Source organism: Rhizobacter sp. P2_G4 (assembly GCF_056403575.1).
Window position 1 is genome coordinate 54,604 of record NZ_JBFUFG010000010.1, and the last position, 113,587, is coordinate 168,190.

At 66.1% G+C, this 113,587-nt stretch carries 100 protein-coding genes and 2 riboswitches (2 of these 102 running past the window's edge); of the genes, 42 read left to right on the forward strand and 58 right to left on the reverse strand.

The window, feature by feature from the left end; all coding sequences use genetic code 11:
* Positions 1 to 2,049 carry the 3' portion of a metallophosphoesterase gene (locus AC1DYS_RS26045; protein WP_477904466.1) on the forward strand. It extends 93 nt beyond the left edge of the window, so the window shows 2,049 of its 2,142 coding nt (coding positions 94-2,142); its start codon lies off the left edge, out of view; it ends in the stop codon at positions 2,047 to 2,049.
* 26 nt (positions 2,050 to 2,075) lie between these two features.
* Here AC1DYS_RS26045 and AC1DYS_RS26050 read toward each other — a convergent pair whose 3' ends face one another.
* Positions 2,076 to 2,981: a LysR family transcriptional regulator gene (locus AC1DYS_RS26050; RefSeq protein ID WP_477904467.1), complete on the reverse strand. Its 906-nt coding sequence runs from the start codon at positions 2,979 to 2,981 to the stop codon at positions 2,076 to 2,078.
* 134 nt (positions 2,982 to 3,115) lie between these two features.
* On the opposite strand from AC1DYS_RS26050, the gene AC1DYS_RS26055 reads away from it, so the two are divergent.
* The 5 genes from AC1DYS_RS26055 (at position 3,116) to AC1DYS_RS26075 (ending at position 6,400) form a co-directional block, all read left to right on the forward strand.
* On the forward strand, positions 3,116 to 3,307 hold the full coding sequence (locus AC1DYS_RS26055; RefSeq protein ID WP_477904468.1) for a hypothetical protein: 192 nt from the start codon (positions 3,116 to 3,118) through the stop codon (positions 3,305 to 3,307).
* A 31-nt stretch (positions 3,308 to 3,338) separates the two neighbouring features.
* Positions 3,339 to 3,494, forward strand: a complete 156-nt coding sequence (locus tag AC1DYS_RS26060) for a hypothetical protein (RefSeq protein ID WP_477904469.1) — start codon at positions 3,339 to 3,341, stop codon at positions 3,492 to 3,494.
* A gap of 13 nt (positions 3,495 to 3,507) precedes the next feature.
* Positions 3,508 to 3,828 carry a hypothetical protein gene (locus tag AC1DYS_RS26065; RefSeq protein ID WP_477904470.1) on the forward strand — a complete coding sequence of 107 codons (321 nt, stop codon included), beginning with the start codon at positions 3,508 to 3,510 and terminating at the stop codon, positions 3,826 to 3,828.
* A gap of 92 nt (positions 3,829 to 3,920) precedes the next feature.
* Positions 3,921 to 5,603: a flavin monoamine oxidase family protein gene (locus AC1DYS_RS26070; protein ID WP_477904471.1), complete on the forward strand. Its 1,683-nt coding sequence runs from the start codon at positions 3,921 to 3,923 to the stop codon at positions 5,601 to 5,603.
* A 5-nt stretch (positions 5,604 to 5,608) separates the two neighbouring features.
* On the forward strand, positions 5,609 to 6,400 hold the full coding sequence (locus AC1DYS_RS26075) for a carbon-nitrogen hydrolase family protein (RefSeq protein WP_477904472.1): 792 nt from the start codon (positions 5,609 to 5,611) through the stop codon (positions 6,398 to 6,400).
* 1 nt (position 6,401) lies between these two features.
* On the opposite strand, the gene AC1DYS_RS26080 is transcribed toward AC1DYS_RS26075, so the two are convergent.
* Positions 6,402 to 7,106: a penicillin-insensitive murein endopeptidase gene (locus AC1DYS_RS26080; protein ID WP_477904473.1), complete on the reverse strand. Its 705-nt coding sequence runs from the start codon at positions 7,104 to 7,106 to the stop codon at positions 6,402 to 6,404.
* A 133-nt stretch (positions 7,107 to 7,239) separates the two neighbouring features.
* Positions 7,240 to 7,345: riboswitch (TPP riboswitch) on the forward strand.
* Between the two features lie 76 nt (positions 7,346 to 7,421).
* Here AC1DYS_RS26080 and thiC point away from each other — a divergent pair.
* The 6 genes from thiC to AC1DYS_RS26110 are packed head-to-tail and all read left to right on the forward strand — an operon-like array spanning position 7,422 to position 13,867.
* Complete coding sequence (thiC, locus tag AC1DYS_RS26085; protein WP_477904474.1) at positions 7,422 to 9,305, forward strand: phosphomethylpyrimidine synthase ThiC; 1,884 nt, start codon at positions 7,422 to 7,424, stop codon at positions 9,303 to 9,305.
* Between the two features lie 4 nt (positions 9,306 to 9,309).
* The gene (locus tag AC1DYS_RS26090; protein WP_477904475.1) at positions 9,310 to 10,380 is read left to right on the forward strand and encodes an FAD-dependent oxidoreductase; all 1,071 of its coding nucleotides are present in this window, start codon (positions 9,310 to 9,312) and stop codon (positions 10,378 to 10,380) included.
* A complete protein-coding gene (gene thiS, locus AC1DYS_RS26095) occupies positions 10,377 to 10,595 on the forward strand; it encodes a sulfur carrier protein ThiS (protein WP_477904476.1) in 219 nt (72 codons plus the stop codon). The genes AC1DYS_RS26090 and thiS overlap by 4 nt, the downstream gene beginning before the upstream one ends.
* 2 nt (positions 10,596 to 10,597) lie before the next feature.
* Positions 10,598 to 11,416, forward strand: coding sequence for a thiazole synthase (locus AC1DYS_RS26100; RefSeq protein WP_477904477.1), 819 nt, complete (start codon positions 10,598 to 10,600; stop codon positions 11,414 to 11,416).
* Positions 11,413 to 12,987, forward strand: a complete 1,575-nt coding sequence (gene thiD / locus AC1DYS_RS26105; protein WP_477904478.1) for a bifunctional hydroxymethylpyrimidine kinase/phosphomethylpyrimidine kinase — start codon at positions 11,413 to 11,415, stop codon at positions 12,985 to 12,987. Before AC1DYS_RS26100 ends, thiD begins: the two co-directional genes overlap by 4 nt.
* Positions 12,988 to 13,045: 58 nt before the next feature.
* Positions 13,046 to 13,867, forward strand: coding sequence for an N-acyl homoserine lactonase family protein (locus AC1DYS_RS26110; RefSeq protein ID WP_477904479.1), 822 nt, complete (start codon positions 13,046 to 13,048; stop codon positions 13,865 to 13,867).
* A gap of 180 nt (positions 13,868 to 14,047) precedes the next feature.
* Here the strand turns inward: AC1DYS_RS26110 and AC1DYS_RS26115 are convergent, their stop codons facing one another.
* Both AC1DYS_RS26115 and AC1DYS_RS26120 read right to left on the reverse strand, forming a co-directional pair.
* Positions 14,048 to 14,560: a DUF4410 domain-containing protein gene (locus AC1DYS_RS26115; RefSeq protein WP_477904480.1), complete on the reverse strand. Its 513-nt coding sequence runs from the start codon at positions 14,558 to 14,560 to the stop codon at positions 14,048 to 14,050.
* A 275-nt stretch (positions 14,561 to 14,835) separates the two neighbouring features.
* The gene (locus AC1DYS_RS26120; RefSeq protein ID WP_477904481.1) at positions 14,836 to 16,401 is read right to left on the reverse strand and encodes a tannase/feruloyl esterase family alpha/beta hydrolase; all 1,566 of its coding nucleotides are present in this window, start codon (positions 16,399 to 16,401) and stop codon (positions 14,836 to 14,838) included.
* 283 nt (positions 16,402 to 16,684) lie between these two features.
* Between AC1DYS_RS26120 and AC1DYS_RS26125 the strand changes: the two genes are divergently transcribed.
* Positions 16,685 to 17,410, forward strand: a complete 726-nt coding sequence (locus tag AC1DYS_RS26125; RefSeq protein ID WP_477904482.1) for a Crp/Fnr family transcriptional regulator — start codon at positions 16,685 to 16,687, stop codon at positions 17,408 to 17,410.
* On the opposite strand, the gene AC1DYS_RS26130 is transcribed toward AC1DYS_RS26125, so the two are convergent.
* Positions 17,407 to 18,849 carry an MFS transporter gene (locus AC1DYS_RS26130; RefSeq protein ID WP_477904483.1) on the reverse strand — a complete coding sequence of 481 codons (1,443 nt, stop codon included), beginning with the start codon at positions 18,847 to 18,849 and terminating at the stop codon, positions 17,407 to 17,409. The genes AC1DYS_RS26125 and AC1DYS_RS26130 overlap by 4 nt on opposite strands.
* Before the next feature lie 138 nt (positions 18,850 to 18,987).
* On the opposite strand from AC1DYS_RS26130, the gene AC1DYS_RS26135 reads away from it, so the two are divergent.
* Entirely contained in the window at positions 18,988 to 19,926 is a 939-nt protein-coding gene (locus AC1DYS_RS26135; protein WP_477904484.1) for a LysR family transcriptional regulator, read from the forward strand.
* Positions 19,927 to 19,965: 39 nt separating this feature from the next.
* Positions 19,966 to 20,964, forward strand: coding sequence for a Gfo/Idh/MocA family protein (locus AC1DYS_RS26140; protein WP_477904485.1), 999 nt, complete (start codon positions 19,966 to 19,968; stop codon positions 20,962 to 20,964).
* Between the two features lie 57 nt (positions 20,965 to 21,021).
* On the opposite strand, the gene AC1DYS_RS26145 is transcribed toward AC1DYS_RS26140, so the two are convergent.
* From AC1DYS_RS26145 to AC1DYS_RS26170, 6 genes are all read right to left on the reverse strand, one after another.
* On the reverse strand, positions 21,022 to 21,285 hold the full coding sequence (locus AC1DYS_RS26145) for a hypothetical protein (RefSeq protein ID WP_477904486.1): 264 nt from the start codon (positions 21,283 to 21,285) through the stop codon (positions 21,022 to 21,024).
* Positions 21,286 to 21,499: 214 nt separating this feature from the next.
* Positions 21,500 to 22,588, reverse strand: a complete 1,089-nt coding sequence (locus AC1DYS_RS26150; RefSeq protein WP_477904487.1) for an ABC transporter ATP-binding protein — start codon at positions 22,586 to 22,588, stop codon at positions 21,500 to 21,502.
* A 12-nt stretch (positions 22,589 to 22,600) separates the two neighbouring features.
* Complete coding sequence (locus tag AC1DYS_RS26155) at positions 22,601 to 24,505, reverse strand: glycoside hydrolase family 127 protein (protein WP_477904488.1); 1,905 nt, start codon at positions 24,503 to 24,505, stop codon at positions 22,601 to 22,603.
* Between the two features lie 18 nt (positions 24,506 to 24,523).
* Positions 24,524 to 25,426 (reverse strand): carbohydrate ABC transporter permease, encoded by a 903-nt coding sequence (locus AC1DYS_RS26160; protein WP_477904489.1) that lies wholly within the window; start codon positions 25,424 to 25,426, stop codon positions 24,524 to 24,526.
* On the reverse strand, positions 25,423 to 26,307 hold the full coding sequence (locus AC1DYS_RS26165; protein WP_477904490.1) for a carbohydrate ABC transporter permease: 885 nt from the start codon (positions 26,305 to 26,307) through the stop codon (positions 25,423 to 25,425). Before AC1DYS_RS26165 ends, AC1DYS_RS26160 begins: the two co-directional genes overlap by 4 nt.
* Before the next feature lie 90 nt (positions 26,308 to 26,397).
* Positions 26,398 to 27,651, reverse strand: coding sequence for an ABC transporter substrate-binding protein (locus AC1DYS_RS26170; RefSeq protein WP_477904491.1), 1,254 nt, complete (start codon positions 27,649 to 27,651; stop codon positions 26,398 to 26,400).
* A gap of 167 nt (positions 27,652 to 27,818) precedes the next feature.
* Here AC1DYS_RS26170 and AC1DYS_RS26175 point away from each other — a divergent pair, with 167 nt between their 5' ends.
* The gene (locus AC1DYS_RS26175; protein WP_477904492.1) at positions 27,819 to 28,658 is read left to right on the forward strand and encodes a helix-turn-helix transcriptional regulator; all 840 of its coding nucleotides are present in this window, start codon (positions 27,819 to 27,821) and stop codon (positions 28,656 to 28,658) included.
* 19 nt (positions 28,659 to 28,677) lie between these two features.
* Here the strand turns inward: AC1DYS_RS26175 and AC1DYS_RS26180 are convergent, their stop codons facing one another.
* The 15 genes from AC1DYS_RS26180 to AC1DYS_RS26250 all read right to left on the reverse strand — a co-directional run bounded on the left by AC1DYS_RS26180 (position 28,678) and on the right by AC1DYS_RS26250 (position 44,194).
* Positions 28,678 to 29,934, reverse strand: coding sequence for a serine hydrolase domain-containing protein (locus AC1DYS_RS26180; RefSeq protein WP_477904493.1), 1,257 nt, complete (start codon positions 29,932 to 29,934; stop codon positions 28,678 to 28,680).
* Between the two features lie 97 nt (positions 29,935 to 30,031).
* Positions 30,032 to 31,090, reverse strand: coding sequence for an ABC transporter ATP-binding protein (locus AC1DYS_RS26185; RefSeq protein ID WP_477904494.1), 1,059 nt, complete (start codon positions 31,088 to 31,090; stop codon positions 30,032 to 30,034).
* Positions 31,091 to 31,093: 3 nt separating this feature from the next.
* Positions 31,094 to 31,912 carry a carbohydrate ABC transporter permease gene (locus AC1DYS_RS26190; protein WP_477904495.1) on the reverse strand — a complete coding sequence of 273 codons (819 nt, stop codon included), beginning with the start codon at positions 31,910 to 31,912 and terminating at the stop codon, positions 31,094 to 31,096.
* The gene (locus tag AC1DYS_RS26195) at positions 31,912 to 32,781 is read right to left on the reverse strand and encodes a carbohydrate ABC transporter permease (protein ID WP_477904496.1); all 870 of its coding nucleotides are present in this window, start codon (positions 32,779 to 32,781) and stop codon (positions 31,912 to 31,914) included. Before AC1DYS_RS26195 ends, AC1DYS_RS26190 begins: the two co-directional genes overlap by 1 nt.
* A 28-nt stretch (positions 32,782 to 32,809) precedes the next feature.
* A complete protein-coding gene (locus AC1DYS_RS26200) occupies positions 32,810 to 34,138 on the reverse strand; it encodes an ABC transporter substrate-binding protein (RefSeq protein ID WP_477904497.1) in 1,329 nt (442 codons plus the stop codon).
* A gap of 49 nt (positions 34,139 to 34,187) precedes the next feature.
* The gene (locus AC1DYS_RS26205; RefSeq protein WP_477904498.1) at positions 34,188 to 35,114 is read right to left on the reverse strand and encodes a dihydrodipicolinate synthase family protein; all 927 of its coding nucleotides are present in this window, start codon (positions 35,112 to 35,114) and stop codon (positions 34,188 to 34,190) included.
* Entirely contained in the window at positions 35,114 to 35,818 is a 705-nt protein-coding gene (locus tag AC1DYS_RS26210) for a GntR family transcriptional regulator (protein WP_477904499.1), read from the reverse strand. The genes AC1DYS_RS26205 and AC1DYS_RS26210 overlap by 1 nt, the downstream gene beginning before the upstream one ends.
* 163 nt (positions 35,819 to 35,981) lie before the next feature.
* The gene (locus AC1DYS_RS26215) at positions 35,982 to 36,446 is read right to left on the reverse strand and encodes a GNAT family N-acetyltransferase (protein WP_477904500.1); all 465 of its coding nucleotides are present in this window, start codon (positions 36,444 to 36,446) and stop codon (positions 35,982 to 35,984) included.
* 40 nt (positions 36,447 to 36,486) lie between these two features.
* A complete protein-coding gene (locus AC1DYS_RS26220; RefSeq protein ID WP_477904501.1) occupies positions 36,487 to 37,692 on the reverse strand; it encodes a M20 aminoacylase family protein in 1,206 nt (401 codons plus the stop codon).
* Positions 37,689 to 38,582 carry an N-formylglutamate amidohydrolase gene (locus AC1DYS_RS26225; RefSeq protein WP_477904502.1) on the reverse strand — a complete coding sequence of 298 codons (894 nt, stop codon included), beginning with the start codon at positions 38,580 to 38,582 and terminating at the stop codon, positions 37,689 to 37,691. Before AC1DYS_RS26225 ends, AC1DYS_RS26220 begins: the two co-directional genes overlap by 4 nt.
* Positions 38,579 to 39,616, reverse strand: a complete 1,038-nt coding sequence (locus AC1DYS_RS26230) for an ABC transporter ATP-binding protein (RefSeq protein WP_477904503.1) — start codon at positions 39,614 to 39,616, stop codon at positions 38,579 to 38,581. The genes AC1DYS_RS26225 and AC1DYS_RS26230 overlap by 4 nt, the downstream gene beginning before the upstream one ends.
* Before the next feature lie 6 nt (positions 39,617 to 39,622).
* A complete protein-coding gene (locus AC1DYS_RS26235) occupies positions 39,623 to 40,639 on the reverse strand; it encodes an ABC transporter ATP-binding protein (protein WP_477904504.1) in 1,017 nt (338 codons plus the stop codon).
* Between the two features lie 2 nt (positions 40,640 to 40,641).
* The gene (locus AC1DYS_RS26240) at positions 40,642 to 41,562 is read right to left on the reverse strand and encodes an ABC transporter permease (RefSeq protein WP_477904576.1); all 921 of its coding nucleotides are present in this window, start codon (positions 41,560 to 41,562) and stop codon (positions 40,642 to 40,644) included.
* 29 nt (positions 41,563 to 41,591) lie between these two features.
* Positions 41,592 to 42,569, reverse strand: a complete 978-nt coding sequence (locus tag AC1DYS_RS26245; protein ID WP_477904505.1) for an ABC transporter permease — start codon at positions 42,567 to 42,569, stop codon at positions 41,592 to 41,594.
* A 23-nt stretch (positions 42,570 to 42,592) separates the two neighbouring features.
* Positions 42,593 to 44,194, reverse strand: coding sequence for an ABC transporter substrate-binding protein (locus AC1DYS_RS26250; protein WP_477904506.1), 1,602 nt, complete (start codon positions 44,192 to 44,194; stop codon positions 42,593 to 42,595).
* Positions 44,195 to 44,372: 178 nt separating this feature from the next.
* Here AC1DYS_RS26250 and AC1DYS_RS26255 point away from each other — a divergent pair, with 178 nt between their 5' ends.
* Positions 44,373 to 45,290: a M14 family metallopeptidase gene (locus AC1DYS_RS26255; protein ID WP_477904507.1), complete on the forward strand. Its 918-nt coding sequence runs from the start codon at positions 44,373 to 44,375 to the stop codon at positions 45,288 to 45,290.
* A gap of 49 nt (positions 45,291 to 45,339) precedes the next feature.
* On the opposite strand, the gene AC1DYS_RS26260 is transcribed toward AC1DYS_RS26255, so the two are convergent.
* From AC1DYS_RS26260 to AC1DYS_RS26270, 3 genes are read right to left on the reverse strand one after another with little or no spacing between them, the layout of a single operon-like run.
* Positions 45,340 to 46,713, reverse strand: a complete 1,374-nt coding sequence (locus tag AC1DYS_RS26260) for a DUF6445 family protein (protein WP_477904508.1) — start codon at positions 46,711 to 46,713, stop codon at positions 45,340 to 45,342.
* Between the two features lie 60 nt (positions 46,714 to 46,773).
* On the reverse strand, positions 46,774 to 47,190 hold the full coding sequence (locus tag AC1DYS_RS26265) for a signal peptide prediction (protein WP_477904509.1): 417 nt from the start codon (positions 47,188 to 47,190) through the stop codon (positions 46,774 to 46,776).
* 57 nt (positions 47,191 to 47,247) lie between these two features.
* Positions 47,248 to 48,699, reverse strand: coding sequence for an aminotransferase-like domain-containing protein (locus AC1DYS_RS26270; RefSeq protein ID WP_477904510.1), 1,452 nt, complete (start codon positions 48,697 to 48,699; stop codon positions 47,248 to 47,250).
* Positions 48,700 to 48,887: 188 nt separating this feature from the next.
* Between AC1DYS_RS26270 and AC1DYS_RS26275 the strand changes: the two genes are divergently transcribed.
* Both AC1DYS_RS26275 and AC1DYS_RS26280 read left to right on the forward strand, forming a co-directional pair.
* Complete coding sequence (locus AC1DYS_RS26275) at positions 48,888 to 50,171, forward strand: MFS transporter (RefSeq protein ID WP_477904511.1); 1,284 nt, start codon at positions 48,888 to 48,890, stop codon at positions 50,169 to 50,171.
* On the forward strand, positions 50,131 to 51,240 hold the full coding sequence (locus tag AC1DYS_RS26280) for a hypothetical protein (RefSeq protein ID WP_477904512.1): 1,110 nt from the start codon (positions 50,131 to 50,133) through the stop codon (positions 51,238 to 51,240). Before AC1DYS_RS26275 ends, AC1DYS_RS26280 begins: the two co-directional genes overlap by 41 nt.
* A 68-nt stretch (positions 51,241 to 51,308) precedes the next feature.
* On the opposite strand, the gene AC1DYS_RS26285 is transcribed toward AC1DYS_RS26280, so the two are convergent.
* On the reverse strand, positions 51,309 to 51,710 hold the full coding sequence (locus AC1DYS_RS26285; protein WP_477904513.1) for a RidA family protein: 402 nt from the start codon (positions 51,708 to 51,710) through the stop codon (positions 51,309 to 51,311).
* Between the two features lie 122 nt (positions 51,711 to 51,832).
* On the opposite strand from AC1DYS_RS26285, the gene AC1DYS_RS26290 reads away from it, so the two are divergent.
* The gene (locus AC1DYS_RS26290) at positions 51,833 to 52,759 is read left to right on the forward strand and encodes a LysR family transcriptional regulator (RefSeq protein ID WP_477904514.1); all 927 of its coding nucleotides are present in this window, start codon (positions 51,833 to 51,835) and stop codon (positions 52,757 to 52,759) included.
* A gap of 34 nt (positions 52,760 to 52,793) precedes the next feature.
* Here AC1DYS_RS26290 and AC1DYS_RS26295 read toward each other — a convergent pair whose 3' ends face one another.
* Entirely contained in the window at positions 52,794 to 53,183 is a 390-nt protein-coding gene (locus tag AC1DYS_RS26295) for a hypothetical protein (RefSeq protein ID WP_477904515.1), read from the reverse strand.
* 94 nt (positions 53,184 to 53,277) lie between these two features.
* Positions 53,278 to 53,712 (reverse strand): DUF1810 domain-containing protein, encoded by a 435-nt coding sequence (locus tag AC1DYS_RS26300; protein ID WP_477904516.1) that lies wholly within the window; start codon positions 53,710 to 53,712, stop codon positions 53,278 to 53,280.
* 256 nt (positions 53,713 to 53,968) lie between these two features.
* Between AC1DYS_RS26300 and AC1DYS_RS26305 the strand changes: the two genes are divergently transcribed.
* The 7 genes from AC1DYS_RS26305 (at position 53,969) to AC1DYS_RS26335 (ending at position 59,576) form a co-directional block, all read left to right on the forward strand.
* Positions 53,969 to 54,361 (forward strand): SirB2 family protein, encoded by a 393-nt coding sequence (locus tag AC1DYS_RS26305; protein ID WP_477904517.1) that lies wholly within the window; start codon positions 53,969 to 53,971, stop codon positions 54,359 to 54,361.
* 167 nt (positions 54,362 to 54,528) lie between these two features.
* Complete coding sequence (napE, locus tag AC1DYS_RS26310; RefSeq protein WP_477904518.1) at positions 54,529 to 54,687, forward strand: periplasmic nitrate reductase, NapE protein; 159 nt, start codon at positions 54,529 to 54,531, stop codon at positions 54,685 to 54,687.
* Positions 54,688 to 54,704: 17 nt separating this feature from the next.
* Entirely contained in the window at positions 54,705 to 54,989 is a 285-nt protein-coding gene (locus AC1DYS_RS26315) for a chaperone NapD (RefSeq protein ID WP_477904577.1), read from the forward strand.
* Positions 54,976 to 57,483 (forward strand): periplasmic nitrate reductase subunit alpha, encoded by a 2,508-nt coding sequence (gene napA / locus AC1DYS_RS26320; RefSeq protein WP_477904519.1) that lies wholly within the window; start codon positions 54,976 to 54,978, stop codon positions 57,481 to 57,483. The genes AC1DYS_RS26315 and napA overlap by 14 nt, the downstream gene beginning before the upstream one ends.
* On the forward strand, positions 57,480 to 57,959 hold the full coding sequence (locus AC1DYS_RS26325) for a nitrate reductase cytochrome c-type subunit (RefSeq protein ID WP_477904520.1): 480 nt from the start codon (positions 57,480 to 57,482) through the stop codon (positions 57,957 to 57,959). The genes napA and AC1DYS_RS26325 overlap by 4 nt, the downstream gene beginning before the upstream one ends.
* Positions 57,960 to 57,973: 14 nt before the next feature.
* On the forward strand, positions 57,974 to 58,648 hold the full coding sequence (locus AC1DYS_RS26330) for a cytochrome c3 family protein (RefSeq protein WP_477904521.1): 675 nt from the start codon (positions 57,974 to 57,976) through the stop codon (positions 58,646 to 58,648).
* Positions 58,649 to 58,664: 16 nt separating this feature from the next.
* Positions 58,665 to 59,576, forward strand: a complete 912-nt coding sequence (locus tag AC1DYS_RS26335; protein ID WP_477904522.1) for a restriction endonuclease — start codon at positions 58,665 to 58,667, stop codon at positions 59,574 to 59,576.
* 257 nt (positions 59,577 to 59,833) lie between these two features.
* Here AC1DYS_RS26335 and minE read toward each other — a convergent pair whose 3' ends face one another.
* From minE to glmS, 6 genes are all read right to left on the reverse strand, one after another.
* On the reverse strand, positions 59,834 to 60,100 hold the full coding sequence (gene minE / locus AC1DYS_RS26340; protein WP_047490024.1) for a cell division topological specificity factor MinE: 267 nt from the start codon (positions 60,098 to 60,100) through the stop codon (positions 59,834 to 59,836).
* Between the two features lie 4 nt (positions 60,101 to 60,104).
* Positions 60,105 to 60,920 carry a septum site-determining protein MinD gene (minD, locus tag AC1DYS_RS26345; protein ID WP_477904523.1) on the reverse strand — a complete coding sequence of 272 codons (816 nt, stop codon included), beginning with the start codon at positions 60,918 to 60,920 and terminating at the stop codon, positions 60,105 to 60,107.
* Between the two features lie 15 nt (positions 60,921 to 60,935).
* Positions 60,936 to 61,700: a septum site-determining protein MinC gene (gene minC, locus AC1DYS_RS26350; protein ID WP_477904524.1), complete on the reverse strand. Its 765-nt coding sequence runs from the start codon at positions 61,698 to 61,700 to the stop codon at positions 60,936 to 60,938.
* A 187-nt stretch (positions 61,701 to 61,887) separates the two neighbouring features.
* Positions 61,888 to 62,331, reverse strand: coding sequence for a response regulator (locus AC1DYS_RS26355; RefSeq protein WP_477904525.1), 444 nt, complete (start codon positions 62,329 to 62,331; stop codon positions 61,888 to 61,890).
* A 13-nt stretch (positions 62,332 to 62,344) separates the two neighbouring features.
* The gene (locus AC1DYS_RS26360; RefSeq protein ID WP_477904526.1) at positions 62,345 to 63,751 is read right to left on the reverse strand and encodes an RAD55 family ATPase; all 1,407 of its coding nucleotides are present in this window, start codon (positions 63,749 to 63,751) and stop codon (positions 62,345 to 62,347) included.
* Between the two features lie 695 nt (positions 63,752 to 64,446).
* Complete coding sequence (gene glmS / locus AC1DYS_RS26365; RefSeq protein ID WP_477904527.1) at positions 64,447 to 66,330, reverse strand: glutamine--fructose-6-phosphate transaminase (isomerizing); 1,884 nt, start codon at positions 66,328 to 66,330, stop codon at positions 64,447 to 64,449.
* 135 nt (positions 66,331 to 66,465) lie between these two features.
* On the opposite strand from glmS, the gene AC1DYS_RS26370 reads away from it, so the two are divergent.
* Entirely contained in the window at positions 66,466 to 66,978 is a 513-nt protein-coding gene (locus AC1DYS_RS26370; protein WP_477904528.1) for an Lrp/AsnC family transcriptional regulator, read from the forward strand.
* Here AC1DYS_RS26370 and AC1DYS_RS26375 read toward each other — a convergent pair.
* The 7 genes from AC1DYS_RS26375 to AC1DYS_RS26405 form a co-directional block, all read right to left on the reverse strand.
* Positions 66,968 to 68,149 carry a class I SAM-dependent rRNA methyltransferase gene (locus tag AC1DYS_RS26375; protein ID WP_477904529.1) on the reverse strand — a complete coding sequence of 394 codons (1,182 nt, stop codon included), beginning with the start codon at positions 68,147 to 68,149 and terminating at the stop codon, positions 66,968 to 66,970. The two genes, AC1DYS_RS26370 and AC1DYS_RS26375, sit on opposite strands and share 11 nt — an antisense overlap.
* A gap of 60 nt (positions 68,150 to 68,209) precedes the next feature.
* Positions 68,210 to 69,226 (reverse strand): tyrosine recombinase XerC, encoded by a 1,017-nt coding sequence (locus AC1DYS_RS26380; RefSeq protein WP_477904530.1) that lies wholly within the window; start codon positions 69,224 to 69,226, stop codon positions 68,210 to 68,212.
* Position 69,227: 1 nt separating this feature from the next.
* Entirely contained in the window at positions 69,228 to 69,914 is a 687-nt protein-coding gene (locus AC1DYS_RS26385) for a DUF484 family protein (RefSeq protein ID WP_477904531.1), read from the reverse strand.
* Positions 69,915 to 69,933: 19 nt separating this feature from the next.
* Complete coding sequence (gene dapF, locus AC1DYS_RS26390) at positions 69,934 to 70,779, reverse strand: diaminopimelate epimerase (RefSeq protein ID WP_477904532.1); 846 nt, start codon at positions 70,777 to 70,779, stop codon at positions 69,934 to 69,936.
* A gap of 74 nt (positions 70,780 to 70,853) precedes the next feature.
* Positions 70,854 to 71,351 (reverse strand): PACE efflux transporter, encoded by a 498-nt coding sequence (locus tag AC1DYS_RS26395; RefSeq protein WP_477904533.1) that lies wholly within the window; start codon positions 71,349 to 71,351, stop codon positions 70,854 to 70,856.
* Between the two features lie 148 nt (positions 71,352 to 71,499).
* Positions 71,500 to 72,384 carry a lysophospholipid acyltransferase family protein gene (locus AC1DYS_RS26400; protein ID WP_477904534.1) on the reverse strand — a complete coding sequence of 295 codons (885 nt, stop codon included), beginning with the start codon at positions 72,382 to 72,384 and terminating at the stop codon, positions 71,500 to 71,502.
* A gap of 3 nt (positions 72,385 to 72,387) precedes the next feature.
* Positions 72,388 to 73,260, reverse strand: a complete 873-nt coding sequence (locus AC1DYS_RS26405; RefSeq protein WP_477904535.1) for a lysophospholipid acyltransferase family protein — start codon at positions 73,258 to 73,260, stop codon at positions 72,388 to 72,390.
* Between the two features lie 180 nt (positions 73,261 to 73,440).
* Between AC1DYS_RS26405 and metK the strand changes: the two genes are divergently transcribed.
* On the forward strand, positions 73,441 to 74,622 hold the full coding sequence (gene metK / locus AC1DYS_RS26410; protein ID WP_047490049.1) for a methionine adenosyltransferase: 1,182 nt from the start codon (positions 73,441 to 73,443) through the stop codon (positions 74,620 to 74,622).
* A gap of 229 nt (positions 74,623 to 74,851) precedes the next feature.
* Here metK and AC1DYS_RS26415 read toward each other — a convergent pair whose 3' ends face one another.
* From AC1DYS_RS26415 to AC1DYS_RS26445, 7 genes are all read right to left on the reverse strand, one after another.
* Complete coding sequence (locus AC1DYS_RS26415) at positions 74,852 to 76,594, reverse strand: TolB family protein (protein WP_477904536.1); 1,743 nt, start codon at positions 76,592 to 76,594, stop codon at positions 74,852 to 74,854.
* Between the two features lie 79 nt (positions 76,595 to 76,673).
* Complete coding sequence (locus AC1DYS_RS26420) at positions 76,674 to 78,518, reverse strand: sensor histidine kinase (RefSeq protein WP_477904537.1); 1,845 nt, start codon at positions 78,516 to 78,518, stop codon at positions 76,674 to 76,676.
* Positions 78,518 to 79,198: a response regulator gene (locus AC1DYS_RS26425; RefSeq protein ID WP_477904538.1), complete on the reverse strand. Its 681-nt coding sequence runs from the start codon at positions 79,196 to 79,198 to the stop codon at positions 78,518 to 78,520. The genes AC1DYS_RS26420 and AC1DYS_RS26425 overlap by 1 nt, the downstream gene beginning before the upstream one ends.
* Before the next feature lie 96 nt (positions 79,199 to 79,294).
* Positions 79,295 to 82,621: an ATP-binding protein gene (locus tag AC1DYS_RS26430; RefSeq protein ID WP_477904539.1), complete on the reverse strand. Its 3,327-nt coding sequence runs from the start codon at positions 82,619 to 82,621 to the stop codon at positions 79,295 to 79,297.
* A gap of 23 nt (positions 82,622 to 82,644) precedes the next feature.
* Positions 82,645 to 85,992 (reverse strand): ATP-binding protein, encoded by a 3,348-nt coding sequence (locus AC1DYS_RS26435; protein ID WP_477904540.1) that lies wholly within the window; start codon positions 85,990 to 85,992, stop codon positions 82,645 to 82,647.
* A gap of 87 nt (positions 85,993 to 86,079) precedes the next feature.
* Positions 86,080 to 90,321: an immunoglobulin domain-containing protein gene (locus AC1DYS_RS26440; RefSeq protein WP_477904541.1), complete on the reverse strand. Its 4,242-nt coding sequence runs from the start codon at positions 90,319 to 90,321 to the stop codon at positions 86,080 to 86,082.
* A gap of 129 nt (positions 90,322 to 90,450) precedes the next feature.
* Positions 90,451 to 91,215: an SDR family oxidoreductase gene (locus AC1DYS_RS26445; RefSeq protein ID WP_477904542.1), complete on the reverse strand. Its 765-nt coding sequence runs from the start codon at positions 91,213 to 91,215 to the stop codon at positions 90,451 to 90,453.
* 117 nt (positions 91,216 to 91,332) lie between these two features.
* Between AC1DYS_RS26445 and AC1DYS_RS26450 the strand changes: the two genes are divergently transcribed.
* A complete protein-coding gene (locus AC1DYS_RS26450; protein ID WP_477904543.1) occupies positions 91,333 to 92,427 on the forward strand; it encodes a DNA glycosylase AlkZ-like family protein in 1,095 nt (364 codons plus the stop codon).
* Positions 92,428 to 92,496: 69 nt separating this feature from the next.
* Here the strand turns inward: AC1DYS_RS26450 and AC1DYS_RS26455 are convergent, their stop codons facing one another.
* Entirely contained in the window at positions 92,497 to 93,606 is a 1,110-nt protein-coding gene (locus AC1DYS_RS26455; protein ID WP_477904544.1) for a beta/gamma crystallin-related protein, read from the reverse strand.
* A 201-nt stretch (positions 93,607 to 93,807) separates the two neighbouring features.
* Here AC1DYS_RS26455 and mprF point away from each other — a divergent pair, with 201 nt between their 5' ends.
* The 4 genes from mprF to AC1DYS_RS26475 all read left to right on the forward strand — a co-directional run bounded on the left by mprF (position 93,808) and on the right by AC1DYS_RS26475 (position 99,364).
* Positions 93,808 to 96,405, forward strand: a complete 2,598-nt coding sequence (mprF, locus tag AC1DYS_RS26460; RefSeq protein ID WP_477904545.1) for a bifunctional lysylphosphatidylglycerol flippase/synthetase MprF — start codon at positions 93,808 to 93,810, stop codon at positions 96,403 to 96,405.
* Positions 96,402 to 97,802 carry a virulence factor family protein gene (locus AC1DYS_RS26465; protein WP_477904546.1) on the forward strand — a complete coding sequence of 467 codons (1,401 nt, stop codon included), beginning with the start codon at positions 96,402 to 96,404 and terminating at the stop codon, positions 97,800 to 97,802. Before mprF ends, AC1DYS_RS26465 begins: the two co-directional genes overlap by 4 nt.
* A gap of 58 nt (positions 97,803 to 97,860) precedes the next feature.
* A complete protein-coding gene (locus tag AC1DYS_RS26470; RefSeq protein ID WP_477904547.1) occupies positions 97,861 to 98,457 on the forward strand; it encodes a thymidine kinase in 597 nt (198 codons plus the stop codon).
* A gap of 148 nt (positions 98,458 to 98,605) precedes the next feature.
* The gene (locus AC1DYS_RS26475) at positions 98,606 to 99,364 is read left to right on the forward strand and encodes a hypothetical protein (RefSeq protein ID WP_477904548.1); all 759 of its coding nucleotides are present in this window, start codon (positions 98,606 to 98,608) and stop codon (positions 99,362 to 99,364) included.
* Between the two features lie 23 nt (positions 99,365 to 99,387).
* On the opposite strand, the gene AC1DYS_RS26480 is transcribed toward AC1DYS_RS26475, so the two are convergent.
* Positions 99,388 to 100,326 (reverse strand): MBL fold metallo-hydrolase, encoded by a 939-nt coding sequence (locus AC1DYS_RS26480; RefSeq protein WP_477904549.1) that lies wholly within the window; start codon positions 100,324 to 100,326, stop codon positions 99,388 to 99,390.
* Positions 100,327 to 100,485: 159 nt separating this feature from the next.
* Here AC1DYS_RS26480 and AC1DYS_RS26485 point away from each other — a divergent pair, with 159 nt between their 5' ends.
* Positions 100,486 to 101,346, forward strand: coding sequence for a transglutaminase-like domain-containing protein (locus AC1DYS_RS26485; protein ID WP_477904550.1), 861 nt, complete (start codon positions 100,486 to 100,488; stop codon positions 101,344 to 101,346).
* Between the two features lie 272 nt (positions 101,347 to 101,618).
* Here AC1DYS_RS26485 and AC1DYS_RS26490 read toward each other — a convergent pair whose 3' ends face one another.
* Positions 101,619 to 101,894, reverse strand: a complete 276-nt coding sequence (locus tag AC1DYS_RS26490; RefSeq protein WP_477904551.1) for a hypothetical protein — start codon at positions 101,892 to 101,894, stop codon at positions 101,619 to 101,621.
* Between the two features lie 95 nt (positions 101,895 to 101,989).
* Here AC1DYS_RS26490 and AC1DYS_RS26495 point away from each other — a divergent pair, with 95 nt between their 5' ends.
* Positions 101,990 to 103,477, forward strand: a complete 1,488-nt coding sequence (locus AC1DYS_RS26495) for a M66 family metalloprotease (protein WP_477904552.1) — start codon at positions 101,990 to 101,992, stop codon at positions 103,475 to 103,477.
* 5 nt (positions 103,478 to 103,482) lie between these two features.
* On the opposite strand, the gene AC1DYS_RS26500 is transcribed toward AC1DYS_RS26495, so the two are convergent.
* Complete coding sequence (locus tag AC1DYS_RS26500; RefSeq protein WP_477904553.1) at positions 103,483 to 104,292, reverse strand: HAD family hydrolase; 810 nt, start codon at positions 104,290 to 104,292, stop codon at positions 103,483 to 103,485.
* A 126-nt stretch (positions 104,293 to 104,418) separates the two neighbouring features.
* A riboswitch (S-adenosyl-L-homocysteine riboswitch) is annotated at positions 104,419 to 104,518 on the forward strand.
* 80 nt (positions 104,519 to 104,598) lie between these two features.
* Here AC1DYS_RS26500 and ahcY point away from each other — a divergent pair.
* The 6 genes from ahcY to AC1DYS_RS26530 all read left to right on the forward strand — a co-directional run bounded on the left by ahcY (position 104,599) and on the right by AC1DYS_RS26530 (position 112,214).
* On the forward strand, positions 104,599 to 106,020 hold the full coding sequence (ahcY, locus tag AC1DYS_RS26505; protein ID WP_477904554.1) for an adenosylhomocysteinase: 1,422 nt from the start codon (positions 104,599 to 104,601) through the stop codon (positions 106,018 to 106,020).
* A 131-nt stretch (positions 106,021 to 106,151) separates the two neighbouring features.
* The gene (locus tag AC1DYS_RS26510; protein WP_477904555.1) at positions 106,152 to 106,910 is read left to right on the forward strand and encodes a TlyA family RNA methyltransferase; all 759 of its coding nucleotides are present in this window, start codon (positions 106,152 to 106,154) and stop codon (positions 106,908 to 106,910) included.
* Between the two features lie 114 nt (positions 106,911 to 107,024).
* The gene (gene metF / locus AC1DYS_RS26515) at positions 107,025 to 107,870 is read left to right on the forward strand and encodes a methylenetetrahydrofolate reductase [NAD(P)H] (protein WP_477904556.1); all 846 of its coding nucleotides are present in this window, start codon (positions 107,025 to 107,027) and stop codon (positions 107,868 to 107,870) included.
* Between the two features lie 125 nt (positions 107,871 to 107,995).
* Positions 107,996 to 109,816 (forward strand): hypothetical protein, encoded by a 1,821-nt coding sequence (locus AC1DYS_RS26520; RefSeq protein WP_477904557.1) that lies wholly within the window; start codon positions 107,996 to 107,998, stop codon positions 109,814 to 109,816.
* Between the two features lie 424 nt (positions 109,817 to 110,240).
* Positions 110,241 to 110,810, forward strand: coding sequence for a hypothetical protein (locus AC1DYS_RS26525; RefSeq protein WP_477904558.1), 570 nt, complete (start codon positions 110,241 to 110,243; stop codon positions 110,808 to 110,810).
* A gap of 123 nt (positions 110,811 to 110,933) precedes the next feature.
* Positions 110,934 to 112,214, forward strand: a complete 1,281-nt coding sequence (locus tag AC1DYS_RS26530) for a M16 family metallopeptidase (protein WP_477904559.1) — start codon at positions 110,934 to 110,936, stop codon at positions 112,212 to 112,214.
* Between the two features lie 504 nt (positions 112,215 to 112,718).
* Here the strand turns inward: AC1DYS_RS26530 and AC1DYS_RS26535 are convergent.
* On the reverse strand, positions 112,719 to 113,528 hold the full coding sequence (locus tag AC1DYS_RS26535; RefSeq protein ID WP_477904560.1) for a MipA/OmpV family protein: 810 nt from the start codon (positions 113,526 to 113,528) through the stop codon (positions 112,719 to 112,721).
* A gap of 31 nt (positions 113,529 to 113,559) precedes the next feature.
* A protein-coding gene (locus AC1DYS_RS26540) for a porin family protein (RefSeq protein ID WP_477904561.1) crosses the window boundary here: on the reverse strand, positions 113,560 to 113,587 show its 3' end. Its footprint extends 560 nt past the window's final position; only the last 28 of its 588 coding nucleotides appear in the window; its start codon lies beyond the right edge, outside the window; its stop codon occupies positions 113,560 to 113,562.

The window sequence follows — 113,587 nt, forward strand, 5'->3', positions numbered from 1 at the left end:
CAACCGGCTTTCTCGCCTTCGGTCGCCTTCATGACCGATGTGCACTTCGAGAATGTCTACGGCGACTTCAAGACCACGGCCTTCACCGGCATCCCGACCGCTGACGGCAAGAACGCGACCATCCGCACGATGTACGCACAGCTCACGTCAACGCGGCTGTTCAACGAGAACTACTTCGCCTTCCGCTCTGCGCTGGACGACGCCCATGCCAAGGGCATCAAGTTCGTGGCGCTCCCCGGCGACTACTCCGATGACGCACAGCCGATCAACATCGACGGCATTGCCGCCATCCTCAAGGAGTACCAGGCCAAGGGCATGCGCTTCTTCATCGCGCCGGGCAACCACGACCCCAACGAACCCTATGACGACGATGAAGCCGGCAAGAACGACTTCCTGACGAAAGACGGCAAGGAGCAGAAGGTCTACGCCACCGGCAACGCCGCGTGCAAGACGGCCGACCCGGCCGTTGCCTGCACCGACCAGCTGAAGGAACTGGGCTACGAAAGCATCCTCGCGCGGTTGGGCGAATTCGGCTTCATGCCGAACAAGGACGACCTGCGCTGGGAAACGCCGTTCAGCCAGTACACCGGCGGCACCTACACGTTCACCGAAGCGCATGTGCAGTCCGACCTCGCCAAGCGCCAGTTCGAGATCTGCCTCGAAGGCGAAGGCGGTGCCTACAAGGCTGCCGGGGAAGCGGCACTGGGCAAGGCCTACACGCGCTGCACATCGCTGCCCGATGCGAGCTATCTGGTGGAGCCTTCGCCGGGCCTGTGGCTGCTCTCGATCGACGCCAACGTCTATGTGCCCAACGCCAATTTCGACCCGGCCAATCCCAAGGTGTTCAAGGGCTATGACGGTGCAGGCAATGCCGGCTGGAACAAGGTGATCACCCACAAGAAGCACCTGCTCGAGTGGATCAAGTCGGTGAACGAGCGCGCTAAGGCTCAGGGCAAGCAGCTCATCGCCTTCTCGCACTACCCGACGATGGACTTCTACGCCAACCAGACAACGGCGATGAAGGCTGTCTTCAAGTCTGGCGCATTCCAGACCGCGCGCGTGCCCGAAGCCGCGACCACCGCGGCGGTGGTTGCCACGGGCCTGCAGCTGCACATCGGCGGGCACATGCATTTCAACGGCAGCAACGACTACACCGATGCGAACGGCAACTACCTCGCCAACCTGCAGTCGCCATCGCTCGCCGTCTACGGCGCGGCCTACAAGATCGTCACCTTCAAGGACAAGGACACGGCCGACATCCTGACCGTCGGCTTGAACGAGGTGCCGCGCTTCAAGGAGCTGTTCCCGTTCTACGAGACCGAATATGCGTGGCTGCAATCCAGCAGCGCACCGGCCGACGTGGCGAAGCGCTGGAACCGTGCGGTGCTCGACACCACGAGCTACGGCAAGTTCACGCACTACTACTTTGGTGAACTCTCCCGCCTGCGATTCATGGACGAGTACTGGCCCTGCGAGATGAAGGAAGCCGCCACCAGCCTCAACCTCGCGCAGATGCTGACGATGACGCAGTTGCAGACGGCCGTCACGTTCTCGCAGCTGAAAGACGTGCCGGGCGTGGTGCCACTCACTGCCGCCTGCACCGCTGTCGGCACGGCCACAGGCACGGCGGTGGCAGCCGACACGCTGGCGGCCGACTGGGCACAGGCCAGCTCGAAAGCCCGCAAACTCGCAACGGACGCCGGCCTCGATTTCGACGCGATGGCCACCGTCACGGCCTACGACTTCTACGGCGACTTCCATCGCACCGTTTACGCTGGCGAACTCTCGCTGCGCGACATGGGCGAGACGCGTGTGAAGCAGTACAAGTTGCTGATGTCGGCTTTCCCGGCGGCGCCGGCTGCCATCGTGAAAGTGGGCGACAAGCCATCGGACCAGAACGCCGTGGAGGTGCTGTTCCAGAACCAGTTCAAGCAGGTCTTCTCGATCTTCAAGGGCCTCGGTTCCGGCAAGCCCAGTGATCACTTCGTCGTCGACTTCAAGAACAAGAAGCTGACGAGCGCCAATGCGGGGAGCCTGAGCTTCAACTGAACCACCGGCGGCGCCGACGCCCGCGGCTAGCGGATGGCGCGGGCTTTCGTCGACCGGCGGGGCGCCGGTGCGGCAGCGGGCTCCGCTGTGGCGGAGCCCGCCGCGTGCCGCAGACCGTCGAGCGCAGGGTTCACCACGTTGGCGTCCGCGCCCTCGGCGAACACCGCATAGGCCGGGTACAGGAACTCCGGTGCACCGCGCACGCGGCGCAGCTTGCCGCTCTCGATGTGGCGGCGAACCACGGCAAGCCGAAAGTAGCCTGAGCCGCCAGCCGCTAGCACGTATTCACGGCCGAGCGGCCCGAGTCCGGCCATCACGCCGGTGTTGCCGAGGTGAGGGAACGCAAGGCTGTGCTGCGCGGCGAACTCGGGGCCCCAGTCGACGTAGACGTAGTGCTCCGGGTCGAGTTCATGGCCCTTCTTCAGCGTGGTGACCAGCACGAGCTTCTCTTCGATCAGCAGCTCGATGCGCAGGCCCGGCCGCTGTTGCGGCGCATAGACGACCGCGATGTCGAGCATGCCGGAGGCGACGCGGTCGATCAGGTCCGATGGGAAGCCGACTTCGGTGCGCAGGGCGAGGTGAGGCGCCGCCGTGCGCATCCATAGCAGCCAGTCGAGCAACAGCGGGTCCCACAGGCTGATCTCGCAGCCGATCGTCAACACCGACTGCCGCCCCGGCGGCACCGCCACCTGGTGGCGTGCGCGCTCCCACACCTGCACCAGCATCGAGGCGTAGCGCGTGAACTGCTCGCCCGCGGGCGTGAGCGTGGCCCCCGCCTTGTTGCGGACGAAGAGCTTGGCACCCACCTGCTCTTCGAGCGTGCGCACGCGGGCGCTCACGGCCGTCTGCGTGACGTGCAGCCGCTCGGCGGCGTTCACGAAGCTGCCAGCCGCCACGATGTCGAGAAAGGTTCTTGCGAGCGTGATGTCCATGCCGTGCTGCCCTGTGAGTGCCGTTCACCACAAAATTATTGCATTCAAGTGGCAATAAAACTCGCTTTACTTGTTGAGTGGTGGCACCCAATATTCCTTCATCGACAAGGCATCACCGAACCAGGAGTGGGCAGATGGAAACGCACCGTCAACAGATCGCTTCGAGCCAGACGTCGGCATCCACCCGGAAGCCGTCGTTCCTGATCGATGTTGCTGAGCGCGTTGCGCTTGCTGTCGAGTGGTTGCGCAATCCGGTGGTGCTCCGTGCAGAACGGCACCGCGTGCGCACCGTCGCGGACACCTTGGTGGGCGTGAGTGGCGCCTGACTCGATTCACTCAAATAACTGAAGGAAAAACATGAAGACCTCCTCGAACCAGTCGCCCCTCGCGAACGAACTGCGCGCCCTCATCGCTGCCACGCCGCTGGCGGTATTCCTGCGCGCAGTGCGTGGCGACATCTCAACCCGCGCTGCTCGCGCCACCCGCACCACCGGGATGCGGGCTTCGGCCTGACGGGAGCATGGCGATGGCCTCGATCACCGGCCGCACCGCCTCCGTGAACCGCACGCCTGCCGTGGGTGAGGCCACGCTGCAGGCCTACCGGATCACGTCGCCTCGCCCGGACTCGCGCAGCGCCTTCGCGCGCTACAAAGGGCGAGAGGTCGATGTGAACGTGGTGCAAGACGTCGTGCGCGAAGGCAGCTACATCGCCGTGCTGATCCACGGCACGCCGCATGGCGAGCCCAGCCGGACGATCGAGTACATCACCGACTACGCGACCTTCGACGAAGCGCTGAGCGCGGGCTTCGACATCGCACGCGCCGCGATCGACAGGCGGCAAAACTAGAACGGCGCATTTCGGCGCCAAGTGCGTCGGGCTCGTACCATTGAAGGCAAGCTGGGCAACCAGCGCCGATTGCCTTCAAGGCCGAGCCCCGCATGACATTGATCCCTTCATCCGCCGACGCAACGCCCCGCCCCGTCACCGGCTTCAGCCCCGACTTCCCGTTCGCGTTCGACGACTGGATCAAGCACCCGGCCGGGCTGGGTTCCATCCCCACAGCGCACCACGGTGCCGAGGTCGCGATCATCGGTGCGGGCATGGCGGGCCTGGTGGCCGCCTACGAGCTGATGAAGCTGGGCTTGAAGCCCGTCGTCTACGAAGCCTCGAAGATGGGTGGGCGCCTGCGCTCGCAGCGCTTCGAGGGGCCGGCGGGCGTGATCGCCGAACTCGGCGGCATGCGCTTCCCGATCTCTTCGACGGCCTTCTATCACTACGTCGACCAGCTCGGACTGAAGTCCGAGCCCTTCCCCAACCCGCTGACCGACGCATCGGGCAGCACGGTGATCGATCTGGAAGGCGAAACCCACTACGCGCGCCACCTCGACGACCTGCCGCCGCTCTTTCGTGAAGTGGCGCAGGCCTGGGCCGAGGCGCTGGAAGACGGCGCCAACTTCAACGCCGTGCAAGACGCCATTCGCCACCGCGACGTGAAGGCGCTCAAGGCCCTGTGGAACCGGCTCGTGCCGCTGTGGGATGACCGCACGTTCTACGACTTCGTGGCCACGTCGAAGGCCTTCTCGAAACTGTCGTTCCACCACCGCGAAGTGTTCGGCCAGGTGGGCTTCGGCACCGGCGGCTGGGACTCCGATTTCCCCAACTCGATGCTTGAGATATTGCGTGTCGTGGTGAACGCCTTCGACGAGAACCAGCGGCTCATCGTCGGCGGCGTCGACCAAGTGCCAATCGGCCTATGGCAGCACGCGCCCGAGCAGATGGCGCACTGGCCGCAGGGCACGACGCTCGCCTCGCTGCACGCAGGCGCTACGCGCGCCGGTGTCGCGCGCATCCGCCGCGAGGCCGACGGGCGTCTGGCCCTCACCGACTGCTGGGGCGACACTCGCCGCTACGCCGCGGTGCTCGCCACCTGCCAGAGCTGGCTGCTGACGACGCAGATCGACTGTGAAGAGACGCTCTTCTCGCACAAGATGTGGATGGCGCTCGACCGCACGCGCTACATGCAGTCGTCCAAGACCTTCGTGATGGTCGACCGGCCGTTCTGGAAAGACAAGGACCCGGTGACCGGCCGCGACGTGATGAGCATGACGCTGACCGACCGGCTCACCCGCGGCACCTACCTCTTCGACCACGGACCCGGCAAGCCCGGCGTCATCTGCCTCACGTATTCGTGGATGGGCGATGCACTGAAGATGCTGCCGCACTCGGTTGAAAAGCGCGTGCGCCTGGCGCTCGATTCGCTGAAGAAGATCTACCCCAACGTCGACATCGCGAGCCACATCATCGGTGACCCGATCACCGTCTCGTGGGAGGCCGACCCGCACTTCCTGGGCGCGTTCAAGGGCGCGCTGCCCGGCCACTACCGCTACAACCAGCGCATGTACGCGCACTTCATGCAAGACGCGATGCCGGCTGCGCAGCGTGGCATCTTCATCGCCGGCGACGACGTGTCGTTCACGCCCGCGTGGGTCGAAGGCGCGGTGCAGACCTCGCTGAATGCGGTGTGGGGCATCGTCCGCCATTTCGGCGGGGCCACGCATGCCGACAACCCGGGCCCCGGCGATGTGTTCCGAGAGATCGGCCCGATCGCCCTGCCGGAGTAAGCGCCGTGTCACCCACGCTTCGCGTCGCGCTCTGGCAATGCAACCCGCTGCCGCTGGACGTGGCGGGCAATCTGCAGCGGCTTGACAGGCAGGCCGCCATCGCGCGCGCGCAAGGCGCCGAGCTGCTGGTCTGCCCGGAGATGTTCCTGAGCGGCTACGACATCGGGGTCGACGCCGTGCAACGGCTCGCCGAAGCGGCGGACGGCCCGAGCGCACAAGCCGCAGCCGAGATCGCGCGCTGCCACGGCATCGCTCTCGCCTACGGCTACCCGGAACGCGGCCAGAACGGCAGCGTCTACAACGCCGCGCAGTTGCTCGGCGCCGATGGCAGCACGCTCGGCCGCTGCCGCAAGACCTGTCTCTACGGCGACCTCGACCGCTCGATGTTCATGCCCGGAGACGCCAGCGAAGCGCTGGGCTCGCTGAACGGCTGGCGCATCGGCCTGTGCATCTGCTACGACATCGAGTTCCCCGAAACCGCACGCCGCCTCGCCATCGCGGGTGCCGATGCCATCATCGTGCCAACCGCCAACATGGAAGCCTTCGACGTCGTCACCCGTGTGCTTGTGCCGGCGCGCGCCGTCGAGAACCAGGTGTTCGTGGCCTATGCCAACTACTGCGGCAGCGAGGGCAGCCTGCGTTACGGTGGGTTGAGCTGCGTGGTGGCACCCGATGGTGAAGCGCCCATGGTGGCTGAACGCGACGAGGCGCTCGTGTTCGCCGAGTTGAGCAGCGAGCGCCTGAGCGCTTCACGCAGCAAGTACACCTACCTGGCGGACCGCGTACAAGGAATCTGATTCACGCAGGAGCCGGCTTGCATGGCATGCTGAAGTCAACGTGGTAGTGCTCGTCATGGCGCACCCACGGCTTGCCCTTCATGAACGTCAGGTTCTGCCGCAGATAGGGGCCGCGGGGCGTAGAGAAGAGCTTCGGGAAGAACGCGTTGTCGAGGATGACGAGCGCAATGCCCACACGCCTGGCCTTGGCAGCGACATGCAGCTGGTAAAGGTGCTCTGACAACGCCACGAAATCGATCTGGTAGTCCTCGTACTTCGCATTCGCATCGAACTCGATATCGTAGCCCAATCGATTGGTCGGGCCCGTGGGCAGCGGTACCGACTTGCCCGCCTTGTTTCGCACCGGCACGAAGAAGTCGATGGACAAGCCATTCTGGTGAGTACGGTGAGGCCGGATGCGGCCGCCGGACGGCCAACCCGTTTCCCCATAGACGTAGGTGACGGACGGGTCCGCAACCGCCAGCGCCGCGTAGGCCGAGACGATCACATCCGAGACCTTCGAATGGACATGCGTGCGGCCGGCCGTGGCGCCCAGCGTGCTGTATGCGGTGAAGTTGGGTCCGCTGACAGGGAGCTTCACGCTGCCTTCGATCCGACCCTTGCTCACCGTGCCGAAGCACTGGCTCTCAATGGCCTGAGCTGCTCCGACTGGTGCACACATCATGGCAACCCAGAGCAAGGCGAGATGTGTCGTCGGTCGGAACATGCAGGCTGAGAGCTCGAGAAACGCGAACCGTACCAGACGCCGCGTCTCATCGAAGCTCTCAAACTCGAACAGATCGCGTCAAAGGACCGAGAACAACCGAGCGTTGACCGGCTCAAAAAATGGGCACACAATCGCCCTCGCTCCGGGGTGCACGTGGACAGCGTGCTGAGATGGTCACCAACCAAACCCGCGAACTTGATCCGGCTAGTACCGGCGAAAGAAGAGCTGTCACCCTTGACCCCAAGGCCCATCGTGGCCGGGGCTGCCGGGGTCACCTTCGGAGCATGCGTAGCCACTGCTCACGAAGGAACCTCGATGAACGCACCCGACAAGCTCGAAGCCCTGCTCACCCTCACGCGTGAGCCGTTCCCAGCCTCGCAGAAGACCTACCTGACCGGTAGCCGCGACAACGTGCGCGTGCCCTTGCGCGAGGTGAGCCTGACGAACGGCGAGACCGTCGCGCTGTACGACACCTCGGGCCCGTACAGCGACCCGACGGCAAGCATCGACGTGACGCGCGGCCTGCCCGGCGTGCGCGATGCATGGATCGCCGAGCGTGCCGACACGGAGAGCTACACCGGCCGCATCCGCCATGCGCTGGACGACGGCATCAAGCACGAGGCCTACGAGGCCGACCGCATCGAGGCACTGCGCCGCGCCGCCGCCGCGCTGCAACGCACACCGCGGCGCGCCAAGGCCGGTGCCAACGTGACGCAGATGCACTACGCACGCCGCGGCATCGTCACGCCCGAGATGGAGTACGTGGCGCTGCGCGAGAACGGCAAGCGCGAATGGATGGCCGAGTACCTGGCCGACGAAGCACGCGAGCAGCGCCTGCGCGGCAACCCGATGGGCGCCAGCATCCCAAAGATCATCACGCCGGAGTTCGTGCGCGAAGAAGTGGCACGCGGCCGCGCCATCATCCCGGCCAACATCAACCACCCCGAGGTGGAGCCGATGGCGATCGGCCGCAACTTCAAGGTGAAGATCAACGCCAACATCGGCAACTCGGCGGTCACCTCCAGCATCGAAGAAGAGGTCGAGAAACTGGTGTGGGCCACGCGCTGGGGTGCCGACAACGTGATGGACCTGAGCACCGGCCGCAACATCCACACCACGCGTGACTGGATCGTGCGCAACAGCCCGGTGCCCATCGGCACGGTGCCGATCTACCAGGCGCTGGAGAAGGTGGGCGGCGTGGCTGAAGACCTCACCTGGGAGATCTTCCGCGACACGCTGATCGAGCAGGCCGAGCAAGGGGTCGACTACTTCACCATCCACGCCGGCTTGCGGTTGCCCTTCATTCACCTGACGGCGAACCGGCGCACCGGCATCGTCTCGCGCGGCGGCTCGATCATGGCCAAGTGGTGCATCACCCACCACAAGGAAAGCTTTCTCTACACGCACTTCGAAGACATCTGCGACATCATGAAGGCCTACGACGTGAGCTTCTCGCTCGGCGACGGCCTGCGCCCCGGCTCGGGTGCCGATGCCAACGACGAAGCGCAGTTCGCCGAGCTGCGCACGCTGGGCGAGTTGACGCAGATCGCCTGGAAGCACGATGTGCAGACCATGATCGAAGGCCCGGGCCACGTGCCGATGCACCTGATCCAGGCCAACATGGACGAGCAGCTGAAGCACTGCGCCGAAGCGCCGTTCTACACACTCGGCCCGCTCACGATCGACATCGCGCCCGGCTACGACCACATTGCCAGCGCCATCGGTGCCGCCATGATCGGCTGGATGGGCACCGCGATGCTCTGCTACGTGACGCCCAAGGAGCACCTCGGCCTGCCCGACCGCAATGACGTGAAGCAGGGAATCATCGCGTACAAGATCGCGGCTCACGCGGCCGACATCGCCAAGGGCCACCCCGGCGCACGGGCACGCGACGAGGCGCTGTCGAAGGCACGCTTCGAGTTCCGCTGGACCGACCAGTTCAACCTCGGCCTGGACCCGGACACCGCACGCGACTTCCACGACGAGACCTTGCCGAAAGACAGCAGCAAGGTCGCGCACTTCTGCAGCATGTGCGGGCCGAAGTTCTGCTCGATGAAGATCACGCAGGACGTGCGCGACTACGCGGCCGCGAAAGGCGTGGCCGACGCGGCAGCGCTGGAAAGCGGCATGGCCGAGAAGTCGGCGCAGTTCAAGGCGGGCGGCGGCGAGATTTACATCCCGATCCACGCAAAAACCTGAAGCCATGTCGTCGACCATCGGCATCGCCGGTGCGGGCCTGCTCGGCCGGCTGCTGGCGTGGAAGCTGGCGAGAGCCGGCCATCGCGTCAGCGTATTCGACCCGGCACAAGCGCCACAGCCGAGCTTCGATGGACGGCAGGCGGCTGGCTACACGGCGGCCGGCATGCTGAGCCCGCTGGCTGAGCTCGACAACAGCTCGGCGCATGTGGCCGCGCTGGGCTGGCGCTCGATCGCGTTGTGGCGCGAGATCGTGTCGGCCTTGCGAGCCAGGCCGCACTTCTCGGAGCGCGGAAGCTTGCTGCTGGCGCATCGCAGCGACAGCGGCGCAGCGCAGCGCGTGCTGGCGCGCCTGTCGACCGCAGCACCCGGCACACCGCAAGCACAGGCGCTGTCATCGAACGCCATGCAATCGCTGGAGCCCGCGTTGCAAGGCGCCGCGCACGCCTGGCTGCTGCCGCAGGAAGGGCAGATCGACACGGTGGCCACGATGCTGGCCTTACAGGCCGAAGCGCCCGACGTCGACTGGCATTGGGGCGTGTCGGTCGACACCTTGCGCCCCGGCGAGTTGAGCCTGAGTGACGGCTCATGGCACCACTTCGACTGCGTCTTCGATGTGCGAGGAATCGGCGCACGGCCCGCGCTGCCAGTGCGCGGTGTACGTGGAGAAATCATCTGGCTGCACGCGCCCCGCCACGGCCTCGCCCGCCCCGTGCGACTGCTGCATCCGCGCCACCGCGTGTACCTGGTGCCGCGCTCCAGTGACGTGGTGCTGGTCGGTGCCAGCGAGATCGAGAGCGAGGACCGCTCGGCCATGTCGCTGCGCAGCGCGGTCGAGCTGATGGCGGCAGCGCACAGCGTGATGCCCGCGCTGGCCGAAGCCCGCATTCAGCGGCTGGACGTCAACCTGCGGCCCGCCCTGCCCGACAACGAACCACGCGCCGACATCGAGCCCGGGCTGGTTCGCATCAACGGCCTGTTTCGCCATGGCTGGCTGCTCGCCCCCGCGCTGGTGGAAGACGCGTTGCAGCGCTGCGGCCTCGGCGCCACGTCCACCACACCGGAGATGGCGACATGATGTCGACCGACACGATCGCCGTGCAGCTCGACGGCCGGCCCGTGCCGCTCGCCGCCGGCACCACGCTGGCCGAGCTGGTGGAGCAACTGGGTCACGCGCCGCAAGGCGTCAGCACCGCCGTCAACGGCCTGTTCGTCGCGCGCGGCCAGCGCGCCGGCTGTCTGCTGCAAGCCGACGACGCGGTGCTCCTCTTTCAACCCATCGTGGGCGGATGACCATGAACAACCCCTTGAACGACGACTCCTGGCACGTCGGCGACGTCACGCTGCACAGCCGCTTCCTGCTCGGCACGGCCGGCTACCCATCGCCACAGATCCTGCACGACGCGATCGTCGCCGCGCGCACGCAGGTCGTCACCGTCGGCCTCAAGCGCACGCTCGCGGCAGCTGGTGACAACGGCTTCATCGCGCTGATCCGCCAGGCCCTGCGCGAGAAGGGTGCTCGCCTGCTGCCCAACACCGCCGGCTGCCGCAGCGCGCGCGAGGCAGTGCAGCTGGCACATATGGCGCGCGAGCTCTACGACACCCCGTGGATCAAGCTCGAAGTGGTGGGCGACGAGCACACGCTGCAGCCCGACCCGTTCGAGCTGCTCGCTGCGGCCACGCAGCTTGCGCGCGAAGGCTTCACCGTCTTCCCGTATTGCACCGACGACCTCGTGCTGTGCCGCCGCCTGCTGGATGCCGGCTGCCCGGTGCTGATGCCCTGGGGCGCGCCCATCGGCTCGGGCCAGGGCCTGCTGAACCCCTTCGCGCTGCGCACGCTGCGCGAGCGTTTGCCCGATGCGACCTTGATCATCGACGCCGGCATCGGCGCACCCTCGCACGCCGCGCAAGCGATGGAGATGGGCTTCGACGCCGTGCTGCTGAACTCAGCGGTGGCACAGGCGCGTGAGCCGGTGTCGATGGCACGCGCCTTCGGCCTGGCCATCGAAGCAGGCCGCACGGCATGGCGCGCGGGTGTGATGGCACCGCAAGACTTTGCCGTGGCGAGCACGCCGGTCGGTGGCGAACCCGTCTTGCTCGGCGGGGCGGCATGAACACGCCCCCAATCATCTGGAGCATTGCAGGCACCGACAGCGGCGGCGGTGCCGGCCTGAGCGCCGATCAACGTGCGGCCGGTGCCTTCGGCGTTCACCTGTGCCCCGTTGTGTCCACCGTGACCGCGCAGAACTCGCGCGCCGTCACGCACATCGAGCCGATGCCCGCCACGCTGATCGACAAGCAGCTGCATGCGTTGGCCGACGACATGCCGCCGCGCGCGATCAAGACCGGCCTGCTCGGCAGTGCTGAACAAGTGCGACTGGTGGCGCAGTGGGTCGACCGGCTGCGGCAAGCCGGCCCGGTGGACCTGGTGATCGACACGGTGCTTGCATCGACGACAGGCACGCGCTTCGCCGACCCGTCCACCCTGGCCGCATACCGAGATGAGCTGCTGCCACGCGCGACCGTCATCACGCCCAACCGGCGCGAGGCGCTGCAACTGCTGGGCGAGCCCGTGGACTCGACGGTCCTTGCTGCAGGTGACTTGCCCGCCCTCGCGCGGAGGCTGCGTGCTGCCGGTGCGCAAGCCGTCTGCATCACCGGCGGCGACGGCACCGACGTCGACGGGCAAACCATCGACTGGCTGAGCAGCGACCACGCCGAAGGCTGGCTGGCGCTGCCGCGCGTGCCCACGGCCCATCACCACGGCACCGGCTGCACCTTCGCGAGCAGCGTGGCCGCGGCACTGTCGCTCGGCTTCGTGCCGGCGGATGCGGCGGTGCTCGCCAAGATGGCCACCACGCACGCGCTGCGGCATGCCTACGCGGCCGGCCAGGGTGCCGGCCCGGTACATGCGCGCACGGGCTTTGGCGATGACGCAACGCTGCTGCCGTGGATGTCGTGGGGCGAAGCGACCCGCTTCGCAACGCCGCCCGCTGCCACACAGCAACGGCCGCTCGATCTTTACGCCATCGTCGACAGCGCCGAACGCGTGCACCAGGTGCTGGCCGCCGGCGTGCTGACCGTGCAGCTGCGCATCAAGGCGCCGGCCGAGCCGAACGCCGCCTGGCAACTGCGGCTCAGTGGCGAGATCGGCCGCAGCATTGCCGCGTGCCGGGCAGCGGGTGCTGAGCTCTTCATCAACGACCACTGGCAGCTGGCGCAGGCGCTGGGCGCCAGCGGCGTGCACCTGGGCCAGGAGGACCTGCTGGCCCTCGGCGAAACCGGTCGGGCGGCGCTGCAGGCGAGCGGCCTGGCCATCGGCATCAGCTCCCACAGCCTGTGGGAACTGTGCCGTGCCCGCAACCTGCCGCCACGCTACATCGCCTGCGGCCCGGTGTGGCCCACGCTGACCAAGGCCATGCCGTGGCGCGCACAGGGGCTGGACAACCTGGCGTGGTGGCGGCACATGGCGCCGGCGCCGGTGGTGGCGATCGGCGGCATCCTGAGTGCGAACGAGGTGCGACAGGCTGCAGGCTGCGGCGTCGACGGCGTGTGCGTGGTGAGGGGCCTGGGGGCCGACCCATCGCACACGGTGCGCGAGCTGTGGCAGGCGTTGCGAGCGGGCCGCGCCGGTGCAGAGTCATCCAGACCACCCACCCTGCCACACGCATCATTGGCCCGGTGACGCTATCCTGCGAGCCGTTGCACGCAGTGTTCAGGCACGGCTCTTCTTGGAGGAAGCGATGAAGAAAACTCTGATCTCGTTGGCGATCGGCCCGTGCGCCAGCGCCTTCATCCATTTGTCGGCCATGGCACAAACGCCGCCCGAAGTGACGCTCACGCGCTTCGACTGCGGCACCAGTGCGCCGCCCAGCGACGTCGGCCGCTTTTCCGACACCTTCTCCTACAACGGCCTGATGCTGCAGCTGGTGTTCAGCTGCTACCTCATCAAGCACGGCGACGATTACATGGTGTGGGACACCGGCCATTCGATGAGCGCCGGTGCCGTGGCCCCGAAGGTGAGCCTGGTCGAACAGCTGGCGCAGTTGCAGCTGAAGCCGGAGCAGATCAAGTTCGTCGGCATCAGCCACTATCACCCGGACCACACCGGCCAGGCGGGCTCGTTTCCGCAGTCCACGCTGTTGATCGGCAAGGGCGACTGGGACGTGCTCACGAGCGCCAAGCCGCCGAGCAATGCGCCCACCACGCCGTTCGCAAACTGGATCAGCGGCGGCGGCAAGGTCGAACCCGTGCCGCTCGACAAGGACGTGTTCGGCGACGGCAGCGTGGTGATGCTGTCCACCCCCGGGCACACGCCAGGCCACCACAGCGTGCTCGTGAAGCTGCCGAAGATGGGCAACGTTTTGATCACCGGCGACCTCGCGCACTTCCACGAGAACTACGACAGCGGCGGCGTGCCGCCTTTCAACACTGGCCGCGCCGAAACGCAGGCGTCGCTCGATCGCGTAAAGAAGATCGTTGCGAATCTGAAGGCCACAGTGATCATCCAGCACGACGCGCGTGACGTGGGTAAGCTGCCGGCGTTTCCCGCCTCAGCGAAATAGCGGCGGCTCGGTAGGTTTCAACAGCGCTTCAGGGCGCGCTGTTGCAGCTCAAAACAATCGTGGTCGCAGCGGATCACCCATTACCGGCCAGCGTGCCGCTAACCTGCTTGATGACACGGAACCAGAGGCGTGCCCCGGTTTGCCGAGGCGCGCACTCTTATTGAAAAGGCGAGCAGCTTGCTAGCGCTTTGCACTCTTCAATGTTTCGACGATCTTGTCGGCATGCTCTTCGATCAAGCCCTTCGATGAGCCCCATGCAGACGGATTCTTTGATTCGACCTTGAACTCGGACAGCACCTTGCCTGTCGCCGGCTCCTTGATCTTCACCGTGCTCTGGATGTTGTCTGATCCGGCCATGATTCCGGCCATCGCTCGTGCCGCCCCGTGCCGCATGTAGTAGTTGGTGACCGTGACTTCAACCACCCTGCTTGATGCATCTGTGCTCGCTGCCAAGAGTGCGCTGCTCGAGAGTTGTGTTGTCAGCCGCTCGCGAAGAATCGTCATGCCTTCTTCACTTGCAGTTGGAGGGGTGCTGAGTTGAAGCTTCAGCTTCTCGCCTTGGGCAAGGCGGTATTCGGATTGAACGATTGCCGATGTGCCAGCGCAACCTGCCAGCAAGGCGCCGGAAGCTACCAGGATGGCTGCAATGAGTGTTCGCATTCTTTCTCTCTTTGTTGATGGGAAAAGGGACATGTCAGTCTTCGAGACTGCCGGCGTGCGCCGACGCGCGATCCTATTTCAGTTTGATGAAAGGCTCACCCGTGCCTGTGGCAGCAGGCTGCCTGGCACAAGCGGTGGCTGGGTTTCGCGTGAGCGCTGCGGCACCCGCTGAGCGCGGGCGACAGGAGCCAGCGCTTTGACGGCATCGCCTCACGGCGAGGCCGTTTTGCTGTCAGGGCGCCACGGCCTCGCGTGTGTTTGAAGTCACGATTCGACGAGCGGCTGCGAACCGCCGACGACGACTGCCGTCAAGGCACCGAGCAGGCGTAGTTGGTGACCAGTGCCGCCGCGGCAGCGTCGTTGGCCGGCCCGGTGTAGCGCGGGTACTGCGGATACGGGCACAGAGGCCGGCTGAACTGAGTGGCTCCGTTCGACACCTTGGCAGCGGTGAGCGTGCCGGGCGCGGCACCCTGGGTCACCCAGGCATCGAGGGCGGTCAGCAGGTCGGTGGTGTCGGCGCCTGGGCCGCCTGCACAGTGGTCGACTCCTGGCGCGATGTAGTAGCGAACGAACGCGTCTGCATTGGCCTGGCCGCCAACGGCGGTCGTGACGCCCTGGTAGAAGGCCGTGGTCGCCTGGTAGCTGAGCGCGGAATCATTGCCGCCATGCCACAGGATGAGCTTGGCGTTGCTGTTCTTGAAGGGGCGCAGGTCGGTGTTGGTCGCGTCGTTCAGCGCGGCCATGCCGTACAGGGCGTTCAGGTCGGCGTCCCAGGTGTAGGTGAGCGAGTCCTGGGCCGGATTGCGGGCGAGGTAGTTCTTGACGGTCGTGTCCTGGAACAGGTACTGAAGCGCGCCTTGCACGTTGCCTCCGCCGGTGACCCACGCCGGCCACGCGCCGAGGTCGTCCTCGTTGCCGCTCAAGGCCCAACCCGGGTTGGTGTATGCGCCGCCGGCCCAGGAGGCTGGCGACGTCCACGAGCTCACGACCGCCAGTTGCACATCTGACAGGCAGGTGTCCCCCGTGTCCACGCCGGCTGCGCAACGAAGCACCGCAGGGTCGAAGCTGCAGGCCTGCGGATTGGAGACGACGCCATCGGCGATGCCGTCGTTCGCATCACAGGCATCGCGTACCGACTTGGCCAACAAAGCCAGCTTGGCGGCGTTGAACTGGCCTCCCGGAGCGGCGAGCGCCTTGGCCGTGCGGTTGAACTGGCCCATGAACCCAACCCAGTTGTACGCAGGTGCCCGCGAGATGATCCCGTCGAACAGATTCGGGTTGCGCTCGGCCGCCATCAATGCTTCGCGTCCACCGTTCGAGCAGCCCTCGAAGTACGACCGATCGGGAGCCCTGCCGTAGGCCGCCTGCAGCATCTCTTTGGCAGAAGACGTCACTGTCGGTATCGACAGCGAGCCGAAAAGGTTCGCAGCATAGGTGTCGTTCAGCGCAAAGGCCGCCGACAGCACATTCCCCGAGTGCCCGGAGTCGCTGTTGACCGTGGCGTAGCCCTGTTGGAGCGCCGTCAGGTTGTTGCCCGACAGATCCGGAATGGCCCCGTTGTAGCCACCGCCACCGCCGTAGTACAGCTTGCCGTTCCATTGCTGCGGCAAGCGCAGTTCGAGGTTCAGTTGCGGAGCAATGGTGGCCGCGACTCTGCAGTAGACGGGCGCAGGGCCGCTGGCCGCGACCGTGGCTGCAGCGGTCACTGTGGCCGCCGCAAGCGTCTTCCCCGACAAGGCCGAGCAGGCTTGCTCCGCCGTTGCCACACTGGGGGTTGCGGGGTCGTCATCGTCACCACCGCAACCGGCCAGGGCCAGTGCTGACAACATGGGAAGGGTGACCCGATACAGCAGCGAATGCGATGGGCTCGGCATGTTGTCTCCTTGGTGGTCACGGACTCACAGACTCACACAAGAAGTTTGTCACCCGGGCCGCTTTGACAATGTCCGTCGCTAGACATTCCGGCCGATGAATGATGAGGACTTTCCCTGGCTCACAGCGGCACGCGCCGTGCCCCTTCAGTGCATCCCCATCATTGCCGGCGCACCACCGATGGAGAGTGGGTTTCTCCGGTTTGCGACGTCCTCAAATCAGCATAGCGTCCGTCCGTTCAGTCGAATTCTCACGAGGTGCTTTTTGAACGAGTCTCCCCCGGCCATGCGCGATCGCCTTCTCAAGGCTTCATGGGCACAACACCTCACCGCGCAGCAGTTGGAGCGCGTCGAGCAGGAAACGCTGGTAGCCAAGTACGCGGCTGGGTCCACCATCTGCCAGGAAGGCGTGCCCGCGCAACATTGGGTCGGCGTGCTGGACGGCATGGTGAAGGTCGACACCGTGTCAGCCGATGGACGCGGCACCACCTTCATCGGCGTGTCATCCGGCGGTTGGCTGGGAGAGGGCTCGCTGCTCAAACACGAACTTCGGCCTTACGAGGTGGTGGCGCTGCGCGACAGCTGGATCGCCCTGATGCCCGTGAAGACCTTCGACTGGCTGTTTGAAACCAGCCTGGCCTTCAATCACTTTCTCGTGCATCAGTTGAACGCGCGGCTCGGCCAGTTCGTCGCCGTTGTCGAGAGCTATCGCATCCAGACCACCACTGCCCAGGTGGCGGTCTGCATCGCCGACCTCTTCAACCCGGCGCTCTGCTCGGCCACCTCGGATGTATTGCGCCTGTCTCAGCAGGAGATCGCGCGCCTGAGCGGCCTGTCTCGGCAAGTGGCAAACCGGGCCTTGCACGAACTGGAGCAAGCCGGCCTGGTGCGAATGCAGTACGGCACCATCCATGTGTTGGATGTCGATGGTTTGCATGCTGTCGGTCGGGGCGCCGAGCCCTTGCCAAGCAGCAGCGCACGGCCAGGGTTGCGGGTCAGCCAAGCACACTAGCGAGCTCCATCGCGTGATGTGCGGCGGGATGCCCCCACCGCGATCGCGAGCCCGACAACGAGCAGGATCGCAGCGACTGCAAACGTGACGCGCATGCCCATCGCAATGGCCTCGGGCGACGCGGTGTTGATGTCGGCCGCCGCCGATGCGAACGCAAACACCGCGCCCATCGCCGACGCGCCGGTGACGAGCCCAAGGTTGCGCGACAGGTTGAGCATGCCGGAGACGACACCTCGTTGGTCCGGCCCGACATCGGCCATGACGACGGCGTTGTTGGCCGTCTGGAACAGCGCATAGCCGACAGTGACGACGACGATGGGCACGACGTAGCCGGCAATGCCGAGATTCACTGGGAGCAAGGACAGCGCAAGTGCACCGGCCGCCATTCCGACGAAGCCGACGATCGCCATGCGCTGTGCGCCAAAGCGGTCTGCGATGCGCCCGGCCGGTACGCCAGCGAGCGCGGCGGCAAGCGGACCCACCGACAAGACGAGCCCGACCAGCGTTGCGTTGAGGCCGAGCGCACGAGCGAGATAGAACGGCCCGACCACCAGCGTCGCCATCATCACCGTCGAGACGAGCGCGCTCATCGCGAGGCTTGCGCTCAGCACGGGGTCGCGGAACATCGCCAATCGGATCAAGGGAGAGGCGGCTCTCGCTTCGACGAACAGGAAGAGGCTGACGCCGAAGACCGCAGCCGCAAGCAGAGTCAAGTTGAGCGCACCGAAGCTGCCGCGCCCCACCGTCACGGCGAGTGCATATGCAGCGAGTGCCAGCGCGAGCAACAGCGTGCCCACGTGATCGAAGCCACCCTTCTTCGGCGCCGGACGATCGGCGGGCAGATGGCGGCGCGCGAGAAGCCAGGTCAAGACGCCCAGCGGCACATTGACGAAAAAGATGGCCCGCCAGCCGAGCCCGGCGATCAACACACCGCCAAGCGACGGGCCAAGCGCCGTACCGATCGCGGACATGGTTCCGAGCAGCCCCATCGCGCTGGCGGTCCTGGCCTTCGGAACCGTTTCGGCGACAAAGGCCATGGTGAGCGCCATCATCACGGCCGCTCCGACGCCCTGCGCGGCGCGGGCGGCGATCAGCGACCCGAGCGTAGGGGCGAGGCCACACAGCACCGAGGCCACCGTGAACACAGCAATGCCGATCAGCAGCAAGCGTCGGCGGCCGATGAGGTCCCCCAGCCGCCCGGCGCTGACAACCAGGGTGGTGATGGCAAGCAGGTACGCGAGCACGACCCACTGCACTTGCTGGAAGGAGGCGCCGAACGCCTGCGCCAAGGTCGGCAAGCCCACGTTGGCGATGCTGGTGCCGAGCGACGACAGCAGCATCGACAACGACAGGCTGGCAAGCGCCCACCGGACCGCAGGCACCTGTGCCGCGTCGGCAGACCCTGTCTCGCCTTGCCCCGCAATGATTGGCTTCATCATGAACTCCGTCTGCTGCAACGCCCGATACCGGACTGAGCAAGACTAGCCATGAGCTCGCCTTGGCGGAAGGCGCGCCGTTTGCACTGTGTCCCTGCGTCTGACGCCACATCGCCATCAACGCTTTGTTATGGTCGATGCATGTCGACTCCCGATCTCAACCTGCTGGTCACGCTGGACGTGCTGCTCGCGGAACTCAGCGTCGCACGTGCGGCCCGGCGGTTGCGGCTGAGCCCCTCGGCGATGAGCCGCGCGCTGGCGCGACTGCGCGAGACGACGGGCGATCCGCTGCTGGTGCGGGCCGGGCGCGGCCTCGTCCCCACCCCACGCGCGCTCGAGTTGCGCGAGCGGGTGCGGCAGCTGGTGCAGGACGGAGAAGCCGTTCTGCGCCCCGCCGAGAAACTCGACCTTGCGCGGCTGGTGCGAACCTTCACGCTGCGGACCAGCGAAGGCTTCGTGGAGAACTTCGGGCCGGAACTCATTGCCCGCGTCGCCGACGAAGCGCCAGGCGTTCGCCTGCGCTTCATGCAGAAGCCCGACAAGGACAGCGCGCCACTGCGCGACGGAACCGTCGACCTGGAAACGGGTGTGGTGGAGGCAACAACGAGCCCGGAGCTGCGGACGCAGGCCTTGTTCCGCGATCGCTTCATCGGCGTCGTGCGCATGGGGCACGCGCTGAGCGAGGGCGAGATCACGGCTGCGCGTTATGCGGCCGGCCGGCACGTCAGCGTCTCGCGGCGCGGCCACGACAAGGGGCTGATCGACGAAGCGCTCAACCCACTCGGGCTGGTGCGAGAGGTCGTCACCATCGTCGGTGGCTTCTCGACCGCACTGGCCCTGGCCCGGGCCTCCGACCTGATCGCCAGTGTTCCGGAGCGACACACCGAAACGCTGCGCGCCGGCATGCACAGCTTTCCGCTTCCGTTTGCCACGCCCGAGATCACGGTGTCGATGCTCTGGCACCCGCGGCTCGATGCCGATCTGGCTCACCGCTGGCTACGCGGTCACGTGCGGGCTGTGGCAGCGCGATCTGCCGCGCCAGTTGATCACCTCGCCACCGAACCCGAGCTCGGGTCGTAAAGTCGCACAACAACACCTCCCACACTCCAAGGAGATCGCATGGAACCCGTACGCTGGGGCGTCTTGTCGACTGCCCGCATTGCCACCAAGAAGGTCATCCCCGGCATGCTCAAGAGCTCGATGCTCGTCGTGTCGGGCCTGGCATCGCGCGACCGGAAGAAGGCTGACGCGGCAGTGGCCGAACTGGGCATCGCACGCGCCTACGGCTCGTACGAAGAGATGCTCGCCGACCCCGCGATCGAGGCCGTCTACAACCCGCTGCCCAACCACCTGCACGTGCCGCTGACCCTCGCGGCAGCGCAGGCCGGCAAGCACGTGCTGTGCGAGAAGCCGATGGCGATGACAGCCGCCGAACTGGAGGCGCTTCGCCCCTACGCGTCGAAGGTGCACATCCGCGAGGCCTTCATGGTGCGGGAGCACCCGCAATGGATCACTGCGCGCGACCGGGTGCGGCAAGGTGCCATCGGCGAGCTGCGGTTCATGCAAGTCGGGTTCAGTTACTTCAACGACGATCCGTCGAACATCCGCAACCAGGCCGACATCGGTGGCGGTGCGCTCTACGACATCGGCTGCTACGCGATCGCAGCGGGCCGCTGGTTCTTCGAAGGCGAGGCCCAGGGTGCCATCGCGTCGATGGACGTCGACCCGGCCTTCGGCACGGACCGCAGCACCAGCGGCCTGCTCGATTTCGGCGGCGGGCGCCAGCTCAGCTTCGCGGTCTCTACTCAAGCGTCACCGTACCAGCGCGTGGTGCTCGTCGGCACACGTGGCCGGCTGGAGATCGAGATTCCGTTCAATGCGCCGCCGGACGAGGCCTGCCGGTACTGGATCGACGACGGCAGCTCGTTGAATGGCGCCAGCCGGGTCGAGACCGTGATGCCTGTGGCCGATCAGTACCAGCTGCAGGCCGAAGCGTTTTCACGTGCCGTGCGCAACGACCGGCCCGACGCGAGCGCGCTGGACGATGCCGTGTGGGGCATGCGCACGATCGACGCGTTGTTTGCCTCAGTGAAGTCCGGACGCATCGAGCGCCCCTGACTGGGAGCCGCAGCTCGGGCTCAGCCCGTCAAGAGACAGGCTCTTGACGCTTCATTACTAGGCTTGCAGCAGGCGGCCCATCAGCACCAACGCGCCGCCGCCCAGACTCAAGGTCACCAGGCAGACGGTGGCCAGCTTGACGAAGCCCGCACGTTGCTGGCGACGCCTGCGAACGGAGCTGGGCGCTGGCTGCAGCGCGGCGTAGCCGGACAGGGCCGAGAAGCCCGAGGAATGGCCGAAGTCAGTGGGCCGCTCATCGGCCGGCTCGCTGGCCCAGTCGAATACTTGCGTGCTCTTGAAGGGTGGCTGGTGACGGCTCATGCGGCATTCTGCGAGCGAGGCGGTGTGAGGCTCAACCCTTGAGCGAGGGGATGAAACCCACTCGATCAGGGGACGGGCCTCAGGTGCTCACCCCATGCGCAGCCACCGCGTCGAGTCGCGCGACACCCGGGTTATCACCATGCGTGGCATGCGCTGTTGAGCGCTGACGGCTCTTCGCTTCGGCGAGGCACTCAAATGGCGAAGTTGATGGTGCTCACTGCATCGCCTGCCCATTCGCATTGAACAAGTGGCAGCCTCCGGCATCCAGTTGCAAGCCGACGATGCCTGCTCCGCCTTCCGCCACCCGGGTGGCCACGGGCACCTTGGCGCAGACTCTTTGCTGGTTGTGCAGCAGCGTGGTGTGCACGACCTGGTGATCGCCCAAATGCTCCACGAACTCCACGCGCGCTGCAAGGCCGTGGCCCTTCGGTGCGATCGAGATGTGCTCCGGGCGCACGCCCAGCGTCATGGCTCCGGCGTCGCGCTGCGGCACGCCGCGCGGCACATGAATCTGGTGGCCGCCGCCCAGGTCTACCTGCGCACCGGACTGCGGCGCGTGGTCTGCCCTGCAGGGCAGGAAGTTCATCGCGGGCGAGCCCAGGAAGGCGGCGACGAACCGGTTGCCGGGCCGCTCGTAGAGGTCCAGCGGCCGGCCCATCTGCTCGATGACGCCGGTGTTGAAGACGGCGATGCGGTTACCGAGCGTCATGGCCTCCACCTGATCGTGGGTCACGTAGATCATCGTGGTGCCGAGCTCCTGGTGAAGCTTCGCGAGCTCGATGCGCATCTGCACCCGCAGGGAAGCATCCAGGTTCGACAGCGGCTCGTCGAACAGGAAGACCTTGGGCTTGCGCACGATGGAGCGGCCGATCGCCACGCGCTGCCGCTGCCCGCCCGACAGGGCCTTGGGCTTGCGGTCGAGCAGGTGCGAGAGCTGCAAGATCTCAGCCGCGCGGCCCACCGCGGCCGCCACCTCGCTGGCCGGGGTGCCGGCCATCTTCAGCGCGAAGCCCATGTTCTCGCTCACCGTCATGTGCGGGTACAGGGCGTAGCTCTGGAACACCATGGCCACACCGCGCTGGGCGGGCGCCACGTCGTTGGTGCGTTGGCCATCGATCAGCAGATCACCCGAGCTGATGTCTTCCAGCCCGGCCAACATGCGCAGCAAGGTCGACTTGCCGCATCCCGAAGGCCCGACGAAGACGACGAACTCACCGTCGGCGATGGTCATGCTGACGTCGCGCAGCACGCTCACTTTCGAGTCGTACTGTTTGCAGACATTGCGGAGTTGCAGCGTTGCCATGGATGAATGCCTTCAGGCGCGCGGGGCACGAGGCAGCCACACCGCCATCGGCGAGGCACCACGGTTCTGCCATGCGAAGTACGGGATGGCGGTGAGGCTGACGGCCCTGGCCGCAGGCGGCGGTGCGGGCGGGGCGGGCTCCAGGCGTCGGTACAGGGCGCTTTCCCACTGCGCATCGCGGGGTTCGCAGCGCGCCGTGCCGCGCAAGGTCATCACGCCGCCCAGTTTGTCCGCCTCGAATTCGCTGTCGAACGGCGCCTGCAGGTCAACGCTCAAGGTGTCGATGCCCGTGCCGGGATGGTCAAGCGCTTCCACGCAATAGAGCACCGGGCCACGTGTCAAGGCAACGCGCCCGGCGTTCTCATGCACCAGCGGGTGGCTTTGCCAGGGCTGCACGGGCATGGGGAGCGTCAGCTGCACGACGTCGCCAGCCCGCCAGTCGTGCGTGATCGGCACATAGGATCCCGCTGCGATGGACAGCTGCACCGCTTCTCCGTTGACAGCGATGCCGGCTCCCGTTTCGCACCAGCCGGGCACGCGCACCTGCAGCGTGAATTGCCCATCGGTGCCGACCTCGATGGCGACCTCCCCATCCCACGGGTACTGCGTGCGCTGCGCGATCTGTACGGTGCGGCCGCCCAACGGAATGCGCGCCGTGCCTTCGATGAAGAGGTTGACCCAGATCGCATCGGCGCTGGTGCTGTACGCATAACCCGGCAGCTCGGCGAGGGTGCGGGCCACGTTGGGCGGGCAACAGGCCACGTCGTACCAGGGTTGCCGGTGGTGGGTGCCATCGTCTTCCAGCGGGTTGACGTAGAAGTAGTGCAACCCGTCCAACCCCCAGCCGGGCAGCATGCCGTTGTAGAGCGTCCATTCCAGCAGGTCGGCATAGCGCGCATTGCCGGTCGCGGCCAGCATGCGGTGGCTCCACATCATGGAACCGATGGCCGCGCAGGTCTCGGTGTAGGCGCGCGCATTGGGCAGTTCGAAGTCCTTGCCCAGCGCCTCACCTTCGTAGCGCGAGCCCATGCCGCCGGAGATGTACATGCGCCGGCGCGTGAGCTGGGTCCAGAGAGATTCGAGCTTCTCGAGCAAGGCCGGGTCATCGTGTTCGAGCACCAGGTCGGTGACGCCGCAGGCCATGTAGAGCGCACGCACCGCGTGGCCGCAGAGGCAGGTCATCGCGCGGATCGGCTGGTCGTCCTGAAAGTAGTCCAGGCCCATGCGACCGCCGTGCAGCAGACCGTGACCACGCGCGTTGATGAAGAACTCGGCCTGCTTCAGGTAGCGCGGCTCGCCGGTCTCGCGGGCCAGCTCGATCAGCGCCATCTCGATCTCTTCGTGGCCGTCGACCATCACGCGCTTGCCCTGCTCCGCCGAGCCGAAGACCTCGCACAGCAGATCGGCAAAACGCCGCGCCACGGTCAACAGCCGCGTGTTGCCAGTGACGCGGTGGTGCGCAACGCCGGCCTGGATCAGGTGGCCGCCGCAATACATCTCGTGCAGGTCGCGCAGGTTGCTCCAGCGCTCGTGCTTGCGCTCCAGGCTGAAGTAGGTGTTGATGTAGCCGTCTTCGCCTTGCGCGGCCTCGATGAGCGTGATGGCGGCGTCGATATTCTTCTGCAGCGCCGCGATCGGCCCGGCGGCTTGCGCCCACGACGCCGCCTCGATCCACTTGTAGACGTCGGAGTCGTTGAAGAAGATGCCAGCGTAGGGCCCGTCGAAATGGCCCGTCACGCGCCGGAAGTTGTTCAGCCGGCCCGTGCTCTCCAGCAAGGCGTATTGGGACGGCAGCGTGACGTCCACGTTGCGCTGCAGGCGCGGCCCCCAGAAACTGCCCGCCAGGGTGACGGCGGCCACCGGCACCGGGCGCAGCACCGCGCTCGGGCTGCGGCTGAAATCGACGACAGATGTCATGAAGCGTCCTTGGTTGTTTCAGGCCTTGACCGCACCGGCGACCAGGCCCTGGATGTAGTAGCGCTGCAGCAGCAGGAAGAGCGCGGCGCAAGGCAAGATGGACAGGACGATGCCCGCTTGCATCAAGCCCCAGTTGACGGAGCCGAGTTGGCCGCTCTGCGCATTGATCAGCATCACCGGCAAGGTGAATGCACGTGAGTCGGAGATCAGGATCAACGCGGCCAGCAGCTCGTTCCATGAGCCGAAGAAAGCGAACAGGGCCACCGTGGCCAGGCCCGGCCCCACCAGCGGCAGCATCACGTGCATCAGCAGGCTCAGCGGCGAACAGCCGTCGAGCACCGCGGCCTCTTCGATCTCCTTGGGCACGGCGTCGAACGCATTGCGCATCATGAAGACGGCGAACGGCAACTGGAAGGTGGTGTAGACCAGCGCCAGGCCGAGTTGCGTGTCTTGCAGGTGCAGCAGGCGCAGCAGCACGAACAGCGGGTTGAGGATGGACTGGAACGGGATCATCAAGGTCGCCAGGATCAGCATGAACAAGGCATTGCGCGCCGGGAACCTGAAGCGCGAAAAGCCGTAGCCGCCGAGCGTGGCAAGGACCAGCGTGAAGAGCACCGTCATCACGGCCACGCCGGCGCTGTTGCCGAGGTAGCGGCCGATACCCTGCCCGTAGTTCGCGAGGTTGCGGTAGTTCTCCAGCGAGAAGCGGCTGGGCCAGTACGCGGGCGGCGAAGCAGAGGCCTCGGCCGCCGTCTCGAACGAAGTCATCAACGACCACAGGATCGGGAACAGGAACATCAGCAGCAGCACGCTGCACAGGCCGTAGTACGCGGCCTGAACACCGAGCTTGCGCCAGCGGCGCCTGCTGGGTGTGTCGTCCGTCGTGTGCGGGTGCACCGAGAGCGAAGCCAGCTCGATCACGGCTCGTCCCTCAGCAAGTACAGCTGCACGGCAGAGAGCACCAGCAGCATCAGCAGCAGCACGACCGACATCGCCGCGCCATAACCCAGCTTGAAGTAGGTGAAGGAGGCCCGGTAGATCCAGTGCACGACGGTGATCGTGCTGTTGAACGGCCCGCCGCGCGTCATCACGAAGAACTGCTCGAAGGCCAGGAACGAACCGATGAAGGACATGGTCAGCGCGAGCGCAAAGGTGCGGCGCATCAGCGGGATGGTCACGTGCCGGACTTGTGCCCACCAGCCGGCCCCATCCAGACGGGCGGCCTCGTACAGATCGGCTGGAATGGCCTGCATGCCCACCAGCAAGATCACCATCGTGAAGCCAGTGGCCTTCCACAGCACCATTACCACGATGGAGGCCAGTGCGCTGTTGGTTTCGCCAAGCCACTGCACGGGTTCGTCCACCCAGCCGAGGTCCATCAGCACCGTGCTGAAGATGCCGACCTGGTCATTGAACAGCCAGGTCCAGAGCAGGCTCGCAGTGGTCATACCGATCACGACGGGCAGGAAGTACGCGGTACGGAAGATCCCGACGAAACGCACACCGCGGTGAACCAGCAGCGCCAGCGCGAAAGCAAACAGGAAGATGGCTGGCGTGACGACCAGCGTGTACTTCGCGGTGAAGAGCACGCTGCCCCAGAAGGACGCGTCCTGGAACAGGTCCACGTAGTTCTTCAGGCCCGAAAAACTCGGGTGGCCGAGCAAGGGCCAGTTGTTGAGCGACATCCACACCGTCATCAGCAGTGGCACGATGAAGAACACCGTGGTCACCCCGAGGCACGGCAGGATGAAGAAGAACCCGGCCCAGCGGCGGGGCATCTTGAAGCCAATGAGTGTGAGCATGTGGCAGAGGCAAAGGTGCGGCCAGCGAGGCTGACGCCGCTCAGGCAGCGTCAGCGCCTGAGGCCAGGCCGCAGAAGACCAAAGACAAGATCAGGGCGTGGCCAGGATCTGGCGGAACTTGGCTTGTCCTTCCTTGATGGCGACATCGACACCCTTGCCGAACACCGCTTCCTGGATCATCGCCAGCCAGGGCCCGTTGGGGTCGTTGATCAGCTGGTTGAAGTGCACGGAATACGGCGTGCGACCGGCTTGCATGGCGGCCGAGGCCATGGCGAAGCGGCTGTCCTGGCGGCTGTAGGCGTTGTCGGCCAGGTCTGCACGCACAGGGATGCTGCCGTTCTTGGCGAACTGCTCCACCTGCACTTCTTCGGACAGGCACCAGGTGATGAAGTCCCAGGCTTCCTTCTTGTGCTTGGAGCCCACCGGGATGGCGATGGAGTCGCCGCCCGCAAAGCTTGAGCTGCCGCCCTTCTCGCCGGGCAGCGGTGCCACGCCGAAATCGATCTCCGGGTGATCCTTCTTCAGCAGCCCGATCGCGAAAGCGCCTGTCCCCTGCATGCCGATCTTGCCGGAGAAGAAGGGGCTGATGAAATTGCTGCCGTTGTCTGTCTTGACACCGCTGGGCATCACGCCGTCTTTCCACATGCGCCGGTACATCGCGAGCGTGTTGCGCAGCGCGGGGTTGTCGAGCGCCTCGCTCTTGTTGTCGGCCGAGAACACGTCGCCGCCCGACGCCCAGATGTAGGGTGTCATCGTGAAGATGTTGCAGCCACCGCAGGCGCCCGAGAAATAGAAGCCTTTGACGCCGCCGCCCAAGGCCGCAATCTTCTTGGCATAGGCCTCGAGCTCGGCCATCGTGGTCGGTGGCTTGTTGGGGTCGAGGCCGGCGCGTTTGAACAGCGCCTTGTTGTAGAGCAGGAAGGAGCTTTCCGCGCTGAAGGGAACGGCATATTGCTTGCCGTTGTACATCGCCAGGCGAACGTGCGAGGGCGAGAGGCTCTTGGCGAACGGCAGGCTTTTCGCCTCGGCACCGATGTCGCTCAGTTGCCCGGCCTGCGCGAAGGCAGGCACGAAGATCAGGTCGATCGCGACCACGTCCGGCGCCGCACCACCTGCTACGGCGGTGCCGAACTTGGTGACGAAATCATCGCTCGGGATGACGGTGAGAGCCACCTTGTTGGCGTGCTTGTCGTTCCAGGTCTTGACCAGTGGCTCCACGAAGCCGGCGTCGGCCGCACGGATCCAGAAGGTGATCTCCTGGCCGGCCTGGGCGTGGGCACTGGTGGCCAACACAACCGCCGCCAAGCCACCGGCAAGCTTCCTCACCCAAAAGGGAATTCGCATGGGTTTGTCTCCTGTTTTTTGGTGTCGATATCGGTCCGTCACAGCAGGAAAGGGGAATAAAAGCGCCCTCTTCCATCGCTCTCGGGTGACGGCGATGTTGACAGCAACACACGGTGCCAACAAGGTGACAAAGCCCGCACAATACGGGACAAATCCGACTTCTTCAGATGCAGGACGGCAACCTCTCGTTTGCACTCCCGATGGCGCTGCAGGCGACCAACGGCGGACTCTTCATCTCACGTGCCGTGGGGCAGCACCCCCGCCGTGTGATCGATTCGTTCGAGCTGCTGTACGTCAAACGCGGCGTCCTGGGCATCGAGGAAGCCGGGCGCGAATTCCAGGTGAGCGCCGAAGAGACGCTGGTGCTGTGGCCCGGAAAGGAGCATGGCGGCACCCAGCCCTACTCGCCCGATCTGCAGTTCTTCTGGGCCCACTTCGTGCTGCCCGCCAAACCGGGGCGACGCGCCGACCAGGTGCTCGACGTGCCGCAGCATGCGCTGGTGGCCCGCCCCGAGCAGATGACCAGCCTCTTCCGGCGCTTCCTGAACGAACAGGAGCTGCTCGGCGAGCGCCAGGTTCCGATGAGCCTGATGCTGATGCTCATGCTGTGGGAGGTCACGAACTCACGCGCCGTCGGCGCCCTCGGCGGTGCAGTGGACGGCTCTGCGGCCATCCTGGCCGCACGAGCCGATGCGCTGATCTGCACCGGCTTCCACGGCCCCATCAGCACATCGACGATTGCAGCCGAGCTGGATTGCAATGCCGATTACCTAGGGCGCGTGTTCCGCAGCATCTACCGCTGCACGCTGACCGAGGCGATCCACACCCGGCGTTTGCGTCAGGCGACGGCCTTGCTGGCCGAGGGGAAGACCTCCGTCGATGCCGTCGCCGCGCAGTGCGGCTTCGACGATACCGGCTACTTCCGCCGGCTGTTCAAACGCTCGACGGGCATGACACCTCAGGCCTACCGGCGGCTGCACATGCGGGTGCACGTCAACACGGGATGAAGCGCGTGACGGCGGGCTGCTACCAGCTGCCGTAGGTGGACACGATCCCGCGCAGCAGGGCATCGCGCTCGATACCCAGGTGGTTGCCACTGGCGTCGCCCGAGGCGTCCTTCCCGACGGCGGTGTGGACGACCACCAGGTGCAACTGCGGGTCGACGAAGATGGCCTGGCCGTGGATGCCCTGGAGCATGAAGCGGCGGTGGCTGCCGGGCAGGAGCCAGGTCTGCAGCCCGTAACCGAAGTAGGTGCTGCCGTGGTAGTTCATCTGCCCCGGCCGAAACGCTGCGGGCTGTTTGCCGGCATCGGTCATCTCGAGCAGGTGGTCGCGCGACACGACGGTGGCGCCCTGCACCTGCCCGTCGTTGGCCATCATCATCCCCAGGCGCGCGTAGTCGCGCAGCGTGGCGTTGAAGCCGCCCTGCGCCTTCTCGAGCTTGTCGACCGGGTTCAGCAGCCAGGTCGCCTGCGCCTCGGCACCCACAGGCTTCCAGATCTTCTCGTCGATGTAGTCGCACATCGTTCGGCCGGTCGCGCCGCGCAGCACCATGCCGAGGACTTCGGTCTGCGCGCCTGCGTAGTTGAAGCGCTCGCCCTCGGGGTCGCTGCGCTCGGTGATCAGGCGCACCGCCTCGGCGATCCCCACCCGGCGGGCGGCCTCGTTGAATCGGGCGCGGTCGTCGTGGTCCGAATAGTCCTCGACATAGCGCGCCCCCGACGCCATGCGCATCAGGTTCACGATGCGCGTCTCGCCATAGAGCGAGCCCTTCAGCGCGGGCGCGTACGCCTCGGCCCGGTCGTCGAGGGAGTGGATCAACCCGTCCTCGAGCGCCTTCACGATGCCGAGTGCGGTGATGGTCTTGGCCATCGAGTTGGACAGCATCCGCATGTCCGCGGTCCGTTGGTAGTTGTAGCGTTCGGCGACGATCTCGCCGTCCTTCAGCACCAGCACGCCGGTCACACGTTGCCGTTGCATGTAGTCGTCGAGCGTCAACGCCTTGCCGGCGAATCGGTAGCGGAACGATGTCTCGGTGGCCGCACGCTTCAGTGCAACCGGCTTCTCGGCGGGAGGCAGCGAGCACGACGGATTGAAGCTGTCCATCGCGCTGAACGAGCCGACGATGAAGGGATCGCGGTAGGCCTGCCCGGCGTTTCGCGCCACGGGATAGCCGGCATCACGGCCCAGCGCTTCCTCGTCAGGCGCGGCGTTCGCCGCAGCAGGGAGCAAGGGGACGAGTGAAGCGACGAGCGAGAGGCAAAGGACGCGGAGACGGTTCATTCTGGGCGGGTTGTTCCTGAGAGACAGCAACTCTCTCACGCCCATGTTTCCCGCTTGCAAAGCCGACGTCGACTTTGCCCTGTGCACGACAGCGAATTCAGACGATGCGCTGGCCGCTGCTTGCGTCGAACCAATGCAACTGATCGACACGTGGCCGCAAGGCGATGGCCGCTCCCGGCCGCGCGCTGACACGATCGTGAACCATCGCGAGCAAGGGGGCGTCGCCGAGCCGGCACGACAGCATCGTGTCGGCGCCAGCAAATTCGACCACCTCCAGCGTGACGGGCCACGCACCCGCGGTGCCTGCCGGCACGATCTCGAGATGCTCCGGCCGCACGCCGACGACGCACTCGGCGGGCACGGCCGCAGGCACCTCGTCCAGCAAGGCGCCACCAGCCAATGCTAGGCCGCGATCGGTGCGGCGGCCGGGCAGCAGATTCATCGCCGGCGAGCCGATGAAGGTCGCGACGAAGGTGTTGACCGGCCGGTCGTACAGCTCGGCGGGCGTGCCGGTCTGCTCGACGGCCCCATCGCGCAGCACGACGATGCGGTCGGCCATCGTCATCGCCTCGATCTGGTCGTGCGTGACGTAGATGGACGTGGCGTTCAGGCGTTGGTGCAGCGCGCGGATCTCGGTGCGCATCTGCACGCGCAGCTTCGCATCGAGATTCGACAGCGGCTCGTCGAAGAGAAACACAGCCGGGTCGCGCGCCATGGCCCGACCCATGGCCACGCGCTGGCGCTGCCCGCCTGACAGCTGGCGCGGATAGCGGTCGAGCAGCTTGTCGAGGCCCAGGATCTTCGCGGCCCGGCCCACCTTTTCACTGATCACGCTGGGCGCCGCCTTGCCGATCATCAGACCGAAGCCCATGTTCTGGCTGACGGTCATGTGTGGGTACAGGGCATAGGTCTGGAACACCATCGCCACGTCGCGCTCCTTGGGTGGCAGCGCGTTGACCACGCGTCCGCCGATCGAGATGTCGCCGCTGGTGGGGTCGTCCAGCCCGGCCACCATGCGCAACAGCGTCGACTTGCCACAGCCGCTGGGGCCGACGAACACGACGAACTCCGCGTCACCGATCTCGATGTCGATGTCGCGTATGACGCGCACGTCGCCGAAGTCTTTTCGAATCTTGCTCAGCTGGATCGAAGCCATGGGTCAGCCACCTTTGACGCCGCCGGCAGTCAGCCCGCCGACGATTTCTTTCTGGATCACGAGGGTGAGCAACAGCACCGGGGCGGTGACCAGCAGCGCCGCGGCGGCCAGCGGTCCCCAGGCAATCTGCTCGAAGGTCAGCACGTTGTAGATGGCCACCGGCAAGGTGCGCGTGGCCCGGCCCGCGAGCACCGCGCCAAAGACGAAGTTGTTCCACGAGAAGATGAACGCGAGGATGGCCGCCACGGTGATGCCGGGGCGCGCCAGCGGCATTGCGACATGGCGAAAACGCTGCCAGGTGGAGCAGCCGTCCATGAGGGCCGCCTCTTCCAGTTCGCCGGGCAGCGTTTCGAAGTAGCCCGACACGATGTACACGATGATGGGCAGCGTGATCACCATGTGCGTGATGACGATGGGCGTCAGGGTGCCCGTCAGCCCCAGCGCCTGGAAGAGCGTGAACAGCGGGATCAGGAAGCTGATGGCCGGCGTCATGCGTGCGATCAGGATCACGAGCAGGAGCTTGCGCGCCTTCAGCCGCGCGATGCCGTAGGCGGCAGGCACGCCCACCGCCAGCGCGATCAGCGTGGCCAGGCCCGACACCACGATGCTGTTGAGCAGGTAGCTCAGGAACGGCGTCTGCTCGAACACCGCTCGAAAGTTGGCCAGCGTCACACTGCTCGGGATGAACACCGGCGGGTAGGCCAGGTTGTCGGTCTCCGTCTTCAGCGAGAGCGACAGCATCCACAGGAATACCGACGCCGCCGGCGACACCAGCACGAGCACCACGAAGGCGAGGCCCAGTCGATCGAGGAGCTTCTTCATCAGTCGTTCCACTTCGAACGCTCGCGCATCCAGAAGAGCATCAGCGAGAGCGCCACCACGATCACGAAGAACACGACCACGACCGCCGAGGCCTTGCCCACCTGGTAGAACGAAAAGGCCTGCAGATACAGATAGAGGTTGATGGTCTCGGAGGCCGTGCCGGGGCCGCCCTGCGTGATGACGTAGATGGTGTCGAAGGTCTTGAGCGCGTCAATCAGGCGCACCACCGCGGCGATCATCACGAAGGGCAGGATCATCGGCAGCGTGATGTAGCGAAACGTCTGCCAGCGGCTCGCGCCCTCCATGTACGCTGCCTCGAACGGGTCAGCGGGCATCGAGGCAAGACCGCCGAGCACGATGAGCATCACCAGTGGCGTCCACTGCCAGATGTCCACCATCACGAGGCAGGGAATGGCCAGGCGCGGCGAGTACACCCACTCCGACGGCGCGATGCCCACCAGCGACAGCAGGTAGTTCAGCACGCCCTGCTGCGGGTGGAACATCATGGTCCACACCAGCGCAATGGCCACCGGCGTGGCCATCATCGGCAGCGTGAACAGGCCACGCACGAAGCCACGCAGTGGAAACTTCTGGTTGAACACCAGCGCGGCCACGGTGCCCAGCAGCAGCGGCCCGATCACCGCCAGCAAGGTGAAGAAGAGCGTGTGGCCGATCGCCTCGATGAAGCGGCGGTCGGTCAGTAGTGCGACGTAGTTGCCCAAGCCGGTGAACGTGCTCGCCGAGCCGATCTTCCAGTCGAAGAGGCTCATCCACAGCGTGAACGCCCACGGGAACGCGATGATCGCCGTGACGGCAATCAGTGCAGGAACGATGAACCAGTACAGCGCCGAGCGCTTGGCGTGGAGCATGGCAAGAGCTAGCGGCGCGCGGACGCGCTCAGGCCTTGCCTTCGCTCTTGTTCAGCACCGGCTGGAATTCCGCGGTGGCCCTCTTCATTTCGCTGGCCACATCGGCCCCGGTCAGGATGTTGTTCAACGCAATGCCAAAGGTGTCGCGAAACTCGCTGACGGGCTCGATCACCGGCAGACCCGGGCGCGAGATGGGCAGCGACTCGGACACCGCCTCCAGCCAAGACGCGGGCAGCTTCTGTGCGGCAAGTGCCTTCTTGTCGGCATAGGCCGAGCCGCGCACCGGCGCGCCATGTCCGTCGACCAGCATGCGCAACTGCATCATCTTGCCGGTGGCCCATTGCACGTAGTACCAGGCCGGCCCCTTCTTGGTGGTGAAGGCGGAAACGCCGACGCCATCGCCGAACATCGAGACCACGTGCGCCTTGGGTCCGGCTGGGATGACGCCATAGCCCACCTTGCCCACGACCTTGGACTTGCTCGGGTCTTCGAGCGGAAGCGCAAAGCCGCTGCCGTCGATCCACATCGCCGCCTTGCCTTGCAGGAAGAGGCTCTGCGATTCGTTCCAGTTGAAGCCCGCAATGCCCGCCGGCCCGTTGCCTTTCAGCAGGTCGCGGTACAAGGTGGCGGATTCGATGGCTTCGGGGCCGTCGGTCATCAGCTTGCCCGATGCGTCGGTGAAGCTGCCACCATAGCCGAGGAAGAACGTGCTCCACAGCGGCACGTTCGCGTTCTTCAGCCCGCGGCCCACCATGCCGAAGACACCTTTCGCCGGATCGTGCAAGGCCTTCGCGGCCGCCAGCACGTCGGCCATGCTCTTCGGGTAAGCGAGGTTCTTGGCCGCGAACAAGTCCTTGTTCCAGTACAGCAGCCAGGGGTCGAGGTTCAGGGGCAGGCTGTCGATGCGGCCGTCGGACTGGGTCGCGTAGAACATGCCACCGGCGGCGAAGTCCTTCAGGTCGAAATCGGCTGTGGCCTGGCTCGCGAAATAGGGCCGCAGGTCTTCAAGCCACTTGCCGCGCGCGAACTGGCGCTTCTGCACGTGGTACGACAGGTGAATCACGTCGAAGCTCGTCTTGCCCGAGTTGAACTCGATCACCGCCTTTTGCCGTGACTGCTGTTCAGGCACCTGCTCTGAACCGACGGTGATGCCGGTCAGCTGCTCGAATTCCTTCTGGTACTTCTGCAGCAGCTCGGCGCGTGGGCTCTTGACGAGGTGCACCTCGATGCTTTGCCCCGAGTAGCGTTTCCAGTCCAGTGCAGGCTGCGCAAAGGCAGGCGGCAGCATGGACGCGAGGCCCATGCAACCGGCGCCTTGGAGGATGGTGCGACGTTGCTTGTCGATGTGTTGATTCATGGTGTGTCTCCTGTCTGTTGTTTGATGGGTGCAGCTCGTTCGGCGCACTTCAATCTGATTCTCGGCCGATGCCGAAGGCGCGCAATTGCGCAGAGAGGGTCTCGAACGCCGGCTCGCTCAGCGCCACCAGCGGCGGCCGGACGCGCAGCCAGCCCTTGTCGCCCGACAGCAGCGCCATCACGCCCTTGAGCGCCGGCGTCAGAGCATAGCCGCCGAGCAAGGCCAGCACGCGTGTCACGCGATCGAGGTCTTGCGGCGTGCCGGGCGCGTCAGGCTGCGTGACCAGGCGGTGCACGAGACGCGGCATGAAGTTCGCCAGCCCGCTGATGGCGCCCGTGCTGCCTCGCCGGCCCAGCTCGGGCAGGTCAAGCTCGTTGCCCACATAGACCGTCAGCTCGCGCATGAAGCGCTCGGCGAGCGCGCGCGAATGGGCGATCTCGCAGCTGCTGTCCTTGATGCCGACGATGGTCTGCGGATACAGCGTCTTCAGCGTCTCGATCACGTGGTGAGACAGCCCGATGCCCGCCACCTGGGGGATGTGATACAGGTACAGCCGCAGCCGGTCGTCGGCCGCTGCGTCGATGACGTACCGATAGGCGTCGACGATGCCCTGGTCGGTGACGCCCTTCAGAAAGAACGGCGGCAACATCAGGCAGCCGTGGGCGCCGATGGCCAGCGCATGGCGGGTGAGGGCCAGTGTTTCCGGCAGCGCCGCGCAGCTGGTCGACACGATGATCTGCGAAGCGGGCACGCCACCGTTCACGAGCGCATCGACGGCGGCGCGCCGCTCGTCCAGCGAGAACGACGGGCCTTCGCCGGTGGTGCCGAACGGCGTCACGCCGCCGCAGCCGGCTTCGAGCAGCGAGCGCGAGTGCGACGCGAAGCGCGCGTGGTCGATTCGCAGCTCGGCGTCGAGTGGCGTCAGCAGCGCCGGCCAGATGCCGCGAAATGAAGTGACGTGGGCGGATTGGGACATTACAGGTTCTCCGGGGACCACGGCAAGGGAGGCCGCGGCAGTCCGAGCACACGGCGATGTGCGCTCTCGATGTGGTGGGCGAGTCGCTGTGCCACGGCCTGCGGATCGCGGCGCTTGAGTGCGTCGATGAACCACAGATGCTCCTCCATCGCTGGCAGCAGCGCCTCGGGGGACAGGGCCGACGCTTCGAGCTTGATGAGCCGCACGCGCAGGCTGTTGATTCGGTAGACGTCCGAGATCAGCTCGTTGCCGAGCGCGTCGATCATGAGGTCGTGCAGACCCCAATCGACCGTGGTGGCGTCGGCCAGCAGGTGGTCGTCGATGGTCGCGCTGCGCGCGCGGCGCACGATGCGCAGGTGGGCATCTTCGATGGCCGCGAGGTCAGTGTCCGACACCGTGCTCGCGAAGCGGACAGCCGCCTCGCGCTCCAGCAGCAGGCGCAGCTGGAACGCGTTGTTGATGAGCTTGATGTTGACGTGCGCAATCTGCAGGCCGCGCTGCGGCACGGTGCGCAGCAGGCCTTCGGCCTCCAGCCGCGGAATAAGCTCGCGCACGGCGCCGAGCGGCATGTCGAGCAGCTGCATCAGCTCGCGCTGCGAGATGAACTGGCCGGGGCGAAGGTTGGCCTGGACGAGCTGCTGCTGAAAGTTCTCGTACGCCTTGGCACGCAGGCTGGTCGACGAGGTGCGGGCGGCGCTGGCCATGGTGTGGCTTCAGTGCAGCACGTCGAGAGTCAGCAGCGGAGCGGCGTTCTTCAGCATGTGTGGCGCGTGGACCGTGGTTTGTCGGCCCAAGCGCACTGACATGTTAGTCAGTACCCAGCGTCTGATTCATCGGGGAAACCCTTCCGGATTACCCGCGCGCGGTTTACTGAAGCGGTTCGATGACCTTGCTGTACGCGAAGAAGACCTCATCGCGCACCCAGCCCAATGCTTCGTAGGCGTTCTGGGCCGGCCTGTTGGTCCTCGCGGTGGTGAGGTCCATTCTGGCCTTGCCTCTTTCGGCTGCCAGCTTCTCCGCAGCCTGCAGAAGGACCTTGCCGGCGCCCGAGCGCCTTGCCTCCGGGTCGACGAACAGGTCGTAGAGCGAGTAGATCGGCTTGGCTTCGACCGAGCAGAACGTCGGGTAGAGCTGACAGAAGCCGACGACTTGCTGGCGCTCGTTTGAAGCGAGAAGAATCACAGACTCGTTGTTCTGAATGCGGTCACGGATGAAGCTCCTCGCCAAGGCGAGGTTCGGTGCTTGCTCATAGAACTGCCGATAGGCGTCGAACAACGGTGCGATGACGTCGAGGTCGGCCAGCGTGGCGACGCGGGTGCGGAGGGTGCTCATGCGGTCTGGCACGGATATCTGTGTGCTGAGAATGGCGGCCTCAGCCTCGCGCGAAGAAGGCCTCGACCAGGCGCACCCAGTAGGTCGATCCCACCGGCAGCAACGCGTCGTTGAAGTCGTAGTTCGGGTTGTGCAGCTCGCACGGGCCCATGCCGTGGTAAGTCTGTTCGCGGTGGCCGCCACCGCCGTTGCCGACGAACAGGTACGTGCCCGGCACCTTCTGCAGGTAGAACGAGAAGTCTTCGGCGCCGCCATGCTGCGGCGTGTTGCCGTCGACCTTCTCGGCGCCGAAGGTGTCTTGCGCCACCTTCATCGCGAAGTCGGTCTGCGCGTCCCAGTTGACGAGCGGCGGGTAGGCGCGGTGGAACTTGAGTTCGCCCGTGCCACCGTGCACCTGGGGCAGCAGTTCGGCCATGCGGCGCATGTTGGTCTCGATCTCGTCGAGCACCTCGGTGCTGAAGGTGCGTACCGTGCCGCGGATGACCGCCTCGCCCGGCAGCACGTTGTACGCATCGCCCGCATGGATCTGCGTCACGCTGACCACGGCCACGTCGATCGGGTTCTTGTGGCGCGAGATCAGCGTCTGCAGTGCGCCCACCATCTCGGCTGCGATGACGATGGTGTCGACGGCCTTGTGCGGTTGCGCGGCGTGCCCGCCGGTGCCGCGCACGATGATGTCGAAGCGATTGCTCGACGCCATCGTCGGCCCCTTGCGGAAGGCGAAGTGGCCAACCTCGAAGCCCGGCATGTTGTGGATGCCGTAGATCTCTTCGCACGGAAACTTGTCGAACAGACCGTCGTCCATCATCGCCTTGGCGCCGGCGTTACCGCCCTCCTCCGCGGGCTGGAAGATGAAGTTGACCGTGCCCTCGAAGTCGCGGTGTGTCGACAGGTAGTGCGCCGCGCCCAGCAGCATCGCGGTGTGGCCGTCGTGCCCGCAGCCGTGCATGCGGCCGGGGTTCTTGGACGCATGCAGGAATCGGTTGTGCTCGGGCATGGGCAGCGCGTCCATGTCGGCACGCAGGCCGATGGCGCGCTCGCCGGCGCCACGCGTGCCGTGCAGCACGCCGACCACGCCGGTGGTGCCGAGCCCGCGGTACACCTCGATGCCCCACGACGCGAGGCGCTCGGCCACCAGGTCGGAGGTGCGGGTCTCCTTGAACGCGAGTTCGGGGTGCGCGTGGATGTCGCGGCGCAGCGCGGTGAACTCGGCGTGCTTGTCTTCGATGTCGGCGATCACTGTCATTTGACTTGGCCCTTCACGTAGTCGGCAATTTCTCGGGAGACGGCCGTGAGCGCATCTTGCAAGGCCGTGAAGCCTGCACTGCGCTCGCGGGTGACTTCATCCATGTAGAGACCGCGATGGATCTCGACCTGCAGGCTGTGGCGGCGCTCGGCCGGCCGGCCCAGGCGGGCGATCAGTGCCACGCCCTTGAACGGGTCGTTGATCGCCACGCTGAAACCGCGCTTCTTCAAGGCTTCGGCCACCAGCGCGGTGAACTCGGGGGCGGCGGTCGTGCCGTCGCGGTCGCCGAGCACGAAGTCGGCGAGCGGGTGGTCGCTATGGATCTGCAGGCCCTCGTACGAGTCGGCCGGCATGGAATGCAGGTTCAGGTGCCACACCGCGCCGAAGCGTGCGTAGGCCGCTTCGATCTGCTCGCGCATGGCCGCGTGGTACGGCGCGTGGTAAGTCGCGATGCGGTTCTGGATCTCGGCCACCGGCAGCTTGCGCGCGTAGATGGGCCACTTGCCGTTCTTCTGCGCGTCGCGCCAGATCAGGCCGATGCCCAGGCGCGTCTTCTCGCTGGGGCTGAGCGGCGTCGGCCAGGGCTCGGCCAGCATGCCGGGGTCGATGTCTTCCACGTCACGGTTCGGATCGATGTAGGCGCGTGGGAATTCAGCTGCCAGCAGCGTGGCGCCGACGGAGGGCAGTGCCTGCCACAGCACGTGCACGTCGGTGTCTTCGCCGCGACGCAGCATGTCGAAGGGCACGGCGTAGTTGAAGTCGTCGGGGTACAGCACGCCGCTGTGCGGCGAGTCGCAGATCAGTGGCAGTGCCTCGCCTTCGGGCAGGCGCAGCGTGAAGGGCGGGAACGGCGTGGGGACGCTCGGGAGAACAGGCGCGGGTGTCGTCATGGTTGCGGATCGTTGAGGTGGCACGCGCTGGTGTGGCCGGGCTGCAGCGTGCGCAGCGGCGGCGCCTCGACCTTGCAGCGCGGCATCGCATGCGGGCAGCGCGGGTGGAAGGCGCAGCCTGGGGGAGGCGCTAGCGGTGATGGCAGTTCGCCCTTGATGGGCTGGTAGGCACGGCGGGTGGTTTCGAGCGTCGGCAACTCCGACAGCAGCGCCTGCGTGTACGGGTGGTTCGGCGCGCTGAAGATGGTCTCGGTCGGCGCGACCTCGACGATGCGGCCGAGGTACATGATGACCACACGGTCCGACACATGCCCCACCACGCCTAAGTTGTGGCTGATGAAGAGGTAGGTGAGGTCGAACTCGCGGCGCAGCGCCAGGAACAGGTTGAGCACCTGCGCCTGGATCGACACGTCGAGCGCGGCCACCGCTTCGTCGCAGACGATGAGCCGCGGCTTCAAGGCCAGTGCACGCGCGATGCCGATGCGCTGCCGCTGGCCACCCGAGAACTGGTGCGGGTAGCGCTGCGCGTACTCGGGGTCGAGCCCGACCTGGCGCATCAGCGCGCCCACGTACTCGGCCTTGTCTTTGGCCTTCACCAGGCCATGCACCACCGGCGCTTCGCCAACGATGTCCATCACCCGCATGCGCGGGTTGAGCGAGGCCATCGGGTTCTGGAAGATCATCTGCACGCCCAGGCCCCAGGCGCGGCGCTCGGCGGCGTCCATGTCGGTTACCGGCTTGCCCAGGTAGCTCACGGTTCCTTCGGTCGGCGGCGTGATGCCGGCGATCACGCGACCCAGCGTCGACTTGCCGCAGCCGGATTCACCGACCACGCCGATCACCTCGCCGGGCTGGATCTCCAGGTCGACATCGGCCACGGCATGCACGACCGACGCGCGGTTGCCGGCACCCATCAGGTTCGCGATGCGCCCGGCGAGGTCGATGTTCTGCACGAAGCGCTTGGAGATTCCGCGCAGCTGCAGCAGCGGCGTGCCGGTCGTCGTCACGGGGGTGGGTTCGAGAAGAGTTTCCATGCGATGTCAGGCGGCCATCTCGGGGGTCAGCATGTTCCAGCAGCGCACCGTCTTGCCATGAACCGTGGGCTCGGGCTGCGGCACCGCGAGGCAGGCATCGGTGGCGTGGCTGCAGCGCGGGCGGAAGGCGCAGCCCTGCGGCAGGTGCAGCAGTGACGGCGTCATGCCGGGGATCTGCCGCAGCAGCGTGCCGTGGGTGGCACGCGTCGGGATCGAATCGACCAGCCCGCGCGTGTAGGGGTGTGACGGTTGCCTGATGACGTCGGCCGTGGCGCCGCTCTCGACGATGCGCCCGGCATACATCACCGCGATGTGATCGGCCAGGCCCGACACCACCGCCAGGTCATGCGTGATCCAGATCATCGCGGTGCCGGTCTCTCGGCACAGCTTCTGCACCTCGTACAGGATCTGCGCCTGGATGGTCACGTCGAGCGCGGTCGTGGGCTCGTCCGCGATGATGAGCTTCGGGCCGTTGAGCAGTGCGATGGCGATGGCCACGCGCTGGCGCATGCCGCCGGAGAGCTGGTGCGGGTAGGTCTGCAGCCGCTCTTCCGGCGACGGGATGCCGACCATCGCCAGCGCATCGCGTGCCCTGGCCAGCGCCGCCTTGGGGCTGACTTTTTCGTGCACATGGATCGCCTCGACCATCTGCGTGTCGACACGCAGCACGGGGTTGAGCGTCATCATCGGGTCCTGGAAGATCATCGCGATCTCCTTGCCGCGCAGCGTCTGCAGCCGCTGCTCAGATGCATCCACCAGCTCTTCGCCCAGGTAGCGGATGTGGCCGCCGACGATGCGGCCGGGTGCGTCGATCAGCCCGATGACCGAGAAGCCGGTGATGCTCTTGCCCGAGCCCGACTCGCCCACCAGGCCGAGGATCTCGCCGGCATGCACGCGCAGGTCGACACCGTCGACCGCCTTGACCACGCCACCGTGGGTGAAGAAGTGCGTCTGCAGGCCTTGAATGTCCAACACGGCGTCGAGCACCGGCTGAGCGTTGGACTGCTTGGGTTCCGTCGTCATGCTCAGTGCGCGTTGTGTGGGTTGAGGATGTCGCGCAGGTGGTCGCCCACCAGGTTGATGCCGACGATGGCCAGCGCCAGCGCGATGCCGGGGAAGAACGAGATCCAGTAGTTGCCCGACAGCAAAAACTCGAAGCCGTTGGCGATCAGCATGCCGAGTGAGGGTTCGGTCACCGGCACACCGACGCCAAGGAAGGACAGCGTCGACTCCAGCGCGATGGCGTGGGCCAGGTCGATGGTCGCGATCACGATCAGCGGCGGCAGGCAGTTGGGCAGCATGTGGCGCAGCAGCACGCGCGGCCAGCCGAGCGACATGCACTGCGCGGCTTCGATGTATTCCTTGGCACGCTCCACCAGCGCGGCACCGCGCGCGGCCCGCGCGAAGTAGGCCCACTGCACGATGATGAGCGCGAGGATCACCTTGTCGACGCCCTTGCCGAGGATGGCGAGCAGGATCAGCGCAACGAGGATGGCCGGGAACGAGAGCTGGATGTCGACGATGCGCATCAGCAGCGCGTCGATCCAGCCTCCGAAGTAGGCTGCCGCCAAGCCGACCACGCTGCCGATGGCGAGCGCCGCCGCCACCGAAACACTGCCCACCATCAGGCTGGTGCGCAGGCCGTAGAAGATGGCAGAGAGCATGTCGCGCGCCTGGCCGTCGGTGCCGAGCCAGTAGGTCATGGTGCCGGCGGCGTCCTTGCTGCCGGGCGGCAGCTTGGAGTCGAAGATGTCGAGCTTGCCGATGTCGTACGGGTTCTGCGGCGAGATCCACGGCGCGAACACCGCCACGAACACGGCCAGCGCCAGCAGCACCAGGCCGAACACCGCCAGCTTGTTGGCGAGAAATTCGCGCCGGAAGCGCTGCCAGGGCGTCTCGGGCGGCGGCAGCGCCGCGACGGGGCCTTCGGCGACGATCGCCGGCATGACCTCGGGAACCTTGAGCGTGGTGTCGTTCATGCCTTGGCTCCCTGCAACCGCACGCGCGGGTCGAGCACCGAATAGAGAACGTCCACCGCGAGGTTGAGCATCACGAGGAAGAACACGATGAGGATCAGGTAGGCCACGACCACCGGGCGATCGAGCGTGATGATGGAGTCGAGCAGCAGCTTGCCCATGCCGGGCCAGGCAAAGATGGTTTCGGTGACCACCGCGAAGGCAACCACCTGGCCGAACTCGAGCCCGCCGACGGTGATGATGGGAATCATGATGTTCTTCAGCAGGTGCACGCGCAGGATGCGGCTCCAGCCCAGGCCCTTGGCGCGCGCGAACTTGATGTAGTCCATCGGCAGCGCCTCACGCGTGGCGGCCCGCGTGACGCGGATGATGAGCGCGCCCTTGGCCAGAGCGATCGTCACGGCCGGCAGCAGCAGCCGCGACCAGCCGTCGAGCGTGAGCACGCTGAGGTCGAGTGGCCCGAGGTGCACGGTGGCACCGCGCCCGCTGGCCGGCAGCCAGCCCAGGTACACCGCGAACACCATGATGAGCATCAGCCCGACCCAGAAGTTGGGCAGCGAGAAGCCCAGCACCGAGCCGGTCATGATGCCGCGTGTGCTCAGCGCGTGCGGCCGCAGCCCCGCCCAGATGCCCAGCGGCACGCCGATGAACATCGACAACCCCATCGACACGATGGCCAGCTCCAGTGTGGCGGGCATGCGCTCGAGGATAAGCCCCATGGCCGACTGGCCGGTGAGGAAGCTCTTGCCGAAGTCGAGCCGCAACGCGTGCGACATGAAGATGCCGTACTGCTGCCACAGCGGCTTGTCGAGCCCGAAGGACGCGCGGATCTCGTCGCGCTCCAGCTCGGTGGCCTCGGCGCTGGCCATCATGGACACAGGGTCGCCGACGACGTAGAGGCCGACGAAAACCAGGCCCGACATGACCGCCATGACGAGCACCGCCTGCAGCAGACGGCGAATGATGAAGGCCAGCATCGCCTTGCTTGGTCGCTATCTGATTACTTGGCCGGCACCGCGTACTGGATCATGGTCTGCTGGTCGGCTCTGCCCTTGAAGCTCACGTTCTTCTTCATGGCCCACACCGAGTGCTCGAAGTGGATGGGCAGCATGGCGAAGTCGGCCATCGCGAGTTCGCTCGCCTTGGCCAGCGTGGCGGCGCGTTTGGCATCGTCCATCTGGGTGGCGGACTCTTCCACCAGCTTGTCCATCTCGGGGTTGGAGTAGCGGCTGCGGTTGGTGGTGCCCACGCCCTTCTCCTTGTTGGGCGTGACGAGCAGCGCGTTCAGCGTGTTCGACATCTCACCCGTCGCCGTGCCCCAGCCGGCCAGGTAGGCGCTGTAGGCGTAGCTGTCGCGGTTCTTGAAGAACACGGCCGGCGCGTTGGAATCGATCGAGGTCTTCACGCCGATGCGCGTCCACATGGCGGCCAACGTCTGCGCCACCTTGCTGTCGTTGATGTAGCGGCCATTGGGCGCACCCAGCACCATCGTGAAGCCGTTCGGGTAGCCGGCATCCTTCAGCAATGCCTTGGCCTTCTCGGGGTCGGGTTTGGCGGCGGTCGTCAGGTTCTTGCTGGCGCCGAACATCGGGTACGGCAGCAGCTGTGCGGCCGGCGACGCCACGCCGCCCATGATCCGCGAGACCAGCGCCTGGCGGTCGACGGCCAGCGAGAGCGCTTCGCGCACGCGCTTGTCGAGCAGCGGGTTCTTGCCGTTGGCGTCGGGGATGCCCGGCGTGGTCTCGCCGTTCTGGTCGAGCGCCACGTAGATGACGCGGTTCGAGGCCTTGGTTTCCACCGTGAGCTTGGGCTCCTTCTTCAGGCGCTCGAGGTCATCGGTGGGCGGGTCTTCGACCAGATCGACGTCACCTGCAAGCAGCGCGGCCACGCGCGCGGCCGGGTTGCTGATGGGGCGGTAGATGACCTTGTCCCACGAGGGTGCCTTGCCCCAGTAGTTGGGATTGCGCTCGAAGATGATCTCCGAGCCGCGCTTCCACGACACGAACTTGTAGGGGCCGGTTCCCACGAGGCCGGTGCCAGCGTTCAGCTCGGTGGTGGTCTTTCCCTCGGGCGCCGCGCCCGCGGCCGCCTTGGCCGACATGATCGGCAGGCCCACCATGTTGATCGCCAGCAGCGGGTACGGCTCGGTGGTGGTGATGCGCACCGTCAGCGGATCGGGTGCCTCAACCTTCTCGACCTTCTGCAGATAGATCTTGAAGGACGACGGGCTGTTGGGGACCTTGGGCACGCGGTCGAAGGTGAACAGCACGTCGGCCGATGTCATCGGCGTGCCGTCGGAGAACTTCACGTTGGGCCGCAGCTTGAAGGTCCACACCTTGCCGTCGGCCTTCCACGATTCGGCCAGGCAAGGCTCGGGCTTCAGGTCGGCATCGACGCAGACCAGTGGGTCGAACAGCGTCTGCGACAGCTGGATGTTCGGCGTGAGCGCGTGGTACTGCGGGTCCATCGACGTTGGCTCGGTCTTCAGCGCCACGATCAGATCGCGCGCCATCGCGGTGGCCGAGAGTGAAGCGCAAGCGACGATCGCAGCGGCGGCCAGAAGGCGCCGCGTGGCTGGCCGGAAGTAAGAAGTTCCTGACATGTGTGTCTCTCCAGTGCCGATCAAAAAACAGAGGGGCGCCAGAGCGCGCCCACAACGCAAGTTTGACGCAAGAAATGAACCAGCGACACCGCTCTGTCGTGCGGGTCAGCAGTGTCCGGGTATCGTATGCGGCACAGCCAAAACCCGTTGACATCAAGTGACCACTCCCCCATCGACCATGCCCTATCCGATTGGCACGCCCGGCACACCTTGGGGCGCAGCTGAGAAGGCCGCCTGGCTCGCTCGCCAGCGGCTGCAGCGCAGCTATGCCGCAGAGGTCGTCGAGCCGCTCAAGGCTCGCCTGCCTGCGCAGGCCGAGCTGTTCGAGTACGGGGCTCTCGACTATGCGCGCCTGGGATGGGGCGGCTATCCGCTCTACGCGGTGCGCAGCCGCGTGTGGAACTCCGAGCGCCCGGTCGTACTGGTCACCGGTGGCGTGCATGGCTACGAGACCAGCGGCGTGCAAGGCGCCCTGCAGTGGATCGCGCAAGCGTTCGATCGCCATGCGGAGGCCGTCAACCTGCTCGTGTTGCCCTGCATCAGCCCGTGGGGCTACGAGACCATCAACCGCTGGAATCCCGATGCGCTGGACCCGAATCGGCAATTCAAGCCGGGCAGCCCCGCCGCCGAGTCGGCGCTGGCGATGGCCTGCGTGGCAGCCACCTGTGCGCGTGTCGACCTGCATGTCGACCTGCACGAAACCACCGACACCGACAACAGCGAGTTCGGCCCGGCCAAGGCCGCGCGCGATGGCGTGCCGTTCGACTGGCATGCCATTCCCGATGGCTTCTATCTGGTGGGCGATACCGAGCGCCCCGCATCCGAGTTCCAGCGTGCGCTGATCGACGCCGTGCGCCAGGTGACCCACATTGCGGAGGCCGACGAAGATGGCCGCCTTATCGGCGAGACGCTGCAGCAGCCGGGTGTCATCAACTACGCCAAGCGCTCACTCGGTCTGTGCGGCGGCATGACCGGCGCGCGCTTCGTGACCACCACCGAGGTGTATCCGGACAGCCCGACGGCAAGCCCTGCGCAGTGCAACGAAGCGCAGGCGGTGACGGTCAGCGCGGCGGTCGACTACCTGCTGCGCGCTTGAGCCGGCCCGGCCAGCGGAATGCAACTCGCCTTAGCCGGCATCCGCGCATTCAGTTCGGCTTCGCCTCGAAGTGAAAGAGCTGCACCAGCCTGCCGTTGTCGATGGTCGTGCCGAACAGCTCGGTCACCGCGTGATAGAAATCGCTCCGGAAAATGATGAGCCGGTTGAAGCGCATGGGCACTTCGATGACCGGCTCCCACAGCACCTCGCGCTGCTCGACCCACGCGTCGAAGCTCATTCGCTCGTTTGGTTTCAGCTCGCGGCGTTGATAGTCGGCGAGCGACCGATACCCCTTTTCCAGCAGCCGTTCGGCATTCGGGGTGCTGTCCCAACCGGTGCGGCGATGCCGAAAAAACGTGGTGCCTCCGCGGCTGTGTTCGGGTGGGCTCAGATAGAGCACGCCACCAAAGATGTTGCCGATGCTCGGGTTGTCCACGTGAACATCGGCCCGAGCCTCGTCACTGGCCGCACTCAGCCGGAACGCGCCATGGTCGGGCGAGTTCCATCTGAGCTCCCTTCCCAACGCATCGGCAACGCGCTGCATGAACTGCTCCGTCGCACACGGCGGCGTTTGCAGCCCCGGGAAATTGAGCTTTGCCTCCCGCCGCCCCTGGCTGCGGCACAGCTCGATGGCACGGTTGCGATACGACACGGCGTCTTCGAGGATGTCGTCGAAGACCATGAGCTCTCGCTCGACGCATGCACGCTCCAGCTCCGCTGGAGAAAGCGCACTGAGGTTGTTGACGGCCTCGGTGGGCGGCTTGCGCGGGCTAAATGCCGTGGGTCGTGCCCAGCCGATGTTCACGCGCTCATGAGGCCCCTCGGTGCCCTGGAACTTGCGCAGGGTTTCCATGGCATCGGCCATGCCCCACCGGTCGTATTGAAGCCGAGCGAGCGCCAAGAGCCACTCCGCTTGCGATGGCTCCAGCTTGAGCGCCTTCGACAGAGAGCGTTCAGCTTCGACGACATGGCCGAGCCGCTGCTGCAAGCTGGCAAGCCATGCGTGGGCCTGCGCATCGGTGGCGGCAAACTCGCAAGCCGCCGCCGCCTCGAGAGCGGCCGCCTCCAGCTGACCTGCCTCCGCCAGCAAGCCGGACAGGGTGGTCCTGAAACGCGGCTCTCGCGGTGCGGCGGTGATGGCACGGCGCACGAAGGCAACTCCGATCGCGGCCTGGCCCACGCCTGCATAGCCGGCGCCGAGCGCATGCAGAACTTCCGCGTCTGCCGGGGCCAGCTTGTAGGCCGATTGATAACGGGCAAACGCGTCTGCGGCACGTCCCTGCTGTTGCAGAGAGCGCCCCTCCACCAGCAAGCGGGATACGTTTGAAAGATGCGGCGGTACTCTGTCGTCGTGCATTGAACTCGGTTGCGGCGTGGCCTGGGTCGAGCGATTCTGGTCGGGTGTGGCCGCACAAACTTGCACTCAAGATTTGGCCCCAGACAGCAGTCGGCTATGCAAAGCACACGAGCCGTTGTCTCAGCATCAATGCCCCGTCTGCTTCGTTTGCTCGCTGCCCAAGCGGGCTTGCACTTCGAAGTGGTTGTGCCAGTAAGGGCTGCGGCCACGAAGCAGTTGCCAGAGGCTCGATGCGGCGTACGCCAAGAGGAAGAACGGCCCCCACCGCTCGTACTGCTGAACGTGAATGCGCTCATGCGGCCCGATGAGCGCCAGTTCTTCGCGGGTGACGGCCAAGATGACGTGGCCAAAGACGATGCCGCGAAACGGCAAGGCGCGTGTGAGCCTGCCGCATTCAGCGAAGCGGTGTCGATGAGTCACTTCCAGCGCACCGGCGGACCACACCGCTTGACCGCCGGCAAGTAGCGCAAGGGCGGCCAAGGTCAAACCAATCAGCGAGTTCGGGAGCGCCCAGACCAGTTTGGCAATACGCAACCACGGCATCTGATCACTCCTGCGGCTTTGGCATGAGATGCGTTTGAACGCTTTCTCCCGATATGTTCAATCTTTGATTTGGCCGACCTGTGGCGCACAAAGCGATGGGCGCTCAGCGATGAGCTCATGCGCCAGTTCACCGAGCGTCCGTATGCCTTTTGCTCGCGCCTCGTCCAACGGGTTCCCGGCCGTCAAGCGCATGCAATGGTCGAACTGTGTGCCCATGCTGAAAACAGCGCCAGGAACGAAGGTGTAGCCGCGCTCGCGCGCGCGCTCCAGCAACGTGCATGCATCCAGATCACCCGGCAGCTCCAGCCACAGCGCGTAGCCACCTTCACCTGTGGACACGCGCGTGCCCTCGGGAAACTGCGCGACAACGGCCGCCCGCAGTTCCTCGACCTGCACCTTCAGCCTGCGACGCAGCGTTCGCAGATGACGTTCGAAGCCGCCGCCGGCCAGGAAGCCGGCGATCACCCGCTCGGTCAACCAGGGAAGCAACTCCCCATGGACCGCGCGGGCGGCGCGGAGTTGCAGGCGATAGCGCCTGCTGGCGACATAGCCAAGGCTGAAGCCTGTCCCGGTGATGCAAGCAAAGCTGCCGCAATACAGCACCCACTCATCGTGGTCGAAGGCTTTCAGAGGGCGAGGCCGATGCGCCCCGCGGTACAGGTCACCCATCATGTCGCATTCGATCAAAGGCAGCTGGTGCTTCGCCAGCAGCGCGACCAACTCTTGCTTGGCATCGTCGCTCAGCAGGTGACCCGTGACCCGGTAAAAGCTGGGCTCCGCCAGGCACACGGCAACCTTGTGCTCTCGCAACACCATGGCCAACGCCGGTGCGGACAGGCCGCCCTCTGCGTGCACCGGGATCTCCAGAGCATGCAAGCCCATGCTTGCCAAGAGCTCCAGCACACGCAGCGGTGCCGGACTGGTCACTGCCACCAAGTCACCGGGCTCGGTCAGCAGACGCAGGCACAGCTGCAGCGATTCAGACTCTCCGTGAGTGACGATGACGTCTTCTGAATCGAAACGGCAACCCATGCGCGCGGAATGGGAGGCCAGTTGCTCGCGCAAGGCCACGCCACCATACACAGAGCCTCCCGCCAGAAGCGAGGCATCGGTTCGCAGCTGCTGCGTCATCAAGCGCCTCAGCGCTGGAAGAGGCAGCAGTTCCTTGGGCAGCGTCAGGTGACCCAGTGACAAACAACCTTCCCGCGACGCCGCAAGCTCCATCACGCGTTTGCGGCGTCCAGCCAGTTCGATCGACGACACGGAGGGCTGCGCCAACGCGAGTTGAGTCCTTGCACTCGCGAAGAATCCGCGTCGCGGCCGTGCCTCGATCAAGCCGGCGTCTTCCAGATCGTGCAGTGCATGGGTGACGGTTGCCAGGCTCGCTCCATGCTCCATGCAGAGATCTCGAACCGACGGCAGCCGGGAAGCGGGCACATAACGGCCGGCGCGCAGATCCTCGGCCAGCTTGGCGGCCAGGGCGCGATAGCGATAAGGGCTTGGGGTCACGATGAATGGCGAATCGAAGGGTCGACACGATACGTCAGTGGCGAGGCCTGGATCGATACACGCCCTTGCTCACGGGATCGATACAGCGCCCGGCTGTATCGATCCGGGCGAAGCGCACCTGAGTCTTATCGACCGAGGATCGGCTTCCTAGACTGCGCGGCATTGATGCGGTCGATGGAGAACCATTCATGTTTAAGCCATGGGCCCGCGTGGCCGCTTGTGCCCTGCCCGTGCGACTGCTCCTGCTCAGCGAAATGCTGAGCTTGCTGGCGAGCGCCGTCGGCCAAGTCAGCGTGGCATGGTGGATTGCGCAGAAAGGCGGCGGTGTCGACCTCACTCGCTACGGCGTTCTGATGGCGCTGTGCTCGCTTCTCGCCATGCCGCTGCTGTCACCCATGGGGGACCGGTGGCCCAAGCACCGACTGATCCGATTCGCCAAGGTCTGTCAGCTGCTGGATGCCGTGGCTTTGGTCCTGCTCTCGTTGAGCGGCACCTACCAGCTGCCGCTGCTGTGCGCCTGCAGCGTGCTCTCCATCCTGGCAAACGCCATGCTGTTGCCGGCTCAGGCGAGCATCCTTCCGGAGCTGGTCGACACCAAGAGATTGCCCGAAGCCATTCGACTGCGGCGCGGAGCACAGGCATTGGGTGGGCTCCTCGGTCCAGGCCTGGGCGGCGCCGCACTGGCACTCGGCGATGTGAGCCTGGCGATGGTCATGAACCTGCTGATGTTCGCAATGGCCACTGTCGCCGCGTTCCGTCTTCGCGAGCCGCAGTTCCAGGCAAAGCGAGCTGCGACCTCTGGCTGGCTAGGTGACATCGGCGCTGGCTTGCGGGCCAAATGGGGTGTGCCGCTGGATCGCTGGTGGACCCTGACGGGCGCGTTGATGATGGTGTTCTTTCTGCCCGCGACAGGCATGCTGCTGCCCTTGCGCCTGCAGTCTCTGCATCTCTCGGCGCTGTGGTTCGGTGCCTGCGGCGCTGCGTTGTCACTGGGCCTCTTGCTGGGCGTTGCCGGGTTGGCAGACCACCTCATCGCGCGCCTGGATCGAGCGCGAGCGATGTTCGTGGCACTGCTGGTGTGCGGGCTGGCTGTCGGCGCAGTCGGCCTGTGCGACTGGGCGCCGGGCCTTGCCCTGTTGTTCGCACTGATGGGCATGTGCATGTCGGTGACCCAGCTGGTCGGTCAGACGCATCGCATGCTGGCCATTCCCGAGGGCTTTCGATCGCGCATGACCGCCGGGCAACTGGCCATCGCTCAAATTGCAGCGGCACTGGCTCCCACCGTGGCTGGAGCCCTGCTGCTCCGCTGGTCAGTGGCTGAGGTCTACCTGCTTCTGGGCGCCGGCTTCCTCTGCAGCGGTGTGCTCTTGCTGGCCGTGCCCGGGCTGCGGCCGTTTCTGCGGCTTGACCACGAGAGTGTGAGGAACTGGTATGGCCGACGCCATCCCGAGGCTTTCAGTTGCGATCGGTGATGACCTCTGCGCTGCTGTGCGAGCCTGGCCCAATGAGAAGATGCGCCCCCTCTCCTACAACGGAATCCATTCGACGATGACGGTCTTCAGCACCACCCGGCGCACATTGCTGACGCTGATCGGCGGCCTGTCCGTCTTCCGCGCTGCGCAAAGCGGCGAAAGAGACACGTTCACGCTGGTGCCCGAACTCGCCGAAGGGCAGATCCAGCGCTATCGGCTGGACCAGCAATCGGTGCGCAACGGCACGATCGCACACCGCGCGCGGTCCACGGTGGCACTCGAGATTCGAGAGCGGATCGCCGGCGGCTGGCTGGCGCGCTGGACATCCTCGGACGGCGAACTCCTCGAGGTTGACCCTCGCGTGCGTCCGATGTTGGAAGCATTGCACGCGTTGTGGGAAGGCGTAGCGATCGACCTCTTGCTCGACGAAGGCGGCCGCGTCGCCGGCCTGGCCGATCCTGCGGCCGTGCGAGCGCTGGGCGAGATGTCGCTCGATCGTATGGTCGAGCTGCTGTCATCCGACCCTGCGCACGCACCGGTGGTCAATTCGCTACGAGCCATCATGTGGCCGATGATGACTGACGAGGGAATGCTCGCGCAAAGTCTGCTGAAGGAACCCGCGATCCTGCTCGGCGCGATGGGCCACGCCTATCGTGTCGGCACCCCGCTGGAGGTTCGCACTCGTATCCCCTCGCCGATCGGTTCCGGCACCATTCCGATTCTTGGGCGCTACCAGGTGCGCGGCATCGCCTCGCGCAGCTCGCGGGCCGACATCGGCTGGCTGATGGTGATCGACCGCGCGAGCGCCGCTCGCACACTCGGCACCGAGATTCTGGACGTCGCGCGTCGCGCCGAAGCGGCCATGCCGGCGCCTGCAGGCGAACGACCCGAACCCGTTGCTGACTCCGTCATCGTCGACAGTATGGCAACTCTGGACTTCGACGACCGTGGCGACTTCATGGTCGACACCGCGACCGCGTGGCCGGTGAGCGTGCGCCATCTGAGGCGCATTTCGGCCGGCGAGAGCTCGCGGGTCGATACGGTCGAGCTGACGCGCCTTTCGGCCTGAGGGCGACAGGCTCCGGGCGGCGATCGCCCGCGGGCCGCAAGCTGAAGTCGGCACCGCCCACCCGACCACTATCGCCCGCCTTCGGGGAGCTTCGCGACCACCTTGATCTCGAACTGGAAGCCATAGAGCCACGTCACGCCGATGCCGGTGAGCGTTGGGTGCGGCGCATTGCCCCAGTACTCCGGCACCACCTTCCAGACCGTCTCGAAATTCGATTCGGGATCGACGATGAAGACGGTGACGTCGACCACGTCGTCAAAGGTGCAGCCTGCAGCCGCCAGGACCGCGTTCAGATTCTCGAACGCGAGGCGCACCTGCGCCTGCAGTTCGGGCTCGGGCGAGCCGTCCGGGCGGCTGCACACTTGGCCCGAGACGAACAGAAAACCATTGGACCGGATCGCCGGCGAATAGCGATTGCGCTCGTAGAGCGCTTGGCGGCCGGCCGGGAAAACGACATCTCTTGTGCTCATGATGGATTGCCTTGTTGTTCAGGGTGAAGGGACTTTATGGATCTGCCTCTTTCGGATAAACAAGCAAGGCCAACAATCACTGTTTGCCGATCTCAAACAATATTCGAAAGAGGTAGGAGCCGATGGACCGTTTCGATGCGATGCAGGCCTTCGCTCGCGTGGTGGAAGCCGGCAGCTTCACCAAGGCGGCCGAGACACTTCACATGAGCAAGACCAGCGTGACGCAGCTGGTGCAACAGCTGGAGGCGCGGCTGCGCGTCAAGCTGCTCAACCGCACCACGCGCAAGGTCAACGTGACGGCCGATGGCGCGGCCTACTACGAGCGCGTGGTGCGCCTGCTGGCCGACATGGACGATGCCGAGACCAGCCTGTCCAGCGCCTCGGCCTCGCCCCGGGGCCGGCTGCGCGTGGACGTGCCGAGTCCGCTGGCCCGCATGATCCTCGTGCCGGCATTGCCTGCTTTCCACGCGCGCTATCCCGACATCCAGCTCGACATGGGCGTCAGCGACCGCATGGTGGACCTGATCCACGAGAACGTGGATTGCGTGGTGCGCGGTGGCGAGCTCACCGACCAGTCGCTGATGGCACGCCGCGTGGGCGACCTGCAGCTCGGGGCCTACGCCGCGCCGAGCTACCTGGAACGCGCTGGCACGCCCGCGCATCCGCTCGAGCTGGAAAACACGCACCACCGCATCGTCGGCTTTCTTTGGTCGCGCACCGGCAAGCCGTTTCCATATGCCATGCACCGCGACGGCGAGCGCGTCGAAGTGCAAGGCCGCTACGTGTTTTCAGTAGACGATGGCAACGCCTACCTCGCGGCCGGCCTGGCGGGCATGGGCGTCCTTTGGTTGCCGCACTACATGTCCGAGGCGCACTTGGCGCGTGGCGAGCTGGTGCCCCTGTTCACCGGTTGGCGCTTCGATCCGATGCCCTTGTACGTGGCGTTTCCGCCGAACCGGCATGTCAGCGCCAAGCTGCGCGTGTTCATCGATTGGATCGTTGAGCTGATGGCGCAGCATGCGCCGGTCAACGGTCACCGTGCGGCGTAATCCGTGACTAGAGGTCTGCCCCGGCTTTACCAGGCTAGCCCTCTTCTCGCTTGACGGACTGCAGCCTGATGAACCCGCCCAGGGCTGCCAGTGCGATGGAAGCAATGATGTAGGCCAGCATGGCCCTCGGAGATGTCCTGAAGACCACCAGCGACAGCACCCCGCCAAGCACGCCGACAGCCATGACCTGAAGACGAGGCAGCTGGCGCGCGAAGCGTGCGGCGACGTAGCCCGCCGCAACGGGGGGAACGAGCAAGGCGAGGAAGGCAAAGAACGAGGCCATCGCTTGCCCGGCCTGCGACGGCATGGCGTGCTGCAACCCCAACGCGGACGCCGCTCCGACCAGAGCGGCCGGGACGCCATAACAAGCCAACAAGGTGAGCAGGACAACCTTCCAGTCGATGTGCTTCAGATACGGGGACATTCGAGTTGTTTGCCTTTGACGAAACCTACCGTTTTACATGAGAGCTTTGAGCCGCCCCTCCGGCGAAGGATCTCTCGAGCGTCACCAAGCTCCATCACGTGGCTCCCAGCAACTCCAGCGTTCGTGCATCTCTTCGCCCATCGCACAGGCTCGAGATGGCTGCCTCGAAGGGACCTTCGTTCGGCACGACGCTCGCGAACAAGGTCATGCACGAGCAGAACTTCATGTCGTCCGGGCTTCCAAAGATGTCGTGCAACGATTTGCCGTCACCCGCGGCGAGTGCAAGTTCGGTGCACTCCTTGAGCCTTTGGCCCAACACCTGGTGACGCCAGTATCGAGCCGCTTCCTCAGCAGACTGTAAGCCGTAGGTGAGGGCCATGGCGCTGCGCCCCAGGCCACGAAGTTGAGGAAACACGAACCACATCCAATGGGTGGTCTTGCGACCTCGTCGAAGCTCCTCCAGCACGCTCTGGTACACCGGGCGCTGCGCGCGGACGAACCGCTCAAGGTTGTTCGATTCGATGTCCATATCTGCTCCGTATGAGTGAGCCGGCGGGAGGCGGGTAGCGCGCCTGCGTCAGACCAGGATCTCGAGTCGGCTTTGATGCATGTCAAAGCAACCACAGCATCTCTTTCCTACGATAGATGCATACGAAAAGCCCCTTCACCCAACGGCTCAAGGTCGCACTGGCCAGCATCTGGTCTGCCGGCTTTGGCGTCTACGCGATTCGCCACTGGCCCATCCTCTTTCGTACGCAGCTGGACGGTAGCCCCAGGGTAAAGCAATGGACTACATGACCGTCAAGCTCATCCACCAGAGTGCGGTCGCGCTGTCACTGACCGGGTTCTTCGTTCGAGGCGCAGCGTCGCTCTCGGGTGCTACCTGGGTGCAGATCCGCCTGGCCAAGACACTCCCGCACCTCATCGACACCGTGCTGCTGCTCTCGGCGCTCACCCTCGCGTGGATGCTGAGCTTGACGCCAGCAAATGCCCCTTGGCTGATGGCGAAGGTGGTGGGCGTCGTGATCTACGTCGCACTGGGCGTCATCGCCATGCGCCCGACGCGCTCCAAGCGCGTTCGCGTGGCAGCGTGGCTGGCGGCGATGGCCACCGCTGGGTGGATCGTCTCGGTCGCCATCACGAAGAGCGCATGGGGCGTTTTCAGCCTCATGGCCTAGACGCTCCAAGCCTCTTTCAACCCTCCTGTTGATCTGGATCAAACGGGCCGGCCTGGCAGGCCTTGATGATCGATCAACAGTCGAACTTTCCAGCTGGGCACCAAGCCCGGTGCGACCCTGTCGCAACAGAAAGTGCCGTCATAAAAACCTTGGAATGGAGACCTCACGTGGACAGACCACCCGGCACCAAGTCGCAAGAGCTGCGCGGCTTCCTGTTGCTCACTGCAGTGCTCGCGCCGGCCCTGGCGATCGCGGTCGTCACGGGTTACGGCTTTCTCGTCTGGATGTACCAGCTGTTCGCCGGCCCACCGGGTCCTCGCTTTTGAACGCGCTCGCAGCCAAGGTGTTGGACGAAGAGCTGCACATCGCAAGCATGGTCGTCCACGCGCCTCCTGCTCGTTTGGCCAGCGTGTCCGACCAGATCAGGAACATCGCCGGGGCCTGCATCCACGGCGCCTCGGACATCGGAAAGCTCGTGGTGACGATTGAGACGTCATCGGCGGAAGAAATGTCGCAGCGCGTGATGGAGATCCAGCGGATGGACGGCGTGTTCTCTGCCGCGCTCGTGTACCAGTGCGCCGACAGGCTGGCAGTAATGAATGAGGAGTTGCCGAATGCTCAGGCGTGATTTCATCAGGAACTCGGCCGCGGCTGCGGCGGGCGCCACCGCAGGTATTTCGATACCCGTTGTGGCCCAAGGCAGTGGYGACGCGAACGTCAAATGGTCCAAGGCCCCTTGCCGGTTCTGCGGCACGGGCTGCGGGGTGTCGGTTGCAGTGAAGGACAACCGCGTCATCGCCACACAAGGCGACCCCAAGGCAGAGGTGAACCGAGGCCTCAACTGCATCAAGGGCTACTACCTCTCCAAGATCATGTATGGCGAGGACCGCCTGACGACACCGCTCCTGCGCATGAAGAACGGCAAGTACGCGAAGGACGGCGAGTTCGAGCGCGTCAGCTGGGACCGGGCGTTCGACGTCATGGCCGAGCAGTTCAAGCGCGTTCTCAAGGAGAAAGGCCCCACTGCCGTGGGCATGTTCGGCTCCGGGCAGTGGACGGTCTGGGAAGGCTACGCCGCGCTCAAGTTGATGAAGGCGGGCTTCCGGACCAACAACCTCGACCCGAACGCCCGGCACTGCATGGCGTCTGCCGCCGTCGGCTTCATGCGCACCTTCGGGGCCGACGAGCCCATGGGTTGTTACGACGACATCGAGGTGGCCGACGCGTTCGTGCTGTGGGGCTCGAACATGGCCGAGATGCACCCGATTCTGTGGACGCGGGTCACCGATCGCCGGCTGAGCGCGGAGCATGTGAAGGTCGCCGTTCTCTCGACGTTCGAACATCGCTCCTATGAGCTTGCCGACATCGAAATGACGTTCAAGCCGCAGACCGACCTGGCCATCCTCAATTTCATCGCCCACTACATCATCAGCACGGGGCGGGTGAACAAGAGCTTCGTCGAGAAGCACACCACGTTCTTGCGGGGCAACACCGACATCGGCTATGGCTTGCGGCCCGAGCACCCGCTGCAAAAGGCCGCCAAGAACGCCGGCGCCAAGGCCGGCGGCTCGCAGCCGATGAGCTACGACGAGTTCGCCAAGTTCGTCTCGACCTACGACCTCGAGTACACCGCCAAGCTGACGGGTGTCCCCAAGAACCGGTTGGAAGCACTCGGCGAGCTGTACGCCGACCCGAAGATCAAGGTGATGTCGTTCTGGACGATGGGGTTCAACCAGCACACCCGCGGTGTCTGGTGCAACAACATGGTCTACAACATCCACCTGCTGACCGGCAAGATCTCGACGCCCGGCAACAGCCCGTTCTCGCTGACCGGCCAACCGTCGGCTTGCGGCACGGCGCGAGAGGTCGGCACCTTTGCGCACCGGCTTCCGGCCGACATGGTCGTCACCAACCCGAAGCATCGGGAGCACGCAGAAGAAATCTGGAAGCTGCCGCACGGGACCATTCCCGACACGCCGGGGTACCACGCGGTCCTGCAGAACCGAATGCTCAAGGACGGCAAGCTCAACGCCTATTGGGTGATGGTGAACAACAACATGCAGGCGGGCGCGAACCTCATGCAGGAGGGCTACCCGGGCTACCGCAACCCCGCCAACTTCGTCGTCGTGTCTGACGCGTACCCGACGGTCACCGCCGTCGCTGCCGACCTCATCCTGCCCGCTGCCATGTGGGTTGAAAAAGAAGGCGCTTATGGCAACGCCGAGCGCCGCACGCACTTCTGGCACCAGCTCGTCAATGCACCGGCAGATGCGCGCTCCGACCTTTGGCAGCTGATGGAGTTCTCCAAGCGATTCAAAGTGGAGGAAGTCTGGCCACCTGAACTCATTGCGAAGAAGCCCGAGTACAAGGGCAAGACGCTCTTCGACGTCCTCTTCCGCAACGGGCAGGTCGACAAGTTCCCTGTGAGCGATGTCGAGGCCGGCTATGCGAATGACGAGGCCAAGGCGTTCGGCTTCTATCCGCAGAAGGGCCTCTTCGAGGAGTACGCCATGTTTGGCCGGGGCCACGGCCACGACCTCGCGCCCTTCGACACGTACCACCAGGAGCGCGGCCTCCGCTGGCCTGTCGTCAACGGCAAGGAAACACGCTGGCGCTACAAGGAAGGGCTCGACCCCTACGTCAAGGCCGGAACGGACTTCCAGTTCTACGGATTCCCCGACGGCAAGGCGCGCATCTATGCCCTGCCCTATGAACCACCGCCCGAGGCACCAGACAACGACTACCCGTTCTGGCTGTCAACGGGTCGGGTGCTCGAGCACTGGCACTCCGGCTCGATGACCCGCCGCGTTCCCGAGCTGCACCGCGCGGTGCCTCACGCGGTTTGCTACATGCACCCCGACGACGCGGCCGCGCTCGGCTTGCGCCGCGGCGTTGAAGTCGAGATCAGCTCCCGCCGTGGCTCGATGAAGACACGCGTCGAGACTCGCGGCCGCAACAAGCCGCCGCGAGGACTGGTGTTCGTACCGTGGTTCGACGCGAGTCAGCTGATCAACAAAGTGACGCTCGACGCCACCGACCCCATCAGCTTCCAGACGGATTTCAAGAAGTGCGCCGTCAAGATCGTGAAGGTCGGCGAGGTCAAGCCGGAGCGCGGAGCATGAGCGCCCGGCACATCCTGGCCATCCTGTCGCTGGTGCTGGTGCAGCACCAAGCGATTGCAGCACCCTTCGTCGATGCAGCGCGCGGCCCCACGCCCATCACGGAGGAAGCCACACCCCCGAGACTGGGCAACGCCATCAACGACGACAACCGGCTCAAGCGCAACCACCGCTACCAGCCGCCGGTCATCCCGCACCGCGTCGACGGCTACCAGGTCGACAAGAACTTCAACAAGTGCCTGGACTGTCATGCCCGCGCTCGAACGCCGTTCTCGCAGGCCATCCCTGTCAGCGCCACGCACTACATCGACCGAGACGGCAAGGTCCTGGACCATGTGTCCACGCGGCGCTACTTCTGCCAGCAGTGCCACGTGGCCCAGGACGCCGTGCCGCCCATCGTAGGGAACGGCTTCAAGGGCGACGAAGGTGACATCGCGCCGGCCGCCGCATCGGCACCCACCACGTCCAAGAAGAAATAGAAGAGGAGACGAGCATGTTCAAGCTCATCAAGTTCTACTGGGGCATCTTGTCGCGGCCCAGCGTCCACTTCAGCCTGGGCATTCTCACCATTGCGGGTTTTGTTGCGGGCATCGTCTTCTGGGGTGGCTTCAACACCGCGATGGAGGCCACCAACACAGAAGCCTTCTGCACCGGCTGCCATGAGATGCGGGACAACGTCTTCGCAGAGTTGAAGACCACCATCCACTACACCAACCGCTCAGGCGTTCGGGCCGTGTGCTCCAACTGCCACGTGCCTCATGAGTGGACGAGCAAGATGGCCCGCAAGATGCAAGCCTCCAAGGAGGTGTGGGGCAAGATCTTCGGCACCATCGACACGCAGGAGAAGTTCCGCGACAAGCGCCTTGAACTGGCGCAGCACGAATGGGCGCGGCTCAAGGCCAACGACTCGCTCGAGTGCCGCAACTGCCATCAGTACGCCTCGATGGACTTCACGCGGCAGAGCGTTCGTGCACAGAACATGCATTCGACTTACCTTGCCAGCAAGGAGAAGACCTGCATCGATTGCCACAAAGGCATCGCCCACCACTTGCCGCACATCCCACCCGGCGAAGCGCCTACAGATACGCCGGGGCAGATGGTTCCGATGCCACAGAACGCGGGCAATGTGGTACCGGTCTCGCAAGCAGCGATTGCCGTCTCGAACTGAGGTCTGGAGCTTAGCGATGAAGCCACGACGCCACGTTCAATCCGACAGTCGTTCGACTCTAGCGACTTGCGATCTGCCCATGTGGAGAGGCAATCTGGGGACAGAAGATGATGTTCGATGCGTTTACTGTGGCCACGCTACCGATGATCACTACGATCCAGGTTGTTGGGATTTGTCGTATGAGCAATTCAAGGCGGCTTTCGCGCGAGTAAATAAGTCGCACGTCTATGGCTTGCCCAAAGATCATCCGAACTCGATATTGAGCGGCGATATCGTTGAGAGGAAGGTTTGCCTGCACATTTGTCCCATGTGCGGCTGGTGGATAGCTGAGGATCGCGCTGTTCTACCAGCAATGAGCTGTCAGCAATGGGTAGTCACGCTTGCATTGGCGCCAGCGCTAATGGAACTGGACCTAGCCAACATCGAGCTTCCCATTCAGGAGGTGAGGCGTTACCTCGCACGAGAATTTGAACGACGAGCGGTGATGCACCCTAGGCTTTTCGAACTCACTGTCGCCAGCGTATTCGCAGATCTTGACTATCACCCGTTGGTGACTGCCTACTCAAATGATGGCGGAATCGACGTCATACTGCGGGCCGATTCGGGGGAACGGATTGGTGTCCAAGTGAAGAGGCAGAAGAACTCTGTAGGAGTCGAGCAAATCAGGGCCTTCCTGGGCTCTCTTATGCTTGGAGGATACAGACGAGGTGCCTTCGTTTCGTCATCGCGCTTCACTAGAGGGGCGATTGGTGCAGCTAGAAGAATCACAGAAACGATCATGCCAATCGAGCTCGTCGACTGTGAGCGCTTCTTCGACATCCTGGGATGCGCGCAGTTGTCGCAGGCGCCTGAGCCGGAGCAGTGCATTGAAGACCCGGCGAAGATGAAATTTCATTCGCAGGCTTGCTATCACCTCAACACATTGTGATTCACGCACCGTTGATCCGTGGCGGGTTTCAATGCGAGCAAGTTCTCTAACAAGCGCGGTGGCGAAGGAGCATTGCTCCATTGTTCTGACTCGGCTGCGGCCTTAGCACTGGATAATTTTCATGCGAAGGGCAGCCGATCCGGCCCCCGGGTGAGGGGCATAAGAGCAGGCCAGCGTCATCGCGAGCAAGGCCCGCGCTCGCTTCGCTGCTTGCTCCGCGGGGTGTATCTCAGCCCTCTGCAACAAGGGCGGCAAATCTAGCCGCGCACGCCGTCGGGCAACTCGATCTTGACCTCCAGCACTTCGAGGTTGTCCTGGCGTTCGAGGTGGACCTTGATGTCCTCCGCCTTGATCGACACGTACTTCGAGATCACCGCGACCAGCTCGCGCTGGAGCGCGGGCAGGTAGTCGGGCCGGCTCTTGCCCAGGCCACTGCGCTCGTGCGCAAGGATGATCTGAAGCCGTTCCTTGGCGACGCTCGCGGTCTTCTTCTTCTCGCCCAGCAGAAAGGAAAGGAGAGACATGTGCTTACCTCCCACCGAACACGCGCTTGAAGAAACCGGGCTTGGGTGCGTCGGTGAAGCGCATCTCGCGGCTCTCGCCGAGGAAGCGCGCGACGATGTCCTTGTACGCCTCGGACACGTCCGTGCCCTTCATGTGCACGGCCGGTATGCCCTGGTTCGACGCGTCGAGTACCGTCTCGGACTCTGGCACGACACCGATCAGCTCGATGCGCAGGATTTCCTTGATGTCGTCGAGTGACAGCATCTGCCCGCCCTGCACCCGGTTGGGGTTGTAGCGGGTGATCAGCAAGTGCTCCTTGATCGGCTCCTTGCCGTCGATCGCCCGCTTCGTCTTCGAGGCCAGCATGCCGAGGATGCGGTCGGAGTCGCGCACCGACGAAACCTCGGGGTTGGTGACGACGAGCGCCTCGTCGGCGAAGTGCATCGCCATCAGCGCGCCGGTTTCGATGCCGGCCGGTGAATCACACACGATGTATTCGAAGCCCATCGCTCCGAGGTCGGTGAGGATTTTCTCGACGCCGTCTTGCGTGAGCGCATCCTTGTCGCGCGTCTGCGAGGCGGCGAGCACGAACAGGTTGTCGCACTGCTTGTCCTTGATCAGCGCCTGGTTCAGGTTCGCTTCGCCTTGGATGACGTTGATCAGGTCGTACACCACACGGCGTTCGCAGCCCATGATGAGGTCGAGGTTGCGCAGCCCGACATCGAAGTCGATCACGGCGGTCTTGTGGCCGGCCAGCGCGAGGCCGGACGCGAAGCTGGCGCTGGTCGTGGTCTTGCCCACGCCGCCCTTGCCTGAAGTCACCACGACGATCTTGGTCATTGGTTGGGAGTCCTTCTAGTCGATGGTTAGGGGCACGACAACGAGTTTCTCGCCGTCGAGCTTCACCTGCCCCGGCTTGCCCAGCACGCTGGCGGGCAGTTCGGTTTCGGTGGTGCGGTAGATGCCTGCGATGGAGAGCAGCTGCGGTTCCATGCAGGTCGAGAAGATGCGCGCGCCGGCGTCGCCCATCGCACCGGCGAGCGCGCGGCCGCGCAGCGGCGCGTAGACATGGATGTTGCCGTCGGCGATGACTTCGGCACCATGGCTCACGACCGCGAGCACGACCAGGTCGCAGCCCTTGGCGTAGACGCGCTGGCCGGAGCGCAGCGGCTTGTCGACGATCAGCGTCGTGCGGGCCGGCGCGGGCGCTTCATCGGGCGCTGGTGGTGCGGGCGTGGCCGGCAGATCTTCTGGCCTGACGCTGCGCACTGGCTGCGCCGGCGCAGCGGGGCCGTGAGCCTCGCTCAAGCCTGCGGCGAGCGCGGCTTCCATCTGCAGGGCACTGCCCGACTTCGCCGCGATCGGCAACATCTTGTGGCCGCGCAACAGATTCACCAATGCCACGAAATCGATCGCCTCGGTGCTGTCGCGCACCAGCGAGAGGTCGATCGCCACCGGGTCCTGGTCAAACAAGCCGGGCGCGTCGGCGAAGCGCTCGTCCAGCGCCTGCGACAGCAGCGCCAGATCGGTCGTCTTGAGCACAACGGCCACCAGCGAGAGGCTCGCGCTTTTCAGTTCGAAGGCAGCTGGCGTGGTAGAGGCGGGTGAGACAACAGCCATGAATGCAGACAGCGGCAAAGGCTGCGAGTTTAGCGGCTGCTTGCGCCGCGTCGGCTCACAACTACAAGCGGGCGCAGATGTGCCTGGCACCCAGCGCGGCTGAACTCAAATGGTGACCACCGGAACACACTCACGAGGCCTCGGCGATCTCACGATGCGAGATTCTCTATAGCTTTGAAGCCTCGGACTAAGTTCCCGGTGGAAGCTCGATCCCTTTGAGCAGCTGTCGCATCGAATCATCGATCTCCGCGGTGGTCGCAGCGATCGGTCGGCCGCTGGTGACCAGCTTGTTCAAGAGCGCGAGCATCGGGTCCACTTCGTATGGCTTGGAGAGGAATCCGTCGTAATCCTTGAACGCGCTTCGCACGATCGACTCATTGGTGCCGCTCGTGAACACGAACGGAATGTCTCGCAGCAGAGGATCCCGCCGGACGTGGTTCCCGAGTTCCGCCCCATTCATGTGCGGCATCATGAAATCGGAGAGGATCAGTGAAGGCTTCTCGGCGCTGAGCAGCTCAACGGCTTCCTGGCCATTCGCCGCTGCCGCCACGCGGTATCCGTGAGATTCCAGCAGCAGCTTCAACACCTCGGCGGCGCCGTGCTCATCTTCCACAACCAGAATCAGCTGCATTTGGCGCCCCTTGTCAGTTGCCTTTTCGGCTCGCTTCGCTATCGCCAGTCGCTTCTCTTGGAAGCAGCTGGATGTCGACGATGGGCTCTTTGGCGCCGCCGCCACGTACCTTCATGACCTTCAACGCGCGAGCGCCACGTCCATCTCGCCCCTCGCCGCGGGTCAAGGTGAATGCGTTGTCGAACCAGCCGACAACGCCTTCGGCCAGGGGCGTTGCCGCCGCAACGGCCAGCGCATCGGGATCGACAGTGAATATGGATGTGATACCGCGCTTTTTCAGTTCGCTCAGCAAGCGCCCCAGAAATCGGTAGCCGCGTTCGGGGAACGCAAGCGTGTCGGCGAGCCCCGCCAAGCCGTCGACCACCAGCCTGCGGACTTTCAGCTCGTCGACCATGCGCAGCAGCTTGTGCCCCATCTCGTCCATCGATTCATCTTCACGCCCCAACTCTTCAATCGTCAAAGCCCCCGAATCAACTGCTTCGCCCACTGCCAATCCGAGTTCGGTGCCGAGACGCCTCAACTCTTCAGCCGATTCCGTGCAAGCAAGGAGAAGACCGGGCTCCTCTAAGTCGCTTTGTCCGGCGAACGCAAGCGCCGCACTGGTCTTGCCGGTGCCACTTTGTCCGATCAGGATGGAATTGCTACCGGAGTACAAGCCCCCAACTCGTAGGACAGCGTCCAGTGACGGGAGCCCGGTAGAAATAACGAGCCGCGGAGAACTTGCCGTGCCGGCGTCCTCCGCGGGCAACGCCTCAAGCCGCGGAAAGAAGCGCAAGCCTTCGTCTGTGATGCAGAAGGTGTGATCGCCACGGATCACGCGACTCCCTCTGAACTTGCGCACCTGGATGCGACGCTCGGCACGCCAATGGAACGAGCGATCCTCGAAGGCGAAGATTCCGTCGACCATGGTTTGCTCGGCACTCAGGACGCTGCCACGACCGCTGGTCAGGACCAGGCACGTACAGGACATCGCGCTCACCAGGCTTTGGAGTTCATGCACAAACTGCCGAACCACATCACCGGTATTGCGCTGCTCGCCTTCGACCACCAGCCCATCCACGATCAGAAGCGACGCACTGCTTCGCTTGATCTCTCCACGCAGCAGACTGACAACGCCCTTGAGTCCGCCTTGCTCGAGGTCTTTGTAGCCACTCAGGTAGAAGACCTTCGAGTTGACGTACTTGCGGTCGAAGAAGGTCTGCTCATCCATGTGCTGCAGCATTCGCGCGTGCGACTCGGCGAGCATGGTGACGTACAGGGTGGTGGTCCCTTTGCGCGCGTGAACGTAAGCAATCTGGTTCGCCAGGGTGGTCTTGCCCACGCCAGGAGAACCCTCGAAGATGTAGACGCCGCCCTCGAAAAGCCCGCCGCCCAGAATCGTATCGAGGCCAGGCACTTCAGTCGGTAGTCTCTTCAACATGTTCGCTCCCTCTTCCGGTACTCAGCACGACTGCCAGTTTCATCCTCTGAACAGACGTGGCCAAAAAATTTGGCGACATTCTGGCATCGGCGAGCACAAGCATGTCGAACTTCTGGCTCGGTTAACGAGGATTTCCTGGGCGGTTTGGTGTGGCCACGATGGGCGAGAAGGCCTTGCCACGTGAGACAGGCAGAAGCTGTTGCTCTCAGGAACACACAACGGTTCAAGATGAAGCGGAAGGCCTCTGAATCGGTGCTGCGCTGTTGAGTTGCTCGCGACGGGCGTCCGAGTTATTTGGGACGCTGTGCGGCGAGTAGCGATCGAGCAGCCGATGCGTTGCTTCAAGCGCCTGCTTTGCTTGGAGCATTCGCTCATTCAAGGTGTTGAGTGCCTCCCTCAACTCAGATCGAACCCCGGGACCCTCGCCCGGGAAATCTGCGTCCTTGAAACCGGCGTGCGGGGAAATGGGGTGCGATGGCTTACTCATGGGCTTGAGTATCGAAACACCGATGTCGCAAGACATAGAGGCGTGCCGGACTACCCGTTGTAGGCCATGTCCTACGTGAGTCGATTTTCGTGATGCTCGTCACGGGATGTCGGCTGTTGGCGCGGTGGACGGCGCGACTAACCCAGCCTCACGAAGACCGAGCCTCGTCGAGCTAAAAGACCGGCGACTGCCAGAGCGCCAACGCCAGTTATTCGACCGTCACGCTCTTGGCGAGATTGCGGGGCTTGTCCACATCCGTCCCCCGCGCACACGCCGTGTGATACGCCAGCAGCTGCAGCGGGATCACGTGCAGGATCGGTGACAGCGGGCCGTAGTGCTCGGGCATGCGAATCACATGCAACCCTTCGCCGGATTCGATGTGCGAGTCGGCGTCGGCGAACACGAACAGCTCGCCCCCGCGGGCGCGCACTTCCTGCAGGTTGCTCTTGAGCTTCTCTAGCAGTGCGTCGTTGGGAGCCACAGTCACCACCGGCATCTCGGCGGTCACGAGTGCGAGCGGACCGTGCTTGAGTTCGCCGGCGGGATACGCCTCGGCGTGGATGTAGCTGATCTCCTTGAGCTTGAGTGCACCTTCGCAAGCGATGGGGTAGTGCAGCCCGCGGCCGAGGAAAAGCGCGTTCTCCTTGCGCGCAAAGATGTCTGACCACGCGATGACTTGCGGCTCGAGGGCGAGAACGGCTTGCACGGCCACGGGCAAGTGGCGCAGGGCCTTAAGGTGGGCACGCTCCTGCTCGTCGGTGAGATGGCCGCGCACTTGTGCGAGGGCTAGTGTCAGCAGGAAGAGGCCCACAAGCTGAGTGCTGAAGGCCTTGGTCGACGCGACACCGATCTCTGCGCCGGCGTGGGTGATGTAGGCCAGCGAGCATTCGCGCACCATGGCACTGGTGGCCACGTTGCAGACCGTCAGCGTGTGCTTCATGCCCAGGTTGCGCGCGTGCTTCAGCGCGGCCAGCGTGTCGGCGGTCTCGCCGCTTTGCGTGATGGTGACGACGAGTGTGCGCGGGTTGGGCACGCTGTCGCGGTAGCGGTATTCGCTGGCCACCTCCACGCTCACCGGAATCTTGGCGATGCTCTCGAGCCAGTACTTGGCCACCGAGCCGCTGTAGTAGCTGGTGCCGCAGGCGAGGATGAGCACCTGGTCCACATCCTTGAAGACGCTGTAGGCCCCGTCGCCGAAGAGTTCGGGCGAGACGCCGCCCACGGCCTCGAGCGTGTCGGAGATCGCGCGCGGCTGCTCGAAGATCTCTTTCTGCATGTAGTGGCGGTACGGGCCGAGTTCGGCAGCGCCGGTGTGGACGAGCACCGTGCGCACCTCGCGCTCCACCGCCTTGAACGTGGTGCCGCCGGGTGCGCGCGCGGTGACCCACACCTTGCCCAGCTGCAGATCGACCACGTCGCCTTCTTCGAGGTAGGCGATCTGGTCGGTCACACCGGCCAGGGCCATCGCGTCGGACGCGAGGAAGAAATCGCCCTTGCGGTCACCGGCACCGACGCCCAGCACCAGCGGCGAGCCTTCGCGTGCGCCGATCACGCGGTGCGGTTCGTCGCGGCAGAACACGGCGATGGCATAGGCGCCGCGCAGGCGCGTCACGGCCTGCTGCACGGCGGCGAGCAGGTCGCCGTCATACAAGTGGTCGACGAGGTGGGCGATGACCTCGGTGTCGGTCTGGCTGTCGAACACGTAGCCACGCGCCTTGAGTTCGTTGCGCAGCTCGTCATGGTTTTCGATGATGCCGTTGTGCACCAGCGCCACCCGCCCCACGGCGGCTTGGGCTCCCAGGGCAACCTTGGCCGGCCCGGACGAGAAATGCGGGTGCGCGTTGTGCACCGCCGGCGCGCCGTGCGTGGCCCAGCGCGTGTGGGCGATGCCGGTGCCGCTTTCGATGCTGTCGTGCGCGATGTTCGCCTCGAGCTCGGCCACGCGGGCGGTGCTGCGGGCGCGGCGCAGCTGGCCGTTCTGATGCACAGCCACGCCGCAGGAGTCATAGCCCCGGTACTCCAGGCGCTTCAAGCCTTCGACCAGGATCGGAACGATGTTGCGGGTACTGACGGCGCCGACGATGCCACACATGACGAGTCTCCTCAGAGGCTGGAACAGACTGGATGGTAGGCATCTCCTCTTGGCGAATGCTTGCAGATTTTTAGCCCAAATGAAATACTTCACCGCCATCATCATCCTGCGAATTAATATTTCATCTTCAACGCAATGTCGCAATCAGAATCAACGCCGCTGAGCCTCGACGACACCGATTTGCGCTTGCTGGGCCTGCTCCAGCGGGATGCCTCCCTGTCCAATCAAGATCTCGCAGCCGCAGCACACACCTCCCCAGCCACCTGCCTGCGGCGAGTGAAGCGGCTGGTTGAGGCCGGCGTGATCGAACGGCGCATCGCGGTCTTGTCTGCCGAGCGCCTGGGCGCGGGGCTCACCGCCCTGGCCGAGGTGACGCTCGATCGGCAAGGCGCCGAGCACTTGGCTGCCTTCGAAACGAAGGCCGTGGGCGACGCGGCCGTGCAGCAGTGCTACCGCGTCTCGCCGGGCCCCGACTTCATGCTGGTGCTGCAGGTGGCCGACATGGCGGCGTACCACGCACTGGTGCAGCGGCTCTTCACGCAAGACGCGAACGTGCGCAACGTGAAGAGCTTCTTCAGCGTGCACCGCGCGAAGTTCGAGCCTTCGATCGCTTTGCCGCAGGCCTCGCGGGCGGCCGCTACTTCTTGAGGATCACGAGGCCCTTGAGGTACTCGCCTTCGGGGAAGGTCACCGTCATCGGGTGATCGGGTGCCGCACCCGTGCGCGCGTAGACGAGGCCGTCCGCGTTCGCATCGAGCCCGGCACCCGCCACGATCTTGTGGAACAGGTCGGGGCTGATACCGCCCGAGCATGAGTAGGTGAACAGGGCGCCGCCGGGCGCCAGCAGCATGAAGGCCAGGCGGTTGATGTCTTTGTAGGCGCGCGCAGCGCGCTCGGCATGCGCTGCAGTCGGCGCGAACTTGGGTGGGTCAAGCACGATGGCATCGAAGCGCTCGCCGCGCTGCAATGCGTCGCGCAGCGTCTGGTTAACGTCGGCATCGAGCGCGGTGTGGTGCGACGCGTCGAAACCGTTCAGCGCGACATGCGCCGTGGCGCGCTCGAGCGCCGGGGCCGATGAGTCGACGCTGGTCACATGGCTCGCGCCACCAGCCAATGCCGCGACGCTGAAGCCGCCGGTGTAGCAGTAGCAGTTCAACACGCGCTGAAACCCGAAGTGGCGCACCGTGTCGGCAAAGAGCTTGCGGCTGTCGCGCTGGTCGAGGTAGAAGCCGGTCTTGTGGCCCTCGGCGACGTCGAGCGTGAGCTGCCAGCCGTGTTCGCGGATGGTCAGTTCGGTGGCGCCTTCGCCGCGCAACCAGCCCTTCACTTCAGGCAGACCTTCGAGCCCGCGTGTGCTGGCGTCGCTGCGCTCGTACAGGCGCGTGAGGCCGGTGGCCGTGAGCAAGAGGTCGGCGATGGTGATCTTCCACCGCTCGGCACCGGCGCTCAGGAACTGCACGCTCAGCGTGTCGGCATAACGATCGACGATGAGCCCGGGCAGGCCATCGGCCTCGCCGTGAATGAGGCGCAAGCCGTCACTGGCGATCGGCAGGCGAGCGCGGATGGCCAAGGCTTTCGCAATGCGCCGCTCGAAGAAGGCTGCGTCGATGCGCTCGGCCTCGTCGAAGCTCCAGGCGCGCAGGCGGATCTGCGACTGCGGGCTGAACGCCGCCCATGCGAGGAACTTGCCGTCGCGCGCGTTCACGCGCACGGTCTCCCCCGCATCGGCCTTGCCGGATTGGATGCTGCTCTCGAAGACCCAGGGGTGGCGCTTCAACAGCGAGCGCTCCTTGCCTTCTCTCAGGGTGATTGCTTTCATGTCCTAGTGTGTGTAGTCGGGCGGAGATGCCGCTCAATCAAACTCATCATGAGTCCGCTGCTAGCGCTTTTTGGCCCTGGGGTGCGCAGCGTCGTACACCTTGGCGAGGTGCTGAAAGTCGAGCTTGGTGTAGACCTGCGTCGTCGTGATGTTGGCGTGGCCCAGCAGTTCCTGCACCGCGCGCAAGTCACCACTCGATTGCAACAGGTGCGAGGCAAATGAATGCCGCAGCATGTGCGGGTGCACGTGGGTGGGCAGGCCCGCCTGCAGGGCGCGCGCCTTCAGCCGCGACCGCACTTGGCTCTGCGTGATGCGTGTGCCGCGCTGGCTGACGAAAAGCGCCGCTTCGTCAGGCGCAGCGAGCGAGGCTCGTTGAGTCAACCATTCGCGCAGCGCCTTCAGAGCGGGGCCACCCACCGGCACATGGCGGCGCTTGCCGCCCTTGCCGAGCACATGGGCGGCGGCATCGGCCGCATCGACCCAGCCGGCCGCCTGGGCTCCGGCCCGCACATCGAGCCCGACCAGCTCGCCCACACGCAAGCCGCAGCCGTAGAGCAGCTCCACCATGCAGTGGTCGCGCACCGCGAGCGCCGGGGCGCCGGGCATGTCGACCGACTCGGCCAACGCCACGGCATGGTCGACCGACAGGGCCTTGGGCAACGGCTTGGCGGCCTTGGGGGCTCGCACGCCTTCGACGGGGTTGAGTGTCACCATGCCCTCGCGCCCCGCCCAGCGGTAAAAGCCGCGCCAGGCTGACAGGGTGAGCGCGATGCTGCGCGAAGCGAGCCCTTGGGAATGCAACTGCGCGGCCCAGCGGCGGATGTGATGCACCTGCGCTGCACGGATCGCGATACCCGCATCAGCCGCAAACCTCTGCAACCTGGCGAGGGAGTCGCCGTAGAGCGAGAGCGTGCGGCCTGCGAGGCGGCGTTCGACTTCCAAGTGAACCAGATGGAGCCGGATGTCTTCGTCCCTGACGATGGCCACACCGTCGCCGGCAACATCCGTCGCGCCGCCCCCGACGGACTGCGAGCCGGCACGGGAGCGGCCAGGCGCTCGTCCCGCCGGCGTCTTCATGTCACTTCACCGGCAGCAGCCGCGCGAGCCCGGCGCTGGCGATCTCGCCGATGCGCGACAGGAACTCGGTGCCCATGTCCGCGCTGTAGCGCGTGGGGTCGGGCGAGGCCAGCACCAGCATGCCGAAGGCTTCCGGCCCCGCGTCAGGAAGGCCGCTGCGCAGCGGAATGAGCGCCATCGACGCGACGACGCGCGAATCCTCCAGCCACGACACCGCTTCAAACCCCGAGTTGACGCCGCAGTACGGCACGGTGAGGCTGGACGCGAAGCTGCGTGCGTCTTCGCTCACACCCTTGGCGAAGGCCAGCATGCCGAAGGCCTCGGCCGCACCCCACACGCGAATGGCGGCTTGGGGAATGAGGAACTGGTGCTTGAGTTCGTTCACCAGCACCGCCGGCAAGTCGCCAGGGTTGGTGGTGAGCATGATCGCGCGCGTCCACTTGTGCAGCTTGTCGGCGATGGCCACGTTCTCTTGCCCGTGGCGGATCATCTCGACGATGCGCTGCTCCAGGCCCTTGTGCTTGTCGCGCAGCATTTCCATCTGCCGCTCTTGCAGCGAGACGGCCCGCTGCCCGTGCGGGCTGGTGATCTGGATGGCGGCCAGCAACTCAGCGTGGCGCTCGAAAAAGCCCGGCGTGTTGGCCAGGTAGTTCGCGATGTCTTGCTCGGTGATGCCTTGGATGGTCACAGGTCGCCCTTCATGGTTCTCATAGTTCGATCTCGCCTTCGTAGACGGTTTCAGCGGGGCCAGTCATCAGCACGTGGCTTCCGCCGCCCTGCCATTCGACGCTGAGGCGGCCGCCGCGCGCATCAACATTGACGCGGCTGTCGAGCAAGCCCAAGCGGATGCCGGCAACGACAGCCGCACACGCACCGGTACCGCACGCCAGGGTCTCGCCCGCGCCGCGTTCGTACACACGCAGGCGAATGTGATTGCGGCTCACGATCTGCATGAAGCCGGCGTTGACCTTGCGTGGGAAATGGCGGTCGCGCTCGATCAGCGGGCCTTGCGTTTCGACCGGTGCGGTGTCGACGTCGGCCACGACCTGCACTGCATGGGGGTTGCCCATCGAGAGCACGGCCACCTCTGCGCCCACGTCGAGCGGCCACAGCGCGAAGTCGCCTTGCGGGCGTGACTGGCTGCCGGCGGCGTCGAACGGAACGAGCGCCGCGTCGAAGATCGGCGCGCCCATGTCGACCGTCACGCGGCCGTCAGCTTGAAGGCGCAGTTCGAGCAGGCTGCTGACCGTGTCGACGCGGATGGTGGTCTTGTCGGTGAGGTGCTTGTCGCGCACATAGCGCACGAAACAGCGAGCGCCATTGCCGCACTGCTCCACCTCGTCGCCGCTGCCGCCATTGAAGATGCGATAGCGAAAATCGACACCCGGCGTGCGGCTGGGTTCGACGACGAGTATCTGGTCGGCGCCCACGCCGAAGCGGCGATCACCCAGCACGCGGTACTGCTCGGCACTCAGCTCGATGGGTGCTTGCGTGGCGTCGAGCACGACGAAGTCGTTGCCGGCGCCCTGCATCTTGGTGAACCGCAGTTTCATGCCGCGATTATCGCCGCCTAAGCCGAAGACACATCAAGTCCTGATGTCCGGCAGCGTGGTGTTCCGGTTCGCCGTCAAGCCGGCAGAGGCCGCACCGGCCGCAACCGATCGAAGACCAGATGGAACAGATAGCCGTAGCCGGCGTAGGCCAGCGTCAGGCCGGCTTCTGCCCACAGGGCATCCATCCAACCGAGTGAAGTGAGGGCCACCACCAGCGGCCAGGTGAATGCCACGGTAGACACCTCGTGTCCGACCGCGTGCAGCACGCGCCAGTGGTGCGGCCGATCGCTCGCGACGCGCTGCGCCAGACGCCGCTCGATGCGGTCGACCACGCTGTTGTAGACGGCCGACCAAGTCATCACGGTGATCGACAACATCATCAGCACGAAGAGCGACGAACCCATCTGCACGCCGGAGAAATGGGCGAACAGCGGGCTGACGACGGCAAGGCCGATGGCCTCGAACCACAGCGTCTGCAGCGCGCGCTCGCGGCGGCTGCGAAGCGGACGCGATGCGAGTGCGGTCGAGGCGTCAGCCTGGCCATGGGCGAATGTCTTGGGAAGGGTGGTCATTGCAAGCTTCTCTAGGATGGAAGGAAGCGCGGCGACGAGTGGATGTTCGCCTGCGCCATGCAATGACATTCGAGACGAGGCGCCCGACGGACGCATCGCCTCTCAAGAAGATCTGTTTCAAATATTTCGGGCCTGAGCCCGAGCCGCCTCAGTACAGCGAGGCGTCGCCTTTCGGCCGCGTCTTGAAGCGCTTGTGCACCCACAGGTACTGCGCCGGGTTGCGGCGGATTTCCTCTTCGATCCAGCGGTTCATTGCCGCGGTGTCGGCCAGTGGGTCGTCGGTGGGGAAATGCGTCCACGGCTCGCCGAAGCGCACCTTGTAGCCCTGCCCGCCGGGCAGCATCTCGGCAATGACGGGTTGCACGACCATGTCGAGCGCACGCGCCATGCGCGACGGCGCCAACAGCGTGGCGGCGGGCACGCCGAAGAAGGGCACGAAGGCGGCGTCACGCTCGCCGAAGTCCATGTCGGGCAGGTTGAAGAAGGCCACGCCGCGGCGGATGGCGCGGATCAGCGGCAAGGCCTTGTCGCTGCGCGGAAAGATCTGCGCGTGGCCGAAGCGCAACCGCCCGCGGCGGATCACTTCGTTCATCGCACGGTTGCTCTGCTCCTGGTACATGGAGCAGCCTTCGTGGTTCTGGAAGATCAGCACCGCGACGCCGGCCACGTCGAGCCCCATGAAGTGCGGCACCAGCCACATCACCGGCTTGTCGCTGCGTTCGGCTAGCTTCACGTCGCCTTCGACCTGGATCACCTTCTTCAGCCGCTCGGCCGACGCAAACCACAGCAGGCTGCGCTCGAGGATGCTGCGGCCCAGCCATTGAAAGTGCTCCTTCGCGAGAAGGCGGCGCTCCTGCTCCGACATCTTGGGGAAACACAGCTCGAGGTTGCGCAGCGCGATGCTGCGGCGCGAGCCTGCGGCCAGCCACAGCAGATGGCCGAGGCCGCGGCCCAGGGCGGCCAGCAGTGGCATCGGCAGCCACTGGAGCAACCACAGCAAGCCCAGCAGAAGGCGTGTACCTAGCAACTCCAACGACTACTCCTTGTTCTGTTCGGTGCCATCGGCCACCGGCTGCTCGCGCGGCGTCTTGTAGCGGTGGTAGCCCCAGAGGTACTGCCCGGGGTTCTGCCGGATCAGCGACTCCATCGCGCGGTTGATGGCCGCGGCAGATTCTGCGGCATCAGCAGGTAAAGCCTCGGGGAAAGGCAGGAAGCGTTGCACATAGCCCGCACCGTGCGGCAGCCGCTCGGCCCAGGTCAGCAGCAGCTCGGCGCCGGTCTGCTGCACCAGCCGCGTGGCCAGCGTCATGGTGTAGGCCTCGCGGCCGAAGAACGGCGCCCATACACCCATGCCTTCGGGCGGCACCTGGTCGGGCAGCAAACCCACCATCTGGCCCTTGCGCAGCGCACGGATCATCTGCCGCACACCGGCCAGCGAAGCGGGCGCCGCAAACAGCTGCGGCCGCTCGCGCGAGGTCTTCACCAGCTCGCGCAGCCAGGGCTTGCGGGCCGGGCGGTAAAGCACGGTGATCGGGCTGGTGGCGCCAAATCGCTCGGCGATCGCCTGCGCCGCCACCTCGAAGCACCCCATGTGCGGCGTGAGCAGCAGCACGCCCCTGCCGCGAGCCAGCGCCGCCTCGAGCAAGCCTTCGTTCTCGTAGCGCATGCGCGGGCGGATCGTCTCGCCGGGCGGGCGCATCCACAGGTAAGGCAGCTCCATCACCATGCGGCCCGCCGAGGCAATGGCGGGCTTCCATTGCGCGGCGCTCAAGCCCGCCTGTGCCGCGTTCGCGGCCATGCGGCGGCGGTAAGTGGGCGAGAGCGCGTAGGTCAACCAACCCAGGGCGCTGCCGAGCGTGTGCAATAGGCCCAGAGAAAGGCCGGACAGCCATCGGAAAAGGGTCAACATCTCTTTCTATAATGCGGGCGTCGCCGAGTTATGAACTACTTGCAGGGCGATGCAGAGGCTTCAAGGCGCTGCCGGGCAAATCTTTCAGGAGATCAGCTCAACAAATTCTGCTAAAGCGTTCGCCGCTCCTCCAGAAGATCCAGGCCGGCAACGCAGTGTGCAACCTACTGGAGTTTAAGAGTGTCGAACGATTTCCTTTTCACATCCGAGTCCGTCTCTGAAGGTCACCCCGACAAGGTGGCCGACCAGATCTCCGACGCCATTCTCGACGCGATCTTCAAGCAAGACCCGCGTTCGCGCGTGGCCGCCGAGACGCTGACGAACACCGGCCTCGTGGTGCTGGCGGGCGAGATCACGACCAACGCGCACGTCGACTACATCCAGGTCGCGCGCGACACCATCAAGCGCATCGGCTACGACAACACCGAGTACGGCATCGACTACAAGGGCTGCGCGGTGATGGTCTGCTACGACAAGCAGTCCAACGACATCGCCCAGGGCGTGGACCACGCGTCCGACGACCACCTCAACATCGGCGCCGGCGACCAAGGCCTGATGTTCGGCTACGCCTGTGATGAGACGCCCGAGCTGATGCCCGCGCCCATCTACTACGCGCACCGCCTCGTCGAGCGCCAGGCCCAGCTGCGCAAGGACGGCCGGCTGCCCTTCCTGCGGCCCGATGCCAAGAGCCAGGTCACCATGCGTTATGTGGACGGCAAGCCGCACAGCATCGACACCGTGGTGCTCTCCACCCAGCACAGCCCCGACCAGAGCGAAACCTCGACCAAGATGAAGGCCTCGTTCACCGAGGCCATCATCGAAGAGATCATCAAGCCGGTGCTGCCGAAAGAGTGGCTGAAGGAAACCCGCTACCTGATCAACCCGACCGGCCGCTTTGTCATCGGCGGCCCGCAAGGCGACTGCGGCCTCACCGGCCGCAAGATCATCGTCGACACCTACGGCGGCGCCTGCCCGCACGGTGGCGGTGCCTTCAGCGGCAAGGACCCGAGCAAGGTCGACCGCTCGGCCGCTTACGCCGCACGCTACGTGGCCAAGAACATCGTTGCCTCAGGCCTCGCGCGCCAGTGCCAGATTCAGGTCGCTTACGCCATCGGCGTGGCCAAGCCGATGAACGTGACGGTCTACACCGAAGGCACCGGCAAGATCTCCGACGACAAGATCGCCGCGCTGGTGAACGAGCACTTCGACCTGCGCCCGAAGGGCATCATCCAGATGCTGGACCTGCTGCGCCCGATCTACGAGAAGACTGCGGCCTATGGCCACTTCGGGCGCGAGGAGCCGGAGTTCAGCTGGGAACGCACCGACAAGGCGGCCACGCTGCGTGCAGCGGCCGGTCTGTAAAGACCGGCAACCGCGCAGCGGTTTGGACGTCTTGCGGCGAGGCTAATTTCGCAAAGCGAAGTTAAGGCCCGCAGGGCCGGCCGAAGCCACAAAGCCCAGGTGCTGAAAGCTGCTGCGGGCCTGTAAAAAGGAACTGCACACACGACAAAAGGGGCGACGCGAGTCGCCCCTTTTTCATGGAAAGTGCTGCAGTGCTCCTCTCAAGCGAGCCACGCCAGCAGCCCGCTGCTCACTGCTCCCAAGCAAACGACGGCCGCAAGCCGGTGAAAGCTGCGAACAGACCGCTCGCGGTGAAGCGTGCATCCAGTGCATTCGAACTGCTGAACAGCACATAGCCGGCTTTGCGCGACATCGAGGTCGTGCTGACGCTGCCGGTGGTCTTGTCCGTCACCGCCTTCGTCTCGCCGGTCACCCAGTTGCGCATGACCACGTTGCCGACGCCCGAGCTACCCGCGCCGGCACCGATGTTGTTGGCAGAAGTGGAGAACGCGACCCAGGCACCGTCGTACGAGATCGACAAGCGCTCGCCTTGGCCGATGGGGCTGTCGGCGTTGCCCTGCGTACCGCCAGTGCCCACGCTGGCCCGCACCACACTGCCGGTCTGCGTGTCGACGACGAACACGTCCTGCTTGTCGTTGGTGTCGTTGGGGACCACGTTGGTCGAGGTGGTGGCATAGGCCACGTAGCGGCCATCGCCCGAGATCACCGGCGCGACGACGCGGCTCGTGCTTTCGTTGCCCTGGTTGCGCTCGCCGCCGGTGCTGGCAAGGCTGACACGGGACTTGGCACCCGTGCCGCTGTCGTAGACGAACACGTCCCACAGGGCATTCACATCGCCCGGAACGATCTTCGACGAGTACGAATAGAAGGCCAGCCGTGTGCCGTCTTCCGACAGATGCGGCCGCGCGCCGCCGACACCGCTGCCGTTGCTGTAGTCGCTCGTCACCAGCGTGTTAGCGCCGCTCGTCAGGTCTCGGCGAATCACGTTGATCGTGCTGTTGCCACTCACGCCGCCGGCGAGGTTGCTCGCGCCGCTGGAGAACGCGACCACTTTGCCGTCACCCGACACCGTAGGCTCGCTGCTGGTCCCATTCGCTTGCACGTCGCTTGCGCCCACGCTCACTCGGGTGAGCTTGCCCGGGTCGAGCCGTGACCAGACGAAGATGTCGGACACCGCGTTGGTGTCGTTGGCCACGAGGTTGCTCGCGGACGACTCGAACACGACCGTCAGGCCGTCGGCCGAGATGGCTGGCGCATAGCTGTTGTCGTTGCCGGGCACGTCGCCCACCGCGCTGACCAGGTAGGTGGTCCCGTCGTAACGATCTCGCCAGTACACCTGGCGGTAGCCGTTCGACGCGCCCGGTGCAGCAGCCGATGATGTGAAGGCCACAAAGCGCCCTTCTCCGTAGCCCTGCGTCGTCGCGCCGATCGGCTCGTCGCTGCCGCCCATGCTGTAGTGGTAGGTGTCGTAGTAGGTGCCGACCACGCTGTCGTCCGTGCTGCGGTTCACATGGTCGAACTGGTACTCGCACCCGACGCGCAAGGCGCCCGCTGCGACGGGCATGGTGCCAGTGCCCCCTTGGTAGACCGAGCAGGCCATGCCGGCAGGCACGGTCTTCAAAGTGGCCGCGTACGCCACGCCATCGAGCAGCTTGGTGGTGAAGGCGAATGCGGTGGCGTCATAGGGATAGGGACCACCGGCTGACGCAAGGACGCTGGCCATGAGGTCGTCGCCGCCGTTGTTCAGCAAGGTGACCTGCGCACCCGTCGGTCCGTAGAGCTTGCCGCTGAGCACGGTGCCGGGCGCCGCAGGCGGCGGTGGCGAGGGCGGGGTGACCGGAGCCGGCGCGGGTGAAGGGCTGTCCCCTCCTCCGCCACATGCGGCCAGACCGGCTGCGGTGGCGCCAACGATCGCCATCAGTGTGGCCAGGCGTTTGAGCGAGGCAGAGGTTTCATTTCGGATCGGCTGCATGAGTGTCTCCAGGGAATCCCTGCAGCACCGTGCCGCAGTGGTTGGAGAACAGTGTTCCGAGCGAGGCGTTATGAAGCCGTTATGGGCGTTCGGGTGCCGAACCGTTGTGGGTACCGCGCAGCGGCCATTCGATCACCAGGCGCGTGCCGCGGACCGGTGCGTTCTCGACCTTCAACTCGGCGCCGATCGCAGTGGCGCGGGCCCGCATGTTCGTGAGCCCATGGCCGGCCGGTGACACCTCGGCCGGCAAGCCGACGCCATCGTCGATGAGCGACAGCAGCACCTTCGGCTCGGGGCCGTCTTCCCAGCGCGCTTGCACCGTGACCTGCGTGGCGCGCGAATGCTTCAGCACGTTGGTGAAGCCTTCGAGCAGGATGCGCTGAACCTGCAGCACCGACTGCGGCGAGAGCTGATCCATCGGCGGCAGCGGCGACACGTCCCACATCACCTGGATGCCTGCGGACTGCAACCGTGGTTGCAGGCGATAGCGCAGCGTGGCCAGCACGATGGTCAGGTCGCCATGCATCGGCTGCAGCGAATCGACGGCCATGCGCATCTCGTCGAGCGCGAGCTTGACCTGGTCTTCGAGCACCGCCGGGTCGACGTTGCGCTGGTTGATCATGATCATCAGGCCGACCAGTTGTGAGCCGATGCCGTCGTGGATCTCGCGCATGATGCGCTGCCGCTCGGTAAGCACGGCCTGCTCCTGCTGCTGGGCGCGCAAGGCGTCGAAGGCATCGTGCAGCTGCGCTTCGCGCTCGGCCACCCGCTGCGCCAGGTTGGCGTTGAGGGCGCGGTAGTCGGCCACCGAGCGGCTGTAGCGCTCGGCCACCAGGCCGGCCATGATCAGCACGAAGACGAAGATCGCATGCGGCGTCAGCGAGAAACGCAGCCCGGTCGAATGGCCGGCACGGATGAACCCGAGGTCGTAGATGCCGGCAGCCACGGCAATGCTGGCCGCCACCACCAGCACCCAGCCGAAGCGGCCCCGGCCACGCAGCGTGGCCCGCACGATGACCCACAGCGACCCCAGCCCCACCGGCACCATCACTGCGAGGCCGGCGGTCCAGAGGACCGGCATCGCGAGCGAGAAAGAGAGCACCGCGAGCAGTGACGACAGCGCCATCGCCGCATAGATCGCACGCCCCGCCCAGGCCGGGGCCTCGCCCAACGCGAGCAACGCAAAGCGGCAGATCAGCGCAAGGTGGCAGGCATAGCAGACAGCCGCGAAGGCGCCCCACAGCGGCCACGGCACGGGCACGTCGGGCCACACCTGGTCGAGGTTGCGCACGACGCCGAGGATCGCGGCCAAGCTGAAGCAGCCATACAGCGCATCACGCTGGCGCCACCACAGCCCGAAGGCCAGGCCGCCCATCACCGTGAGGCTCACCGCGAAGATCACCGACGAGAAATGCCGCAGGCGGCGGTGCTCGGCGTAGAGCGGCTCCACTGCCACCTGCGGGCCGTAGCGGATGAGCGAGAGGCCGCCCCAGCGCTGCCGCTGGATGGTCACCTCGACCTCCAGCTCGTTCGGCCGGTCGGCATGCAGCAGCGCCGCCGGCACGGTGACGAGATACGCCGTCTTGGCCGCGTTGAACCGTGGCTCACCCAGCGTGCCCAGGCGTTGCACCGTCGCGCCGTTGATCTGCACCAGCACCTGGTTGCCCACACGAGAGAACAGCAATGCCATCGGCTCGCTGCCCTCGCGCGGCGGCAGGGCGATGCGGTAGGTGGCGCTGCCGTCGCGGCCGGGAAACTCGAGGTCCCAGCGCCGGCTCAGGTCGACATCGCCTTCGCGCACCGGCAGGCCGTCGGGCCGCAGCGTCGCCTGCGCATGGTCGAAGGTGAGGACCTCCTGCGCCAGGCAGGCCGGCGCGACGAGGCACAGGCACTGGACCAGGAGCGCCGAGAGCCAGCGATTCATCAGTTGCGCAGCAAGCCGAGCTGCCTCGCTTCGAACACGGCTTCGGTCTTGTTGTGCACGTCGAGCTTGCCGTAGATGTTGCGCACGTGCGTCTGGATGGTGCTCACCGACAAGCCCATCTGCTGGGCGATCTCGGGGTAGATGAAGCCGCGCGCCACGAGATTCAGCACCTCGGACTCGCGCTTCGACAAGGCCACCGGCCCGCCTTCGGCAACCGGCACCGCCGGGGCCGCGTGCGGCGTGTCGGCCTGCCAGCGCACCAGCAGCTGTCGGGCGATGATGGGCGACATCGGCGAGCCGCCACCATGCAGGCTGAGCACATGCGCCGCGAGGTCGGCCTCGGTGCCGTCCTTCAGCAGGTATCCGCCGGCACCGGCCTCGAAGGCCTGCAGCATGTTGGCTTCGTCACCGAACATGGTGATCACCATCACCGCGCAGGCCGGCTGCATGCGGCGCGCACGGCGGATCACCTCGAGCCCCGGCGTGTCGGGCAAGCCCAGATCGACCAGCAGCACGTCGACCACGTTTTCGTTGAACCACGCCAGCAGTTCATGCGCGGTGCTGGCCGAAAACAGGCAGCGCAATGTTGGCTCGGTCGCGATGACGCGCTCGAATCGCTCGCGCACCCGAGAGTCGTCTTCGACCAGGGCCACGGTGACGGGATGGGTAGCGGGGTTCATGGTCCTGCGCATATTCGCACGCGCTCTGCCCTGCGGCCATGAGGCCGCATCCTTCGAACATGGGAGGCACTGCCTTTGCCGCGATGAAGTCGGCACTCAGCTGCGCGGCACGGTGAGCAAGGGCCGCGTCATCATGGCCAGCGCGGGCGCACGCTGCAGGTAGTTGTCGCGCCACGGAGGCGGCAAGGTCGAAGCTGCTGCATGCATCCACGCGGATGCACGCAGCGCGATCACGGCCGCCACCTCCGGCCGAGGGCCGATAAGGGCCGCGTACAGCTCGGCCGCCAGCTCAGGCAGCTGATCGCGCCCGCTCAGGCCTTCTTCCATGCGCTGCCAGGCCTGAAGCGCGGCGGAGGCCGCCTCATCGGCACGGCCCGCCACACGCAGGGCGGCCGCGCGCTGCACTTGAAGCGACAGCCACAGCCCGTGGGCGCCACACTCGCGTGCCGTGGCCAGGCTGACGCCGAGCAGCGGCAACACCGCGGCGGGCTCGCAGCCGCGCCGTGCCATGCACAGCATCAACACACGCAGCGGAAAGTCGTTGATGCTGCCGACCTGCTCCAGCACTGCACCGGCATCGGCGGTTTCGCCCACCGCCAGCAAGGCCGCATTGACGAGCGAGCGCTCCATCTGCAGCAGCTTGTCGTCGCCATGCAGCCCCCGCAGAGCTTTCACGGCCAGGTCTCGGCGACCGAGTTCGTACAGAAACATCGCGCGGCGCACGAGCGGGTGCACGACATCGCGAGACACCCCTCCCTCGCTCAGCCGCTCCACGCGTCCGTACAGCACCAACGCATCGCCGAGCCGGCCGGCCGCCGCCAGCACGTTCGCCTGGACCTCGATCGTGTTCGTCTCGGCCCCGCTGGTGGTGACGAGGCCATCGACGCGGCTCACCGCGGCCGCGCCCCAGCGCAAGGCCTGCGCCGGCAGGCCCTGGTCCAGTGCGTTTTTTGCCAGCGCGCGCTCCAGGTCGATGCAGTTGCGCTGGTTGCTGGCCTGCTCCGCCCGGCGCAGCGCTTCCAGGAAGCGCGCGTTGCTTTGCTCGTAGCGGCCCGATACGCCGAGCAGAACGCCCAATGCATGGTTCAGTTTGAAATTGGCGTCGTGCATGCTCAGAAGCCGCTTGGCAGGGTCGAGCGGCGCCAGCAGGGCCAGCGCCCGCTCGCACAGCCGCACCGCATCGGCCACCTCTCGACGCAGCCAGTGCATGATCGCCTGCGCCCAGCACAGCTCGGCTTCGATCTCGGGCAGGCCGGCGCGCTGGGCCTGCGGGATGGCATGAAGCGTGACTCGCCATGCGTCCTCATGGCAGCGGCTTTCCACCAGAAGCAGCTGTTGCAGCACGGCCAGCATGGCCTGCTGGCCGTCGTCTTCTGCCAGCAGCTCCATCTCGTCTCGCAGCTCGGCCAGCCGCACGTCAATCACTGCCGCCGACAAGACGTTGGCCGCAGCAAAGTAGGCAGCGAAGGCCTCGCGGCGCTGGCCCGCATCACGCAGGATGTCGGCCGCCTGCCGGTGCAGCCCCGCCGACTCTTCCAGACGCCAGCCGGCACTCGCCTTGGCCGCAGCCTGGCTCAGTGCGGGTACGGCCCGCAGCGGCTGACGCGCAGCCAGCCAGTGGTTGGCGATGCGCGCCGGCTCCCCGTGCATCTGCTCCAACCACGCCGCCACGTCGCCGTGCAGCGGCTGCGCAATCGCGTGCGGAACCGAAGCCAGCGCGGCCTCGGCGATCAGGTCGTGCGCAAAGCGCCCGCCCCCCTGCTCGCCGGAACGCAGCACCTGCGCGTCTTCGAGCTCGCTCCATGCATCGGCCAGATCCAGTGGACGCAAGCCCAGCACCTGCGCAATCAGCAAGGCGTTGGCATCCTGCCCCGCCACCGCCGCGCAGCGCGCCACGCGCAGAGCCAGCGGTGACAAGCGCATCAAGCGCTGTTGGATCAGGCGCGCCACATTGGGCGCGCTCGGCCAGTGCTTCCCTTCTGCAGTCTCGCCTCTCAATGCCACGGCGCGGCCGACCGGGGCCAGCATGAAGGCAGCCTTCAGTGTCTCCAGCACGTACAGCGGGTTGCCGCCGGTGCGCTGCTGCAGCGATTCGGCTTGCGCATCGCTGCCGACGCCGTCGATCTCGAGCGAGGCCAGCAACTCGGCCACTTCATGGGCCTGCAAGGCATGCAATGCGAGGCTGCTCACGTCGGCCGAACGTTCCAGGCCTTCGACCAAGGCCTGCGCCGCCGGTCCCAATTCATGGGAGCGCATCGCCAGTACCCAGCTGCAGCTGCTGCCGGCGATGAGCGCGCGCAGCAACTCCACGCTGGCGGCATCGGCGAACTGCAAGTCGTCGACCAGCACTGTGTGCAGGCCCTTCACCTGGGCGTCGTTCAACAAGGCAGACAGGGCATGCGTCAGACGCAACAGGTCGTCTTCATGTGCGAGCGGCTCTGCGTCGCCCAGTTCGGGCAAGAGCCGCGCGAGCAGGCCGCGCTGGTGCGCAGCAGGTGCAAGGCCAAAGCCTTTCACCAACGATCGCATCCAACGCGCGAGCACCGCATACGGCGCCGCGGCGTCACCCGGGCGGGCCGACACCAGCAAGGTCGCGCCAGGTGCCGTCTGCGCCAGGTCGGCCAGCAGGCGCGACTTGCCCATGCCGGCCTCGCCCGCCAGCAGCACCGTGTGCTGCCCGTCGCGCGCGCGGCACAAGGCCTGCCACGCCGCCTCGTGCCCGATGCGCCTCGGCGGGCGCTGCACCGCGGCCGGCACCGTCGGCCGTTGAACCAGGCTCACACTGCCGGCCTGCTGGATGGTCTGCAACAGCGCCAGCGTTTCGGGCGACGGCGCCACACCGACCTCGTGCTTGAGCACCTGTTCGCAGCGATCAAACGCCAGCAGCGCGCCGGGCCGGTCACCGGCGAGGTAGCGCAGGCGCATCACGCGGCGGTGGGCCTCTTCGGACAAAGGCTGCAGGCTCAGCAACTCGCCGGCATGCGACAGCGCATCCGGCAGGTCGCGCGCGGCCTCGGCCAAGTCGGCCAGCTCGGTGAGCGATTGGCACAGCCGGTGGTGGCGCCGCTCGCGCTGCTGCACCAGCCAGTCGCGCAGCTCGGTGCCGAACTCCTCCACCGCCTCGCCCAGCACCGAATCGGCATCGAGCAGGTCGTGCGCAACGCCCTCGGCCAAAGCCAGGGTGTGGCTGCCCACGACGAGGTCGGTGCCCGCTGTGCGGCGCAGCTGAAACAGGCGCTGGCGCAGCGCGTTGCGCGCCGATTCGGGCTCGCTCTCGGGCCACAGCAGCTGCGCCAGGCGGGCGCGCGGCGTCGGGCCTTCTAGCGCCAGCCAGGCGAGCAGCGCACCGTCGCGCGGGCCGAGTGCCGTTGTCCGTCCATCGGGGCCGACGAGGCGGGGTGCGGCGGACAGTTCGAGGTGCATGCGGCTCGGCGTACCGGTGCGCGTCAGTCTGAAGCCGCTGCGGCACCGGCACCCGCCTCGCGCGAACGTGCGGCCAGCGCCAGCAGCGCGCGGTTCACCGGGTTACGCTGCAGGAAGCTGTCGCGAAACGGTTCCGGCACGTGGTGGTGGCAGGTCTCGTGCAGCCAGTTCATGACTTTGACGAGCAACTGCGATGCAGCCTGCGGGTCAGCTCGAGCAAGCGCCTGGTGCGCGGCCAGCCAGACCTCGCCGCGGTAGAGGTCGTCACAGCTTTCGCCGTCGGCAAGGGCAGCCAACGGTCGGGCGTGGCGCACGGCCTCGGAGACGTGACCGAGCGCCAGCGCCGCCTGGCACAGGCGCGTTCGCGCAACGACCATCACGCCGACGCGCTCGGAGCGCGTCGACGCATCGAGTACCGCCCCGGCCGCCGCGAGCGCCTCGGCAGGCTGGAGCAGGACGCAGCGCGCAAGCTCTTGGCGTTGCTGCGACAACTCTCGCCCACCCGAGCCCAGCAGCGCCGCGGACCGCTCGAATGCCGCCGTGCTGTCTTGCCCCAACATCCGCAGCAGTTGTGCCTGCACCAGCTCTCGGCGCGACCGCGCCATGGGGGGCGCCTCTTCCACGGCCGCGGCGGCGTCGAGATCGTGTTGCGCTCGGGCGGACTGACCGAGCGCCAGCCATACCTGAGCGCGATGGCACAGGAACAACGGCACCCAACCCGGCACATGGACGCGACCGCGCTCGATCGCACGGTCCAGCCAGTCGAGCGCTTCCCCATAGCGGCCGAGATCACGCAGCACGATGCCGTAGTTGGTGTCCAGGCTGGAATAGGGAATAGCGCCTTCGGGCAGGCTGGTGAGCAGGGCCTGCGCCTCCTGCAGCGTGGCCATCGCCTGGTCGAGCCGCCCGCTGTCGCGCCAGCCGACTGCCAGGTTGAGCAGAGTCTGTGCTGCGCCGGGCAGCTTGCCGGCTTTCAGCGCTGCATCTGCGGCGCGCCGGCTCCAGAGAACAGCCTCGCCAGGGCGGTCGAGGTGTTCCAGCACCACGGCAAATGCCTGCGCGAATTCGAACTGCCGATTCGCATCGCCCGTGGCCTCGACATCCTGCTCGACCGAGCACAACAGCACGAAGGCTTCCGCCGCCCGCTGTTGCCAAAGGCGCACCGCAGCCAGGTGCTGGTGCAGATCGGCACGCAAGGCAGGTTCGACCAGCGCGCCCAGTGCGGCGAGCCCGGCCTCGGCCGCGCGCTCCGCCTCGGACATCGCGCCACGGTGCATGCACACGATCGCGCGTTCGGCACAGGCCAGCGCGCGCTGCGGCGGCGTGGCTGCTGCGAGATCGAGCAATTCGAGTGCCGTGTCGGTGCGGCTTGCCAAGTCGAGTTCGAAACAGGCCTGGCGCATGCACAGGGCTGCGGCAAAGGCGCCCTCTGCATCGCCGTGCTCCAGCCGCAAGCGGGCTTCGCGCTCGAAGCCCGTGGCCGCCTCACCAAAGCGCCGCTGCGCTGCCGCCAGCTCCCCCGCACGATGAAGGAAAGGCAAGGAGCGCGCCGCCTCACCCGCCGCCAGCCAATGCGTGGCGATCGACGCCGGTGCGGCACTGCGCCGCTCCAGGTGGCGGGCCACTTCGCCATGCAGGTGAGAGGCGATCTGGCGTGGCAGGCCGGCCTGCACGGCCTCGTGGATCAGGTCGTGAGCGAAGGCGCCGTCAATGAAGACCTGGGCTTGCTCCAGCTCGCTCCAGGCGTCGGCCAAATCGATGACTGGCACCGCCAGAACCACGGCCGCCAGCTCGATCGAAAAATCGACCCCGGCCACTGCGGCACAGCGTGCAAGGCGGACGGCCGCCGGCGACAGGCGCATGACCCGGCGCTCGATCAGCCGCGTCACACTCACCGGCCGCGGCAAGGGGCCGCCGTCCAGGCCGCGGTCCACCCAGGCTTGGCGCAGCGTCTCCAGCGCGAACAGCGGGTTGCCACCGGAATGCCGGTGCAAGGTGGCGGCGAGCTCGGCCTGCTGCAGCTGCGGCAAGCCGAGTGACTGCAGCAGTTCGGTGAGCTGCTCGCGCGTCAGCGGCGCGAGCGGCACTGGCTCCAGGCACCGCTCTTCCAGCAGCGCGTCGTACAGGCCGGCCAATGCCGGCGAGCCTTCGGCCGGGCGCCGAGCAAACCCCCACTGCAGCCCACGGTCCCCTGTACCGCGTGAGAGCTGCAGCAGCATCTCGATGCTCGCGTCGTCGGCAAAATGCAGGTCGTCGACGATCACGGCGCCCACACCAGTGGCGTGCGCCGTTTGGACGAGATCCGCCACAGCTTGCCCTAGCGCCAGGCGCTGGCCCAAGTCGGCCCCGGCTGCAAGCCGCACCGGGCCTCCGAACTCGGGCAGCACAGGGACGAGCGAAGTCTGTACCTCGGCACCAGGCAACTGCGGCGTGCGCGCCAGCAGGACGCGCAGCAGGCGCACCAGCGTTGCATAGGGCACAACCGCATCGCCCGGCCGCGCCTGCACGCAGACGGCATCGGGCCGGCGCGCGATGATTTCATGCAGAAGCCGTGTCTTGCCCATGCCCGCCTCACCTTCCAGGCAGAAGACCCGGTCGTTGTGCCAGGCCTGAAGCGCCACACTGAGCTCGGCCGTGCGCCCCACCAGGCGCGGGGGGCGCAACACGCTGGCCGGCACCGCCAGCGACAGTACCTGCGCACCAGTTGCTGCATCGGCGGCTTCGACCGTCTTCAGCAGCATCAGCGTTTCGGCAGACGGCTTGGCGCCAACCTCATCCTTGAGCACCTGCTCGCAGTGGTCGAAGGCCTGCAGCGCTGCAGCGCGGTCACCGGCCAGGTAGTACAGGCGCATCACACGCCGATGCGCTTCTTCCGACAGCGGCTCCAGCGCCAGCAGCTCGCGCGCATGCGACAGCGCATCGGCATAGTCGCGCGCCTGCGCAGCCATGTCACACAGCTCGACCAGTGACTGCCGCAGGCGCCCGCGCCGGCGCTCACGCTGCTGCGTCAGCCAGCTCACCAGCTCGGGGCCGAAGTCATGGCTGCCCTCGCCCAGCACCTGGTCTGAATCGCCGAGGTCGTGTATCACCCCTTCGGCCAGAGACAGCGTGGCGTGGCCGGCGACCAGCTGCTCACCAAAAAGGCGGCGCAGGTGGAACAAGCGCTGTCGCAAGGCGTTGCGTGCCGCCTCGCTGTCGCTGCTGGGCCACAGCAGCTGCGCAAGGCGCATGCGCGGGGTCGGCCCTTCGAGAGCCAGCCAGGCCAGCAGGGCCCCGTCGCGAAGGCTGAGCGGTACCGGTGGCTCGCCGGCGCGCTGCGCCGCCGGGTCCCGGGCCAGGGTCAACGTCATCGAGCAAGGTTCGGTGGTCATGGTCACCCTGTGCGCGCCGGGCCGGCCCCGCATGATGGCAGCTGGCCCCTGAACATCAAGCCGGCGCTGCAACGACACAGGCGCAGCTCAGCGGAAACCACTCGCCCACAGGCTCTTCACCGACGCGACCGCCTGCTCCCACACCACGACCAAGCGCCCGCTGCCGTCGACGCCGAGGGCCGGGTGGGTCGCAGGCTCCGCCTGGCCGTCGATCGCCACGGCGCTGCCCCACCCGTTGCCGGGTACGTAGCGGTTGACCCAGACGTTGTCCGTGAATCCAGCCAAGTTGCGCTGCGACCAGAACGCCGTGCCGATGCCGTTCGCATCGATCACGATCTGCGGGGTTCGGGCCGAGCCGGCGTTGTCGGTTTCGATCAGCGCCGGGGCATCCCAGGTGGCGCCGTTGTAGCGGCTGGCCATCACGTTGGCGGGGGAGAGGCCTTGCTCCCACACCGCGAGCGCATTGCCGGACGGATCGATCGCAACGCGGGCGTTGCGCGACACCACCGCCGGGTCGACCTCCAGCGACTGGACCCACCCCGCGCTCCCGCTGTAGTGGCTCGACTTGACGCGGTCGAGGCCGTTGTCTCGCCGGTGCCAGACCACGATCGCGTTCTGGCCGGCGCCCACCGCGACCTGCGGTGAGAGGTTGGGTTGCTCCGTGTTGTTGCTGTCGAGGGGCTCCGCAGTGCTCCAGCCAACGCCGGGCAGGTAGCGGGTCGCCCAGACGTTGTAGACGTAATTGTTGGCCCCCGTGTCGGCCGCCCACGCCCACGCGACCACCGCATGGCCGGCGGCATTGACGGCGACCTGCGGCGCCGAGACATCGCCGGTGTTGTCGCTTTCGATGGTTTCGGGGCTGCTCCACCCGGCGCCGGGGACATAGCGAGCGGCCTCGACGCTGAGTCGGCCATTCCAGCTTTGCCACCAGACCGCGAGCGCGTTGCCGTCGGCCTGCATGGCGATTTGCGGGTTGCCGGCCGGGCCCGACCCGAAATCGATGATCCCCGGCGTGCCCCAGCCGACGCCGGCGGTGTAGCGGGCGGCCCAGATGCTGTCCGACTGCTGCCAGACCGCAAGCGCGTGGCCGCTCGCGTCGATCCCCACCACCTGCGCATTTTGGGCGCCGCCCTGGCCATCGGAGATGCGCTGCGCCGTGCCCCAGCCACCCGCTGGCGTGTAGCGACTGGCCCAGATGTGGATGCCCAGGCTGCTGCCGCCGCCCTGCATCCAGACGGCCACCGCCTCGCCCGCTGCATTGACGGAGAGGCTGGGCGATTGCGCGTCGTAGGTGTCGTTGGTCTTGATCGCGACCGGGGTCACCCATTCAGCGACGGAAGGCGGGGTAGTGACCGTCAGCACCGCGTCTTGGCTGAACACGACGCCCGCGCCGTTGTAGACGATCACGGCGTAGCTCGCGCCACTGTCGCCCAGGGCCAGCGCCGGCGTGGCGTAGCTGGCCGCCACGGCACCGGAGATGGCCACGCCGTTGTGCAGCCATTGGTAGCGCAGGCCGTCACCGCTGGCGCTGACAGTGAAGAGCGCGCTTGCGCCTGCAGCCGCCGTGGCTGCTGCCGGTTGGGCGCTAATGAGGGGCGCGCCGATCACGATCAAGGGCACGGCACTGCTCGCCGCGGCGCCCGCGGCGTTGCGCACTTCCAGCGTGTACTGGCCGGCATCGAGCGCGGAGACCGCGGCAATGTGCAGCACGGCACCGGTCGCGCCGGGGATGTTGGCGCCGTTGCGCTGCCACTGGTAGGTGAAGGGCGCGGTGCCCGCCACCGCCGCCGCGAAGGTGGCACCGCCACCCGGCAGCACTGCCACGCCGGCTGGCGCGGTGGTGATGGTGGGCGGCAGCGTCACGCCGGTTCCCGCGGTCACGGTCAAGATCGCCGCGGTGCTGACCGCGGTGCCCACGTTGTTGGTGACGCGCACGGAATAGGTTCCGGCGTCGGCAGCGGTCACGGCAGGCAAGCTGAAGCTCGGGGAGTCGCCGTTCGGGATCGGCGCCTGCACGCCGTTCTTCATCCACAGATAGGTGTAGGGCCCGGTGCCGGTGACTGCCACCGCGAAGTTGGCCGCGTTGCCCTCGGCGACGCTGATCGACGCCGGCGGCGCCGCGATCGTCGGCGCCAGCGCGATCGGCGTGCCGAGCGTGACCTGCAGCACTGCGGGTTCGCTCGTCACGCTGCCAGCGCGGTTGGTCACGACGAGCTCGTAGCGGCCGTCATTGGCGGCGGTGACATTGGACAGCGTGAGCACGGCCCTGTTGGCCCCGGAGATGGCCGCGCCGTTGCGTCGCCATTGGTAGCTCAGCGGGGCGGGTCCGGCGACCGTGGCGGCAAAGACTGCCGTCGCGCCGACCGTGACGTTCAGGTTGCCGGGCTGCGACTGGATGACGGGCGGAGTGAACTGCTCGATCACGATCAGCATCGCGGCGTCGCTCGCCACGCCCCCCAGCGCGTTGCTGACCGACACGCGGTATTGGGTCGCGGTGTCGATTGCGGCAAGGGGCGGCGTGGTGTAGGTCGCGGCAGTGGCGCCGTCGATATTGGTCCAGGCGAGAAAGCCGAAGGCAGCCGCCGCGACCGAGCGCTTCTGCCATTGCAGAGCGGGAAGGGGTGCGCCGTTCACGCCGACTGTGAAACTGGCCGTCTCGCCGACCTGCACTGTCTGGCCGACAGGCTGGGAGCTGATGGACGGTGGAGTACGCAAGACGACCAACTGAGCGGCCTGGCCATCGAAGCAGCCCGCGTCCGAGCACGAGAAGACGCGGTAGAAGCCGGACTGACTTTGCTGCACGGCAGGGAAGCTGACCCGGACACCGTGGGCCTGGGAGTACTGCGAGCAGTAGGCACAGTTCGCCCCGCTGAAGGTCTCGCGTGTCACCGCGGACAGCGCCACCGGCTGCCAGGCCGTGGTCGTGGGATTCGGGCTGTACTCGACCCGGTAGGTCACGCCTGCGTCGTTGAAGGCCCAGCCGTCGCGAGAGTCCGACTCCTTCAAGCCGAAGTACATGGACACCTCGGACTCTTCGGCGGCTTCGACGTAGTACGAAGAGCTTTCGGGCGCGACGTACGGGTAGTTTCGGGTGACGGGCGGGGCAGCGAGCCGGAACGCGATCGGCACCGCTTCGAGCAGCAGCCCGCACGTGGTCATGATGGCGGCGTCGATGCGCACGCTGCCGTTCTGCGTCGGCAACCACCAGACGTTGCCGCTCCAGGTGTAGATGTTGTCGGCGGCGTTGTCGGCGGCGGTGGGCATCGCGTAGACGTTGCCGATCGGCAGCCTCAGTGGCGGCGGGTAGGTTCTGTTCTGCGTTGCGGCCACCGCGTCGATCTGTGCCTGCGTGGGCGGGTTGCTGTCGGAGAAACCCGCGATGCGCGGAGATTCGTTGCCGTAATAGTGGATGGCGCCAAAGCCGGGAAACCCGGTGCGGCCGATCGTCGTTTCGTCGGTGAAGGCCAGCGGACCGCCATCGCCGGGAAAGCGCGGCCATGGCTCGGGCGGAACCACCGCCCGGTGTTTGACCTGAGGCGAGAACACCTCGCTGCCTTGCCGGGTGAAGCGGAACGACATGGCGTTGTGGCCGAGGTCGACCGGGCGGCAGGTGGTGGACGGCGGCGTCGGCGGGGTCAGCCCGCCACGCGCCACCGCCCCGGGCTGCGTGGTCAGCGTCGGCATCGACAGTTCTGCCACCAGGAAGTTGGTCGGCCGAACGCTGTTGTCGTAGTCGTCTCGGGGGAAAGGCAGGTTCGCCAGCGCCGAGATGCGCGTGATGCCGGTGCCGCCGATGTTGTTGCCACCGTCGATCTTGGTGACCAGCGTGGGCATGATCTGGTCGACCAGGCGAATCGTCTGAAAGAACGAGAAGCGCATCACCGGCGCGCGCATCTTGCCGTCGTAGTAGCTGGCACCGGAGAGCACCCGCCACTGCGTGTCACCGGGCTCGGCGGTCACGAGCAGCAATTGGCCGTCGCCCGCGATGTCGGCAGGGTCGACCGGGATCGACACCTCGACCGGTTCCTCGAATGCGCCGCCGTGCGGCGTGATCATGTACACCGCGCCGGCGGCGGTTGCGACGGGCGGCAACGGCGGCGCGCCGGTGCCGTCCTTGGCAATGCGGACGGTCACGTCTGCCGCCAGCGCCTTGGCCGGGAACCTGACCTGTGCGCCATCTTCTCCGGTGACCACCCCGCCGGCCGCGCCGACGGTCGCCGAGCCGGAGCCCGTTGCGGGAGGCGATGGTTCCGAATCGCCTCCGCCACACCCCGCAAGAACCGCTGACAAGACCCACATCCCCGCCAGCCGCTGCACGCAATTTCCCATCACCACGCTCCTTGCGGGCCACCACGGGCTCGCACGGTTCGGGTTATAGGAAGGCCAGCGTTATGACAGCGTTATGCGGCGGCGCCCCGCCGGCCGAGTGGCAGCTGGAGCGGTCGGCCGACGGAGTGCTCAGGTCCGGTTGATCGACACGCCGCCGTCGGCCAGCAGCGCCGTGCCGGTGACGAACGACGACGCGTCGGACGCCAGGAAGAGCGCTGCCTTGGCGATCTCGTCCGGCACCGCGATGCGCTTGAGGGCGAACAGGCTCTCGATGAAGCTGCGCGCCTCCGGCGTGTTCATCACCGTCTCGCCGGCTGGCGTGTCGGTTCCGCCGGGGAGCAGTGCATTCGCGCGAATGCCCTGGGTGCCGAACTCGACGGCGATCACCTGTGCCAGCGCCACCGTGCCGGCCTTGCTTGCGGCGTACGCGGCCATGCCCGGAAAGCCGACCGTGTGGCCGATGAAGCTCGAAGTGAAGATCACCGAACCGCCCCCGCGCGCCACCATCGCCGGGATCTGGTACTTCGCACCCAGGAAGGCGCTGGTGAGGTTGGTGTCGATGGTGTGCGCCCACGCGTCGCGTGAGAGTTCAGGCAAGCGTGCCATCTCTCCCAGCACGCCAGCGTTGTTGAAGGCGACGTCCAGGCCACCGTAGCGCTCGGTGGCCAGCGCCACCAGGGCTTGCGCGAAGCGCTCGTCGCTCACGTCGCCGGCCAATGCGACGGCTTCACCGCCTGCGGTGACGATGTGGTCGACGAGCGCGTTCAACTCCTTGAGGCGGCGTGCGGCCACGATCACCTTGGCGCCTTCGCGCGCAAACAACTTGGCCGTTGCATGGCCGATGCCCGAGCTCGCACCGGTCACGATGGCCACCTTTCCGTTCAATGCATTCATGTCTTCTCCCGTTGTGGATGAGGCGTGAATGCTCATGCGGCAGCACCTCGGCGTCTCGCCACTTTCGGACGCGTGCATCGCGCTGCCAGCGCACATCACAACAACGAGAATTGCCACATGCCCAAGATCAGCCTCGACGATTTGCGCCGCTACGCGGTGGCGCGCACGCTCTTCAAACCCACCACCTTGCCGCAGGCGATCAAGAAGCTCGGCTTCGTGCAAGCCGACCCGATCCGCGCCCCGGCGCGAGCGCAAGACCTCACGCTGCGCCACCGCGTGAAAGACTATCGCGCCGGTGACCTGGAGCGCCGCTATCCGCGCCTCGCGGTGGAAGAAGACTGCCTCGTGAACTACGGCTTCCTGCCGCGCGAGCACCTGGCGCTGATGCACCCGCGCGTGGCCTCCAAGGTGTGGGACAAGGCCACGCAGGGCAAAGCTGCCGACGTGCTCGCGTTCATCCGCGAACGCGGCCGCGTGCACCCGCGCGAGGTCGACGAACACTTTGCCCACGGCCGCGTGACGAACTACTGGGGCGGCTCGTCCAACGCCACCACGCACCTGCTCGACGGCATGCACTACCGCGGCCTGCTGCGCGTGGCCCGGCGTGACGGCGGCACGCGCGTCTACGAACTCGCAGCCCATGCGCCGGGCGACGACAGCCCCGCGGCGCAGATGAAACGTTCGGCTGCACTGCTCGAACTCGTGGTGCGCAAGTACGCGCCCTTGCCGGCCAGCAGCCTGACCTACCTCACACGCCTGCTGCGCTACGGCGCGCCGCACCTTGCCGAGCACACTCAGGCCGCCATGCGGCTGGCGCGCGAGCACCTGTCAAGCGTGCAGCTCGATGGGGTGACGTGGTACTGGCCCGCCGACGAAAACCCGGCTTCGCGCCGCCATGCACCCGACGACCAGGTGCGCCTGCTCGCCCCCTTCGACCCCGTGGTGTGGGACCGCACGCGCTTCGAGTTGCTGTGGGGCTGGACGTACAAGTTCGAGGCCTACACGCCAGAACCGCAGCGCAAGCTGGGCTACTACGCGCTGCCGCTGCTGTGGGACGAGCAGGTGATCGGCTGGGGCAACCTGTCGATGGTCAACGGCAAGCTGAAGCACCAACTCGGCTTCGTCGGCAATCCACCACGCGATGCGGCCTATCGAGAAGCCTGGGCGGAGGAGCTGGAACGCATGAAGGTGTTTCTGGGGTTGCGCGACTGAGCACCGCCGCCGAGTGATCGGTACCAACGCCCCTCACCCGCGGGCGAGGGGCGCTGCCTCACAAACAGATCACAAGCGCGGTTCGCCGTCGCCGTTGACGGTGACGCTGCGGCCCGGAGGCGAAGTGGCCTGCACGTGGTGCTCGACCCCGCGGAAGAAGTAGGTCACGTCCCAGTACTCGGGGCGACCTTGCACGGCGGCGGGCGCGCAGCGCTGCACGTCGCGTGACGACACCACCTGGCCGCGGTCGACGCCCACGTTGGCACCGATCGCAGCACCGGCAACGGCGCCGCCCACGGTGGCGACGTCACGGCCCGAGCCGCTGCCGACCTGGTGGCCGAGGATGCCGCCCAGAATGCCGCCGATCACCGCACCGCCCACGTTGGGCTGGCCGCGCTGCTCCTGCACCACCTGCTCGCGCTCGACCCAGCAGCGCTGCTGCGGCGTGGCGTAGACGGCGTTGACCGCGGTCACATCCGCTTCATAGAGGCGCTCTTGCGGGCGACGGCGCCAGTCGTAGGCCGGCACCGGGCGCGGTGCATAACGGCCATCGTCGACGGCGACCGTGCTGCGCAACATGCGCACCGACGACACGCGGTCATTGAGGCCCATTGCGCCCAGATCGGGGTAGCGCCCGGGGCGCAGGATCGCGCAACGGCCGCTGAAGTTGATGTTGTCGCAAACCTCCCAACGGTCGCCCAGCACCATCACCGATGACGCGCGGTCGTTGAAGCCGTAGCGGCGGAAGTCGTTGACCTCGCCTTGCGCCACGAACGAGCGGCCATGGAAGCCGTCGTGCTCGAAGAAGGTGATCTGACCCGGCAGCGGCGGCGGGGCATAGCGGCCTTCATCGCGCGGGCGTTCGCCGCGGATGGCGCGTGCCGACGAGAGGCGGTTGTTCATGTTCATCGCGCGCAGCGAAGGGTAGTTGCCCGGCCGCAGGATCAGGCACTGGCCGTGGAAGTCGGAGTCGTCGCAGACCTCCCAGGCCCCGCCGCTCACCACCACCGACGAGGCGCGGTCGTTGAAGCCCAGGCGGTTGAAGTTGTCCACCGGCCGCTGCGTCGTGAAGGCGCGGCCCTCGAAGTTCTCGTGTTCGTAGAACGTGACCTGCGCCGAAGCGTGCACTGCAAACATGGCGGCCAGGAGGGCCAGCACTGATTTGAGAATGTGATTCATGGAGTGATTGTCCTCGGGTCGTGAAGCGTCGGACGAAGGCCGGCCTCGCCCATCACAACGCCCCATCCGTACCGGCCGCCGACAGATTCAAGGGCCGCCCGAGCGTAAAGATCTGTAGCCGCGCTGGGGCTGATCCGGGCAAAACCCCGCCGCACTCTGCTCAAATACTCGCCCAGCATCGATTTCGAGACCTTCTATCCCGTGCTTCACCCCGAACCGGCATCCGTTGCCACCCCGGCTCCGACCGCCGCCCGGCTGAGCGCATGGTGGCCGCGCCTGCGGCCCTGGCTGCTGGGCGCGGCCGGCCTGGCGCTGGCGCTGGCCATCGGCATGGCGTTGCAGGGCTTGCTGCGCGAAGTGCGCTATGCCCACGTGATGAGCGCGGTGGCCGCCACACCGGCAGCCCACATCGCTGCTGCGTTGATCGCCACGGCGCTCAGCTACCTGGCACTCACCGGTTACGACGCTTCTTCGCTGCGCTACGCCGGCGCCAAGGTCGCTCGCAACACGGTGCTGCTCACCTCGTTCGTGGCCTATGCGCTGTCGAACACCATCGGCCTCGGGCCGCTGTCGGGCGGGGCGGTGCGCATGCGGCTCTACGCGGCCGCGGGTCTGGAGCCACCGCAGATCGCACGCGTGATCGTCTTCAATGCGGCCGCCTTCGGTCTGGGCATGATGGTGTTCGGTGCGCTCGGCCTGCTGTGGGGCGCTGACGAAGTGGCCGCCTTGCTGCACACCGGCGCCACAGCGCTGCGCATCCTCGCCGGGCTGATGCTGGCCGGGCTGGCCGCGTTCATCTGGCTGTGCACGAAGCGGCGCACGCTGCGCCTGGGCCGCTGGAGCATGCGCCTGCCCACGGCCGAGCTGGCGCTGCGCCAGCTGGTGATCTCGGCCGCAGAACTCGCCGCGTCGGCGGCGGCCTTGTGGTTTCTCATCCCGTCCAACCACATCGCGCTGCCAACCTTCGTCGCGTTCTACGCCATCGCCATCACCGCGGGCATCATCAGCCACGTGCCCGGCGGCGTGGGCGTGTTCGAGGCAGTGATGCTGCTGGCCAGCGCCGGCACGGTGCCGAGCGACGCGATGCTGGGCGCGCTGCTGCTCAACCGCGGCATCTACTACGTGCTGCCGCTGATCCTCGCGACCGGCATGCTCATCGCCTACGAGCTGCGCTCAGGCGTGGCGGCGCCGGTGGGCCGCATGGCGGTGCACCTGAGCCCACGCCTGATGGCGGCGCTCACGCTCATCGCGGGCCTGTGGTTGATGGTGTCGGGCGTGACCCCCTTCACCGAAGACGCACGCGAGATCCTCGTGCAGTTGCACATGCCCCTGCCCATCATCGAGGCCTCGCACTTCCTGGGCAGCGTGGCGGGGCTCGGCCTGCTGCTCGTGGCACGCGGGCTGCTGCACCAGCTCGACGCCGCCTGGTGGGCCGCGCTCGTGCTGTCGGTCATCGCCGCGGTGCTGGCCTTGCCCAAGGGCATCGCGGTGACGGAGGCCGCGATGCTCACCACGCTGGCGTTGCTGCTGGTGATCTCGCGCCGCCAGTTCGACCGCCGTTCATCGCTCTTTGCGCAGCACCTGGAGCCGCAGTGGCTGCTGGCGCTCGGCGGTGTGCTCATTGCCTGCGTGTGGGTGCTGTTCTTCGCCTACCAGGAGGTGGGCTACAGCAACCAGCTCTGGTGGCAGTTCGAACTCGATGGCCAGGCCCCGCGCTCGCTGCGCGCACTCACCGGCATCGCGCTCATCGCGCTGGCGTACGGCCTGTGGCAACTGCTGCGCCCACCCGCCGGCGAACTGGCGGAGCCGACTGCCGAAGAGATCGCGCGGGCCGCTGCCATCGCGCGCAGCAACCCGGCGTCTGACGCCTGCTACGCGCTCGTCGGCGACAAGCACCTGATGTTCTCGCCTTCGGGCAAGAGCTTCATCATGTTCGGCAAGCAGGGCCGCTCGTGGGTGTCGCTCTACGGCCCCTTCGGCGACAGCCGCGAATGGCCCGACCTGGTGTGGCAGTTCATCGAGGTGGCCACGGACCATGGCGGCCGCGCGGCGTTCTACCAGGTGCGCCCGGCCACGCTGCCGCTGTACCTCGATTGCGGGCTGCATGCGCTGAAGCTGGGCGAGTACGCGCACGTGCCGCTGCCCGACTTCAACCTCAAGGGTGCGAAGCGTGCCAACCTGCGCTCGGGTGTGAACCGCGGCGAACGCGAAGGCCTGGTTTTCGAACTCGTGCTGCCCGAGCAGGTGGCTGCCTTGCTGCCTGAACTGCGCGAGGTGTCCGACGCCTGGCTCGCCCAGCAGCGCACGCGCGAAAAAGGCTTCTCGGTCGGCCGCTTCGATGAAGACTACCTGCGCCAGCTGCCGGTCGCCATCGTGCGGCGAGAAGGCCGCATCATTGCCTTCGCCAACCTGTTGACCACCGACACCCGCGAAGAAGCCAGCCTCGACCTCATGCGCTACCTGCCCGATGCGCCGCCCGGCACCATGGACTTCTTGTTCGCCAAGATCATGCTGCACCTGCAGGCCGAGGGCTACCAGCGCTTCGGCCTCGGCATGTCGCCCATGGCAGGCATGGCCGAGCGCCGGCAGGCGCCTCGCTGGCAGCGCCTGGGCCGGCTGCTGTTCGAGTACGGAGACCGCTTCTACAATTTCCGCGGGCTGCACAGCTTCAAGGACAAGTTCGAGCCGGTGTGGGAAGCCCGCTACCTGGCCGCGCCCCCAGGCCTCGGGCCGATGTTCGTGCTGGCCGACGTGGCAGCGCTCATCGGCGGCGGCGTCAAGGGAGTGATCGCGAAATGAGAGCCGCAATCGGCATGCTGGCCTTGGTGACCGTGCTGTTGGGGACAGCCCCGCCGCCGGCGCACGCGCAAACCTTGAAACTGAAGCCGACCCCAGCGAAGGCGCAAGCGCAGCTACCCGGCATCTCACACGGACTCTTCAGTGGCATCCAGATGTTCCGCCCCGCGGGGCCGGCACGGCAGTTCGTGATGCTGCTGTCGGACAACACGGCGCCGAATGCGGCCGAGCTGCAGATGATCCGCACCATGGTCGATGCCGGCGCGATGGTGGCTGCCATCCCGGTGGCGCCGTTCTACAAGAAGCTGGAAACGCAGGACGGCAAGTGCACCTATGCGCCCGGCGCATTCGAGAACCTGTCTCGCCACCTGCAAGCCTCCGAGCAGTTGCCGACCTATCTGTTGCCGATGCTCGTGGGCTCGGACGGCGCCGCAGCGTTCGCCTACGCGGTGCTGGCGCAAGCGCCAGCGGGCACTTTCTCTGCCGCGCTTTCGGTGGGCTTCTGCCCTCGCCTCGCCTTCTCCACGCCGATGTGCGTCTCGAACGCTTTGCGTTGGCAGGTGCCGCCGAAGGGGGTGCCCGGCGTCGAGTTGCTGCCGGCTGCGTCACTCACCGCGCCGTGGTCGGCGGTGCAAGCCGGCGATGAGGCTGCGTGCCCACTGGAGTCGGCACAGGCTTTCGTGCAGCGCGTGCCGCAGGCGAGCTGGGTTGCAGCTTCGCCTTCCGCATTTGAGGCCGCGTACACCAAGCTCGCGGTCAGCCAGGTGGCGATGGCGCCGCCGCCCTCGCAGCTGTCGGACCTGCCGCTGGTGGAAGAGCCGGTCAAGGGGAGCGGCACACGCTTCGTCGTGCTGCTGTCGGGTGACGGCGGCTGGGCTGGCATCGACAAGGGACTGGCTGCGGCGTTTGTGGCGCAGAACGTGCCGGTGGTCGGGCTCGACTCGCTGCGCTACTTCTGGAAGGCCCGCACGCCCGACGGCCTGGCCGCTGACCTCGACCGCATGGTCCGCTACTACGCCGACCGCTGGAAGCGCAGCGAGGTGATCCTCGTCGGCTACTCGCAGGGCGCCGACGTGCTGCCCTTCGCGATCAACCGACTGCCCGCTGCCACACGTGCCAGCGTGAAGCTCTCTGCCCTGCTCGGCCCCGGCCAGAAGGCCTCGTTCGAATTTCACCTTTCCAACTGGCTCGGCCCAAGCGGCGACAAACCGATCGCCCCTGAAGCGCACAAGCTCCTGGCCGCCGACACGGTGTGCGTCTACGGCCTGAGCGAGAAAAATTCGCTGTGCCCGCTGATCGCGCCCACGCATGCACGCGCGATGCCGCTGACCGGCGGGCATCACTTCGGGGGCGACTACGAGAAGCTGGCGACCCTGCTGCTGGAGGCGGTGGGGCGTTGAGGCGGCTTGCGTCGTCACCCCTCATTCATCTCGTCGGATCGAAGCAAGACACTGCGCCATGGCCAAACTGCACTTTCGCTACGCGGCGATGAACGCGGGCAAGTCCACCGCACTGCTGCAGGCGGCGCACAACTACGAAGAGCGCGGCATGAAAGTGCGCCTCTTCACGGCGGGGCTGGATTTGCGCGCCGGCAAGGGCGTGATCTCGTCGCGGCTGGGCATGTCGCGCGAGGCCGAGACCTTCGGCCCGGACACCGAGTTCCTGCGCAGCCACCTGGGCGACAACATCGCCTGCCTGTTGATCGACGAAGCGCAGTTCCTCGCGCCCGAACAGGTGCGCCAGCTGCACCGCCTCGCGCACGTCGACGGCGTGCCCGTGGTCTGCTACGGGCTGCGCAGCGACTTCCGCGCCGAGGCCTTTGCCGGCGCGGCAGCACTGCTCACGCTCGCCGATGACATCGAAGAGATGAAGTCGGTCTGCGCCTGCGGCCGCAAGGCGACGTTCAACCTGCGCATCGATGCCAACGGCCAACGCGTGCGCGAAGGCGAGCAGGTGTTCATCGGCGGCAACGACCGCTACCGCGCCATCTGCCCGGCCTGCTACTACCAGGACGACGAGCTCGGGCCCGACGCGGCGCCGGGCCTGTTTGCCTGAGCCTGCTGAGTGTGCCGGCTCGCGCAGACGCAACGAGTTGCGACGCCGACGCACGGGGCCTGGACACGCCCCGTTTCCAAATGAAGGGCTGACCCCGGTCAACCCCAATCTCTCTCTGGGCATGCTCGCGCGAGAATGGCTGCAAGTCATGCACGCGACACGCAGCCCCTCCCATCGATCCGACATCAGCGGTCATCTGGCCCGTATGTCTGCGGCGGCTGCATGGCTGGTGGCGTTGATGCTGCCGGTCGCTGGCGCACAGGCGCAGACCCCTGCCTGCGAGCAGCTGAAGGCCACGTTGGCGGCGCGCATTCCGCCCGAAATACGCGGCTTCTCGATGGAGGGCGTGCCGTCCGACGCGCCGGTGCCTGCAGGCGCCAAGGCCATCGGAACCTGCGGCGCGTACAAGGTCCTCTATCGGCGCTTTGGTGGCGGGTCGCCATCGGCGACGGCTGGAGCCAGCGCACCCGATGCGCTGCCGTCGACCACAGCGACCGAAGAGCCGGCCAAGCGGGCTCTGAACACCCCCACTCTCCCAGCGACCCGGCCCGCACCTGCGTCAGCGCCTGGCCTCACACCGCGGGCTGTGGCACGCGTGGCTGAGCCGGCATCCGCAGCCGTTCCAGTACCCGATCCACCAAAGAACACGACCACCAGCGTCGGCATCAACGACGTCGCGGCGGCGGGTGCCACGGAAAGCATTCCGGCTGCGCCTGCGCCCACCCCGCCCAGCGAGGCGCCTGTCGTCAAGGACGTGAGCACATCGGACACGTTCAGCTTCCTGTTGGACAACTGGCCCTGGCTGTGCGCACTGCTGCTCGTTCCCCTGGCCGGCTGGGCATGGGCGTGGGCCGCACACCGCAGGGCCTACGACGAAGCCGGCTTGCCGCGCGGGCCGAGGCTGTAAGCAGCCCCAGGCTCGAAGCGGCTTCACGCTGCCACCACCTCGTCACCGACACGGCGCGCAACGCCACCCGCCACCAGTTCGCCCACGAGCAGATCGCTCCACGCACCGGGCGCCTCGGACTCGCTCGAACCCGCCTGGCTCCACACGCTGAGGAAGAGCGGCGTGCGCTCGGCCCACTCACGCAGGTGCGCGAGCGTGGTGCTGTGTTCTTCCAGCAGGTGATAGCTCAACAGAACCTTGGCGGCATAGCGCGCATGGCGCAACGGGTTGGCCTTGAACGCTGCGAGGCGGGAACGTGCGCGCGACAAGGCAGCCGGCACATCGCTGAATACGCCGCCGTGCCCGGGCACCACCAGCGTCACCGGCAGTTTCTCGATCAGGTCGAGCACGGCGCCCACGTCGTCGAAGGCTGACTCACCTTCGAGCTCCGGGAAGACGACGCCGAAGCCGTTCTCCCACAGCGCGTCGGCCGAAATCAGCAAGCCGTGATGACGGTCAAACAGAACCACCGAGTGAGGGTCGTGGCCCGGTGCCGCCAGCACTTCGAACTGCCGCCCACCTGCGTCCAGCAAGTCGCCGGGCGACAACACGCCATGCAACACAAAGCGCTCGCAGCGCTGGCCGGAGGGCGCGTAGCTCAGGGCCTGTGTGTCCCAGGTGCGCACCGCTTCGGCCTGGCCCGGTGGCACGAACACCTGGGCACCGAAGGCTCGCTGCAAGGCGGCATTGCCGCCGCAGTGATCGGAATGCAGGTGTGTGTTGACAACGCGTGCGAGCGCCCGGCCTTGCAGGCTGTGCCTGATCAGCGCCACGGTCTGCTCGCTGTGCGCCACATGGCCGCTGTCGATCAGGGTGGCGCCAGCCTCGTCGCCTTGCGGGTGGACGAGCACATTGTTCGACGACAGCCAGCCACGCTCGAGCACCGTGAGCCCGGCGAGCGCCGGGTGATCGCGCAGCATCATGTGTCGTCTCGCGGAAGGGTGGTTTCAGACATACCGGGCCATTGTGCACAGCCACGGTGCGCGCCGTTGTCCTACCTGCGAAACGGTGACAGGCCGATGGGGCGAAGCCACCATGCACGGTTGAATGCAGGCTCCACAACTGCCTTTGAAAGTTCTGCCATGAGTGCCGTGCTGACCCCGCCTGCCGCTGCCAAGCCACCCGCTGCCGACAAGGGTGAGGGCAAAGGCAAAGAGCAGGTGTTCGACATCGACTGCAAGCTGAACTACCAGCTCAGCGGCATGGCCGACTTCCTGTTCCAGATTCATGCGTTGCATGGCATGGACCAGGAGGTGCTGAACGAATCGCTGGACATCATGCCCGCGCTGACAGCCCATACCTACGAAGACCCGACCATCGGCCACCGCTTCATGCGGCTGCAGGCGCAGGCCGGCGAACTCGCGCTGCACTACCGCGCGCAGGTGCGGCGCACCGTCAAGCCGCGCGACACGAGCGCACCCGAGATGCCGATCGCCGAGCTGCCCGACTCGGTGCTGCACAACCTGATGCCCACGCGCTACTGCGAATCCGACCTGCTGTCGCATGCGGCGCAGAAGATCTTCGGTGGCTTGCCACAAGGCTACTCGCGCGTGCAGGCCATCGCCGACTGGATCTACGAAAACGTCGATTACACCCTGGGCTCGAGCAACGCCACCACCACGGCCTGCGATGTGTTCCGCAACCGCGCCGGCGTGTGCCGCGACTTCTCGCACCTGGGCGTGACCTTCTGCCGCGCCATCAACATCCCGGCGCGGCTGGTGGTGGGCTACTCGCAATTCGACGAGCCGCCGCCCGATTTCCATGCCGTGTTCGAAGCCTGGCTGGGCGGCGAATGGGTGATGTTCGATGCGACGCGCATGGCATCGGTCGACTCGCTGGTGCGCATTGCGATGGGCCGCGACGCGAAAGACGTGGCCTTCGCCACCATCTTCGGGCCGGCCACCATGACCAGCATGGCGCCGCTGATCTCGCCTGCGCCTTGAGCTTGACCTTGTGTCGGAGTCGGCCCGTGAATAACGCACGGAGTTCACCCGCCGCCTGTGCGCAAAAGTGCTGGATTCGAGGGACTCTTTACAGTCTGTAGCGAGGTGCTGCGCATCCCCGGCCAACAATACGGTCTGTCGAAAAACCGTTAGGCCCCGGGATCAAACAATGAAGAACATCACCCTCGTCGCGGGCTTGCCCAAGCCGCCACTGAAGCCCGCACGTGCGCCTCGATTGCAGCTGCTGAGCGCCATCAGCGCCGCGGTGGCCCTCACCGCCTGCGGAGGCAGCAATGACTCCGCGCCGTCCACACCGATCCCGGCGAGTTCGACACCTGCACCTGCACCTGCACCTGCACCTGCACCTGCACCTGCACCTGCACCTGCACCTGCACCTGCACCTGCACCAGCACCAGCACCAGCACCTGCACCAGCACCAGCACCAGCACCAGCACCCAGCCCTGCTCCTGCTCCTGCTCCTGCTCCTGCTCCTGCTCCTGCTCCTGCTCCTGCTCCGGCTCCGGCTCCGGCTCCGGCTCCGGCCACATCGTCGGCGCGCATCGCCAACATCGAGCTCGCGCAGTCACTGCTTTTCCCGAGCACCGACAGCGCCCTGGTGCTGGTCGCGGGCAAGGCGGTTCTGGTGAAGGTCAACGCCACCACCACCCAGCAGCAGGAGGCCAAACCCGCTGGCAGCCTGCGGGTCGAGACGTCCACCGGGCAGCTCGTTCAAGCAATCGCGCTCACGGCACCCACGGGCAAGCTGCCCACCGCGGTGTCGGCAGTACCCAGCTTCACCGACTCGTACAGCGCCGTCGTGCCGGCGAATCTGGTGGTCAGCGGCCTGCGCCTCACGGCCAGCCTCGCGAACGGCCAGCCTGCCACCACGATCAACCCGCGTGTGAGCGCCAGCATGGCGATGAAGCTCGTCGCCATCCCGGTGCAGATCGGCGGAACCACCGGCCAGGTGGTGGCCAAGGCCGACACCTATGTGCAGGCCCGCATGCCGGTAACCAGCGTGACGCTGCAAACGCATGCCACCTACGTGTCGAAAAGCGTGACCTCGCTGCCGACCACCGAATCGGACTGGAGCTCGGCCTTCGACAAGGTGCTGTCCGAGCTGGACGACCTGCACCTGCTGGAGCAGGCTTCCAGCCAGAGCTACTACTTCGGCTTCTTGCCGAAGCGCACCTACGGCCTCGCCGGCCTGGGCTACATGCCCGGCAACGCGGCGGTGGGTTTCGACATGCCGAGCAACGCATCCAGCGTGAGCGAAGCCATGACCCATGAGATCGGCCACAACCTCGACCTGGCGCACGCCCCCTGCGGTGGCCCGAGCGACGCCGACCCGCAGTACCCGTACGCCGATGCCACACTGGGCGCGTCCGGCCGCTACATCTGGGGCTACAACGCAGAGTCCAAGACCTTCATCGACCCGAGGAAGACCGACATCCACGACATCATGAGCTACTGCAGCGGAGACACCTTCTCCGACTACAACTACCGCAAGGTGCAGGTCTTCATCACACCCTCGGCGAAGTCCGAGAAGGCGGCGTCGGCCAGCGTCGCCTCCGGCCCCCAAGAGCTGTTGCTGGTCAGCGGGCAGATCGAGTCGGGCAAGGTCGGCCTCACGCCGCTCAAGTCCCTCTACGGCGAAGCGCGCCTGCCAAGCGCCGGGCCCTACCTGCTGCGCATCGTCTCCGCGCAAGGCACGATGGAATACTCGTTTGCCACCAAGCAGATCGACCACATCGCGAGCCAACGCTTCGGCTTCACCATCCCGCACCCCGGCACGATCTTCAGCATGACCATCCTCAAAGATGGCCAGACGCTGCTGCAAAGCGAAGCCAAGGCGACGGCCGCATCCACGACCCAGGCAACCGAACGCGCAGCCAGCACGAAGCCGCAGGTGCAAGTCACAGAGAAGAACGGCACGCTGCAGCTGAGCTGGGACGCCACTCGCTACCCCTATCTCACGGTCACGCACGTCGGTGCCCAGCGTTCGACGCTCGCGCAAGACCTGCAAGGCGGCACCGCGTCGCTGCCGTTGGCGAGCGTGCCGGCCGGCGGCAGCTTTGAGTTCAGCCTGTCCGACGGGCTGAACACGGTGCGCGTGCCGCTCGCGCGCTAGTCAACTCATCGCGCGGCTCTTGCAGACAGCACGGTCTCGGCCACTTCGGCAAAGCCTGCGCCGCGTTCGCCCTGCGTGATGTAGGCTGGCCAGGTGCGCAGCTGAGCGCTGAACTGCAGCACGTTCGCCACGCCGACGCTCAGAGGGAAGTGGCCGAACATCAGCTGGTCGTTGGTGGAGTCACCCACGTAGACCCACTCCGCTAGTTCCGAATCGATCTGCCGGCCGAACAGGCGCTGCACGGCCCAGCGCGCGCCACTGAGCTTGGTGTGGTCGCCGAACCAGCCGTTGATGTGGATCGAGCTCACCGTGGCATTCATGCCTTCGGCGCGCATCACCTTCACCACCTCGTCGATCTGCGCCGTGCTCAGTTGCGCGAACTCGCTGTGGTCGATGGCGATGTCGGTCACACGGCCGGCGCTGTCTTGCGACAGCGTGGCGCCCGGCACCTCGCGCAGCACACGCTGCGCGACTTCGCGCAGGCGGCGCGCGTTGTGTTCGCGCGTTGCCTCGTCTTGCGAATACTCGGTGTGCAGCACCTCGCCTTCGCAGAACAGCGCCACCGAGCCGTTCTCGGCCACGATCGCATTCACCGGCCACGCGTGTGCGAATGGAATGCTCCAGCCCATCGGCCGGCCAGTGATCGCAATGACCGGCAGGCCGGCATCGCGCAAGCGCCGCAACGCGGCCAGAGCATCGGGTGTGATCGCCCCCTGGGTGGTGAGCGTGTCGTCGATGTCGGTCAGCACGCCCGTGACAGCGCGTGCCGCTTCGGCAGGCAGCTCGGCCCAAAGGCGTGGACGAAGGTCAGGCATGAACTTTCCTCGTGTGGCTGGCCGGAACCAGCCGGTCGGCAAATTCTCTGTCAAGCAGACTGGCGAGAGGGTGATAGCGAAATACGACCTGGATATCGACCGGGTGCTGAACTACAATTCGCCCCACTTTCCGAGGAGCGTTGCAAGGCACGAGTCGCCACATGGCGCGTGTGCCCCAGGCTCGGAAAAGTGGCAAACGTGCCACTTGCAACTGCGCTCACCCGCATGCTGGTTCTTCGTGGGTGAGTCGATGAACTTCCCCTGTTGTGATCCGCGTGCGGGTTCCTTGATCGACTGGAGCCTGACATGAACGCCGTTCTCAACACCGACCACGCCGTGCGCGACCTGTCCCTTGCCGCCTGGGGCCGCAAGGAAATCAAGATCGCCCAAACCGAGATGCCCGGCCTGATGGCCATCCGCGAAGAGTTCACCAAGAGCCAGCCGCTCAAGGGTGCACGCATCACCGGCAGCATCCACATGACCATCCAGACCGCCGTGCTGGTCGAGACGCTGCAAGCGCTCGGCGCCTCGGTGCGCTGGGCCTCGTGCAACATCTTCTCGACCCAAGACCACGCTGCTGCAGCACTGGCCGAAAAGGGCACGCCGGTGTTCGCGCACAAGGGCGAGACGCTGACCGAGTACTGGGACTTCACCCACCGCATCTTCGACTTCGGCCCCAAGGGCTCTGAAGGTGAAGGCCCGAACATGATCCTCGACGACGGCGGCGACGCCACGCTGTTGATGATCCTCGGCCAGAAGGCCGAGAAGGACGCATCGGTCATCAGCAAGCCGTCCAGCGAAGAAGAGACCTGCCTGTTTGCCGCCATCAAGGCCAAGCTCGCCGTCGACCCGACCTGGTACACCCGCAAGGCCGCGCAGATCATCGGCGTCACTGAAGAGACGACGACGGGGGTGCACCGCCTGAAGGAAATGAGCGCCAAGGGCACGCTGCCCTTCCGCGCCATCAACGTGAACGACAGCGTCACCAAGAGCAAGTTCGACAACCTGTACGGCTGCCGCGAGTCGCTGGTCGACGGCATCAAGCGTGCGACCGACGTGATGATCGCCGGCAAGGTGGCCGTGGTCGCAGGCTACGGCGACGTGGGCAAGGGCTCTGCCCAAGCCCTGCGCGCCCTGAGCGCCCAGGTGTGGGTGACCGAGATCGACCCCATCAACGCCCTGCAGGCCGCGATGGAAGGCTACAAGGTCGTGACCATGGAGTACGCCGCCGACAAGGCCGACATCTTCGTGACGACCACCGGCAACAAGTCGATCATCACGCACGACCACATGAAGGCCATGAAGGACCAGGCCATCGTCTGCAACATCGGCCACTTCGACAACGAGATCGACATCGCGTCGCTCGAGAAGTACACCTGGGAAGAGATCAAGCCGCAGGTCGACCACGTGATCTTCCCGGACGGCAAGCGCATCATCATGCTGGCCAAGGGCCGCCTGGTGAACCTGGGCTGCGGCACGGGCCACCCGAGCTTCGTGATGAGCAGCTCGTTCGCGAACCAGACGATCGCGCAGATCGAGCTGTTCACGCACAGCGATTCGTACGACATCGGCAAGGTGTACGTGCTGCCCAAGCACCTCGATGAGAAGGTCGCTCGCCTGCACCTGAAGAAGGTCGGCGCGATGCTGACGGAGCTGACTGACGAGCAAGCCGCGTACATCGGCGTGCCAAAGCAAGGCCCGTACAAGCCTGATACGTATCGGTATTAAGCCCCCCAGTCGCTGCGCTCCTGCCCCCGAGGGGCGCCTCGCCTGCGGCCGGGAAACCCGTTCCGCGGCGAGTTGCTGGATATCGGGCCCAGCGCGTCGCGCTGGCCCGATCTGTTCTCTCAAAGGTACCCATGCGCGCTGACCAACTTCTGCTTCAACAAGGCCTCGTGCCGACCCGCTCGGCGGCACAGCGCCTGATCGAGCGCAACGCCGTGCGCTGGCTTGGCCCCAAGGGCTGGGCCGTCGTCAACAAGGCGGGGCTCGACGTGCCCGAAGGCTGCGAGATCGAGATCACCGACGACGCGGAGCTTCGCTTCGTATCGCGCGGCGGGCTCAAGCTCGAGGGCGCGTTGAAGCATTGCGGCATCGACGTCAACGGGCTCGATTGCCTCGACCTCGGCCAGAGCACCGGTGGCTTCACCGATGCGCTGCTGCAGGCCGGCGCGAAGCGCGTGGTCGGCATCGACGTGGGCCACGGTCAGCTGCACCCGAAGCTGCAGGCCGATGAGCGCGTGGTGTGCTTCGAAGGCATCAACGGCCGCGACGTGACAGGCACGGCCTTCGAGGCTGCCAACACGCCGCACAGCTTCGGCTTCGTCACCGCCGACCTGTCGTTCATTACCTCCACGCACGTGCTGCCGACCATGGTCGAGTACCTCGCGCCGGGCGGCCACTTGCTGGTGCTGGTGAAGCCGCAGTTCGAGCTGCAGCCGGCGCAGATCGGCAAGGGCGGCATCGTGAAAGACAAGGTGCACTTCGCCGAAGTCGAGACCCGCCTCTGGCAGGCCTGCAAGGGCCTGGGCCTGAAGGTGCAAAAGTACTTCGAGAGCCCGATCAAGGGCGGCAACGGCAACACCGAATTCTTCGTGTGGGCGAAGCAGCCCGCCTGACGACCACGCCACATCCCAACAACCGTTCGGGCTGAGGTATCGAAGCCCTGCGCGGCCTGAACAAGCTTCGATACCTCAGCCCGAACGGGTTATTGACTGACAAGAGAGTTAGGCATGAGCACGCAACGTCTTCCCCTGAGCCTGGAGTTCTTCCCCCCCAAGACGCCCGAAGGCGTCACCAAGCTCGCCGCCGTGCGCCAGCAGCTCTATGCGCTGAAGCCGCAGTTCTGCTCGGTGACCTACGGTGCCGGCGGCTCCACGCAAGACGGCACCTTTGCCGCGGTGCAGGCCATCCTTGCCGAGGGCGTGGAAGCGGCCTCGCACTTCACCTGCATCGGCGCCAACCGCGAGTCGATCACCGAGAAGCTCGCGCAGTTCAAGACCGCCGGCATCCGCCGCATCGTGGCGCTGCGCGGCGACCTGCCCAGCGGCTACGGCAGTTTCGGCGAGTTCCGCTACGCATCTGAGCTGATCGGCTTCATCCGCGAATCGACCGGCAGCCACTTCCACATCGAGGTGGCGGCCTATCCCGAGATGCACCCGCAGGCGCGCTCGCCCGAGGCCGACATGCAGGCCTACCTCGCCAAGGTCCGCGCCGGTGCCAACGCAGCCATCACCCAGTTCTTCTTCAACGCCGACGCGTACTTCCGCTTCGTCGACGAATCGCGCAAGCTGGGCGCCGACATCCCCGTGGTGCCGGGCATCATGCCCATCATCAACTCGGCCGGCATCATCCGCTTCGCCGACTCGTCGGGCGCCGAGATCCCACGCTGGATCCGCCTGCGTCTGCAGAGCTTCGGCGACGACACGGCATCGATCAAGGCCTTCGGGCTGGACGTGGTCAGTGCGCTGTGCGAGAAGCTTATTGCCGGCGGCGCACCGGGGCTGCACCTGTACACGATGAACCAGTCCGCAGCTTCGATCGAAATTTGCCGTCGACTCGGCCTGTCGCCCGGGTAAAGATCGCCACAATGGCGGCCACCATAAGTAGATGAGGGAGGCGCCAAGTGAAGACTTCGTTGATCTTGACGACATGCGCGTTTGTCGCTGTGTTATCCGGTTGCGCTCGAATCGAAGAAGCCGCCATGCCAGTGGCCGCCAAAGTGAACGCGGCCTATCCGTTCCCCCCCGAAGTTCAGGCTGCGCGCGAGCGCCTGCTCGGCCTGCTGGCTGACGACGCGAAGCAGGCCGATACCGTCCGCGGCCAAATGGACTCGCGGACAACATTACGCGCACTCTCCTGCTCTCAGCAGGTGTCAATCAGCCGCCTTGCTTCGGTCGCATCGGTCAGAGCACTGGGCCTCGATCAAGCGTGCTTCCAGACGCAGGACCTGGCCATGCAGGCATTCCTCGGTGTGCGGACTATCGGCCAGCTGATGTCACGGCCACCACTGCGCCCGCTCAAGCAGGTCGGCCTCAGCTCGCCGCTGCCCAAAGGGACGCTCGGTTCGATCAACTACGGCACCTTCGCCAGCAATGCTGGCGTGGCTGTGCTGCGCGACGTCACTGGCGACGCCACCGTGGTCGAACTGCCCAGCGGTGCGGTCATTGCAAAGTTGCCTCGCATGATGACGAGTTCGTGGGCAAGTCACCTTTCGCCAAACGGGCGAGTGCTGGCGCTCCAGCAGCCTATGGGCCAAGGCGTCACGTTCTACGACACCAGCAACGGACACCGCATTTGGGATGTCCCCAGCAGTCAGAACCTGCTTACTTGGCTGCCCGACGTCACGGGTTTCTTGCTCGCCGAGCGAGACGGTGCGACAACGCTGGCTGATGGCCTCACCGGTACGCTGGTGCAGCACCCGCTTGCTGCACGCAACGCCTCCTTCGCCGCTAACCTGCCCGGCTCACCCGCGCGCACATTGCTTGGCAGCGGACGGGAGCTGGTGCTCATGGAACACCAACGCACCCCTGCCGGCCTGCAGGCGACTGAAGTACGCAAGCTGCGCATCACTGACGGCTCCGGCATCACCTCAGGGCACCCGGTTCCCATGCAGCAAGGCAAGCTCGTGGTGTTCGCCTCCAGCCCCCATATTGGCTGGCTGAACCTCGAAAGTGGCGAGAGCGGTATCTGGCGTACCTCACCTACCTTCGGCGCCACCTTCGCCAAACTGGACGAGAGCCGCTTGCTGGTCGACTCGCTCGACCTCACGAATCGCATCCGCTCCAACCCATGGGTCTTCGATGTCACCACCCAGGCGGTGGCGCCTATCGACTCCGCCGGCATGTGGGGCCTGCTGATCCAGACCGGCGACCGACCGGGGTTCATGCGTCGGGGCCAGGAGGCCTGGATCGCAGACGAGGTCAAGACCACGCGCGAGCCGGTGCCGCTGGACCAGGTGGCCGGTGAATACGAGTTGCAAGTGCAGCTGACAAAGCTGCAGGCGCAGGCCGAGTCTCGGCAGGTCCCGGCCGCAACAACGCCCTACGAACACGCCGCAGCCGCAGCGGCCGAGGCGGCCCGCGCGGCAGGCGCGGCGGCCCGGGGAACTGGTACGCAAGCGCCCCTCGGATTGCCAGGCCTGCCGCGAGACGCCATGGTCCACATGGTCGGTGTGTACGAAGGCACCGGCAGCACGCGTGCCACCCGCACGATCCGGGTCATCGTGCGTCCGTCTCCTCGGCCGCTGGTATTAGCCCTGTCTTCCTACGAATCCGTTCGCTGGATCGTCGTCAACACCGGTGCGAGGATCTCCGCTGTTGTGGTCAGTGGCTATGAGCCTTCGACCGTCATTGGGCTGTCTGACGTGCCGGTGATGCGAATGGGCACCACCTACGCTTACAAGGTCGGGAGCGCCGAGCACATGCGGTGGCGGCAGGAAGTGCAGCAATACGTCGGCCCTCTGGAGATCCGCACGTTCCAGGGGCAGTACAGCGGAGCCGAGTTCAGCGTTGGAGGGTCGTGAGTTCATGAAGGAGCGCTACTGGGTCCTCGCCCTGTCCACGTGCGGACTGCTCGCTGGCGCGCAAGCAGCCCAGGCGGGAGATATCTACCGGTGTGAAGGGGATGGCTCCAAGAGCCTCGTCGATTCGCCGGTCCGCTGCCCGAGCGGCCGAGCGGTACGCATCGGCAGCAGCGGCACGGCGGCACGACCGCAGGCGTCTACCCCCGCCGAACCGTCCTCCGAAGTGCCAGAACGGCCCACCCGCGTCCAGAAACTGGTGAAACGTACGCCCCCTTCAGAGGAGTCGAGAGACCTGGCGCCACCAGCCTTGCGCGCTCACTCGGGGTCTTCTTCGCCACCTCCAGTCGTCGCCGTTCCGCCCGTACCCGTACCTATAGCCAACGCTGCGTCCGTGTGCGCACCGCTACGCCATGAAGCCACCGCCTTGCGCAAGTGCTTGCGAGAAGAGCGTCGCAAGGAAGTCCGGATCATCGCTACGGGCCGCCTAGTCCAGATAAGCGCCGCAGCGTCGGAGCTTGCAAACTCAACGAAGACGAACGATGGCCTGCTCGCCGTCGGCCGCAACGGCCGGCCGACTAACTGGTGCGAGAACCTCCTGGGCGACCTCATCGCCCGGCGCAATCTCGAGGTGATCGACGACGAGACAGTACCGGGCCCAGCATGGATCAACGCCGGCAACGGCGTGCGCACCCCACTTAGCGGCGAGATCTTGGACGCGCGCTATACCGAGCTGAGCGCCCCCAGCGGCCTGGTGGCTAACGGCTACGTCACACTGCGCTGGCAGCAGCAGCGAACAGTGGTCGTGAGAACCCGTGTCGGCTGCTTTCAGGCCAACCCGGGCTCGACCGCGGCCGCTTGCGGCCAATTGCGTTACCTCGGCATCGACGTGCATGACGACGAAATGCCACAGGCCTGCAACATCGGCTTCTACGGCCGTCCCAACTGGCCGCAGTGGAGGGATAAGAACGTGGAAATCCGCATCCCCACACACTAGCTATCGAGGCGAACGCCGCTCGCCGTTGATCGACCTGCCGCGTGTCAACGTGCCTCCAGGCCAGCGATATGGAATTGCGCTCGGGCCGGCGACACTCTGGGCAGTGCCACTCGCGACCCGCCCTTGAACACCTTCCACGCCATGCCCAACCTGCACACGCTGCTCAACGGCCTGCGCGCCGTCGCCATCCCCATGCCCTGGCGGCAGACGGTGAGCCTGAGCGTGTTCATCCGCACCGGCAGCCTGCACGAGCCGCGGCTGCTCAATGGCATCAGCCATGTGGTCGAGCACATGGCGTTCAAGGGCACGCACACGCGCGATTGCCAGCGCATCAACCTCGACGCCGAGCGCTTGGGTGCCGAGGTCAACGCGCACACCGACAAGGACCACACCGCCTTCCACATCGAAGGCCTGCCGCGCGACCTGCCCGTGTTCGTGGAGTTGCTGGCCGACATCGTGCGCAACAGCAGCTTCCCGGCCGACGAGCTGGAGCGCGAGCGCCAGGTGCTGCAGCACGAGTTCACCGAGTTCGAGGAAGACCCGGTCAACATCGCCTTCGAGCTCTTCGACCGCGCCTGCTACGGGCCGAACCATTCCGCTGGCCGCTCGGTGATCGGCAACCGCGCCAACCTCAAGCGCATCACGCGCGACGATTTGCTGGCCTATGTGGAGCACCAGTACAGCGCCTGCAACGTGGTGGTGGCTGCGGCCGGGCCGGTGGATGAAGCCGCGTTCCTGCGCGCCACCGAAGCGGCGTTCGGCAGCATGCCGCGCGGCGAGCCCAACACCGTGCCGCCGCCGGTGTGGCAAGGCGGCGTGAAGCTGCGCCGGTTGTCGGGCAGCGAGCAATGCCAGATCGTGCTGGGCTATGAAGCGCCACCGTTGGCCGACCACCACCATGTCAACCACGTGCTCGCCGCCGCGCTGCTCGGCGAAGGCATGAGCTCGCCGCTGCTCGATGAGATCCGCGAACGCCGCGGCCTCGCGTACCACGTGGCCTGCTCGGCCGACGTGATGCCGCACGCGGGCCAGATCGTCATCGATGCCGCGACCGACCCGCAACAGGCCGATGCTTTCTTCACCGAAACCGCACGGCTGCTGAAGCAGCACGCCGACAGCCCAGATCCGGTAGGCCTCGAACGCGCACGCAATCAGATCACCGTGCGCACGCTGCGCGCGCTGGAGCAACCGGCCAGGCGGCTGGAGTCTGCGGCACAGGACGTGTTCACCTTCGGGCGGCTGCGCGATGCGCAGGTGTGGCTGGAGCGCCTGCAGGCCGTCAATGCCGACGAGGTGCGAGAGGTGTTTGCGCAGATGCTGGCAAGCCGTGGTGCGGCCGGGCTGGCAGGCAGCGTGACGGCGAAGGCGCGAGAACGGGCGACGGCCCTGTTCGCGGCGGATTGACGGAACGGTCGGTTCGAGCCGCCCACATCACCGCGTTCAACGGGTTGCGACTTCCGGTTGCGTCGAGTCTTCCCGAGTGGCGGCAGAGGCGATCGCCACGGTCTCCGTGCGGGATCGGTCGTGCGAGATGTCGGTTGTCGTCACAGAGGCCGCAGCCGCTGAAGCTCGCTCGCTCTCCGGCAATTGCCAGATGACGACGACCCACAAGCCGACAGACACAAGGCTCAGTACAACTTCCGTCGACAGCTTCAAGAGGGGGAGGTTTGCACGCATGGTGTCAACGCCCGAACCCGAAGAACCACGCGAACTTGGCAAGCGGACTCCGATGAAGCCGCAGGACTGACGCGGCGGGACGATGGGCGCGTGCGGCCGTCCGCCGCCGCGATGACCGAAGGTTGTCGCCGTGAAGCACGGCGTGGGAGATCTGAAAGAGTTTCATGCTGGTGAGGTGTTGTCAGCGGAAGCGGCGTCTCACCCCGCTTCGGTGTCGTTGATCCTGTGACGTCAGAAGGTGTAGGCCGCGAACAGACCCGCCTGGCTCTGCGAGACCTTCTCGGTCACTGGGCTGCCTGCCGCATCGCCGCGCAACCTGTTCGTGCTTGCGAACACGCCCACGCCCCAGTTCGACGACAGCCGCACGTTCGCGCCGACCGAGAAGCCCACCGAGTTCAGACCCGCCTTGGCGGTGCGAACCGCCAGGCCGGAGCGAGCACTTTGTGCCGCGTCGACACCGAAGAACGTCTGCGTGTACTTCGCATCGGCCCAGGTGACGTTCGGGCCTGCCGAGAGCGTGATGGTGTCGCTGACCGGGTAACGGGCCTCAGCGCCGAGCGAGAGCCGCGTGCCTTGTTGCTTGCCGCCAATGTCGGTGAGCAGGTTGCCGCGCAGCGTCCACCAGGTGTCGCTGTAGCTCGCGAACACGGCGCCGAGCGCGGTGCGGTCGATATCGCCCAGGCCCCGCAGGCGCGGCGAATCCGTTTCTTGGCGAGGCTTCTCGAAGCTGCCGCCGAGGCCGACGCCCACGCGCCAGTGATCGTTCTGCACGAGGTAAGCGCCAATGCCTGCCGGTACGCCGGCACCGGGCACACCGCCGATGAAGTAGCGGCCGTAGGTTGCGCTCAGCACCGGAAAGCCGCTGCTCTTGCGCTCGGCACTGCCGGGGTAACGCGGCTGGCTGGCAGCGCCAAGGCCCACGGTGAAATGCCACGCGTCGTCGGACGGTGCGGCCGCTTCGTCAGCGCGAGCGAGCGGGCTCGCCAGCAGGCCGATGGCCACGCAGACGAGGTTGAACTTGAGAGATTGGAGGGAGGTCATGATGTTTGTTCGCGGGTCAGATGAAGGGGGTTCAGAAGTCGTAGCGAACGCCAGTGCTG

Bases quoted from the DNA above. Each gene is read 5' to 3' on its own strand.
- AC1DYS_RS26325 (WP_477904520.1), top strand. From the start codon at position 57,480: ATGAGCGCCCGGCACATCCTGGCCATCCTGTCGCTGGTGCTGGTGCAG.
- minD (WP_477904523.1), bottom strand. From the start codon at position 60,920: ATGACCAAGATCGTCGTGGTGACTTCAGGCAAGGGCGGCGTGGGCAAG.
- minE (WP_047490024.1), bottom strand. From the start codon at position 60,100: ATGTCTCTCCTTTCCTTTCTGCTGGGCGAGAAGAAGAAGACCGCGAGC.
- AC1DYS_RS26150 (WP_477904487.1), bottom strand. From the start codon at position 22,588: ATGGCAACGCTGCAACTCCGCAATGTCTGCAAACAGTACGACTCGAAA.
- AC1DYS_RS26490 (WP_477904551.1), bottom strand. From the start codon at position 101,894: ATGTGGCCGGAGCCGGAGCCGGAGCCGGAGCCGGAGCAGGAGCAGGAG.
- AC1DYS_RS26500 (WP_477904553.1), bottom strand. From the start codon at position 104,292: ATGCCTGACCTTCGTCCACGCCTTTGGGCCGAGCTGCCTGCCGAAGCG.
- AC1DYS_RS26090 (WP_477904475.1), top strand. From the start codon at position 9,310: ATGTCGTCGACCATCGGCATCGCCGGTGCGGGCCTGCTCGGCCGGCTG.
- AC1DYS_RS26200 (WP_477904497.1), bottom strand. From the start codon at position 34,138: ATGAATCAACACATCGACAAGCAACGTCGCACCATCCTCCAAGGCGCC.
- AC1DYS_RS26240 (WP_477904576.1), bottom strand. From the start codon at position 41,562: ATGCCGGCGATCGTCGCCGAAGGCCCCGTCGCGGCGCTGCCGCCGCCC.
- glmS (WP_477904527.1), bottom strand. From the start codon at position 66,330: ATGTGTGGCATCGTCGGCGCCGTCAGTACCCGCAACATCGTTCCGATC.
- AC1DYS_RS26375 (WP_477904529.1), bottom strand. From the start codon at position 68,149: ATGAAAGCAATCACCCTGAGAGAAGGCAAGGAGCGCTCGCTGTTGAAG.
- AC1DYS_RS26190 (WP_477904495.1), bottom strand. From the start codon at position 31,912: ATGAAGAAGCTCCTCGATCGACTGGGCCTCGCCTTCGTGGTGCTCGTG.
- AC1DYS_RS26245 (WP_477904505.1), bottom strand. From the start codon at position 42,569: ATGCTGGCCTTCATCATTCGCCGTCTGCTGCAGGCGGTGCTCGTCATG.
- AC1DYS_RS26115 (WP_477904480.1), bottom strand. From the start codon at position 14,560: ATGTCCCTTTTCCCATCAACAAAGAGAGAAAGAATGCGAACACTCATT.
- AC1DYS_RS26280 (WP_477904512.1), top strand. From the start codon at position 50,131: ATGGCCGACGCCATCCCGAGGCTTTCAGTTGCGATCGGTGATGACCTC.
- AC1DYS_RS26275 (WP_477904511.1), top strand. From the start codon at position 48,888: ATGTTTAAGCCATGGGCCCGCGTGGCCGCTTGTGCCCTGCCCGTGCGA.
- AC1DYS_RS26335 (WP_477904522.1), top strand. From the start codon at position 58,665: ATGAAGCCACGACGCCACGTTCAATCCGACAGTCGTTCGACTCTAGCG.
- AC1DYS_RS26180 (WP_477904493.1), bottom strand. From the start codon at position 29,934: ATGAACCGTCTCCGCGTCCTTTGCCTCTCGCTCGTCGCTTCACTCGTC.
- AC1DYS_RS26370 (WP_477904528.1), top strand. From the start codon at position 66,466: ATGTCGCAATCAGAATCAACGCCGCTGAGCCTCGACGACACCGATTTG.
- AC1DYS_RS26135 (WP_477904484.1), top strand. From the start codon at position 18,988: ATGTCGACTCCCGATCTCAACCTGCTGGTCACGCTGGACGTGCTGCTC.
- AC1DYS_RS26120 (WP_477904481.1), bottom strand. From the start codon at position 16,401: ATGCCGAGCCCATCGCATTCGCTGCTGTATCGGGTCACCCTTCCCATG.
- AC1DYS_RS26230 (WP_477904503.1), bottom strand. From the start codon at position 39,616: ATGGAAACTCTTCTCGAACCCACCCCCGTGACGACGACCGGCACGCCG.
- AC1DYS_RS26330 (WP_477904521.1), top strand. From the start codon at position 57,974: ATGTTCAAGCTCATCAAGTTCTACTGGGGCATCTTGTCGCGGCCCAGC.
- AC1DYS_RS26125 (WP_477904482.1), top strand. From the start codon at position 16,685: ATGCGCGATCGCCTTCTCAAGGCTTCATGGGCACAACACCTCACCGCG.
- AC1DYS_RS26360 (WP_477904526.1), bottom strand. From the start codon at position 63,751: ATGTTGAAGAGACTACCGACTGAAGTGCCTGGCCTCGATACGATTCTG.
- AC1DYS_RS26450 (WP_477904543.1), top strand. From the start codon at position 91,333: ATGCCCAAGATCAGCCTCGACGATTTGCGCCGCTACGCGGTGGCGCGC.
- thiD (WP_477904478.1), top strand. From the start codon at position 11,413: ATGAACACGCCCCCAATCATCTGGAGCATTGCAGGCACCGACAGCGGC.
- AC1DYS_RS26100 (WP_477904477.1), top strand. From the start codon at position 10,598: ATGAACAACCCCTTGAACGACGACTCCTGGCACGTCGGCGACGTCACG.
- AC1DYS_RS26110 (WP_477904479.1), top strand. From the start codon at position 13,046: ATGAAGAAAACTCTGATCTCGTTGGCGATCGGCCCGTGCGCCAGCGCC.
- AC1DYS_RS26405 (WP_477904535.1), bottom strand. From the start codon at position 73,260: ATGTTGACCCTTTTCCGATGGCTGTCCGGCCTTTCTCTGGGCCTATTG.
- AC1DYS_RS26480 (WP_477904549.1), bottom strand. From the start codon at position 100,326: ATGATGCTGCGCGATCACCCGGCGCTCGCCGGGCTCACGGTGCTCGAG.
- AC1DYS_RS26225 (WP_477904502.1), bottom strand. From the start codon at position 38,582: ATGACGACACCCGCGCCTGTTCTCCCGAGCGTCCCCACGCCGTTCCCG.
- AC1DYS_RS26420 (WP_477904537.1), bottom strand. From the start codon at position 78,518: ATGAATCGCTGGCTCTCGGCGCTCCTGGTCCAGTGCCTGTGCCTCGTC.
- AC1DYS_RS26455 (WP_477904544.1), bottom strand. From the start codon at position 93,606: ATGAATCACATTCTCAAATCAGTGCTGGCCCTCCTGGCCGCCATGTTT.
- AC1DYS_RS26175 (WP_477904492.1), top strand. From the start codon at position 27,819: ATGCAGGACGGCAACCTCTCGTTTGCACTCCCGATGGCGCTGCAGGCG.
- AC1DYS_RS26165 (WP_477904490.1), bottom strand. From the start codon at position 26,307: ATGCTCACACTCATTGGCTTCAAGATGCCCCGCCGCTGGGCCGGGTTC.
- AC1DYS_RS26425 (WP_477904538.1), bottom strand. From the start codon at position 79,198: ATGAACCCCGCTACCCATCCCGTCACCGTGGCCCTGGTCGAAGACGAC.
- AC1DYS_RS26395 (WP_477904533.1), bottom strand. From the start codon at position 71,351: ATGACCACCCTTCCCAAGACATTCGCCCATGGCCAGGCTGACGCCTCG.
- dapF (WP_477904532.1), bottom strand. From the start codon at position 70,779: ATGAAACTGCGGTTCACCAAGATGCAGGGCGCCGGCAACGACTTCGTC.
- AC1DYS_RS26295 (WP_477904515.1), bottom strand. From the start codon at position 53,183: ATGTCCCCGTATCTGAAGCACATCGACTGGAAGGTTGTCCTGCTCACC.
- thiS (WP_477904476.1), top strand. From the start codon at position 10,377: ATGATGTCGACCGACACGATCGCCGTGCAGCTCGACGGCCGGCCCGTG.
- AC1DYS_RS26250 (WP_477904506.1), bottom strand. From the start codon at position 44,194: ATGTCAGGAACTTCTTACTTCCGGCCAGCCACGCGGCGCCTTCTGGCC.
- AC1DYS_RS26415 (WP_477904536.1), bottom strand. From the start codon at position 76,594: ATGCAGCCGATCCGAAATGAAACCTCTGCCTCGCTCAAACGCCTGGCC.
- AC1DYS_RS26290 (WP_477904514.1), top strand. From the start codon at position 51,833: ATGGACCGTTTCGATGCGATGCAGGCCTTCGCTCGCGTGGTGGAAGCC.
- AC1DYS_RS26140 (WP_477904485.1), top strand. From the start codon at position 19,966: ATGGAACCCGTACGCTGGGGCGTCTTGTCGACTGCCCGCATTGCCACC.
- AC1DYS_RS26255 (WP_477904507.1), top strand. From the start codon at position 44,373: ATGCCCTATCCGATTGGCACGCCCGGCACACCTTGGGGCGCAGCTGAG.
- AC1DYS_RS26435 (WP_477904540.1), bottom strand. From the start codon at position 85,992: ATGACCACCGAACCTTGCTCGATGACGTTGACCCTGGCCCGGGACCCG.
- AC1DYS_RS26445 (WP_477904542.1), bottom strand. From the start codon at position 91,215: ATGAATGCATTGAACGGAAAGGTGGCCATCGTGACCGGTGCGAGCTCG.
- AC1DYS_RS26205 (WP_477904498.1), bottom strand. From the start codon at position 35,114: ATGTCCCAATCCGCCCACGTCACTTCATTTCGCGGCATCTGGCCGGCG.
- AC1DYS_RS26380 (WP_477904530.1), bottom strand. From the start codon at position 69,226: ATGAAGACGCCGGCGGGACGAGCGCCTGGCCGCTCCCGTGCCGGCTCG.
- AC1DYS_RS26235 (WP_477904504.1), bottom strand. From the start codon at position 40,639: ATGACGACGGAACCCAAGCAGTCCAACGCTCAGCCGGTGCTCGACGCC.
- AC1DYS_RS26055 (WP_477904468.1), top strand. From the start codon at position 3,116: ATGGAAACGCACCGTCAACAGATCGCTTCGAGCCAGACGTCGGCATCC.
- AC1DYS_RS26470 (WP_477904547.1), top strand. From the start codon at position 97,861: ATGGCCAAACTGCACTTTCGCTACGCGGCGATGAACGCGGGCAAGTCC.
- AC1DYS_RS26510 (WP_477904555.1), top strand. From the start codon at position 106,152: ATGCGCGCTGACCAACTTCTGCTTCAACAAGGCCTCGTGCCGACCCGC.
- AC1DYS_RS26465 (WP_477904546.1), top strand. From the start codon at position 96,402: ATGAGAGCCGCAATCGGCATGCTGGCCTTGGTGACCGTGCTGTTGGGG.
- AC1DYS_RS26475 (WP_477904548.1), top strand. From the start codon at position 98,606: ATGCACGCGACACGCAGCCCCTCCCATCGATCCGACATCAGCGGTCAT.
- AC1DYS_RS26060 (WP_477904469.1), top strand. From the start codon at position 3,339: ATGAAGACCTCCTCGAACCAGTCGCCCCTCGCGAACGAACTGCGCGCC.
- AC1DYS_RS26355 (WP_477904525.1), bottom strand. From the start codon at position 62,331: ATGCAGCTGATTCTGGTTGTGGAAGATGAGCACGGCGCCGCCGAGGTG.
- AC1DYS_RS26050 (WP_477904467.1), bottom strand. From the start codon at position 2,981: ATGGACATCACGCTCGCAAGAACCTTTCTCGACATCGTGGCGGCTGGC.
- AC1DYS_RS26485 (WP_477904550.1), top strand. From the start codon at position 100,486: ATGAGTGCCGTGCTGACCCCGCCTGCCGCTGCCAAGCCACCCGCTGCC.
- AC1DYS_RS26145 (WP_477904486.1), bottom strand. From the start codon at position 21,285: ATGAGCCGTCACCAGCCACCCTTCAAGAGCACGCAAGTATTCGACTGG.
- thiC (WP_477904474.1), top strand. From the start codon at position 7,422: ATGAACGCACCCGACAAGCTCGAAGCCCTGCTCACCCTCACGCGTGAG.
- AC1DYS_RS26430 (WP_477904539.1), bottom strand. From the start codon at position 82,621: ATGCACCTCGAACTGTCCGCCGCACCCCGCCTCGTCGGCCCCGATGGA.
- AC1DYS_RS26265 (WP_477904509.1), bottom strand. From the start codon at position 47,190: ATGCCGTGGTTGCGTATTGCCAAACTGGTCTGGGCGCTCCCGAACTCG.
- AC1DYS_RS26520 (WP_477904557.1), top strand. From the start codon at position 107,996: ATGCCAGTGGCCGCCAAAGTGAACGCGGCCTATCCGTTCCCCCCCGAA.
- AC1DYS_RS26185 (WP_477904494.1), bottom strand. From the start codon at position 31,090: ATGGCTTCGATCCAGCTGAGCAAGATTCGAAAAGACTTCGGCGACGTG.
- AC1DYS_RS26535 (WP_477904560.1), bottom strand. From the start codon at position 113,528: ATGACCTCCCTCCAATCTCTCAAGTTCAACCTCGTCTGCGTGGCCATC.
- minC (WP_477904524.1), bottom strand. From the start codon at position 61,700: ATGGCTGTTGTCTCACCCGCCTCTACCACGCCAGCTGCCTTCGAACTG.
- AC1DYS_RS26440 (WP_477904541.1), bottom strand. From the start codon at position 90,321: ATGGGAAATTGCGTGCAGCGGCTGGCGGGGATGTGGGTCTTGTCAGCG.
- AC1DYS_RS26195 (WP_477904496.1), bottom strand. From the start codon at position 32,781: ATGCTCCACGCCAAGCGCTCGGCGCTGTACTGGTTCATCGTTCCTGCA.
- ahcY (WP_477904554.1), top strand. From the start codon at position 104,599: ATGAACGCCGTTCTCAACACCGACCACGCCGTGCGCGACCTGTCCCTT.
- AC1DYS_RS26155 (WP_477904488.1), bottom strand. From the start codon at position 24,505: ATGACATCTGTCGTCGATTTCAGCCGCAGCCCGAGCGCGGTGCTGCGC.
- AC1DYS_RS26080 (WP_477904473.1), bottom strand. From the start codon at position 7,106: ATGTTCCGACCGACGACACATCTCGCCTTGCTCTGGGTTGCCATGATG.
- AC1DYS_RS26210 (WP_477904499.1), bottom strand. From the start codon at position 35,818: ATGGCCAGCGCCGCCCGCACCTCGTCGACCAGCCTGCGTGCCAAGGCG.
- AC1DYS_RS26220 (WP_477904501.1), bottom strand. From the start codon at position 37,692: ATGACAGTGATCGCCGACATCGAAGACAAGCACGCCGAGTTCACCGCG.
- AC1DYS_RS26070 (WP_477904471.1), top strand. From the start codon at position 3,921: ATGACATTGATCCCTTCATCCGCCGACGCAACGCCCCGCCCCGTCACC.
- AC1DYS_RS26285 (WP_477904513.1), bottom strand. From the start codon at position 51,710: ATGAGCACAAGAGATGTCGTTTTCCCGGCCGGCCGCCAAGCGCTCTAC.
- metF (WP_477904556.1), top strand. From the start codon at position 107,025: ATGAGCACGCAACGTCTTCCCCTGAGCCTGGAGTTCTTCCCCCCCAAG.
- AC1DYS_RS26300 (WP_477904516.1), bottom strand. From the start codon at position 53,712: ATGGACATCGAATCGAACAACCTTGAGCGGTTCGTCCGCGCGCAGCGC.
- AC1DYS_RS26215 (WP_477904500.1), bottom strand. From the start codon at position 36,446: ATGAGCACCCTCCGCACCCGCGTCGCCACGCTGGCCGACCTCGACGTC.
- AC1DYS_RS26130 (WP_477904483.1), bottom strand. From the start codon at position 18,849: ATGATGAAGCCAATCATTGCGGGGCAAGGCGAGACAGGGTCTGCCGAC.
- AC1DYS_RS26065 (WP_477904470.1), top strand. From the start codon at position 3,508: ATGGCCTCGATCACCGGCCGCACCGCCTCCGTGAACCGCACGCCTGCC.
- AC1DYS_RS26305 (WP_477904517.1), top strand. From the start codon at position 53,969: ATGGACTACATGACCGTCAAGCTCATCCACCAGAGTGCGGTCGCGCTG.
- AC1DYS_RS26170 (WP_477904491.1), bottom strand. From the start codon at position 27,651: ATGCGAATTCCCTTTTGGGTGAGGAAGCTTGCCGGTGGCTTGGCGGCG.